The organism is Stenotrophomonas sp. ZAC14D2_NAIMI4_7 (genome assembly GCF_003086675.1).
In the GTDB taxonomy this organism is placed as follows: Bacteria; Pseudomonadota; Gammaproteobacteria; order Xanthomonadales; family Xanthomonadaceae; genus Stenotrophomonas.
In genome coordinates, this window is record NZ_CP025995.1 from 57,672 (window position 1) to 172,473 (window position 114,802).

98 protein-coding genes and 4 pseudogenes (2 of these 102 only partly in view) are annotated in these 114,802 nt (G+C 68.2%); 67 read left to right on the plus strand and 35 right to left on the minus strand.

The genetic code is table 11. The features are described 5' to 3' along the window. A protein-coding gene (locus C1922_RS00215) for an alpha/beta hydrolase (RefSeq protein WP_108747940.1) crosses the window boundary here: on the minus strand, positions 1-253 show its beginning. The gene continues 782 nt to the left of window position 1, outside the view; only the first 253 of its 1,035 coding nucleotides appear in the window; its start codon is at positions 251-253; its stop codon lies off the left edge, out of view. 155 nt (positions 254-408) lie between these two features. Between C1922_RS00215 and C1922_RS00220 the strand changes: the two genes are divergently transcribed. From C1922_RS00220 to C1922_RS00265, 10 genes are all read left to right on the plus strand, one after another. Further along, complete coding sequence (locus C1922_RS00220; protein WP_108747941.1) at positions 409-1,236, plus strand: 2-keto-4-pentenoate hydratase; 828 nt, start codon at positions 409-411, stop codon at positions 1,234-1,236. A gap of 40 nt (positions 1,237-1,276) precedes the next feature. Further along, entirely contained in the window at positions 1,277-2,278 is a 1,002-nt protein-coding gene (locus C1922_RS00225; RefSeq protein WP_108747942.1) for a TRAP transporter substrate-binding protein, read from the plus strand. A 10-nt stretch (positions 2,279-2,288) separates the two neighbouring features. After that, on the plus strand, positions 2,289-2,825 hold the full coding sequence (locus tag C1922_RS00230) for a TRAP transporter small permease (protein WP_108747943.1): 537 nt from the start codon (positions 2,289-2,291) through the stop codon (positions 2,823-2,825). 3 nt (positions 2,826-2,828) lie between these two features. Continuing rightward, on the plus strand, positions 2,829-4,112 hold the full coding sequence (locus C1922_RS00235; RefSeq protein ID WP_108747944.1) for a TRAP transporter large permease: 1,284 nt from the start codon (positions 2,829-2,831) through the stop codon (positions 4,110-4,112). Then, positions 4,085-5,266, plus strand: coding sequence for a pectate lyase (gene pelA, locus C1922_RS00240; protein WP_234413407.1), 1,182 nt, complete (start codon positions 4,085-4,087; stop codon positions 5,264-5,266). The genes C1922_RS00235 and pelA overlap by 28 nt, the downstream gene beginning before the upstream one ends. 28 nt (positions 5,267-5,294) lie before the next feature. Next, positions 5,295-6,881 carry a family 43 glycosylhydrolase gene (locus tag C1922_RS00245; protein WP_108747945.1) on the plus strand — a complete coding sequence of 529 codons (1,587 nt, stop codon included), beginning with the start codon at positions 5,295-5,297 and terminating at the stop codon, positions 6,879-6,881. A gap of 38 nt (positions 6,882-6,919) precedes the next feature. After that, on the plus strand, positions 6,920-7,978 hold the full coding sequence (locus tag C1922_RS00250) for a LacI family DNA-binding transcriptional regulator (RefSeq protein ID WP_108747946.1): 1,059 nt from the start codon (positions 6,920-6,922) through the stop codon (positions 7,976-7,978). Positions 7,979-8,217: 239 nt separating this feature from the next. Next, positions 8,218-9,066, plus strand: coding sequence for a 5-dehydro-4-deoxy-D-glucuronate isomerase (gene kduI, locus C1922_RS00255; RefSeq protein ID WP_108747947.1), 849 nt, complete (start codon positions 8,218-8,220; stop codon positions 9,064-9,066). A gap of 81 nt (positions 9,067-9,147) precedes the next feature. Continuing rightward, a complete protein-coding gene (gene kduD, locus C1922_RS00260; protein ID WP_108747948.1) occupies positions 9,148-9,903 on the plus strand; it encodes a 2-dehydro-3-deoxy-D-gluconate 5-dehydrogenase KduD in 756 nt (251 codons plus the stop codon). Positions 9,904-9,995: 92 nt separating this feature from the next. Further along, a complete protein-coding gene (locus C1922_RS00265) occupies positions 9,996-11,096 on the plus strand; it encodes a GDSL-type esterase/lipase family protein (protein WP_108747949.1) in 1,101 nt (366 codons plus the stop codon). Between the two features lie 3 nt (positions 11,097-11,099). On the opposite strand, the gene C1922_RS00270 is transcribed toward C1922_RS00265, so the two are convergent. Beyond that, a complete protein-coding gene (locus C1922_RS00270) occupies positions 11,100-11,795 on the minus strand; it encodes a DUF4375 domain-containing protein (RefSeq protein WP_108747950.1) in 696 nt (231 codons plus the stop codon). Positions 11,796-11,957: 162 nt separating this feature from the next. Between C1922_RS00270 and C1922_RS00275 the strand changes: the two genes are divergently transcribed. After that, complete coding sequence (locus C1922_RS00275) at positions 11,958-13,133, plus strand: Fic/DOC family N-terminal domain-containing protein (protein WP_159091803.1); 1,176 nt, start codon at positions 11,958-11,960, stop codon at positions 13,131-13,133. A 9-nt stretch (positions 13,134-13,142) separates the two neighbouring features. Here C1922_RS00275 and phhA read toward each other — a convergent pair whose 3' ends face one another. Beyond that, positions 13,143-14,036, minus strand: a complete 894-nt coding sequence (phhA, locus tag C1922_RS00280; protein ID WP_108747952.1) for a phenylalanine 4-monooxygenase — start codon at positions 14,034-14,036, stop codon at positions 13,143-13,145. Between the two features lie 125 nt (positions 14,037-14,161). Between phhA and C1922_RS00285 the strand changes: the two genes are divergently transcribed. From C1922_RS00285 to C1922_RS00300, 4 genes are all read left to right on the plus strand, one after another. Continuing rightward, the gene (locus C1922_RS00285) at positions 14,162-14,644 is read left to right on the plus strand and encodes an Lrp/AsnC family transcriptional regulator (protein ID WP_108747953.1); all 483 of its coding nucleotides are present in this window, start codon (positions 14,162-14,164) and stop codon (positions 14,642-14,644) included. An 86-nt stretch (positions 14,645-14,730) separates the two neighbouring features. Further along, positions 14,731-16,749, plus strand: coding sequence for a hypothetical protein (locus tag C1922_RS00290; RefSeq protein WP_108747954.1), 2,019 nt, complete (start codon positions 14,731-14,733; stop codon positions 16,747-16,749). 127 nt (positions 16,750-16,876) lie between these two features. Further along, positions 16,877-17,737 carry a hypothetical protein gene (locus C1922_RS00295; protein WP_159091805.1) on the plus strand — a complete coding sequence of 287 codons (861 nt, stop codon included), beginning with the start codon at positions 16,877-16,879 and terminating at the stop codon, positions 17,735-17,737. A 139-nt stretch (positions 17,738-17,876) separates the two neighbouring features. Beyond that, a complete protein-coding gene (locus tag C1922_RS00300) occupies positions 17,877-19,097 on the plus strand; it encodes an XVIPCD domain-containing protein (RefSeq protein WP_108747956.1) in 1,221 nt (406 codons plus the stop codon). Between the two features lie 67 nt (positions 19,098-19,164). On the opposite strand, the gene C1922_RS00305 is transcribed toward C1922_RS00300, so the two are convergent. Next, positions 19,165-20,157 carry a patatin-like phospholipase family protein gene (locus C1922_RS00305; protein ID WP_108751432.1) on the minus strand — a complete coding sequence of 331 codons (993 nt, stop codon included), beginning with the start codon at positions 20,155-20,157 and terminating at the stop codon, positions 19,165-19,167. A 103-nt stretch (positions 20,158-20,260) separates the two neighbouring features. Then, positions 20,261-21,307 carry a TIGR00266 family protein gene (locus C1922_RS00310; RefSeq protein ID WP_108747957.1) on the minus strand — a complete coding sequence of 349 codons (1,047 nt, stop codon included), beginning with the start codon at positions 21,305-21,307 and terminating at the stop codon, positions 20,261-20,263. A 159-nt stretch (positions 21,308-21,466) separates the two neighbouring features. Between C1922_RS00310 and C1922_RS00315 the strand changes: the two genes are divergently transcribed. Continuing rightward, positions 21,467-23,734 (plus strand): TonB-dependent receptor, encoded by a 2,268-nt coding sequence (locus tag C1922_RS00315; RefSeq protein ID WP_108747958.1) that lies wholly within the window; start codon positions 21,467-21,469, stop codon positions 23,732-23,734. 123 nt (positions 23,735-23,857) lie between these two features. On the opposite strand, the gene C1922_RS00320 is transcribed toward C1922_RS00315, so the two are convergent. Continuing rightward, on the minus strand, positions 23,858-24,697 hold the full coding sequence (locus tag C1922_RS00320; RefSeq protein ID WP_108747959.1) for a phosphatase PAP2 family protein: 840 nt from the start codon (positions 24,695-24,697) through the stop codon (positions 23,858-23,860). Positions 24,698-24,906: 209 nt separating this feature from the next. Between C1922_RS00320 and C1922_RS00325 the strand changes: the two genes are divergently transcribed. Both C1922_RS00325 and C1922_RS00330 read left to right on the plus strand, forming a co-directional pair. Further along, positions 24,907-25,785 (plus strand): hypothetical protein, encoded by an 879-nt coding sequence (locus tag C1922_RS00325; RefSeq protein WP_108747960.1) that lies wholly within the window; start codon positions 24,907-24,909, stop codon positions 25,783-25,785. 11 nt (positions 25,786-25,796) lie between these two features. Beyond that, positions 25,797-26,999, plus strand: a complete 1,203-nt coding sequence (locus C1922_RS00330; protein WP_108747961.1) for a DUF4785 domain-containing protein — start codon at positions 25,797-25,799, stop codon at positions 26,997-26,999. 239 nt (positions 27,000-27,238) lie between these two features. Here C1922_RS00330 and C1922_RS00335 read toward each other — a convergent pair whose 3' ends face one another. After that, positions 27,239-27,997: an ATP-binding cassette domain-containing protein gene (locus tag C1922_RS00335; RefSeq protein WP_234413529.1), complete on the minus strand. Its 759-nt coding sequence runs from the start codon at positions 27,995-27,997 to the stop codon at positions 27,239-27,241. A gap of 215 nt (positions 27,998-28,212) precedes the next feature. Here C1922_RS00335 and C1922_RS00340 point away from each other — a divergent pair, with 215 nt between their 5' ends. From C1922_RS00340 to C1922_RS00370, 7 genes are all read left to right on the plus strand, one after another. After that, positions 28,213-29,415 (plus strand): fatty acid desaturase, encoded by a 1,203-nt coding sequence (locus C1922_RS00340; protein ID WP_108747962.1) that lies wholly within the window; start codon positions 28,213-28,215, stop codon positions 29,413-29,415. Then, on the plus strand, positions 29,412-29,744 hold the full coding sequence (locus C1922_RS00345; protein ID WP_108747963.1) for an EF-hand domain-containing protein: 333 nt from the start codon (positions 29,412-29,414) through the stop codon (positions 29,742-29,744). The genes C1922_RS00340 and C1922_RS00345 overlap by 4 nt, the downstream gene beginning before the upstream one ends. A gap of 44 nt (positions 29,745-29,788) precedes the next feature. Continuing rightward, positions 29,789-30,439: a hypothetical protein gene (locus C1922_RS00350; RefSeq protein ID WP_234413409.1), complete on the plus strand. Its 651-nt coding sequence runs from the start codon at positions 29,789-29,791 to the stop codon at positions 30,437-30,439. Positions 30,440-30,504: 65 nt separating this feature from the next. Beyond that, entirely contained in the window at positions 30,505-31,317 is an 813-nt protein-coding gene (mutM, locus tag C1922_RS00355) for a bifunctional DNA-formamidopyrimidine glycosylase/DNA-(apurinic or apyrimidinic site) lyase (RefSeq protein WP_108747964.1), read from the plus strand. 67 nt (positions 31,318-31,384) lie between these two features. After that, on the plus strand, positions 31,385-31,951 hold the full coding sequence (locus C1922_RS00360; protein ID WP_108747965.1) for an ECF-type sigma factor: 567 nt from the start codon (positions 31,385-31,387) through the stop codon (positions 31,949-31,951). A gap of 22 nt (positions 31,952-31,973) precedes the next feature. Then, positions 31,974-34,439, plus strand: a complete 2,466-nt coding sequence (locus C1922_RS00365; RefSeq protein WP_108747966.1) for a serine/threonine-protein kinase — start codon at positions 31,974-31,976, stop codon at positions 34,437-34,439. Between the two features lie 48 nt (positions 34,440-34,487). Then, the gene (locus C1922_RS00370; protein WP_108747967.1) at positions 34,488-36,092 is read left to right on the plus strand and encodes a glucan biosynthesis protein D; all 1,605 of its coding nucleotides are present in this window, start codon (positions 34,488-34,490) and stop codon (positions 36,090-36,092) included. A gap of 479 nt (positions 36,093-36,571) precedes the next feature. Here C1922_RS00370 and C1922_RS00375 read toward each other — a convergent pair whose 3' ends face one another. Both C1922_RS00375 and C1922_RS00380 read right to left on the minus strand, forming a co-directional pair. Beyond that, complete coding sequence (locus C1922_RS00375) at positions 36,572-37,192, minus strand: thymidine kinase (protein WP_108747968.1); 621 nt, start codon at positions 37,190-37,192, stop codon at positions 36,572-36,574. Positions 37,193-37,242: 50 nt separating this feature from the next. Next, on the minus strand, positions 37,243-37,980 hold the full coding sequence (locus C1922_RS00380) for a sel1 repeat family protein (protein WP_108747969.1): 738 nt from the start codon (positions 37,978-37,980) through the stop codon (positions 37,243-37,245). A 109-nt stretch (positions 37,981-38,089) separates the two neighbouring features. Between C1922_RS00380 and C1922_RS00385 the strand changes: the two genes are divergently transcribed. The 6 genes from C1922_RS00385 to C1922_RS00405 all read left to right on the plus strand — a co-directional run bounded on the left by C1922_RS00385 (position 38,090) and on the right by C1922_RS00405 (position 43,079). After that, on the plus strand, positions 38,090-40,066 hold the full coding sequence (locus C1922_RS00385) for a UvrD-helicase domain-containing protein (RefSeq protein ID WP_108747970.1): 1,977 nt from the start codon (positions 38,090-38,092) through the stop codon (positions 40,064-40,066). A gap of 83 nt (positions 40,067-40,149) precedes the next feature. Further along, positions 40,150-40,914, plus strand: coding sequence for a DUF3592 domain-containing protein (locus tag C1922_RS00390; protein WP_159091807.1), 765 nt, complete (start codon positions 40,150-40,152; stop codon positions 40,912-40,914). A 38-nt stretch (positions 40,915-40,952) separates the two neighbouring features. Next, positions 40,953-41,099 carry a hypothetical protein gene (locus C1922_RS20580; protein WP_234413411.1) on the plus strand — a complete coding sequence of 49 codons (147 nt, stop codon included), beginning with the start codon at positions 40,953-40,955 and terminating at the stop codon, positions 41,097-41,099. Beyond that, on the plus strand, positions 41,086-41,397 hold the full coding sequence (locus C1922_RS00395) for a DUF3592 domain-containing protein (RefSeq protein ID WP_108747972.1): 312 nt from the start codon (positions 41,086-41,088) through the stop codon (positions 41,395-41,397). Before C1922_RS20580 ends, C1922_RS00395 begins: the two co-directional genes overlap by 14 nt. 91 nt (positions 41,398-41,488) lie before the next feature. Then, a complete protein-coding gene (locus tag C1922_RS00400) occupies positions 41,489-42,025 on the plus strand; it encodes a GNAT family N-acetyltransferase (protein WP_108747973.1) in 537 nt (178 codons plus the stop codon). A gap of 46 nt (positions 42,026-42,071) precedes the next feature. Next, positions 42,072-43,079 carry a DUF4272 domain-containing protein gene (locus tag C1922_RS00405; RefSeq protein WP_108747974.1) on the plus strand — a complete coding sequence of 336 codons (1,008 nt, stop codon included), beginning with the start codon at positions 42,072-42,074 and terminating at the stop codon, positions 43,077-43,079. A 44-nt stretch (positions 43,080-43,123) separates the two neighbouring features. Here the strand turns inward: C1922_RS00405 and C1922_RS00410 are convergent, their stop codons facing one another. Continuing rightward, entirely contained in the window at positions 43,124-43,780 is a 657-nt protein-coding gene (locus tag C1922_RS00410; RefSeq protein WP_108747975.1) for a DUF480 domain-containing protein, read from the minus strand. Positions 43,781-43,882: 102 nt separating this feature from the next. Between C1922_RS00410 and C1922_RS00415 the strand changes: the two genes are divergently transcribed. The 5 genes from C1922_RS00415 to plsB all read left to right on the plus strand — a co-directional run bounded on the left by C1922_RS00415 (position 43,883) and on the right by plsB (position 50,477). Beyond that, entirely contained in the window at positions 43,883-44,806 is a 924-nt protein-coding gene (locus C1922_RS00415; protein WP_108747976.1) for a 5'-nucleotidase, lipoprotein e(P4) family, read from the plus strand. Beyond that, positions 44,803-45,528, plus strand: coding sequence for an orotidine-5'-phosphate decarboxylase (gene pyrF, locus C1922_RS00420; RefSeq protein ID WP_108747977.1), 726 nt, complete (start codon positions 44,803-44,805; stop codon positions 45,526-45,528). The genes C1922_RS00415 and pyrF overlap by 4 nt, the downstream gene beginning before the upstream one ends. Before the next feature lie 215 nt (positions 45,529-45,743). Next, positions 45,744-46,565, plus strand: a complete 822-nt coding sequence (locus C1922_RS00425; protein ID WP_108747978.1) for a serine protease — start codon at positions 45,744-45,746, stop codon at positions 46,563-46,565. Between the two features lie 316 nt (positions 46,566-46,881). Continuing rightward, the gene (locus tag C1922_RS00430; protein ID WP_108747979.1) at positions 46,882-47,841 is read left to right on the plus strand and encodes a hypothetical protein; all 960 of its coding nucleotides are present in this window, start codon (positions 46,882-46,884) and stop codon (positions 47,839-47,841) included. Beyond that, on the plus strand, positions 47,841-50,477 hold the full coding sequence (plsB, locus tag C1922_RS00435; protein ID WP_108747980.1) for a glycerol-3-phosphate 1-O-acyltransferase PlsB: 2,637 nt from the start codon (positions 47,841-47,843) through the stop codon (positions 50,475-50,477). Before C1922_RS00430 ends, plsB begins: the two co-directional genes overlap by 1 nt. Before the next feature lie 436 nt (positions 50,478-50,913). On the opposite strand, the gene C1922_RS00440 is transcribed toward plsB, so the two are convergent. Then, complete coding sequence (locus tag C1922_RS00440) at positions 50,914-51,117, minus strand: YdcH family protein (RefSeq protein ID WP_079224582.1); 204 nt, start codon at positions 51,115-51,117, stop codon at positions 50,914-50,916. A 91-nt stretch (positions 51,118-51,208) separates the two neighbouring features. Here C1922_RS00440 and ttcA point away from each other — a divergent pair, with 91 nt between their 5' ends. The 3 genes from ttcA to C1922_RS00455 are packed head-to-tail and all read left to right on the plus strand — an operon-like array spanning position 51,209 to position 53,879. Beyond that, positions 51,209-52,096 carry a tRNA 2-thiocytidine(32) synthetase TtcA gene (ttcA, locus tag C1922_RS00445; protein ID WP_199912209.1) on the plus strand — a complete coding sequence of 296 codons (888 nt, stop codon included), beginning with the start codon at positions 51,209-51,211 and terminating at the stop codon, positions 52,094-52,096. A 38-nt stretch (positions 52,097-52,134) separates the two neighbouring features. Next, the gene (locus C1922_RS00450; protein ID WP_108747982.1) at positions 52,135-53,040 is read left to right on the plus strand and encodes a recombination-associated protein RdgC; all 906 of its coding nucleotides are present in this window, start codon (positions 52,135-52,137) and stop codon (positions 53,038-53,040) included. 59 nt (positions 53,041-53,099) lie between these two features. After that, positions 53,100-53,879 carry a SprT family zinc-dependent metalloprotease gene (locus C1922_RS00455; RefSeq protein WP_108747983.1) on the plus strand — a complete coding sequence of 260 codons (780 nt, stop codon included), beginning with the start codon at positions 53,100-53,102 and terminating at the stop codon, positions 53,877-53,879. A 60-nt stretch (positions 53,880-53,939) separates the two neighbouring features. Here the strand turns inward: C1922_RS00455 and C1922_RS00460 are convergent, their stop codons facing one another. Then, a complete protein-coding gene (locus C1922_RS00460) occupies positions 53,940-54,803 on the minus strand; it encodes a methylglyoxal synthase (RefSeq protein ID WP_108747984.1) in 864 nt (287 codons plus the stop codon). A gap of 165 nt (positions 54,804-54,968) precedes the next feature. Between C1922_RS00460 and C1922_RS00465 the strand changes: the two genes are divergently transcribed. Then, on the plus strand, positions 54,969-57,431 hold the full coding sequence (locus tag C1922_RS00465; protein WP_234413413.1) for a response regulator: 2,463 nt from the start codon (positions 54,969-54,971) through the stop codon (positions 57,429-57,431). Here C1922_RS00465 and C1922_RS00470 read toward each other — a convergent pair. The 3 genes from C1922_RS00470 to C1922_RS00480 form a co-directional block, all read right to left on the minus strand. Continuing rightward, complete coding sequence (locus tag C1922_RS00470; protein WP_108747985.1) at positions 57,417-58,862, minus strand: FAD-dependent oxidoreductase; 1,446 nt, start codon at positions 58,860-58,862, stop codon at positions 57,417-57,419. The genes C1922_RS00465 and C1922_RS00470 overlap by 15 nt on opposite strands. A 28-nt stretch (positions 58,863-58,890) precedes the next feature. Beyond that, the gene (gltB, locus tag C1922_RS00475; protein WP_108747986.1) at positions 58,891-63,345 is read right to left on the minus strand and encodes a glutamate synthase large subunit; all 4,455 of its coding nucleotides are present in this window, start codon (positions 63,343-63,345) and stop codon (positions 58,891-58,893) included. A 172-nt stretch (positions 63,346-63,517) separates the two neighbouring features. Further along, positions 63,518-63,907, minus strand: coding sequence for an I78 family peptidase inhibitor (locus C1922_RS00480; RefSeq protein WP_108747987.1), 390 nt, complete (start codon positions 63,905-63,907; stop codon positions 63,518-63,520). Positions 63,908-64,025: 118 nt separating this feature from the next. On the opposite strand from C1922_RS00480, the gene C1922_RS00485 reads away from it, so the two are divergent. The 4 genes from C1922_RS00485 (at position 64,026) to C1922_RS20585 (ending at position 68,258) form a co-directional block, all read left to right on the plus strand. After that, positions 64,026-65,078 (plus strand): DNA topoisomerase IB, encoded by a 1,053-nt coding sequence (locus tag C1922_RS00485; RefSeq protein ID WP_108751436.1) that lies wholly within the window; start codon positions 64,026-64,028, stop codon positions 65,076-65,078. 127 nt (positions 65,079-65,205) lie between these two features. Continuing rightward, the gene (locus tag C1922_RS00490) at positions 65,206-66,633 is read left to right on the plus strand and encodes an XVIPCD domain-containing protein (RefSeq protein WP_108747988.1); all 1,428 of its coding nucleotides are present in this window, start codon (positions 65,206-65,208) and stop codon (positions 66,631-66,633) included. 210 nt (positions 66,634-66,843) lie between these two features. After that, positions 66,844-67,437 (plus strand): hypothetical protein, encoded by a 594-nt coding sequence (locus C1922_RS00495; RefSeq protein WP_234413416.1) that lies wholly within the window; start codon positions 66,844-66,846, stop codon positions 67,435-67,437. A gap of 494 nt (positions 67,438-67,931) precedes the next feature. Next, complete coding sequence (locus C1922_RS20585) at positions 67,932-68,258, plus strand: hypothetical protein (protein ID WP_234413418.1); 327 nt, start codon at positions 67,932-67,934, stop codon at positions 68,256-68,258. A 35-nt stretch (positions 68,259-68,293) separates the two neighbouring features. Here C1922_RS20585 and C1922_RS00505 read toward each other — a convergent pair whose 3' ends face one another. After that, positions 68,294-68,638, minus strand: coding sequence for a hypothetical protein (locus C1922_RS00505; protein ID WP_108747990.1), 345 nt, complete (start codon positions 68,636-68,638; stop codon positions 68,294-68,296). Positions 68,639-68,835: 197 nt separating this feature from the next. Here C1922_RS00505 and C1922_RS00510 point away from each other — a divergent pair, with 197 nt between their 5' ends. Continuing rightward, complete coding sequence (locus tag C1922_RS00510; protein WP_108747991.1) at positions 68,836-69,942, plus strand: SDR family oxidoreductase; 1,107 nt, start codon at positions 68,836-68,838, stop codon at positions 69,940-69,942. A gap of 68 nt (positions 69,943-70,010) precedes the next feature. Then, positions 70,011-70,253 carry a hypothetical protein gene (locus tag C1922_RS00515; RefSeq protein WP_108747992.1) on the plus strand — a complete coding sequence of 81 codons (243 nt, stop codon included), beginning with the start codon at positions 70,011-70,013 and terminating at the stop codon, positions 70,251-70,253. A 142-nt stretch (positions 70,254-70,395) separates the two neighbouring features. Here the strand turns inward: C1922_RS00515 and C1922_RS00525 are convergent, their stop codons facing one another. Next, positions 70,396-71,463, minus strand: a complete 1,068-nt coding sequence (locus C1922_RS00525; protein WP_108751437.1) for a serine hydrolase domain-containing protein — start codon at positions 71,461-71,463, stop codon at positions 70,396-70,398. Positions 71,464-71,656: 193 nt separating this feature from the next. On the opposite strand from C1922_RS00525, the gene C1922_RS00530 reads away from it, so the two are divergent. Together C1922_RS00530 and C1922_RS00535 are read left to right on the plus strand one after the other, a co-directional pair. Next, entirely contained in the window at positions 71,657-72,043 is a 387-nt protein-coding gene (locus tag C1922_RS00530; protein WP_108747994.1) for a BlaI/MecI/CopY family transcriptional regulator, read from the plus strand. Between the two features lie 3 nt (positions 72,044-72,046). Beyond that, on the plus strand, positions 72,047-73,954 hold the full coding sequence (locus C1922_RS00535; RefSeq protein ID WP_108747995.1) for a M56 family metallopeptidase: 1,908 nt from the start codon (positions 72,047-72,049) through the stop codon (positions 73,952-73,954). A gap of 72 nt (positions 73,955-74,026) precedes the next feature. Here the strand turns inward: C1922_RS00535 and C1922_RS00540 are convergent, their stop codons facing one another. The 4 genes and pseudogenes from C1922_RS00540 to C1922_RS00555 form a co-directional block, all read right to left on the minus strand. Further along, entirely contained in the window at positions 74,027-74,350 is a 324-nt protein-coding gene (locus tag C1922_RS00540) for an I78 family peptidase inhibitor (RefSeq protein WP_108747996.1), read from the minus strand. Between the two features lie 85 nt (positions 74,351-74,435). Further along, positions 74,436-75,329, minus strand: a pseudogene (locus C1922_RS00545) (ribonuclease H-like domain-containing protein); the annotation flags it as partial. 125 nt (positions 75,330-75,454) lie between these two features. Then, positions 75,455-77,944: a DEAD/DEAH box helicase gene (locus C1922_RS00550; protein ID WP_108747998.1), complete on the minus strand. Its 2,490-nt coding sequence runs from the start codon at positions 77,942-77,944 to the stop codon at positions 75,455-75,457. Positions 77,945-78,037: 93 nt separating this feature from the next. Beyond that, on the minus strand, positions 78,038-79,108 hold the full coding sequence (locus C1922_RS00555) for a hypothetical protein (protein ID WP_159091809.1): 1,071 nt from the start codon (positions 79,106-79,108) through the stop codon (positions 78,038-78,040). Between the two features lie 252 nt (positions 79,109-79,360). Here C1922_RS00555 and C1922_RS00560 point away from each other — a divergent pair, with 252 nt between their 5' ends. Further along, positions 79,361-79,849: a hypothetical protein gene (locus C1922_RS00560; RefSeq protein ID WP_108748000.1), complete on the plus strand. Its 489-nt coding sequence runs from the start codon at positions 79,361-79,363 to the stop codon at positions 79,847-79,849. 37 nt (positions 79,850-79,886) lie between these two features. After that, positions 79,887-80,561 (plus strand): hypothetical protein, encoded by a 675-nt coding sequence (locus C1922_RS00565; protein ID WP_108748001.1) that lies wholly within the window; start codon positions 79,887-79,889, stop codon positions 80,559-80,561. Between the two features lie 50 nt (positions 80,562-80,611). Here C1922_RS00565 and C1922_RS00570 read toward each other — a convergent pair whose 3' ends face one another. From C1922_RS00570 to C1922_RS00610, 9 genes are read right to left on the minus strand one after another with little or no spacing between them, the layout of a single operon-like run. Beyond that, complete coding sequence (locus tag C1922_RS00570; protein ID WP_108748002.1) at positions 80,612-82,420, minus strand: hypothetical protein; 1,809 nt, start codon at positions 82,418-82,420, stop codon at positions 80,612-80,614. Beyond that, entirely contained in the window at positions 82,417-84,558 is a 2,142-nt protein-coding gene (locus C1922_RS00575; protein ID WP_108748003.1) for a hypothetical protein, read from the minus strand. The genes C1922_RS00570 and C1922_RS00575 overlap by 4 nt, the downstream gene beginning before the upstream one ends. Further along, entirely contained in the window at positions 84,555-85,676 is a 1,122-nt protein-coding gene (locus tag C1922_RS00580; RefSeq protein ID WP_108748004.1) for a BatA domain-containing protein, read from the minus strand. Before C1922_RS00580 ends, C1922_RS00575 begins: the two co-directional genes overlap by 4 nt. Continuing rightward, positions 85,673-86,569, minus strand: a complete 897-nt coding sequence (locus C1922_RS00585) for a DUF58 domain-containing protein (protein ID WP_108748005.1) — start codon at positions 86,567-86,569, stop codon at positions 85,673-85,675. The genes C1922_RS00580 and C1922_RS00585 overlap by 4 nt, the downstream gene beginning before the upstream one ends. A 7-nt stretch (positions 86,570-86,576) precedes the next feature. Further along, complete coding sequence (locus C1922_RS00590) at positions 86,577-87,560, minus strand: MoxR family ATPase (RefSeq protein ID WP_108748006.1); 984 nt, start codon at positions 87,558-87,560, stop codon at positions 86,577-86,579. A 13-nt stretch (positions 87,561-87,573) separates the two neighbouring features. Then, positions 87,574-88,281, minus strand: coding sequence for a DUF4159 domain-containing protein (locus C1922_RS00595; RefSeq protein ID WP_108748007.1), 708 nt, complete (start codon positions 88,279-88,281; stop codon positions 87,574-87,576). Beyond that, positions 88,281-89,615, minus strand: a complete 1,335-nt coding sequence (locus tag C1922_RS00600; protein WP_108748008.1) for a TldD/PmbA family protein — start codon at positions 89,613-89,615, stop codon at positions 88,281-88,283. Before C1922_RS00600 ends, C1922_RS00595 begins: the two co-directional genes overlap by 1 nt. Before the next feature lie 21 nt (positions 89,616-89,636). Then, positions 89,637-91,271 carry a TldD/PmbA family protein gene (locus tag C1922_RS00605; RefSeq protein WP_108748009.1) on the minus strand — a complete coding sequence of 545 codons (1,635 nt, stop codon included), beginning with the start codon at positions 91,269-91,271 and terminating at the stop codon, positions 89,637-89,639. Positions 91,272-91,302: 31 nt separating this feature from the next. Then, positions 91,303-92,934 (minus strand): TldD/PmbA family protein, encoded by a 1,632-nt coding sequence (locus tag C1922_RS00610; protein WP_108748010.1) that lies wholly within the window; start codon positions 92,932-92,934, stop codon positions 91,303-91,305. 688 nt (positions 92,935-93,622) lie between these two features. Here C1922_RS00610 and C1922_RS00620 point away from each other — a divergent pair. Then, positions 93,623-94,237, plus strand: a complete 615-nt coding sequence (locus C1922_RS00620; protein ID WP_108748011.1) for a DUF938 domain-containing protein — start codon at positions 93,623-93,625, stop codon at positions 94,235-94,237. On the opposite strand, the gene C1922_RS00625 is transcribed toward C1922_RS00620, so the two are convergent. Continuing rightward, positions 94,238-95,119 (minus strand): HipA domain-containing protein, encoded by an 882-nt coding sequence (locus tag C1922_RS00625; RefSeq protein ID WP_234413531.1) that lies wholly within the window; start codon positions 95,117-95,119, stop codon positions 94,238-94,240. Between C1922_RS00625 and C1922_RS20590 the strand changes: the two genes are divergently transcribed. After that, entirely contained in the window at positions 95,120-95,257 is a 138-nt protein-coding gene (locus C1922_RS20590) for a hypothetical protein (protein ID WP_234413532.1), read from the plus strand. Between the two features lie 18 nt (positions 95,258-95,275). On the opposite strand, the pseudogene C1922_RS20595 reads toward C1922_RS20590, so the two are convergent. From C1922_RS20595 to C1922_RS00635, 3 genes and pseudogenes are all read right to left on the minus strand, one after another. Next, positions 95,276-95,524 (minus strand): annotated as a pseudogene (locus C1922_RS20595) (HipA N-terminal domain-containing protein); the annotation flags it as partial. A 33-nt stretch (positions 95,525-95,557) separates the two neighbouring features. Then, positions 95,558-95,917, minus strand: coding sequence for a helix-turn-helix transcriptional regulator (locus C1922_RS00630; RefSeq protein WP_108751438.1), 360 nt, complete (start codon positions 95,915-95,917; stop codon positions 95,558-95,560). A 181-nt stretch (positions 95,918-96,098) separates the two neighbouring features. Next, positions 96,099-99,785, minus strand: a complete 3,687-nt coding sequence (locus C1922_RS00635; RefSeq protein WP_108748013.1) for an indolepyruvate ferredoxin oxidoreductase family protein — start codon at positions 99,783-99,785, stop codon at positions 96,099-96,101. 165 nt (positions 99,786-99,950) lie between these two features. On the opposite strand from C1922_RS00635, the gene C1922_RS00640 reads away from it, so the two are divergent. From C1922_RS00640 to C1922_RS00655, 4 genes and pseudogenes are all read left to right on the plus strand, one after another. After that, positions 99,951-100,586 (plus strand): hypothetical protein, encoded by a 636-nt coding sequence (locus C1922_RS00640; RefSeq protein ID WP_108748014.1) that lies wholly within the window; start codon positions 99,951-99,953, stop codon positions 100,584-100,586. An 18-nt stretch (positions 100,587-100,604) separates the two neighbouring features. Further along, positions 100,605-101,510, plus strand: coding sequence for an AEC family transporter (locus C1922_RS00645; RefSeq protein WP_108748015.1), 906 nt, complete (start codon positions 100,605-100,607; stop codon positions 101,508-101,510). Positions 101,511-101,690: 180 nt separating this feature from the next. Then, positions 101,691-101,819 (plus strand): annotated as a pseudogene (locus tag C1922_RS00650) (transposase); the annotation flags it as partial. Positions 101,820-101,848: 29 nt separating this feature from the next. Then, positions 101,849-101,941: pseudogene (locus C1922_RS00655) on the plus strand (IS3 family transposase); the annotation flags it as partial. Between the two features lie 435 nt (positions 101,942-102,376). On the opposite strand, the gene C1922_RS00660 reads toward C1922_RS00655, so the two are convergent. Next, positions 102,377-103,861: an AAA family ATPase gene (locus tag C1922_RS00660; protein WP_108748016.1), complete on the minus strand. Its 1,485-nt coding sequence runs from the start codon at positions 103,859-103,861 to the stop codon at positions 102,377-102,379. Between the two features lie 122 nt (positions 103,862-103,983). Between C1922_RS00660 and C1922_RS00665 the strand changes: the two genes are divergently transcribed. From C1922_RS00665 to C1922_RS00715, 11 genes are all read left to right on the plus strand, one after another. After that, on the plus strand, positions 103,984-104,613 hold the full coding sequence (locus C1922_RS00665; protein ID WP_108748017.1) for a ParA family protein: 630 nt from the start codon (positions 103,984-103,986) through the stop codon (positions 104,611-104,613). A gap of 52 nt (positions 104,614-104,665) precedes the next feature. Further along, complete coding sequence (locus C1922_RS00670) at positions 104,666-105,142, plus strand: histidine phosphatase family protein (protein ID WP_108748018.1); 477 nt, start codon at positions 104,666-104,668, stop codon at positions 105,140-105,142. Positions 105,143-105,146: 4 nt separating this feature from the next. After that, positions 105,147-105,773, plus strand: coding sequence for a YceI family protein (locus tag C1922_RS00675; protein WP_108748019.1), 627 nt, complete (start codon positions 105,147-105,149; stop codon positions 105,771-105,773). After that, on the plus strand, positions 105,770-107,821 hold the full coding sequence (locus C1922_RS00680) for a phospholipase D family protein (RefSeq protein ID WP_108748020.1): 2,052 nt from the start codon (positions 105,770-105,772) through the stop codon (positions 107,819-107,821). The genes C1922_RS00675 and C1922_RS00680 overlap by 4 nt, the downstream gene beginning before the upstream one ends. A 9-nt stretch (positions 107,822-107,830) precedes the next feature. Then, positions 107,831-108,265: a hotdog fold thioesterase gene (locus C1922_RS00685; protein ID WP_108748021.1), complete on the plus strand. Its 435-nt coding sequence runs from the start codon at positions 107,831-107,833 to the stop codon at positions 108,263-108,265. A 5-nt stretch (positions 108,266-108,270) separates the two neighbouring features. Next, positions 108,271-109,290, plus strand: coding sequence for a 3-oxoacyl-[acyl-carrier-protein] synthase III C-terminal domain-containing protein (locus tag C1922_RS00690; RefSeq protein ID WP_108748022.1), 1,020 nt, complete (start codon positions 108,271-108,273; stop codon positions 109,288-109,290). Beyond that, positions 109,290-110,297: an NAD-dependent epimerase/dehydratase family protein gene (locus tag C1922_RS00695; protein ID WP_108748023.1), complete on the plus strand. Its 1,008-nt coding sequence runs from the start codon at positions 109,290-109,292 to the stop codon at positions 110,295-110,297. Before C1922_RS00690 ends, C1922_RS00695 begins: the two co-directional genes overlap by 1 nt. Further along, positions 110,284-111,117 (plus strand): MBL fold metallo-hydrolase, encoded by an 834-nt coding sequence (locus tag C1922_RS00700; RefSeq protein ID WP_108748024.1) that lies wholly within the window; start codon positions 110,284-110,286, stop codon positions 111,115-111,117. Before C1922_RS00695 ends, C1922_RS00700 begins: the two co-directional genes overlap by 14 nt. 187 nt (positions 111,118-111,304) lie before the next feature. Then, entirely contained in the window at positions 111,305-112,096 is a 792-nt protein-coding gene (locus C1922_RS00705; protein ID WP_108748025.1) for a lysophospholipid acyltransferase family protein, read from the plus strand. Between the two features lie 7 nt (positions 112,097-112,103). Next, on the plus strand, positions 112,104-113,138 hold the full coding sequence (locus C1922_RS00710) for an alpha/beta fold hydrolase (RefSeq protein WP_108748026.1): 1,035 nt from the start codon (positions 112,104-112,106) through the stop codon (positions 113,136-113,138). A gap of 56 nt (positions 113,139-113,194) precedes the next feature. After that, positions 113,195-114,802 carry the 5' portion of a tetratricopeptide repeat protein gene (locus C1922_RS00715; protein WP_108748027.1) on the plus strand. 471 nt of this gene lie beyond the right edge of the window, so the window shows 1,608 of its 2,079 coding nt (coding positions 1-1,608); it begins with the start codon at positions 113,195-113,197; its stop codon lies beyond the right edge, outside the window.

The following is a 114,802-nucleotide window of genomic DNA, read 5'->3' on the forward strand; positions in this document are numbered from 1 at the left end:
CCAGCAGGTACGGCGCGTCCACCTGGTCGACGTAGCGGTCGGGCTGCGCCGGGTCGCGGCTGCGCTCGACCACCCGCGCCGGTCCGGCTGCCCCGTGTTCGCCGGGCACCTGCCCGGCCGGCCACAGCGCGATCTGTTCGCCTGCCAGCTCCTGACCGGGCCGTTCGCCCTCGCGCAGTGGCGTGGCGCCACCGCTCAATGGCGTGGCCAGCAGAAGACCGCACAACAACAGCACTACAGGACGCAGACGCATGGCAGGCAAGGGCTCCGAAGGCAGGGAACAGCGTGCCCCCAGGCAAGGTCCGGTGCACTTGATGCGCTGCGGCTTGCACGATGACACCGGTTTACCATATACACCTCCTGCAGACGCTGTCGATGGGCAGTGCAACAAACACAGGGAGACCGTTCTTGAGCAACGAACACGGCACACACGGGCAGACGCCGCCGCCGGACGATGCGGCCGCGATCGCCCACGCCTTCACCACGGCGCGCCGCGCCGGGCAGGCCCTGCCCGCATTCCCGGGCGATATCCCCGCCGACCTGGTCAGTGCCTACCAGGTACAGGACCTGGCCATTGCCGCTTGGGATGACCAGGTGGTGGGCTGGAAAGTGGGCTACATCGCCGCCGAGCGCCGCGATGGGTCCGGGGACGAGCGCCTGCTGGGCCCGGTTTTTTCCCGTCAGCTGAAAAATGCTACCGGTGGAACAACCGACATTCCGATCTTCGTCGGCGGCTTCGCTGCGGTCGAAGCCGAGTACGTGCTGGAGCTGTTGGAGGACGCTCCGGCCGCACAGGTGCAGTGGACGCCCGAGCAGGCCGAAGCCCTGCCCGCCCGCCTATACATCGGCGTGGAAGTGGCCAGCAGCCCGCTGGCCACGATCAACGAACTGGGCCCGCGCGTGGTGGTATCCGACTTCGGCAACAACAACGGGCTGGTGCTGGGCCCGGAGATCGTGGACTGGACCACGCGCGATGAAACCGCACTGCGCGCCGAAACGCTGATCGAAGGCGAAGTGGTCGGCACCGGTGGTGCCACCCGCCTGCCGGGCGGGCTGCGCGCGGCCTACGCCTTCGCGCTGTCCCGTTCGGCGCTGCGTGGCCGACCGCTGCGCAAGGGCGACCTGATCGCCACCGGCAACGCGACCGGCATCCATGACATCACCGCCGGGCAGACCGCGCTGGTGCGTTTCGCCGGCTTCGGCGACATTGCCTGCAGGGCCGTGCCGGCCGGGTAACCGCCAGCACGCCCCAGTGAACACGCGCGGGAGGGCGCAGATGATCACACGACGTAATTTCCTGGCCGGCGGTGCTGCTGCCCTGGCCACGCCGATGCTCGCCGCCTGCGGCCGTGGGCCGGCGGGCAGCGTGGACGGCGGCGCCCTGCTGACCGCTACCGACGTGCACGTCGCCGACTACCCCACCGTGACTGCGGTGAAGTGGATCGGTGAGACGCTGCAGCGCGAAACCAACGGCCGCCTGCGCCTGCGCCAGTACCACTCGGGCCAGCTCGGCCGCGAGTCGGAAGCGATCGACATGGCCCGCTTCGGCGCCATCGACATCACCCGCGTGTACGCCGGTGCGCTGAACAACGCCTTCCCGCTGACCCAGGCGCTGTGCCTGCCTTACGTGTTCAAGTCGGTGGCGCACCAGCGTGCCGCGCTGGACGATGGCGTGGCCGAGGCCGTGCTGCGCGGTTTCGAGAGCCGCGACCTGGTCGGCCTGGCGATCTACGATTCGGGCGCGCGCTGCTTCTACAACACCAAGCACCCGATCGTGGCACCGAAGGATCTGCACGGCCTGAAGCTGCGCGTGGCCTCGTCGGACATCTTCATCCAGCTGATGCGCCTGCTCGGGGCCAACCCCACGCCGATGTCGCTGGGCGACACCTTCTCGGGCATGGAAACGCACATGATCGATGGTGCCGAGAACAACATGCGCAGCTTCCACTCCAGCCGCCACTTCGAGGCCGCGCACTACTGGTCGCAGAGCGATCACTCGTATGCGCCGGACGTGCTGCTGATGTCGCGGGCCAGTTTCGAGCGACTGCAGCCCGATGACCGGCAACTGCTGCTGCACACCGCGCGCGCTTCAGTGGCGGTGATGCGCGAGCAGTGGGATGCCTCTGAAAGCGCCGCACGCCGCGCCGTGCTCGATTACGGCGTGAAAGCCAACGAAGTGGACATGCCGGCATTCCGCGCGGCCGCACAGCCACTGCTGAAGCACTACCTGCAACAGCCGGATATCGCCGCGCTGGTTGATCGCATCCGCGCTGCCTGAGGACCCTGCCATGACCGAGACGACGACGCCCGCCGCCGGGCCTGGACAGCGCCTGCTGGACCGCATTGCCGACATCGCCATCTACTGCGCCGTGGCCGCCCTGCTGGGGCTGGTGGTGGTGCAGGGCTGGCAGGTGTTCGCCCGCTACGTGATCAACGATTCGCCCAGCTGGACCGAACCGGTCACCCTGCTGCTGCTGGCCACCGCCATGAGCCTGGGTGCCGCCTGTGGCGTGCATACCAACCGCCATTTCGGCTTCTTCCTGCTGCACGCGTACATGGGCGCCGGCCTGCGCCGCGCCGTGGATGTGCTGATCCAGCTGGTGGTGGCGGTACTGGGCGGCTTCATCGCGTTCTGGTCGACCGACCTGCTGCTGGACGGCCTGGACATCAAGGCGGCCGGCGCCAACCTGCCGCAGAGCATCAACTACCTGCCGCTGGCACTGGGCGGCGCGCTGATGGTGCTGTTCGCGCTGAACCGTGCATGGAAGGCACTGCACCAGACGGCGGCCGATACCGGCACCGATGACGCTGAAGGAGATCGTTGATCCATGGGCATCACCATTCTGTTCTCCGTGTTCGCCGTGCTGCTGCTGTTGGGCGTGCCGGTGGCCTACGCGTTGGCGGCCGCAGCGCTGGCCACGCTGCTGTACCTGGATATTCCGACCATCGTGCTGGTACAGCAGATCTCGGCGGGTACCGGCTCGGCGTCGCTGATCGCCATTCCGCTGTTCATCTTCGCCGGCGAGATCATGATGCGTGGCGGCATCTCCGAACGCCTGATCGCACTGGCCTCGTCGCTGGTCGGCCGCATGCGCGGTGGCCTGGGCCAGGTCTCGATCCTGTCCTCGCTTTTCTTCGGCGGCGTGTCCGGCTCGGCCATCGCCGACGTCTCGGCCGTCGGCGGCACCATGATTCCGCAGATGGTCAAGCGCGGCTACGACCGCGACTTCGCGGTGAATGTCAGCATCACCGCCGCGCTGGTGGCGCTGCTGGTGCCGCCGTCGCACAACCTGATCCTGTTCTCGGCCGCGGCGGGCGGCGGGTTGTCCATTGCCGATCTGTTCGCCGCCGGCATCGTTCCGGCGCTGCTGATGACCCTGGCGCTGATGCTGACCGGCTACGCCGTGGCTCGCCGCCGTGGCTATGGCGTGGAAGCCTTCCCCGGCTGGCGCGCGGTGCTGCTGCGCATCGTCTCCGCCCTGCCCGGCCTGGGCCTGGTGGCACTGATCTTCGTCGGTATCCGCGCGGGCATCTTCACTGCGGTGGAAAGTGCGGCCATCGCCGTGGTCTACGCCCTGCTGGTGACCACCGTGCTGTACCGGCAGCTGCGCTGGCGGGAGTTCTTCGACACGGTGATCCACGCCGCGCGCAGCACCGGCGTGATCCTGTTCGTGATCGCTACCGCCGCTGTGTTCGGCTGGCTGCTTGCCTACCTGCAGGTACCGACCGCGGCCGTGGACTTCCTGCAGTCGTTCGCGCACAGCCAGTTCATGGTGCTGCTGATGATCGTGGTGATGCTGCTGCTGTTGGGTACCTTCATGGACCTGGCGCCGATGATCCTGATCTGCACGCCGATCTTCCTGCCGGTGGCCAAGGCCTATGGCATCGACCCGATCCACTTCGGCCTGGTGCTGGTGCTGACCGGTGGCCTGGGCCTGGTGACCCCGCCGGTAGGCTCGGTGCTGTTCATTGGTACCTCCATCGGCAAGATCACGGTGGGCCAGAGCATGCGCACCATCTGGCCGTTCTGGTTCGCTGCGTTGGCCGTGCTGCTGATCGTCACCTTCTTCCCGCAGCTGTCGCTGTGGCTGCCGGCCGCGCTGCGCGCATGATGCGCGGGCACACGCTGCCGCTGCTGCTGGGCCTGGGCATGGCGGCCGCCGCCGCCCAGGCCGGGCCGCCGCCGGCGTCGCCGGCATCACCTGCGATCCCGGTGGCCAGCTTCAACGATGGGGTGAACCACTGGCGCAGCGGCCATGCAGAGGGTTACGCGCGGCTGCAACCGCAGCAGTACCGGCAGATTGCCGACAACCTGCTGCTTCTACAGCGCCGCTCAGGCGGCTGGCCGGTGAACCAGGACCCGCTGCGGGTGCTGGATGGCGCGGCCCGCGAGGCGGCCCGCGTGGCCCAGGATGAGCCCGGCGGCAGCTTCGACAACCGCACCACCTACACCCAGGTGGATTACCTGGCCGAAGCCTTCGCCCGCAGTGGTGACACCCGTTACCGCGATGCAGCCCTGCGCGGCCTCGATTTCATCCTGGACCAGCAGATCGAAACCTGTGGCGGCTGGCCGCACTCGGTGCCGGCGCGCACCGATTACCACGACCGCATCACCTTCGCCGACGACGTGACCAGTGGCGTGCTGACCACGCTGCGGCAGGTGCAGACCGCGCCGCGCTTTGCCTTCGTCGATGCCACGCGGCGTGCGCGGGTGGCCAGCGCCGTGCAGCGTGGCGATGCCTGCCTGCTGCGCCTGCAGGTGCGCCAGCACGGCCAGCCCACGATCTGGGCGGGCCAATACGATGCCGCCACGCTGCAGCCCGCACCGGGGCGGAAGTTCGAACTGGCCGCGCTGGTCACCGACGAGAGCGTGGGCGTGGTGCGCTACCTGATGTCCATTCCCGATCCGTCGCCGCAGACGGTGCAGGCCATCGAAGGCGCGTTTGCCTGGTTCCAGGCCAATGCCCTGCACGGCCTGCGCCTGCAGACCGTGGATGCCCCGGCCGAACAGTTCGCCCACCACCGCAGCACGCAGGACCGGCAGCTGCTGGCCGACCCCGGCGCGCCGCCGCTGTGGGGCCGCTTCCACGACCTGGCCGACAACACGGTGGTGCTGGCCGACCGCCAGGGCCAGCGCCTGCAGACCTATGCGCAGGTGGGCCGCGAACGCCGCACCGGCTACCACTGGTACGGCACCTGGCCGCAGGCCCTGCTTGACCGCGACGCGCCGGCCTGGCGCGCGCGTACCGGGCACCGCGCCCCCTGAACCCGCATCCGCACCACGGAGGAACCCGATGCTGTCCAGCACCGCTCTGAAATCCCTGTTGGCCGCCACCCTGCTGCTGGCCGCGCCTGTGCTGGCGCAGGCCCAGCCAGCGTCCACGGCGTGGAAGCGCGGCATCGAGAACCAGCGCCAGGCCGACCTGGGCGACGGCACCTTCCTGAACCCGGTGTTCGCCGGCGACCGCCCCGACCCGTCGGTGCTGAAGGACGGCCAGGACTACTACCTCACCCTGTCCTCGTTCGACGCCTACCCCGGCCTGCCGATCTGGCACTCGCGCGACCTGGTGAACTGGCAGCCGCTGGGCCATGCGATCACCCGCAACGTGGGCGCGATCTGGGCACCGGACATCGTCAAGCACCAGGGCCGCTACTACATCTACTTCCCGGCCCGTACCGGCGAACACCGCAGCAACTTCGTGGTCTGGGCCGACAGCATCAAGGGGCCGTGGAGCGAACCGATCGACATCGGCCTGGGCGGCTACATCGATCCCGGCCATGCGGTGGGCGAAGACGGCAAGCGCTACCTGTTCCTGAGCGGCGGCGACTACGTGCAGCTGGCCGACGACGGCCTGAGCGTGGTCGGCACGCCGAAGCACGTGTACGACGGCTGGAAATACCCGGAAAGCTGGGACGTGGAGGCCTATGCGCAGGAAGGCCCGAAGATCCACTTCCGCGACGGCTGGTACTACATGACCACCGCCGTGGGCGGCACTGCCGGCCCGCCCACCGGGCACATGGTGATCACCGCGCGCTCGCGTTCGATCCATGGGCCGTGGGTGAACGCACCGAACAACCCGATCATGCGCACGCAGTCGGCTGCCGAACCCTGGTGGTCGCGCGGCCATGCCACGGTGATCGAAGGCACCGACGGGCGCTGGTGGATGATGTACCACGGCTACGAGAACGGCTATTGGACGCTGGGCCGGCAGGCCCTGCTGGAACCGATCGAGTGGACCGACGATGGCTGGTTCGTGGCCAAGGGGGGCGACCTCGGCCAGCCGCTGCGCAAGCCGTCCGGTGAATCGGTGGGCGCGCATGGCATGGCCCTGTCCGACGACTTCCGCGGCAAGGCGCTCGGCCCGCAGTGGTCGTTCTTCAACCCGGCCCAGGACGAGTACCGGCGGCTGGGCTTCAGCGGCCAGGGCCTGGTGCTGCAGGGCAAGGGCGAGACCCCGCGCGACAGCTCGCCGCTGACCGCCATCGCCGGCGACAAGGCCTACCAGTTCGAGGTGGAGATGGACATCGCCCCGGGCGCGGTGGGCGGCGCCCTGCTGTTCTACAGCGACCGCCTGTACGTGGGCGTGGGCAGCAACGGCGAGAAGTTCATCATGCACCGCTACGGCGAAGAGCGCCCCACCCGCTTGGCGCCCAGCGCAAAGGGCGGCAAGCTGTGGCTGCGGATGACCAACAACCGCCACATCGTCACCATCCACTCCAGCACCGACGGCCAGCGCTGGCAGAAGTACCCGGTTCAGATGGAAGTGTCCGGTTACCATCACAATGTGGCGGGCAAGTTCCTGGCACTGAAACCGGCGCTGTATGCGGCCGGCGACGGTGCGGTAACCTTCCGCAGCTTCCGCTATCGCGCGCTGGACTGAGCGCGCGCTGGAATCCCCAGACTTACCGGGTTCACTACATGTCAGTGCGCAACAAGAACGATGCCGCCACGCCGGCATTGGCGAAGGGCAAGGCCGCCACGATCAACGACATCGCGCGACTGTCGGGAGTATCGAAGAAAACGGTTTCACGGATCATCAACAACTCGCCGCTGGTGCGCAAGGACACGCGTGACAAGGTCGAGGCGCTGATGCGCGAGGTCGGCTACACGCCCGATCCGCTGGCCCGTGGCCTGGCCTTCCGCCGCTCCTTCCTGATCGGCATGGTCTACGACAATCCCACCGCGCAGTACATCGTGGACATGCAGTACGGCGCGCTGGACGCGTTGCGCGGCTCCAGCTTCGAACTGGTGGTGCACCCCTGCGACAGCCGCAGCCCGGGCTACATCGATGGCGTGCGCCGCTTCGTGCAGCAGCAGAAGCTGCACGGGGTGATCCTGGTGCCGCGTGCGTCGGAAGACCAGGCGCTGGCCGACATGCTCGACGAAATCGGCTGCCGCTTCACCCGCGTGGCCGCGTTGCCGCTGGATGACAGTTCGCAGATGGTGGTGACCCATGACCGCGACGGCGCCGCCGAAGCGGCCGATTACCTGCTGTCGCTGGGCCACCGCGAGATTGCCCTGGTGACCGGCCCCAGCGCCTACCGCTCGGCCCATGAACGCACCGCCGGTTTCATCGACGCGCTGTCCCAGCGTGGCATCGAGCTGCCGAAGGACCGCATCATCGAGGCCGGCTACACCTTCGAATCGGGTGTGGCCGCGGCCGAGAAACTGCTGCTCGGCAAGCGCCGGCCCACCGCCATCTTCACCGGCAATGATGAAATGGCCGCCGGCATCTACAAGGTGGCGCTGCGTGCGGGCATCAACATCCCGCGCCAGCTGTCCATCATCGGCTACGACGACAGCCCGCTGGCCTCGCGGCTGTGGCCGTCGCTGACCTCGGTGCGCCGCCATACCCGCGACACCGGGCGCACCGCTGCGGCCATGCTGATCCAGCCCGAAGGCCAAGCCGCGCTGCAGATCGCCAGCGTGCGCCCGCACCTGATCGTCCGCGACTCCTGCCAACCGCCAGAGGACTGATGCCGAAGGCATCAGTCCTGTAGGTCGCAAGCTCGCTTGCGACGCCTTCGGTAGGTCGCCAGCTTGCTTGCGACACACCCTGTAGGTCACGACCGTTTGTGGGTCACGACCGTTGGTCGTGACGCTTCAGCCGCCCTATCGTGCGACGCAAAATGACACCGGTTACCAGCGTCGCTAGAATCGACCGCGAACCGCGCCGGGGCCGAACCCTTCGGCCCGCCCCCTGCTCTGGAGAAGCCATGTACTGCAAGACCCACTACGCCACCCATCCCGACGCCATCAAGGGCGCCAGCAACGACCAGCTGCGCGAGCTGTACCTGCTCGACGGCCTGTTCAATGCCGGCCAGGTGACCCTGAAGTACACCCACTACGAGCGCTTCGTGCTGGGCGGCGCCGCTCCGTTGGATGCCCCGCTGGCGCTGCCGGCGCAGACCGAACCGGCCTCGGCCGCCGGCCACCCGTTCCTGGAGCGCCGCGAGCTGGGCGTGATCAACGTCGGCAGCGGCACCGGTACGGTCACCGTCGACGGCACCGTCTACACGCTGGGGCCGAAGGACGGCCTGTACGTGGCCATGGGCAGCAAGGACGTGGTGTTCGCCTCGCAGGACGCCGCCAATCCGGCGCAGTTCTACCTGGCCTCGACTCCGGCGCATGCGCGTTTTGAAACCAAGCAGCTGTCGATCAAGGACGCGGTGGCGCTGGACCGCGGCGCGCTGGAAACCAGCAACGAGCGCACCATCTACCAGTACATCGTGCCGGCCACCTGCCAGTCCTCGCAGCTGCTGCTGGGCCTGACCGTGCTGAAGCCGGGCAGCGTCTGGAACACCATGCCGCCGCACCTGCACGACCGCCGCAGCGAGGTCTACTTCTACTTCGATCTGGGCGCCAACGACCGCGTCTACCACTTCATGGGCGAACCGGACGCGCAGCGCCACATCGTCATGCAGAACAACGAAGCGGTGGTGTCGCCGCCGTGGTCGATCCACATGGGTGCCGGCACCAGCAACTACGCCTTCATCTGGGCGATGGGCGGCGAGAACCTGGATTACACCGATATGCACGTGCTGGACATCTGCCAGCTCAAGTAAGCCCTGCCCGGCCGCCGCGCACCGCGTGCCGGCGGCCGTCGCCGCACTCCCCGCTCGCCTCTACCAAGGAACGCATACGCAATGGCCAATCCCTTCAGCCTGGAAGGCAAAGTCGCTCTGGTAACCGGTGGTAATACCGGCCTGGGCCAAGGCATCGCCGTGGCACTGGCTGCCGCTGGCGCCGACGTCGCCGTGGCCGGCATCGCCCCGCCCACCGAAACCATCGAAAAGATCACCGCGCTGGGCCGCCGCTGCCTGGCCATCGAAGCCAACCTGATCAGCATCGAGCCGGTGGCGCGCGTGGTGCGCGAGACCATTCAAGGCCTGGGCGGGCTCGACATCCTGGTCAACAACGCCGGCCTGATCCGCCGCGCCGACGCAGTGGATTTCAGCGAGCAGGACTGGGACGACGTGATGAACGTCAACATCAAGTCTGCGTTCTTCATCTCGCAGGCGGCCGGCCGCCACTTCATCGAACAGGGCCACGGCAAGATCATCAACATCGCCTCGATGCTGTCCTTCCAGGGCGGCGTCCGCGTGCCGTCGTACACCGCCAGCAAGAGCGGCATCGCCGGCATCACCCGCTTGCTGGCCAACGAGTGGGCGGGCAAGGGCGTGAACATCAACGCCATTGCACCGGGCTACATGGCCACCGACAACACGGCCGCCCTGCGTGCCGATGCGGACCGCAACAAGGCGATTCTCGAGCGCATTCCGGCAGGCCGCTGGGGCAATCCGGAAGACCTGGCCGGTGCGGCGGTGTTCCTGGCGTCGTCTGCGTCGGACTACGTGAACGGCGCCGTGCTGCCGGTCGATGGTGGCTGGCTGGCGCGCTGACGCGCACCGGTCTGTAGAGCCGAGCCCCTGCTCGGCTGTCGCGCTCTGATCGAAAACAGCCGAGCAGGGCTCGGCTCTACAGGAGTGCCGCGATGCGAAGGCTGTTGCTGCTGTTGCTGCTGTCATGCACCGCCGCGCAGGCGGCGCCGGTACGCGTGTTCATTGCCGGCGATTCCACCGCTGCCGAGTACGGCCCCGAGCGCGCACCGCAGGCGGGCTGGGGCCAGGCGCTGCAGAGCTATCTGGACCCGGCACGCTTCGAAGTACACAACCACGCCAAGGGCGGGCGCAGCACGCGCAGCTTCATCGATGAAGGACGCCTGGACGCCATCGCTGCCCAGCTGCGGCACGGCGATGTGCTGCTGATCCAGTTCGGTCACAACGATGCGAAGTTTGAAGACGCCAGCCGCTACACCGACCCGGACGGCGACTACCCGCGGTTGCTGATGCGCTACGTGCAGGCGGCACGCGAACGCGGCGCCACGCCGGTGCTGATCACCCCGGTAGCGCGCCTGCTGTATGACTTCGGTTCGCTGCTGGACACGCATGGCCGCTATACGCAGTCGATGAAGGCGTTGGCGGCGCGCGAGCAGATCGCGTTGATCGATCTGAACGATCGCAGCACGCGCTGGATCCGTGCGCTGGGCGAGCAGGGCGCACGGCCGTACTTCCTGTTCGTGCCCGAGCAGGGCAAGGCCGACGGAACGCATTTCAGCGTGGCCGGCGCCAACGCGGTGGCCTGCCTGGTGCTGCGCGAGGCGGTGCCGCTGCTGCCGGCGCTGAAACCAGCGCTGGTGCGTGACATCGACTGCGACGTGATGGGCGCAGGGCAGGGCGCCGATGCGCAGCGACCCTCGCAGGTGCTGCATGAAGACACGGTTGCCCGCATGCAGCCAGGCCCGCATGGCGGTGCCGGGCCGACCACCGCGTATCCGTTCTTTGCCGACGCAGCGGATCTACCGTTCGTGCTGCGCAAGCGGGTACTGCACAAAGGCGCCGGCATCGGCCTGCATCCGCAGCACAAGGATGAGATCTATTACATCGTGAGCGGGCAGGGCAGCTACGTGCTGGATGGAAAGCAGCACGATGTGCGCGCGGGCCACGCGCTGCTGACCCGCACGGGCAGCACGCACGCGCTGCAGCAGGTGGGCGACGAGGATCTGGTGGTGTTGCTGGCGTACCCGCGCGACTGAACGTCAGTCGAGCAAGCTCGATTCTACCGGGGGGCTGGGTCCTCGTTGTTCAACCGGTTCCGGGCCAAAGTGCCTCAAGCCCAGCCGGGCCAGGTCTTCCGGGCGCTCGAAATAGGCTTCGTCGAAGGCATGCAGCGCTTCCTGCTCCTGTTCGGTCATCGCGCCGTACAGGTCGGTCAGTTCCTTGATTTCCGGGTCATCTTCCAGCCGGTCCAGCAGCCCGCGCATGCCGGCAAGGATCGCGTGGGTCTGCACCGCGCCCATCGCCTGCAGCGCACGCAGCGCCAGCTGGCAGGTCGGGTCGCCCCAGTTGCACAGGAACTGCATGAAGCCGCCGTTGTTGATGTCCGCTTCCATGCGCCACAGCGCCACCAGCTGCTGGTCTTCATCCGACAGCGCATCCAGCGTCCATCCGGCGTCTTTCAGTCGTGCCAGCGCGGCTTCGTAGCGGTCATCCCACACCTGGTTGGGGATATCGACCACGCCTGCCTCGCGCGGCGGCAGCAGCGCCGGCCAGTTCACGCCCAGGCCATCGGCGTTGGCGACCCAGTGCGCGCGCTGTTCGGCCGTGGCTTCGAACAGCGCGGGCGCCCAGCGCAGTGGCTGGCGGGTACGGCGGCCATCGGCCAGGGTCAGCAGGATGAAGTCGTCGTCGAAGGCGACGTCGGTTACGCGCAGGCCGGCAAATTCTTCAGTCATGCCGTGGAGGATAGCGGCGCTGTCGGCCTACCCGGAAACTTCAAAACACCTGAACACTTTTGAAGTTTAGTTGCATAAACTTCAAAAGAATGAGAGGCTTTTGAAGGATAGGGGTGATCCCAGTGGAGAGTTCCGATGCGTCGGGCAGACATTGCAGGGCCCTTGCAGGCCTACCTCGTTCCCGTGGAAGGTCGGCCCAATCTGCTGGCCATGACGCCTCCTCCCACGCCTCGCCGGCTGCCTGAGGGGTATGCGGGCTCGCGGCAGCGCCTCATCGCTGCAAATGCATCGCTGGACCGTCTGGATCAGGCGATGCGGCAATGGCCTGCCCCTGACATGGTCACCCGGACGCTCGCCAGGCGCGAAGCCGTCCAGAGCTCCCAGATCGAGGGGACCCAGACCAACCTGGACGAGCTGCTGGTGTTTGAAGCCACGCTCGGCCTGGACGGGCTGCCCGCCGACGTCGTGGTGACCGAGCGTTACGTGCAGGCACTTCAACTGGGCCTTGAAGCCGTGCGAGCCAGCGGTCGCAAGGCGCTCGATCTCGCCCTGGTGAACCAGCTCCACGCCGTGTTGATGCAGGACGCCCCTGACGATTTTCCCAAGGGACGGTACCGCCAGGAGCAGGCCATCATCGGTCCGCTGGGTGGACGACCCGAGGATGCCCGTTTCGTCCCTTCGCCGCCCGACCGCATCGGTGCGGCGATGCGCGAACTCGAGCGCGCCATGTTGAAGTACGAGCCCGCCGAGGAAGAACAGTTCGAACTCAACATCATCGCGCAGCTGGCGATCGCCCACGCCCAGTTTGAAACCATCCATCCCTACAAGGACGGCAATGGGCGCACGGGAAGGTTGCTGTTGCCGTTGATCCTCGCCGCCGAAAGACATCCTCCGCTCTATTTGTCGGGCGCGTTGTTGCGCAACAAGAGCGCTTACTACGACGCCCTCAACCAGGTCCAGCTTCGCGGTGAGTGGGGACCATGGATGGATATGCTGTGCCAGGCCGTGGTGGAGTCTGCCCATGACGCAATTTCCATCGCCGATGACATGTCACGGCTCAGCGCAGCGTGGGAGAGTCAACTTCAAGGCTATCGTCGCGACTCGGTGGCACGCAGGCTTCCGCCCCTGCTGATCGGTCACCCCGTGGTGACCGCAGGCCAGGTGGCTGCGTTGCTGGAGGTTTCCGACAGGTCGGCCCTGACCGGCATCTACGCGCTTGAGGCAGAAGGCATCCTCGTCCCCGGCAATGATCGTCGCTGGGGACGCACCTATCACGCGCACGCGGTCCTGCAACGGCTCAATCAGCTCCCAACGGCACCTCCTGAGCGCCTGCGCTGAGCCCTCGCCTCACACGTCGCCGCCGTCCGCCCACCCTTCACCCGTACCCGCCTGGAACACGCGGTCGTCGGCCTGCACATCGCCGGCCGGCAGGTGGGCCTGGTCGGCCAGTGCGGCGTAGATCGGAGTGAAGTCCGGCGACGTCGCCTGCATCAGCTGTTCGAAACTGTCGATGACGAAGTAGGTCTTCTGGAACGTGTCGATGCGGTAGCGGGTGCGCATGATCCGCTGCAGGTCGAAGCCGATCCGGTTGGGCGCGGCCGATTCCAGCGAATACAGCGATTCGCCCTTGGAAGACACGATGCCGGCGCCGTAGATGCGCAGGCCCTCGGGCGTGTCGATCAGGCCGAACTCCACGGTGTACCAGTACAGCCGGGTCAGGTTCTGCAGCGCCTCCGTGCCGATCGCGTGGGCCTTCACGCCGCCACGGCCGTAGGCTTCCATGTAGTCGGCGAACACCGGGTTCATCAGCAGCGGCACATGGCCGAACAGGTCGTGGAACAGGTCCGGCTCGGCGATGTAGTCGATCTGGTCCGGGCGGCGGATCCACCAGGTGACCGGGAAACGGCGATTGGCCAGGTGGTCGAAGAAATCCAGTTCCGGCAGCAGGCCTTCCACGCCCACCAGGGTCCAGCCGGTGGCCGCGCCCAGCACTTCGTTCAACTGGTCGAAGCGCGGAATCATGTGCGCGCTCATGCCCATCTCGTCCTGTGCGTCCAGGAATTCCTGGCAGGCGCGGCCGACCAGCAGCTCGCGCTGGCGCTGGTACAGCGTGCTCCAAGTGGCATGGTCGTCGGCGCTGTAGGTGTCCCACGGCTGCTCGACCAGCGCGGTGGTGTACACCGGCACGTAGCCCTTGTCGGTCTGCTGGTGTTCGACGCGGCGGGGCTGGGCGAGGTCCATGGGGCACTCCTTGAAGGGATACCGGTGATGCTAGGGCAGGGGCCGCGCAACAGGGTTGCAAAAGTTGCGTCGAATGCGGCTTGTGGCGCAATATCCTTGCGTACTCACCGTGTTGCGGGGCAGCAATGGCCGGAGAAGTCCAGTTCGATCGCACGGATATACGCCTGTTGGCCGAGATCCAGCGTGATGGTCGCGCCACCAACGCCGAGCTGGCGGCGCGGGTGAACCTGTCCCCGTCTGCCTGCCTGCGCCGCCTGCAGCGGCTGGAGAGCGAGGGCGTGATCGTGGGCTACGGCGCACGGCTGGAGCCACGCCAGCTGCGCCTGGGCCTGCAGGCCTTCGTGCGGGTGCAGCTGGAAAAGCACGATCAGGCCGCCATCGGCCATTTCGTGGACAGCGTGCAGGGCTGGGATGAAGTGGTGGCCTGCCATGCCCTGACCGGTGACATGGACTACCTGCTGCACGTCTACGTGCGCGACCTGGAACATTTCTCGCGCTTCCTGCTGGACAAGCTGCTGAACGCCGGCGGCGTGGCCGATGCCAATTCCAGCTTCGTGCTGCGCACGGTGAAGGGGTTCCAGGCACTGCCGCTGTCGCAACTGGAATGAACGGCCGCTGCGATTTGACGGCGCCGGGCGGGTAGCCGAGCATCACCGCCCTGCGCCCGCCGCAGCGTTCCTTTCCGGTAACAGGCATGTCCGATATCCAGCCCCCGGTGCTTGCCACCACCTTCCTGCCGCTGCAGCGCAAATCGCTGGCGCGCTTCATCGCCCATGGCACGCCGCCGCAGACCGCGCTGGAACAGGCCGGGCTGATGGCCGCGCAGCTGTGCCGCACACGTCTGCACGCACCGGCGGAGATCGAGCGGCTGCTGCACGATGCCTGCACGCTGTTCGCCGCCGACGGTGCCGACGGTGCCGCCGCCGCCGCGCAGCTGGCAGGGCAGGGCGGCGGCGCGCAGCCGGAACTGGATGCGTGGCTGTCCGCACTGGCCGCGCACGGCGTGCTGCTGGCCCCGGCGGAGATCCTGCAGGACTTCATCGTGCAGTCGCCACGCGCCTATCCCGGCCAGGCCCTGCAGCAGGCGTGCCAGCAGACGTTGGCCGAGCATGCCATCCGCTTTCCTGCCACCTTCGCCAGCGATGTCGATGATGACGATGCTGCACAGGACGAGGCCGACGCCGAAGACGCGCGCGCGGTCGAACACCACGGCCTGTACACCAGCGAGCAGGCGCGCGTGCTGCGTGCCATCGCCGCCAATCCCGATGAACTGATCGATCTGGACGGCTACGCGGGCACCGGCAAAGGCCATCTGGTGCTGGCACTGATGGATGCGCGCCCCGGCCGCTACACCTACGTGGCGCCGTCGCGCGCGCAGGTGGAAGCGTTCCGCAGCCGCGTGCCGGGCAGTACCGCGGCGCGCCTGCTGACCCAGATCGAATTCGCCAACCGCCTGGCCCAGCATGCCGCGCGCAGCGGCCTTAGCAACGGCTTCGTGGCCAGCTACCGGCGCAGCACGCGTACCCCGCGCGAGATTGCCGGGCGCATCGGCCTGCAGGGCATCGGCGCGCGCACACCGGAGCAGGTGCTTATGACCGCCTTCGAGGCGATCAACCGCTGGTGTGCCTCGGCGGCGCCGCGCATGGCCTTCCAGCATTTCGACCGCTCCGTGCCGGCGGCCATGCTCGACGTGGCGCCCTATCTGCAGGCGGCCGAATATGTCTGGCGCTGCATGTTCGATGCCGACCTGCAGCGTGGCACGTTGCTGAGCCTGAGCCCGCTGCACATCGGCAAGTGGCTGGCCCTGCGCGGGGTGCGTCCACCGTTGGAGCTGGGCATGCTGCTGATCGACGAGGCACACGATCTCAGCCCGTCGTGGAAGCAGCTGCTGTCCACCCACGCGCCGGGCGTGGTCAGCCTGGGCGACCCGCACCAGTGCCTGACCGGCACCGTGCCGCGCTGGGCCGCATCGAAAGTGCTGGAAATGCATCAGTCGGTGCGGCAGGGCAACCAGGTGGACGACCTGGTGAACCAGACCTTGGCGCTGGACGGGCTGGGCCAGGACAGCAGGCCCTTCGTCGGCGCCGCCGACCGCGCCACCGGCGTGCTGCAGTACCGCGACTGGACGCAGGTGCCGATCGCCGGCCTGCGCATCCACGGCAGCGCGGCGCCTCTGGTCCAGGATGCCGCCCAGCTGCAGCTGCGCGGCCTCAGCCCTTACCTGCACCCGGCGTCACTGCGCACGCTGCGCAGCCAACTGCAGCGCCCGCTGGACGCCTGGCGTCGGCGCGGCGACAACGGGTCCAGCCAGGAGTGGCAGCGCGTGCTGGCGGCCCTGGCCGACGACGGGCAGGGCGCACTGGTGGAACTGCTGGCATCCAACGAACAGGTGCAGGCGCTGCTGCAGGTGCTGGACGCGCAGGAAGCGGCCAGTGATGGCGGCGTGGTGCTATGCCTGGCCGAACATGCGAAGAACCTGCAGTTCGACGTGGTTGCACTGTCGCCCAGCTGCTTCAGTGCAGGGCAGGGCAGTCGCATCTGGCACAACCCGGTGCGCGCGGCCTATCTGGCCATGACCCGCGCGCGGCGCCAGCTGCATGTGCCTGCCGATGGCATGGAACACCTGCAGCACACGGCCGCCCTGCAGGAACAGGCGCGGCAGGCACGCAAGCGCGAACGGCAGCACGCCAGCGGCTACCGGCCCGTGCGCTGATACCCGCGCGGGTGGGCCACCGGGACGGTGGTTCGCGCTGTGACCGGGGCCGCACAACCGGGCGATGACCACGCCGCACCTTCATGGCGCGACGTATGCTGGGCCGTGTCTTACCGCAAGGATTGCAATGCATCTGCTGAAACTGCCCGTGGCTGGCCTGTTGATCACGCTGCTGCTGGGGGCGTGCGCGCAGGCTGAAACGCCGCGTAGACCGCCGCGCCTCCTGACGAACGATCAGGGGTGCTCGATCACAATCGACAACCAGCCGATCAATCCCTACCAGGTTCCGTCACCCATCGAGCGGGCCTGCGTAGGGCCCTATCAGCTGGAGTTGCCGCAGAAATACTTCAGCACACAGATGGGGCCCGAGCACGATGGAAGCTTCTCACTCGCATTGGAGTACCCATCGCTGCAGCCGTTCAAGCCCGGCGAGCGGATGAACCTGAGTGCGGATGTCTCCATTCGCACCGTCAGAATCGACTATACCTACATTGATCGCGTCAACCTGTGGGACGTAATGCGCAAGAGCTACACGCGCAAGGAATACCAGCAAGGCGATCCGTCCGAGACCCTGGAAGAGCGCATCAAAGGTGATCCAGTGCATGGCCTGGTGCCTTATTACGTCGACGTGGCAAAGGTTCAGGAGTTCTACCGTAAGCAGGGCTTCGATGAACGCGCACCGATCATCCAGCACATCTACTGGCAGTACGACTGGTTCGTTTCCCGCAATGCAGCGGACCAGATCGACCAGGTGATCAAGTGCACCACCCGGGATGTCGCGGAATCGGGTGTCATGTACCGTGATGGAAAGATGGTCAAGAAGCCGGTCTTTGGCTTTGCCGAGTGCAACCAGCGGTTTGTCATCGAGGAACTGAGTGTCATTGCCGAAGTGCGCTATCCGCGGGAAGGTATTGCGGACTGGAAGACGATCAGGGAGCGCACCCGTGCGCTGCTGATCGACAACATCACCATGGAAGAGAAGAGGTAGCCCTATGAGCCCTGGTTTGGACGCAGATGACCTGAAGATACTTGGCGCGTAGGCCAAGGCGGGCAATCGCGAGCTGTACTTCAATTACCTCGCGCAGAAGCAGGGTAATGACGGCTACGGCCTGCTGGCACTCGGTGTCGTGCGCAACGACAACAATCCCGGTGCCACAGCGAACAGCTTTGCCGACCGGCAGGCGCGCGCCGATGGTGTTCACTTCAATGAAGTTCAGTGGCAGGCATTCGGTGTCGATCTGATCCAGCGCGATTTCGCGCTACGCGTAGCACAGCTCGACGCGGGAAGACCGGAGCTGGCGCTGAACCTCCCAGTCGATGACATCCAGAAGGCGCATGATGAGGCATTCAATGCTCGAGGCATCCATCCTTCTGCATGGACGCCGTACACGCTGCTGATGGCCGCGCGCGCCCATGGTGGCCGTGCAGAAGCCGAGGCCGTCTGGACCATGCTGCTGGACAACAACAATCGCGGCCTGGATCGCGCGGCCGAGACAACGAACCTGGTGCTCGGCAAGTACCGGAACCTGATCGACGATCCGGCCGGCTATCTGAAGAACATGGCCGAGGCACGTGGACCGCATGGCCTGCAGCCGGTGTCCAATCTCGACCCGGATCGGATTGCCTACCACGGTGCGACGTATGTGCACGACGATGCCCAGGGACAGTGGCGCCGCGAAGTCTCGGTGCCGGTGAATGCCCCGGTGCTGCCGCTGCCCATCGGCTCGGTGCCCGTGGGCAGCGTGCGCGAGACCGATCCGGCCACGCTGCGGTATCTGGACGATGCACGCGATGTGCGCCAGTTGCGCGAGACGCTGCGCGGGCAGTTCCATGCGGACGATGAGAACAAGGACCGGCCGATCATGGCCAGCCCGTTCGTGCTGAGTGATGCCACCCCGCTGCAGATGCAGCCGGAACGGCAGCGTGCCGGCATCGATCCGCGCGAGCCCGGGCATGCACGCCACGCGCTCTACCAGCAGTGCGCGGCGGGCGTGCGCGATCTCGAGGCCGGGCTGGGCAAGCCGTGGGATGCGCAGAGCGAGTGCGTCAGCGCCAGCCTCGCCACGCTGGCGGCCGGCGCCGAACTGCAGCGGGTGGACCATGTACTGATGGGACGCGGGGACGCCGCTGGGCGGGAAGGGCCGAACCTGTTCGTGGTGCAGGGCGACCCGGCCGACCCGGCGCATCTGCGCGCGCAGATGCCGGTGGCACAGGCGCTGGCGATCCCGGTGGAGCAGTCCTTCCAGCAGTTGGCGGTGAACGACCAGCGGCAGGCGCAGGAGCAGGCGCTGCAGCGTGAGCAGGATCAGCAGCTGCAGCAGGCCCGCAGCGCGCCGGTCATGGCCTGACCGGTCGCGGCGCATCTTCGCAGGCGGTCGGCGCGGCCTGCGGGCCACGCCTGCCGCTCCTGTCAGCTCAGCACTTTTCCTTGCGGCCCATCAGCTTGCCCAGGCGCGACGGTTCTTCGCACTTGGGTGCCACGACCGGGGTCGGTGCCAGTGCCGCGGCGCGTGCCTTCTGCAGCTGCAGGATCTTCGCGCGGATCTGCGGCATCGCTGCCATCGCGGCCTTTTCGCCTTCCAGTATGGCGGTACCACGCTGGCTGAAATCGGCCGCGCCGATATCCAGCACCTTCGGTCGGATCACGATGTCGGCGCGGGCCAGTTCCTGCTCGCCCAGGCGCTGGCCCATGATCGCGATCGACTGGTTGACGATGCCCAGCATGCCGGTCGGCGCCTTGCCGCTGGCCTTGCTGGAAATATCCACGGCGATCACGAACTCGGCGCCCAGCTGGCGCGCGGCGTCCACCGGCACCGGGCTGACCACGCCGCCGTCGATGTAGTTGCGGCCGCCGATCTTCACCGGCTCGAACACGCCGGGAATGCTGCTGGAGGCACGCACCGCCTGGCCGACATTGCCGCGCACGAAGATCGAACGCTCGCCGGTTTCCAGCTGGGTGGCGACGGCAGCGAAGGGCTTCTTCAACTTCTCGGCGGGGCGGTTGGCCACCTGTTCGTTGACGTAGTCCTGCAGCTTCTGGCCCTGCACCAGGCCGCCGGAGAACAGGCGCACGTCGCGGATGCTGGCTTCGTCCAGCGCTACCGCCTTGCTCTGCATCTGGAACGCGTCCATGCCGCTGGCATACAACGCGCCGACCACGCTGCCGGCGCTGGTACCGGACACCACGACAGGTTCGAAGCCGTTGGCTTCCAGCATCTTGATCACGCCGATATGGGCAAAGCCTTTGGCCGCGCCGCCGCCCAGGGCGATGCCGATCTTCACCGGCTTGGCCTGCGGCACCACGGTCGGCGGCGGGGGCGGGGTGGGCCGCACCTCTTCGCCACCGCAACCGGCCAGCAGGCCGAGCAGGGCGACGGAGAGCAGCACGCGGGGGCGGAACACGGTCATCGGCAGCGGCGCACGGGGCGCGGGTTCAGGAAAGGGCGCCAGCATACCGAAGCTGCAATTTACGTGGGTAGCACCGGGCGATACCCGGCGCTACCGTGAGAGGTCAGAAGCGGTTGTCGCCGTCCAGCATGCGGCCCAGCCCACCCAGCACCGAGCCTTCGCCGCGGTTCTTGCCACCACCCTGCGGCGCGGCCATCCACATGCGCCCGGCCAGGCGCGAGAACGGCAGCGACTGCAGCCAGACCTTGCCCGGCCCGGTGAGGGTGGCCAGGAACACGCCCTCGCCACCGAACAGCATGCTCTTGATGCCGCTGACCCGGCGCACGTCCATGTCCACCGTGGGGTGGTAAGCCACCACGCAACCGGTATCCACGTCCAGGCGCTCGCCGGCCGCCAGCTCACGCTCGACCACGCAGCCACCGGCATGGATGAACACCCAGCCGTCGCCCTCCAGCTTCTGCATGATGAAGCCCTCGCCGCCGAACAGGCCGGTCATGATCCGGCGCTGGAACTGCACGCCGATCTTTACCCCGCAGGCGCCGGCCAGGAAGCTGTCTTTCTGGCAGATCAGGCGGCCGCCATGCTGGTCCAGCTTCATCGGCAGCACGGTGCCGGGGTAGGGCGCGGCGAAGGCCACGGTGCCGCGGCCGTTGCCGGTCTGGGTATAGACCGTGGCAAACAGGCTTTCGCCGGTGACCACGCGGCGGCCGGCGGCCATCACCTTGCCCATGAAGCCGCTGCTGGCCTGCGAACCGTCGCCGAACACGGTGTCCATCTGCACCGAGGCGTCCTTGAACATCAGCGCGCCGGCTTCGGCGATCGCGCTCTCGCCCGGGTCCAGGCCGATTTCCACGAACTGCATCTCGTGGCCCACGATGCGGAAATCGATCGGGTCGCCGTGGCCGCCGCTGTTGCTTACCGGCGATTCCACGCTGCGATGCGGTGCCGGCGACGGCGGTGCGCCTGGTGGCGGGGTGGGCGCGGCCGGCTGGCGAAGCGCGGCAACGTCGGACACCGGTGTCCACCCGGACATGCCCTGGCACCAGGCCAGCGCGTGTGGATACGCCTGCGCATGGGCGCGCGCGGCCTCGTCATCAAGCGGGCCGACACGCTCGGCCTGGCCGGCGGCATGGAAGTACCACTGGGTCATTGCTGCAGCTCCGTTGCGGGAACAAACCACGAGTCTAGCCGCAGCACACGGGGGCGAATGGCAGGGCCATGAACGATCGGCATTTGCGGCGCGGGTGCTGTATTGCAACAATTATCTGGTAGCGCCGTTTTACCACCCCTCCAAACACAGCCTACCGCCATGTCTCCGACCCGCACTTCCCGTGGCCGCCTTCCGGTCGCGCGCCCCCTCGTTGCCGCTCTTTCCGCCCTGTTGCCGCTGGTAGCAGCCGCCCAGGAAACCCCTGCCGCCAAGGACCCGGTTGCCCTCGACGCCCTGCAGGTGACCGCGCAGCGGCGCGTGGAAAATGCCAAGGACGTGCCGGTGGCGATCACCGCCATCCAGGGCGAAAAGCTGGATGTGCTCGGCTCGGCCGGCGATGACATCCGCTTCCTGTCCGCACGCGTGCCCAGCCTGAACATCGAGTCGTCCTACGGCCGTGCCTTCCCGCGCTTCTACATCCGCGGCCTGGGCAACACCGATTTCGACCTCAATGCCTCGCAGCCGGTGTCGCTGGTGTACGACGACGTGGTGCAGGAAAGCCCGCTGCTGAAGGGCTTCCCGCTGTTCGACCTGGCCGGCGTGGAAGTGCTGCGCGGCCCGCAGGGCACCCTGTTCGGCCGCAACACCCCGGCCGGCGTGGTGAAGTTCGATTCGGCCCGTCCGTCGCAGGACGCCGACGGCTACGTGAAGGTGTCCTACGGCAGCTATGACACCTGGAACGTGCAGGGCGCCTACGGCGGCCCGCTGACCAGCCGCTGGTCGGCCCGCGTGTCCGCGCTGTACCAGCGCCGCGACAACTACGTCGACAACACCATCGCCAACGCGCCCAGCTCGGGCTTCGAAGGCTATGACGAAGCCGCCGGTCGCGTGCAGTTCCTGTACGAAGGTGACGACGTGGAAGCGCTGTTCAACCTGCACAAGCGCAAGCTCAACGGCACCGCACGCCTGTTCCGCGCCAACATCATCCAGCCGGGCAGCAACGCACTGGTCGAGAACTTCGACCGCGACAAGGTGTCCACCGACGGCCTGAACTTCTCCAATCTGGAAACCTGGGGCGGCAGCGCGCGCATCAAGTGGGATTTGGGCCGGGTCACCCTGCATTCGATCACCGGCTATGAAACCGCCGAATCGCTGAACCATGGCGACGTGGATGGCGGCTACGGCGCATCGTTCCTGGGTGCCGGCAACTACGGCCCGGGCTTCATTCCGTTCCCGTCCGAATCGGCCGACGGCCTGCCGCACCACCGCCAGTGGACGCAGGAATTCCGCGTCGAATCCAACGAGTGGGGCCGCTTCGACTGGCAGGCCGGCGTGTTCTACTTCGATGAAGACGTCACCATCGACAGCTTCAACTACGACTCGCTGACCCCGGGCAACCCGCAGACCGGCCATGCCGTGCAGAGCCAGCGCAACAAGGCCTGGGCCGCGTTCGCCTCGGGCGACCTGGACGTGACCGAACGCTTCAAGCTGCGTGCCGGCGTGCGCTACACCCAGGACAAGAAGGACTTCACCGCCAGCGTGCTGCAGGCCGTGTCCGGTGGTACGCCGGTCAGCGGCCCGTACCTGGCCAACAGCGATGTGGACGATGTCAGCTGGGACCTGAGCGGCGTCTACCAGATCACCGACAACATCAACGCCTATGCGCGCGTGGCCAAGGGCTTCCGCGCACCGTCCATCCAGGGCCGCCTGGCCTTCGGCGGCGTCACCCAGGCCGATTCGGAAAAGGTGATCTCGTATGAGGCCGGCATCAAGGCCGATCTGTTCGATCGTCGCGCACGCCTGGGCTTCAACGTGTTCCGCTACAACGTGGATGGCCAGCAGCTGATCGCGGTGGGTGGCAGCAACAACACCGCCACCCTGCTCAACGCCGACAAGACCATCGGCCAGGGCTTCGAGCTGGACTTCGAGGCCTACCTGACCGACCACGTGCTGATGACCCTGGGCAGCAGCTACAACGACACCGAGATCAAGGACCGCGATCTGGCGGTGGCGATCTGCGGCGGCGGCTGCACCATCACCGACCCGACCACCGTCATCAACGGCGGCACCTATGCGCTGGTGAACGGCAACCCGCTGCCGCAGGCGCCGAAGTGGATCCACAACCTGACCCTGCGTGCCGGCTTCCCGGTGAACGACGCCAGCGAGATCTACGTCTACACCGACTGGGCGTACAAGAGCCCGGTGAACTTCTTCCTGTACGAGTCGCCGGAGTTCCGCAGCCGCAGCTCGCTGGAAGGTGGCCTGCGCGTGGGCTACAACTGGGATTACGGCCAGTACGACGTGGCTGTGTTCGGCCGCAACCTGACCAACCAGACCCGCGTGGTCGGTGCGATCGACTTCAACAACCTCACCGGCTTCCTCAACGAGCCGCGCACGTTCGGCGTGGAATTCACCGCGAAGTTCTGAGGCGGTTGACCGCGTGATGCAATGAAGAAGGGCCGGCGCACTGCCGGCCCTTCTGCTTTCTGTAGCGTCGAGCCATGCTCGACTGCCGTGAGCCGAGCATGGCTCGGCTCTACGGAGGCATGCTTACAGCGCGCTCTGCGGGCGCACCTTCAGCACCGCTTCTTCTGCCGCACAGTCGCGGGCCGAGTGCTGCCCCGCCTTGCGCGCAGCAGCAATTTCCCTGCGTGCCGCCAGCAGATCCTGCTGGAACGCCGCATTGTCGTGCAGGCGCGCAACGGCGGCGGCACCCATGAAGCGGCCTTCCAGGATGTCGCTCTGCCAATGCACGTTGCACACCAGGCGGCTTTCCCCGTAGTTGCGGCCGCGTGCCTGGATGGCATCGGCGCGGTCCGGGGCGATCTCGGAAAGAATCAGCGCCCAGGCCCAGCCGATCGAGGTGTGGCCGGAGGGGTATGAACCGTTCTTGCGCAGCCCGGCTTCATCGTCGGGCGTGCAGGTGGGTTCGCCATTGACCATGAACGGGCGCGGGCGCTGGTAGTGGTTCTTGGCTGCCTTGGTGGCCGCACTGGCATCGATCCGGCTGCGCTCCAGCAGGCGATACAGCGCAGGCGTCTTCACCGCATCCACGTCCACGTCGATCGCGCACGAGAACTGGTTGGCGCCTTCCGGGAAGCCCAGTTCGGCGTCATGCGTGGCCTGGGCGAAGCGCGGTGTGCCGCGCAGGGCGCGGGCTTCACGGCTGACCTGTTCGTCCAGCGCGAAGCCGGCCGAACCGGCCGCAGGCGGGGCAGGCACCAGCAGCAGGCTGGCCGGTACCGCCGCCGCGTCCAGGTAGCCCACTGCCCGGGTGGTCACGTTGGCCTCCACCGCGGTGGGCTTGCTGGCGGTGGCGGCGCAGCTGGCCAGGGTCATGGCGATGGCAAGACCCAGCAGCGGGCGGGCAGGGCGGGCGATCAGGGACATGGGCAGATTCGGGACTGTGAACACAGGCGCCATGATCGCAGCCGCCGCCGGTTGCCGCAGCGCCCATCGGTCATACGGCCAGACCCGGCACGGTCGGCTTGTCGCCAATGTCCTGATTCCGGTCGCAGCGCACGGACTTTCACACGCCTTCAGCACCAGCATCTGCCCACAGCCGGGCCGGGGGGATCTGCTGACAAGGGAGAGATGCGATGCGCAGCACCGCAACAGGAAGTACCGTCCTGGCCCTGCTGGTGGGCCTGGCCGCCGCACCGGCACAGGCCGCCGACGTCTACGGCGTGGCCTTCGTGCATGGCACCGGCGCACAGACGAACGCCACCCAGGATTACTGGCAGCCGGCGATCATCGACACCGTGCGCCAGGGGCTGCCGAACAGCAGCAACTACGTGGTCATCAACTGCGATTTCACCCAGTACATGTGGAAGCCCGAAGCGGCCGGCTGCCTGGCCAGCCAGCTCACCGGCTTCATCGACAGCCGCGGCATCACCCAGCTGGTGGTCATCACCCATTCCAACGGCGGCAACGTGATGCGCTGGATCCTGTCCAACCCCACCTACGACAGCCGCTACCCGAAGATCATCAGCCGCACCCGCAAGGTCACCGCGCTGGCGCCGTCATCGGCCGGCACGCCGCTGGCCGACGCGGTGCTCAACGGCAATACGTTTGAAACCTCGCTGGGCTGGCTGCTGGGCTACAAGAACGATGCCGTGCGCATGCAGCAGGTCGGCCACATGGTCACCTACAACGCGCAGAACCTGTATGGCACCGCCGGCCGCCCGGCCCTGCCCAAGCCGTTCCGCGCGGTGGTCGGCAGCGATGTCGAATCGGCGGTCTGGGACAGCAACAGCTACTGCGGCGGCTACGCGGCCAATGTCGGCCTGGAATTCACCCAGAACTGGTTGTCGTCCTGTTCCGATGGCTTTCTGGAATGCAGCAGCCAGAAGGCGGCCGGCAGCCTGCTGTTCACCGACAAGGCGCGCACCCAGGGGGCAGAGCCGTTGAGCCACAACCAGAGCCGGCGCGAATGCTTCGGCCTGGGCACCATCCTGCGCAACGACCTGACCCAGTGAGGGAGACGACCATGAAGATCCATTCCACCTTCCTGGCCGCTGCCGTGCTGACCGCACTTGCCGCCGGGTCCGCCCTGGCCGCACAGCCGCTGCGTGCCGCCCTGGCCAGCGACCAGGTGCCCGCCGCGCTGGTGGCCGCGCCCCTGCCCGCCGAAGACAGCGAGCGCGTGCCGCTGGCCTTCGCCTGGGCGCTGGACCCGGCCCAGCCATTGCAGGCACCGGGCGCGTATGCCGCCGTCAGCCGCAGCTACTGGCAGCAGGTCGACGCGGCCGAGCTGCAGCGCGGCCTGGACCTGCCGCTGACCGCCCCGGACGCGGTGATCCAGGTCAGCCCGGGTGCCGGCGCACGCGCGCTGCCCGCCGACGCACTGCAGGTACGTGATGCCGCCGGTCGTACCGGCGTGGCCCGCAGTGTCGATGCGCGCCAGCTGCAGGACGCCGGCATGGCAGTGAGCGATGGCAGCAGCATGCTGCGCACCGGTGCCAGCAGCGCGGTGGGCGCCTACCGCCTGCAGAGCGCGCAGGCGCAGGGGCGCTACGTGGTGCAGGTGCTTGAACCCAACAGCCCCGTGCGCCTGGAAGTGCAGGCCAGCCAGGCACAGGTGCTGGCCGGTGGCAGCGTGCAGCTGCAGGCGCGCTTGCTGGAAGACGGTGCCAACGCCAGGCAGCTGGCGGCACGGCGCGGCAGCCTGGGCGGCGAGGCGCTCCTGGTGGCGCCCGATGGCCGCAGTTGGCCGCAGCGGCTGCTGCGCACCAGCGACGGCAGCCTGCGTGCGCAGGTGCGCATTCCCGCCCAGGCCAGCGCCGTGCAGGGGCTGTGGGAACTGCAGGTGTTCGCCCAGGCAGACGGCGTACTGCGCGACGGCAAGGTGGCCTTTGCCGTGGCCCAGCCCACCGCGCGGTTCAGCGGCCAGGCCAGCCCGGATACCGCCAGCCGTCGGGTCAGCCTGCCGCTGCAGGTGGCTGCGCCAGGCCGCTATGAAGCGCGTGGCACGCTCTACGCCACCGGCGCCGACGGCCAGTTGAAGCCGGTGGCGCAGGCGCATGCCGCAGCGTGGTTCGATGCTGCCGGACAGGGCGCACTGGTGCTGCCGTTCGACCAGGCACCGCTGCCCGCCGGCTTCGGCGCACCGTATGAACTGCGTGAGCTGCAGCTGCAGGACCAGAGCCGGATGGCACCGATCGAATCGCGCGCGCAGGCGCTGCGGTTCTGAGCAACCGCAGCGGGCCGGCAATTCCGGCCCGCTGCAACCGCGTAAGGGAGAGGCAACACCGCGATGGGGTGATACCGCGATGGGAGGGACCACTCCGGGGTAGAGTCGACTGTCAGTCGACTACCGCGCGCAGCGCGGGATTTTCGGGCCCGTACGAAGAGCAGTCGACTGACAGTCGACTCTACCGCCCTCCGGCCTGCCATCCGCCATCACCTTGTCGCGCGCTTCGACCCGGTGGTTCACCCCGCGTACGCGCTCAACCGGCCTTCGTGTTCCACCACGTGGATCGCACCGCCGAACACCGCCGACAGCGGCTCATCACGCAGCAGTTCATCGCGCGGGCCATCGGCCAGCACGCGGCCGTCGCGCAGCAGCACCACCCGCTCGATCTCGGGAATCACTTCTTCGATGTGGTGGGTCACCAGCACCAGGGTGATGCCCTGCTGGGCCAGGGTGCGCATGGTGGCGATCAACTGCTGCCGCGCCACCAGGTCCAGCCCCGTGGACGGTTCATCCAGCAGCAGCGCCTGCGGCTGGTTCACCAGCGCGCGGGCGATCAGCACGCGGCGGGTCTCGCCGGCCGACAGCTCGGCATACGCACGTTCGCGCAGGCCCAGCGCACCGGTCATGGCCAGGGTCTGGCCCACCCGCTCGCGCATGTCGGCGGTCACTTCACGGAACGCCGGCACCACATAGCTGGCGAAGAAGCCCGACAGCACCGCCTGCTCCACGGTCAGCCCGGGCATGTCGGACAGGTTGCTGCTCAGATCGCCGGTGACGATGCCCAGCTGCGAGCGCAACCGATCCACCTGCCAGCGGTTCTGCCCCAGCACTTTCACTGCTACCCGGCCATCGGCCTGGGCCAGCGGGTACAGCTCGCGGGTAATCAGCTTGATGAAGGTGGATTTGCCACAGCCATTGGGGCCCAGCAGCGCGGTGTGCTGGCCCTGGGCGATGCGCAGGCTGAGCGCGTGCAGCACCTTCACCTGGCCACGCATCACGCTGGCGTGGTCGAGTTCGATCAGGGGTGGAAGGACATCGCCGGCGCCGGCCGGTGACGGGGCGTGGGTACGTGGTTCAGGACTCGACAACGGGGTTCCCCAACGTGTGAACGGTGCCACGGAATGACGGTGCCGATCACCGTCGCAGGGTGCAGTTTGCAACGCAAGCGTCCATCATGTCTGCCATCCCCGCGTCGATCTGGAGCGCCGCCATGCCCGATGCCCTGATCTCCCTGCTGGCCCACGGCCTGCTTGGCCCGACGTGGTGGGAGCTGTTGCTGGTGCTGCTGGTCTTCACCCAGCTGACCATCTTCTCGGTCACCCTGTACCTGCACCGCAGCCAGGCCCACCGCGGCGTGGATTTCCACCCGGCGCTGGCCCACCTGTTCCGTTTCTGGCTGTGGCTGACCACCTCCATGATCACCCGCGAATGGGTGGCCATCCACCGCAAGCACCACGCCAAGGTGGAAACCGAAGACGACCCGCACAGCCCGGTCACCCGTGGCATCGGCCAGGTGTTCTGGCACGGCGTCGAACTGTACCGGCAGGCCCGTGGCCAGCGCGCGGACATCGAACAGTACGGCCGTGGCACCCCCGACGACGCCATCGAACGCCACCTGTATACGCCGCGCGCCAACCTGGGCCCGGTGCTGCTGCTGGCCATCAACGCGGCCTTGTTCGGCCTGCCGGGCGTGGCGCTGTGGGCCATCCAGATGGCCTGGATTCCGTTCTGGGCCGCCGGCGTGGTCAACGGCCTGGGCCACTGGTGGGGCTACCGCAACTATGAATCGGCCGATACCTCCACCAACCTGACGCCGTGGGCGTTCTGGATCGGCGGTGAAGAACTGCACAACAACCACCATGCCTTCCCCAGCTCGGCGCGCTTTGCGATGCGGCGCTGGGAATTCGACATCGGCTGGAGCGCGATCCGCCTGCTGCAGGCGTTGCGCCTGGCCACGGTGCTGCGCGTGGCGCCGGCCATGGACGTGCGCCCGAACATTGCCGTACCCGATGCGGACACCCTGAAAGCGTTGCTGTCGCACCGTTTCCAGGCCATGACCGACTACCAGCGCAATGTCTTCGTGCCGGCACTGCGCGAGGAGGCCGCCCACGCCGGGGCCAAGCTGCGCCGTCTGCTGCCGCGACGGTTGCGCCGCGGTCTGGTGAATGACGGTCGCTGGTTGCACCCGGACAGCCGCGCGCAGTTGCGCGCCTGGGTGGCACAGCGTCCGCGCATCGGGGTGCTGGTCGAGTTCCGCGCGCGCCTGGCCACGCTGCTGGAAGCCCGCGGCCACGATGCGGCCGAGCGCCTGCGCCAGCTGCAGGCCTGGTGCCGCGAAGCTGAAGAGAGTGGCATTGCCACGCTGCAGGCCTATGCCGCGCGCCTGAAGGGCTACACCCTGGTGGGCGCATGAAGCGAATCGCAGGAGCGTTGTTGGCCGTGCTGGCGCCGCTGTGCGCGCAGGCCCAGGTGAGCGACACCGCCACCTACCTGCAGCGCATGGACAGCGATGGCGACGGCCGGGTGAGCGAAGCGGAGTACGTGCAATGGATGCTGTACGCCTTCGACCGCATGGACCGCAACGGCGATGGCGTGCTGACCGCCTACGAGCTGCCGGGCGGCAAGGGCCGGCCGATCACCCGCGAGCAGCAGCGGCAGACCCTCATCCAGCGCTTCCACAAACAGGATGCCAACCGCGATGGCTATCTGGACGCGCGTGAACTGTCCGCACCGCCGCGCTGATCGGCGATCATGACGGCCGCACCGCTGCACGGGAAAACCTCACCATGGATGAGCGCATCGACGATGAACTGATGCAGGAGTGGACGGCATTCTGTGCCGGACGCAGCGAGCAGGAGGACTGGTATTTCTCCGGCCTGCTGCAGGGCGTGACCGGGCCGGACACGCTGGCCGCGGTGTTCGCCACCTTCCCGCATGCCGATGAACTGCGTGCGCGTGCGCTGGACGTGCTCGGTGCAGGTCACTGGGGCGACCACCTGTACCTGCAGCCGGCCCACGTGGGCGATACGCAGGCGCTGGCGCGCGCCGCGCGCGCCTGGTTGGATGAGCTGGCCCGGGTGGCCGGTGTTGCCGGCGAGCCCGCGCTGCAGGCCACGCTGCGCGCTGTGCCGGTCGTCGAAGCCCCCGCCGAGCGTCTGCAGTCGGCCTTTAGCGGCTCGGGCCCAGCGGCCTACCTGCACGATGTCATCTGCGATGAAGTGCGGCGGGCGCGCACGCTCGACAGCCCGCAGATGAACGCACTGGACGAGGCGCTCTACCACCTTGCCTCAGATCTCTATCTGGGTTGGTATATCGCCCAGCCACTGGCCCCGGCCGCGGTCGACTTCGGGCCCTATCTGGCGTTCTGGCGGCTGGGTGGGCGGGGTGCATTGGTGGAAGGTGCCTTCCTGGTCGAAGCGCCCGCCGCGGACGCGTAGGGCGCCGCGCCCGGTAGCGCCGGACCCTGCCGGCGGCTTCGCATGGCCCGGCGTAGAATCAGCGCATGCCTGAACTGCCCGAAGTCGAAACCACCCGCCGTGGCTTGGCGCCGCATCTTGAAGGCCGCCGCGTGCACGGGGTGATCCTGCGCCGCGCCGACCTGCGCTGGCCCATCCCACCGGACGTGGCCGAGCAGTTGCCGGGGCAGCGCATCGACAGCGTGCGCCGCCGCGCCAAGTACCTGCTGCTGGATACCGCCGTGGGCAGCGCCGTACTGCACCTGGGCATGTCCGGCAGCCTGCGCGTGCTGCCCGGCGACACGCCGCTGCGCACGCACGACCACGTCGATATCAGCCTGGACAACGGCCGCCTGCTGCGCTTCAACGACCCGCGCCGCTTCGGCAGCCTGCTGTGGCAGCCGGCCGGTGAAGTGCATCCGCTGCTGCAGGGACTGGGCCCGGAGCCCCTGGACGAGATCTTCGACGGCGACTATCTGTTCGAGCGCAGCCGCGGCCGCAGCGCGCCGGTGAAGACCTTCCTGATGGACCAGGCCGTGGTGGTGGGGGTCGGCAACATCTACGCCGCCGAAAGCCTGTTCAAGGCCGGCATCAGCCCGTTGCGCGAGGCCGGCAAGGTCTCCCGCGCGCGCTACCAGCGGTTGGCGCGCGAAGTGAAGGACACGTTGGGCTATGCGATCACCCGCGGCGGCACCACCCTGCGCGATTTCATCAGCCCCGACGGCGCTCCGGGCTACTTCGAGCAGGAACTGCTGGTGTACGGCCGCGATGGCCTGCCGTGCCCACAATGCGGGCGGCCGTTGAAGCACGCCATGATCGGCCAGCGCGCCAGCGTCTGGTGCAGCCGCTGCCAGCGCTGAACGTCTTCATGCGCTGCACACCGGCAGCGTTATAGTCCAGCCAACATCCGGCGGGGGAACGTTGGCGATGGATGAGGGACCGGACATCACCGTATGGCTGGACGCTGCGCGCGGCGGTGATCGCACCGCGCTGGACCGCGTGCTGACCACGCTCTACCAGGAACTGCACACCATGGCCCGGCGCCAGCTGGCCGGCCAGCAGGGGCGCACTCTGGATGCCACGTCGCTGGTGCACGAGTCGTACCTGAAACTGCTGGGCAGCCGCGGCGCCGCCCGCTTCGAAGATCGCGCGCACTTCTTCGCCTACGCGGCATCAGCCATGCGCAGCGTGGTGGTGGATTACGCGCGCAACCGCCTGGCGCGCAAGCGCGGTGGTGACCTGAAACGGGTGGCCGAGATTCCCGAGAACAGCAGCAGTGGCGTGCGCCTGGACGAAGACCTGCTGGCCCTGGACGTGGCCCTGGAACGCCTGCAGGCGGTGGATGCACACCTGGGCCGGGTGGTGGAACTGCGTTACTTCGCCGGCCTGTCCGAACAGGAGATTGCCGAACTGAGCCAACGTTCCGAACGCAGCATCCGCCGCGACTGGCAGAAGGCACGCCTGTTCCTGCTGGCCGCCATGCGCGAAGACTGAGCACCGCGACCCGGCCCGGCCGATGGACAGCGCACGCTGGCAGGAACTTTCATCCTGGCTGGACCAGTTGCTGGAACTGGACCCGGAAGCGCGGCAGCGCCGCCTGCAACGCCTGACCGAGCATGACCCGGCGCTGGGCCATGAACTGCAGCGGCTGCTGCAACAGGAGCCGGACAGCCAGGATTTCATGGCCCAGCCGCTGTGGACGGCGCCGCCACCGGGCCGCGCCGGCAGTGAAGTGGGACCGTACCGGCTGCTGCGCCCGCTGGGCGAAGGCGGCATGGGCGAGGTGTGGCTGGCCGAGCGCTGCGATGGCCTGTACCAGCGCCAGGTGGCGCTGAAGCTGCTGCGCAGCGGCGTGGCCGATCCCGGCCTGCGCCAGCGCTTCGGCCGCGAGCGGCAGATCCTGGCCCGGTTGCAGCACCCGCACCTGGCGCAGCTGCTGGATGCCGGGGTGGATCTGCACGGGCAGCCCTACCTGGCGCTGGACTACGTGGAAGGTGAGCCGATCAGCGACTACTGCCGCAGGGTGCAGCCGCCGCTGGAAGCCCGGCTGCAGTTGATGCTGCAGGTCTGCGCGGTGGTCAGCCATGCCCACGCCAACCTGGTGGTGCACCGCGACCTGAAGCCGTCCAACATCCTGGTGCGCGACGATGGCACGGTGAAGCTGCTGGATTTCGGCATCGCCAAACTGCTGGACCACGACGACACCAGCAGCCCGCACCCGGCCACCGAGATCCGCGCGTTCACCCTGCACTACGCAGCCCCGGAGCAGGTGCGCGGCGAACTGGTCACCACGCTCACCGACGTCTATTCGCTGGGCGTGGTGCTGTTCGAAGTGGTGACCGGGCACAAGCCCTACCGGCTGCGCCGCCACAGTGATGCCGAATGGGAACGTTCGATCCTGGACGTGCAGGCACCACGCGCGTCGGTGCTGCTGCAGCGGCTGGCCGACCAGCCCGGCGCGCCGCGTCGCGCGCTGCAGCGGCAGGCCCGGCGCCTGCGCGGCGATCTGGATATCGTGCTGGAAAAAGCCCTGCAGAAAGACCCCGACCAACGCTATGCCTCGGCCGAAGCGATGGCCGGGGACCTGCGGCGCTTCCTGCAGGGGCAGCCGATCCAGGCCCGTCCGCCCGGCGTGGGCTACCGCGTGCGCAAGTATGTGGGCCGGCACCGGTGGGGCGTGGCGCTGGCGTCGGTGGCCGTGCTGGGCTTGCTGGGCACCACGTCCACGGCGTTGTGGCAGGCGCGGCAGGCGCGGCTGGAAATGGCCCGTGCGCAGGCCATGCAGGATTTCACCGTGGGCCTGTTCGACAAGGCGGCCAGCCAGCGCCACGGGCATTTCGACGTGCCGCAGCTGCTGGCTGCCGGGCAGCAGCGTGGCGAAGCCGAGTTGGCCGACCAGCCGCTGGCACTGGCCGAGCTGGAGGGCGTGATCGGGCGACTGCGGATCGGTCTGGGCGACTACCAGTTGGGGCTTCAGACACTGGACCGGCAGCGCCAGCTGCTGCAGCGGGTGGACGAGGTGCCGCCTGCGTTGCAGCTGGAGGCGGTGACCCAGCGCGGGCGCGCGCTGCGCATGCTGGGCCGCGACCGCGAATGCCTGGCCCATCTGCAGCCGCTGCAGTCCCTGGCGGCGACCCAGGCCAGCGCCCTGCCGGCGTCGGTGGCCGAATTCCACAGCCAGCTGGGCCGCTGCCAGGCCGAACTGGGCGATGCCGAGGCGGCACGGCGATCTTTCGCGCAGGCCCTGGCACTGCGCCACCAGGGCATTGGCGAGCGCTTCGGGCGTGCCGAATCGCTGGCCGACCTGGCCGGTCTGGACGCCGCGGCGGGGGACCTGCCGGCGGCGCTGGCCGGCTACCGGCAGGCGTTGGCGCTGCTGCAGCAGCCCAGCGATGCCAGCAGCCCGCAGGTGATCGCCCTGCACCGCCAGCTGGGCGATGTGCTGGCGCGGCAGGGGCAGGCGGCGGCCGCCGCCAGCGAACTTGAACTGGCCTGGACAGCCGCCCAGGAGGCCTGGGGCCCGCGCCACCCGGAGGCACTGGTAGTGCGACGGGCGCGCGCGCTGCTGGCGCTGCAGCGGGGCGAACTGGCGCTGGCCGGCGAGGAGCTGCGGACCGTGCAGGCGCAGCTGCTGACCGCGTTGGGGCCGAGCCATCGCGAGATCGGCCACGGTGAATTCGCCCTGGGCCAGTGGGCCAGCGCCAGTGGCGATGCGGCCGCTGCGGCGGGCCACTACGCGCGCGCGGCCACGCTGTGGCGGCAGCCCGACCACACCGCGTTGCTGCCACAGGCGCTGCTGGCGCAGGGGCAGGCGCTGCAGCAGGCCGGCCAGCCCGCGCAGGCGCGCGAGGTGCTGGCCGAAGCGCGGCAGCTGCTGCTGGCCCAGCGCGGCCCGCAGGCACCGGGCCTGCTTGGTCTGGAGGCCCGCATCGCCGCGCTGGCGCAGACTGAACCGCAGCCGGCCACCTCCGCTGCCCGTTAACGTTTGTCTGCCTATGATGGCCGACCTTTCCCTTGCTCCCGCGCCTGCATGCAACGTCGCGATTTCCTCCGCAATGCCTCCCTTGCCCTGGCTGCGTTCGGCCTGCCTGCCCTGCCTGCCTGTGCGGCCGGCAAGAGCGGCCAGCTTGGCCTGCGTCGCCTGGGCCAGCCGCAGCCGTTCGATTTCGCCACCCTCAAGGGCCAGGCCCGTGCCCTGGCCCAGGCCCCCTACAAGAGCCACAAGCGCGTGCTGCCAGGCCGGCTGGAAGGGCTGGATTGGGACCAGTACCAGTCGATCGGCTACCGCCAGGACCACGCGCTGTGGGCCGACCAGCCGGGCCGGTTCCAGGCCAAGTTCTTCCACCTGGGCCTGTACTTCCATTCGCCGGTGCGCATGTTCGACGTGGTCGATGGCAAGGCACAGGAACTGGCCTACGACGGCGCGGCGTTCAACTACGGCAAGAGCGGCATCAAGAACGGTGAACTGCCCGCCGACCTGGGCTTTGCCGGTTTCCGCCTGAACACCCGCACCGACACCGACCGTGATTTCGCCGCCTTCCTCGGCGCCAGCTATTTCCGCGCCGTCGGCAAGGAAGGCCAGTACGGCCAGTCCGCGCGTGGCCTGGCCATCGACACCGGCATGGGCAAGCCGGAAGAATTCCCCGATTTCATCGCCTACTACCTGGAACAGCCGGCGGCCGATTCCGACACCCTGGTGGTGTATGGCCTGCTGGATTCGCCCAGCGTGACCGGCGCCTACCGCTTTGCCATCACCAACGGCGACGTGCTGCTGATGGACATCGACAGCGCCCTCTACCCGCGCAAGGCAATCGAGCGGCTGGGCATCGCACCCTGCACCAGCATGTACCAGGTGGGCGAGAACGACCGCCGCATGGGCTGGGACTGGCGCCCGGAAATCCACGATACCGACGGCCTGTCACTGTGGACCGGGGCGGGCGAATGGATCTGGCGGCCGCTGCTGAACCCGCGCAACCTGCGCTTCAACATGTTCGTGGACCGCAATCCGCGCGGGTTCGGCCTGCTGCAGCGCGACCGCAACTTCGACCATTACCAGGACGACGGCGTGTTCTACGAGAAGCGCCCGTGCCTGTGGGTGGAACCGAAGGGCGAATGGGGCGAAGGCTCGGTGCAGCTGGTGGAAATTCCCACCGTGGATGAAACCTTCGACAACATCGTCGCGTTCTGGAACCCGAAGGAAAAGCCGCAGGCCGGGCAGGAACTGCTGATCGGCTACCGCCTATACTGGGGTGCCGAACCGCCGGCGCGCCCGCCGCTGGCGCACTGCGTGGCCAGCCGTACCGGCCTGGGCGGCATCATCGGCAAGAAGCGCGAGTACTTCAGCTGGCGCTTCGCGGTGGATTTCGAAGGCGGCGAGCTGGCCGGTCTGATCGACAAGGCCGACGTGGAAGCGGTGGTGGAAACCAGCCGTGGCCGAGTCGAGATTGTTTCGGCGCGCCCGCTGCGCGAGATCAAGGGGTACCGGGCGATGTTCGACCTGGTGCCACCGGAGGGCAGCAGCGAGCAGATCGACATCCGCCTGTACCTGCGCAGCGGCGGCAAGACCCTCACCGAGACCTGGCTGTACCAGTACACCCCGCCGCCGGCCGGCGCGCCCGAGCGCACGCTGTACTGAGTTGAGGTTGGTCTGCAGGGCTTGCAGCCCTACACCTGCTTCAATCAACGTCAACGGCAAACGCATGCATTCCGTGGGATGGCGGGGTGGGTCCGGTGCCGGGGGACGCCGTAAACCCGTCCATGGGGGCTTGGCCGCGGCATCCATGCCGCGGACACCCCCGCCACCGGACCCACCCCGCCTTCGACAGTTCTCCGCGATCTGTCGGAACGGCGTTCTGCTCTGGTAGGTGTCGACCAAGGTCGACACCTACCAACAGCCGCAGGAATCTGTCAGAGGCGGGGCGGTGTCGGAATGCGGGGTGTCAGCCGCATGGATGCGGCTGCCAAGCCTACACGGACGTACTTGCGGCGTCCCCGCACTCCGACACCGCCCCGCCAACCCACCGAATGCCGCTTTGGCTTTGGCCGTTGCTGTTGCTGTTGCTGTTGCTCCAAAAGCAGGTGCAGGGCTGCAAGCCCTGCAAAAGCCCCCCCCCCTTACAACGGCAGTGGGGCCTGCATCGGTTCGATCCGCCCTTCGCCACGGGTGATCTTCTTGAACTCGGCGCGGCTGACCGACACGTAGCGGTCGTTGCCGCCGATCTCCACCTGCGGGCCGTCCTGCACCGCATGGCCATGTTCGTCCACGCGCACGGTCATCGTGGCCTTCTTGCCGCTATGGCAGATCGTCTTGATCTCCTGCATCTCGTCGGCCCAGGCCAGCAGGTACTGGCTGCCCTCGAACAACTCGCCGCGGAAGTCGGTGCGCAGGCCGTAGCACAGCACCGGAATGCGCAGCTGGTCCACCACCTCGCTGAGCTGCCAGACCTGGGCGCGGCTGAGGAACTGCGCTTCATCCACCAGCACGCAACCCAAGGGTCCGTTGGCCGCCAGGTCCTGTTGCACCCACTGCTGCAGGTCGGTATCGCGTTCGAAGGCCATGCCGTCGGCACGCAGGCCGATGCGCGAGGCCACCACGCCGGCGCCGGCGCGGTCGTCCAGGCGCGGGGTCAGGATCGCCACCCGCATGCCGCGCTCACGGTAGTTGTGCGCGCTCTGCAGCAGGGTGGTGGTCTTGCCGGCGTTCATCGCCGAATAATAGAAATAGAGCTTGGCCATCGGCCTATTCTACGGCCACGTGCCCGGCCGCCGGGGCGGCCGGGAAAGACTCAGCGCGGCGCCGGCAGCGCCTGTTCGCGCCCGATGTCCACGCGCGGCGACAGACTGCGCTCCAGTTCAGCGTCCTGCGCCTGCCAGTAGTGGGTGGGCGACCAATGGGCCTGCGCGTAGTAGCGGCTGCCTTCGACGCTGGTGCTGCAGGTGTCATTGATGATCCGGGTCTGGTCCACGGCATGGTCGCCGCGCATGCACACGCCCATGGTGCCGACATAGCCGACATGGCTGCCGGTGACCTGTACACGGCTGGCGCGCATCTGCCGCTCCTGGCGCGGCTGGGCGACGGCGTCGGCATAGCGCGCATGCAGGGGGCGGCCGACCTGGCGGGCGCGTTCACGTTCTCCCGCGCTCAACTGCGACCAGTACAGCTCGCGCTTGGCCAAGGCACGCGGACCGCCGCGTTCAGCGGCCAGGTCCATCCAGGCATAGGCCCGCGGGCGATCCACGGCCACCCCGTGGCCGGACCAGTAGAGCTCGGCCAGCATCGCCTGGGAGGGCTTGTCGCCATACCAGGCGGCGCGCTGGAACCAGTGGGTGGCCTTGTCGGCCCGGTCCTGCTTCAACGCCTGCAATCCCTTCTGGCGCAGGCGCAGATCGGGATGGCCGTCCAGGAACGCCTGAGACTGGGTGACCTGGGCGTCCTGGCCAGGCGGCGGGGCTGCGGCGGCCATGGCCGGCAGCACCAGGGTGGCCAGCAGCGTGCACAGCAGACGTACGCGAACTACGTTCATGACATCATTCCTTCGATGGCTGTGCCCCAGCTATAGCACCCCGCAGGGCCCCGGGGCAAACTGCGGCTGGGCTGTGGCCGGCCCGGGCTGCCGGTACAATCTGCAACCCATGCACGGTCTCAATCCCCCCCAAGCCGCCGCCGTCCTGCACATCGAAGGCCCCCTGCTGGTGCTGGCCGGTGCGGGCAGTGGCAAGACGCGCGTGATCGTCGAAAAGATCGCCCACCTGATCGGCTGCGGGCGCTACCCCGCGCGCCGCATCGCGGCGATCACCTTCACCAACAAGTCGGCCAAGGAAATGCGCGAGCGCGTGGCCAAGCGCCTGCGCGAGCAGGATGCCGACGAGGTGACCATCTGCACCTTCCACGCCCTGGGCCTGAAGTTCCTGCAGATCGAGCACGCGGCGGTGGGATTGAAGCGTGGCTTCTCGATCTTCGATGCCGACGATGCCGCCGCGCAGATCAAGGACCTGATGTCCGGCGCCAAGCCCGATGACATCGAGGACATGAAGAACCTGGTGTCGCGCGCGAAGAACGCCGGTCTGTCGCCCGAACAGGCGATGGCCGCCGCGCGCAGCAACCGTGAAAAGGAAGCGGCCAGCGTCTACGAGCGCTACCAGCTGCGCCTGACCGCCTTCAACGCGGTGGACTTCGATGACCTGATCCGCCTGCCGGTGCAGGTGCTGGAAGAAAACCCGGATATCGCCGTGGCCTGGCGCGAGCGCATCGGCTACCTGCTGGTGGACGAATGCCAGGACACCAACGATGCGCAGTACCGGCTGCTGAAGCAGCTGGCAGGCGAGAAGGGCAACTTCACCTGCGTGGGTGACGATGACCAGTCGATCTACGCCTGGCGCGGCGCCAACCCGGAAAACCTGCAGCAGATGGGGCGCGACTACCCCGCGCTGGAAATCATCAAGCTGGAGCAGAACTACCGCTGCTCCAACCGCGTGCTGCGCGCGGCCAATGCGCTCATCGCCAACAACCCGCACGAACACCTCAAGAAGCTGTGGAGCGACCAGGCCGACGGCGAGCGCATCCGCGTGTGGGAATGCCGCAACAGCGAACACGAAGCAGAAAAGGTCGCCGCCGAAATCGCCTACGTGGCGCAGTCGCGCAAGGTGCCGTGGAGTGATTTCTGCATCCTGTTCCGCGGCAACTTCCAGTCGCGTCCGCTGGAAAAGGCGATGCAGCTGCTGCGCATTCCCTACCACCTGACCGGCGGCACCATGTTCCTGGAACGCCAGGAAGTGAAGGACACGCTGGCCTGGCTGCGGCTGCTGGTGAACCCGGACGACGATACCGCGTTCATGCGCGCGGTGCAGTCGCCCAAGCGCGATGTGGGTGCCGGCACACTGGCCAAGCTGGCCGAGCTGGCGCAGGAAAAAGACATGCCGATGGCGCAGGCGGCCGAGGCAATCGGCGCGCTGCAGCAGCTGCCGCCGCGTGCGGCCAACAGCCTGGCGCGCTTCACCGACATCCTGCGCGACCTGCGTGCGCAGACCCGCCAGGTCACCTCCGGCGACATGATCCGCAAGGTGGCCAAGGAATCGGGGTTGCTGAGCGAGCTGCGGCAGCAGGCCAAGGAAGAGGCCAGCTACCAGCGCCGTGCCAACAACATCGAGGAACTGGCGCAGTGGTTCGAGGGTGGCCCGCGTGGTGCTACCGCCGCCGACCTGGCCGGCCAGCTCGCCCTGCTGTCGCGCAGCGACAAGGACGAGGGCGGCAACCAGGTACGCATGATGACCATGCATGCGTCCAAGGGCCTGGAATTCCCCTATGTCTTCATCGTCGGCTGCGAGGACGGCGTGCTGCCGCACCAAGTCAGCCTGGACGAAGGCAACCTGCAGGAAGAGCGGCGCCTGCTGTACGTGGGCATCACCCGCGCCAAGATCCAGCTGTGGATGAGTTACAGCAAGCTGACGCGCAAGTTCGGCGAGCATGTGCGGTTGAAGCCGAGCCGGTTCTTCGAGGAAATTCCGGCCGAGGAAATCCAGCGCGATGGCGCGGACCCGGTGGCGGATGCGGCGCGGAAGAAGGAGCGCGCGACGGCGGGGTTGGCGGCGATCGAGGCGCTGTTCGATTGAGGATCGAAAAGCCACTAAAGTGGTATTCCAATCCGTCCGATTGACGCTTCTGGCCTTGAGCCTGCATCGGGTCAAGGCCTAGTGTGAGCGCACCCGAAGTGCGCGCCGTGTCCTTCATAGTGTCCAACGACATCCCTGCTGTTCTCACTCATACCTTTCTCGGGCTGGGCCTGGTCCTGCTTGTTTCAGCGCTTCTGGCCTACGTTGGTGCCAGGCGCTTCCTCGATGGGGCGGTTATTGCCGATGGCAGGATCACCCATGTGGGTGCCATCCGTGTTGATCGCGGTGGTTCGCGCACTTCAGTGGTGAAGTTCGTGTACTCGGTGGACTTCACTACCAGCAGCGGGCAAGTGATGCGGTTCATCGCAGGTCGTACCCGCCATCGTGCCTACATGACGGGCGATCATGTAGATGTGCTGTACCTGCCGGACCGCCCGGACAAGGCCCTGGTGCGTTCGCTCTCATCACCCTGGGGCCTGAGCGTCATACTGGGATTGAACGGCGGCCCATTCCTGCTGGCGGCGGGACTTCTGCGCCTGCCGCAGGCGGCGAGGGCATGGCGGCGCAGGCAGCTCCTTCGCCACGGGACACGGGTGCCAGCCAAGGTCCGGGCGATCAAGCGCGATCGCGGAGTATTTTCGGGGGGAAGGCATCCGTTCGTCATCGTCTGCGCCTGGCGCGATCCTGAAACCACTCGATGGCATGTCTTCCACAGTGCGTATCTCTGGGCCGATCCCCGTGCACAGGTGAGTGGGCGTGAACTGGATGTCCATGTCATGCCGGGCAATCCGCGCTACTACCATGTCGATACCTCCTTCATTCGATCAGCGCCGGCACCTGCACGCTGATCGATCAACCCGGCCAGCACCATGCCCACCCTCCTCAGATGTTTTTTGCTGTTCTTCTTGCCGTGGGCCTGCTGATCCTTCTGGCCGCCGCCTGGCTGTTCGTGGACGTCCAGCGTTTCGCGCGCAAGGCCGTTTCCGTAACCGGAACGGTGGTGGCCGTCCAGGCAGAGGATGCCCGCACGTGACATCACCCTGCATCGCCCGGTGGTGAGGTTCCAGACCGCACAGGGGCAGATGATTCAGTTCACCGCGTCCTTTGCTACCGGGGCACCACTGTACGTGGTCGGCGAACAGGTACAGGTACTATATCCCGGCGGCATGCCTTTCAAGGCTCGTATCCAGCACCCGAGATTGCGCTGGGGCGCACCGCTGCTGTTGGCGCTGATGGGCATGGGGTTCTGCCTTATCGCCGCATGCGTCCATCGCCTGTGCGTGCGCTACTGGCCGATCCTGTTCGGCCCGCGTGACAGGGCATGTGGCTAGGCTGAGCATCGTAGTGGCCCACTTGGCCTGAGCGTGCTGCACGGCGGACGCTGGCGTTGCAGAATCGAGGTATTCCTTCCGGAGCCCACCCATGCACCCCATCGAAAGCGAACGCCTGCGCCTGCGCGCCCTCGAGCCGGATCGCGATGCGGCGCCGATGCTGGCGCTGCTCAATGATCCCGGCTTCCTGCGCTTCATCGGTGACCGCAACGTGCGCAGTGAGGAACAGGCGCGCGAGTACATCGCGTTGCGGGTGCTGCACAGCTATGCGTTGAACGGGTTCGGCATGTACGCCATCGAGCGGCTGTCCGATGGCGCCTGGCTGGGCAATGCCGGTCTGGTGCGGCGCGATGGCTTGCCGGGGCCGGATATCGGCTATGCGGTGCTGGCGGCGTTCGGCGGCCAGGGCTATGCCAGCGAAGCGGCGCGTGCGGTGTTCGCACATGCGCGTGCGGAGCTGGGCATCGAGGATCTGTACGGCATCACCGACCTGGACAACGTGGCCTCCGGGCGCATCCTGCTGGGCCTGGGCATGCAGGAACGGGGGGTGATCCAGCTGCCGGGCGTGGACGCGGCCAGCCGCTTGTATGCCACACCAGGCGCTGCGGCGGTTCAACAGCCAGCATGAGCCAGTGGAGTAAGGTGCAGGTCTGTTTTCCTGCACGGATGCTCCGATGCTGATCAATGCGTATTCCACCCTCGGCCACGTACTGGCACCGCCACCACAGACCAACGCTGCCAACGTCCGTGGTCTTGATGACCCCGCACTGGCCCCGCACCTGGGCGGCTTCGTCAACTACGTGCTGGGCCATGGCGACGGACAGATGACCGCCGCGCGCTATCACCTGATGCGGCACGTGCAGCGCGTGCGCCAGCACTATCTGTTCGAGCTGGCCGACGCCGATCTTGAGGCGCTGCAGCCTTGGCTGCTGCAGGCCAACGCGGTGTGTTTCCTGGAAGATGGCAGCGTCCGCGATCCGGCCGGCAAGGTGCTGTTGGGTGACACGCTCGATCCGCAGGCGCAGGTGCCCTATCCCGTCGACGCCGAGCAGCGCCGGGCGCGCAGCCAACAGCAGCTGCAGGCCCACGCGGTGCATGCCCCGCCGTCATTGCCACCCGTGGTGGGCGCGGCCGAGGCACAGCTGCGCGCGCCTGCCCAGGTCTGGGCCAGAGCGCAGGCGCTGCTGGCATGTGCGCTGCGCGCCGAGGCGCTGCAGGCCGGTGACCCACCGTTGAGCCTGGCCGAGTTGGCCGAGCGTCTGCCGGCCCTGCCCGAGGCCCTGAGCCCGGCCGAGGCCGCCTTCATCGAGCACGGCGACGCCGAGGCGGCTCTGCCGTTCGGCTGGCGCTACGAGAGCCTGGCCGTGCTGTTGTGGGCGCTGGGCCTGGCCGAGGTGCTGCCGTGGCCGCAGGCGACCTGTGCCGTACCGGATGTGGTTGACGCCTTGCTGCAGGAGGCTGACCGTGGCAGCGCCCCTGCGACCCTGCGCGATACCGCCGAGCTGCTGGATGCGCTGGATCTGCATTACCGCCTGCACTGGGCTGCGCGTGAGGCCCAGCGCCAGGGTGCACCGATGCCGGGTGCGCTGGTAGGCGGTGTGATCTACGAGCGCCACTACGCACTGAACTGGTTGTTCTGCTTTGAACAGGCCGACTGGGACGACGTCGATACGCCGACCTGAGTCTGCAGGGCGAGGGCGGTCAGGCCGCCCGCGCCGGTACCCGCTCAGCCGCGCAGTGCAGCCAGCTGGGCCTGCAGTTCTGCCACGGTGGCTTCCAACTGCTCCACCCGGGCCAGCAGGTCCGGGTCGGTGCTGGCGGGACTGCTGCCACCGCCGCTGCCGGCGTACTTCGCCGCCAGTGCCGCACCATCCACTTCACCGCACAACAGGTGCATATAGCGGTCTTCGCGCTGGCCGCTGGCGCGCGGCAGCACCAGCAGCAGGCCACGCTGCTGCAGGCGTTCGATGGCGTGGCGGGCCTCGTCGGTGTCGGCGAAACGGTGCAGGCGCTCGCTGCGCGTCACCAGTTCGCCCAGGGTCTGCGGCCCGCGCAACAGCAGCATCGCCAGCAGCACGGTCTGCTGCCGGGTCAGGTCCAGCGCGGCCTGCAGGCGGTGCTCGTAGCGGTCGGCGCGCGAAGAGAAGTGCTGGCGCGCCAGGCCCAGCGTCTCCAGCTGGCGCAGGGCGTGCTGCACGCTGCCGGCATCGACGTTCATCACCGGCTCGCGGGCAGTCTTCTGGTTGGCCGCCGACTGCGCAGCGTTCACCGTCAGCGGATAGGTGTCCGGCGTGGTCGCCTCCTTCTCCACCAGGCAGCCCAGCAGGCGGGCCTGGATGGCGTCGAGCAGGGGAACGTCGGGGGTCGGGGCGGAATCGGTCATGGCAGCCTGCAGCACGCAACGGGTGAACCGGGAAGCATAGCGGCCCCGGTGGCGTCTTTGCCGGTAAAATGGGCCGGTATATCTGAATGCCGGTGAATCCTGATGCGTCGTCCCGTTGCCCTGTCCCTGAGCCTGCTCGCCACTGCGGCGCTCGGCCTGTCCGCCTGCAAGCGCGTGGATGCGCCTGCCGCTGAAGCCGCCGCCCCGGAGGCTGCGGCCGCCGCTGCCAAGGCCGGAGGCGCGCCCGATGCCACCGCCAATGACAACCTCAATGCGGTGCTGTGGATGCAGCGTGCGCAGGAATACAAGGCGATCACCGAGCAGACCTACCGCGCCGCCGCCGACCACCTGGACGTGGCGCTGAAGGAAGCCCATTGGGACGCCCTGGTGCCGGAAGAGCGCGGCAACGATGCCAAAGGCCTGAAGCCGGCGGTGGTGCTCGACCTGGATGAGACCGTGCTGGACAACTCGCCCTACCAGGCGCGCCTGGTGCGCGATGGCAAGGAATACGACGAGCTGAGCTGGGACCAGTGGGTGGCCGAAAAGAAGGCCAAGGCCATTCCCGGCGTGGTCGATTTCGCCAAGGCCGCCAACGCCAAGGGCGTGACCCTGCTGTACATTTCCAACCGCGCCGTGCACCTGAAGGACGCGACCCTGGCCAACCTGCGCGAGCAGGGCCTGCCGGTGGCCGATGACAGCGTGTTCCTGGGCCTGGGCACCGTGGTGGAAGGCTGCGAGCAGGCCGGCAGCGAGAAGAACTGCCGCCGCCACCTGGCCGGGCAGAAGTACCGCGTGCTGATGCAGTTCGGCGACCAGCTGGGCGATTTCGTCGAAGTGACCGCCAACACCAACGAAGGCCGTGACGCGCTGCTGCAGCAGTACCACGACTGGTTCGGCGAGCGCTGGTGGATGCTGCCGAACCCGACCTACGGCGGTTTCGAGCCGGCCCAGTTCAACAACGATTACAGCCAGTCGCGCCAGGCCCGCCATGACGCCAAGCGCGCCGCGCTGGACTACGCACCGTGAGCCGCGCGCCCCTGCCGCTGCGCGCTGACGAGCGCCTGATCTTCGCCCTGGACGTGCCCGACCGCGTGCAGGCGCTGGAGTGGGTGGACCGCCTGGGCGACAGCGTGGCGTTCTACAAGATCGGCATGGAACTGCTGGCCTCCGGCGAGTACTTCCAGGTGCTCGACGAACTGGCCCGTCGCGACAAGCGCGTGTTCGTCGACCTGAAGTTCTTCGATATTCCGGCCACCGCTGCGGCGGTCATCAAGCGTCTGTCGCAGTGGCCGGTCAGCTACGCCACCATCCACGGCTGGCACCCGGCCATGATGGAAGCCTGCGCGGCCGCCAACAGCAGCGACATGCGCCTGCTGGCGGTGACCGTGCTGACCTCGATGGGCCGTGCGGACCTGGCGCAGATGGGCATCGACCGCGAACCGGTCGACGTGGTGGTCGAGCGCGCGCTGGCCGCCCAGGCAGCCGGCATCGACGGGGTGATCGCCTCGGGCCAGGAAGCTGGCCCGATCCGCGCCGCCACCGGTGCCGGGTTCTCGATCGTCTGCCCGGGCATCCGTCCGGGTGGCCCGGTCGGGGATGACCAGAAGCGCACGGTGGACGTAGCCCAGGCCTTCGCCGACGGTGCCGACGCCATCGTGGTCGGCCGCCCGATCCGGCTGGCGGCCGATCCGCAGGCCGCCGCACGTGCCATCCAGCAGGAAATCGTGGCGGCTCTGGCGGCCCGCTGAGCCTGCCAGCGACGTCCCGCACGGCCGCACCCCGAACGCCATCCCACCTGCCGTGGGATGGCGTTCGCAGTTGTGCGGATGATCCTGTCGCAACCATCCCCAGCGGCGAAAACTGTGCGCGGGTCGGCGCAACGACGCGCCGCTGTGCTTCCCAATCGGTGAACCGGCACGGCCTCTGGCTGCCGGCCCACTCACGATGAAGGGAGTACATTCATATGGATCGCAACACCCTGTTCCTGCTGGCCGGCCTGCTCGCCGCGTCCAGCCCCACTCTTGCCACAGCGGCGCCAGCACCACGTGAAGCGCCGCGCATCATTGGTGGCGAGTCCGCTCAGGCGGGCGAGTATCCCTTCATGGTCAGCATCCAGCGCCTGTCGCTGGGCGACAGCGACCATGGCCGCCACTGGTGTGGTGCAACGCTGATTTCCCCGTCCTGGGTACTGACCGCGTCCCACTGCGTGGAGGGCGATCGACCTGGCGATCTGGCCGTGCTGGGCGGTGCAGGCACACTCTCCAGCGAGCCTTCGTTGCGGGCCTCCAACATCAAGGCCATCCACATGCATCCGGCTTTCAACAGCGGCAACTCGCTGGAGCACGATGTGGCCCTGATCCAACTCAACGCACCGCTGGCTGACGCACAGCCGGTCAGCCTGCGGCTTCGTCCCGATGCCAGCTACCTCAAGCCCGGCCGCGATTTCACCGTGATCGGCTGGGGCACCACCGAAAGCGGCGCCGACGCCTTCCCGACCCATCTGCAGACCGTGCAGGTGCCATTCGTGCCCTTCGCCGAATGCCAGCAGGCCTACGCAGGCGAACTTTCGCGCGGCAAGGTCATCTGTGCCGGTCGCGAAGGCATGGACAGCTGCCAGGGCGATTCCGGCGGGCCGCTGCTGCTGCGCCTGCGCGAAGGCTGGACCCAGTTCGGCATCGTCAGCTGGGGCGAGGGCTGCGCGCTGGCTGGCTATCCCGGCGTTTATGCCCGAATCGCCGAAAAACATGCCGTGGATTTCATTGAAGCGGTGTGGCAGAAGGATTGAGTCAATAAAATCAATTATTTAACTTGTGTTACATGAAGTATTGCCTGAACTTGCAGGTCGGCGTAGCATCGCCGCCATCCGGCTTCGTGCCGGAACCGTGCGACACCTTGTCCTCCGGCCCCGTGCCGGTTTGAAGAGCCTGCGATCCCCGTGATCCGGGCTCTTTTTTTGTACGCCAGCGCAATGGGGTCAGAGCCCTTCTGCCGGGCCGCAGAAGGGATCCGCCCCCGGGCTGCGCGGGAAACCGTGACCGTGCGGCTTGCCGCTGTCACCTCGCAGGCCGCAAGATGCGGACCGGTCCGGGGAGTCCGAATGCATGAGCGTGGCAAGGGCAGTGCAAACAAGGTCTGCGCGTTACGGGGGGCTGTTGGCCGTGCTGCTGCTGGCGGTGGCCGCCTGCCGCCAGTCCAGCCCGGACGCCGTCGCGCCTGCCGCTGAGCCGGTGGCCGCGGTACAGGCCATGGCCCAGCGCCTGGCCGAAGATGATCTGGTGGGCTACGCCAGGCTGTCCGTACCGCCCAGCCAGTACCAGCGGCTGCAACAGGCCTGGGACGAAGGCCACAGCCAGTGGCCGCTGACCGAACTGCCGCTGGGTGACCAGCTGCTGCCGATGCTGGCAGCCCTGCGCGAACCCGATGCCGGCCCCCGGCTGCAGCGCAGCTTCGACCGGCAGCTGGCCGGCCAGGCCAGCGCGGTGCGCCAGGCCGCGCAGTCGATGGGCAACTTCGGGGTGCAGTACCTGCAGCACCAGAAGGGCTACACGCCCAGCCAGCAGGCGCACTACGTGCAACTGGTGCAGACCCTGGCACTGTGGGCGCAGGGCGCACCGATCAGCGACCGTGCGCGGGCGCGCAGCACCATCAGCGCGCTGGTCGGCGCCGCCGGCAAGGTCGGCTTCGGCGACGAGGACGGCCTGCGTGCGGCCGGCATGGAGGGCAGCCTGCAGCAGCTGGCACCGTTCATCCACACCCTGAAGGCCGTGCTGGCCAGCTACGGGCTGGGCGTGGACGAAGCGCTGTGCAGCCTGCAGGGCGAGCTCCTGTCGGTGCAGGGCGACAACGCCCTCGTCCGAATGACCTACGAACTGGCCGGCAGCACCCTGACCCTGCAATTGCCGCTCAGCCGCCGCGAAGGCCACTGGTACCTGACCCGTACCCTGGCCGATACCGATGCCCTGCTGCGCCAGGCCGATGCCGCGCGTGCGGCCGCCGCACCGGCACCCACCGCGGCCCCGGACGCGGCCGGGGAAGCGGCAACACCGCCGCCTAAGCCATAATGGCGCCGATGTCGAAACAGAACCCGCTGCCGTTCCCCGGCGAAGAATCCCAGACGACGCCCGCCGATGCAGTGCCGGCGTCCCCCTCGACCGGCACCGGCCCCAACCCGGTACCGCCGCCTGCGGCTGCGCGTGCCGCGGGCCGCCGCCCGTTGTGGGCGCGGCTGCTGGGCCGGCTGGTGGAACCGTGGCTGTCGCTGAAGATCGAACCGGAAGACCCGGGCCAGTACAACGACGGCCGCCCGGTGGTCTACGTGCTGGAAGACTACGGCCTGTCCAACGCGCTGATTCTGGACAAGGCCTGCCGCCAGGCCGGTCTGCCCTCGCCACTGGTGCCGCTGGCCGGTGACCCCACCGGCCGCAAGCGCGCCTATCTGGCGCTGTCGCGGCGCAGCTCCAGCAATTCGCTCATTCCCGAGCAGCGCGGCGCCAAGACCCATTCCGATTCGCTGGCCAAGGTGCTGCAGGCGCACCGCGTGCGCGACGATCTGGACGTGCACCTGGTGCCGGTGTCGATCTTCGTCGGCCGCGCGCCGGACAAGCAGAGCGGCTGGTTCGCGGTGCTGTTCTCGGAAAACTGGGCGCTGGTCGGCCGCTTCCGCCGCCTGCTGGGCCTGCTGCTGAACGGCCGCAGCACCATCGTGCGCTTCGCCCCGCCCATCTCGCTGCGTTCCACCGTGGACGAGGGCCTGGAGCCCGAGCGCACGGTGCGCAAGCTGCAGCGCGTGCTGCGTACCCACTTCCGCCGCATCCGTGAATCGGTGATCGGCCCGGATCTGTCCACCCGCCGCCTGCTGGTGGACCAGGTGCTGGCCGCCGAAACGGTGCGCGAAGCCATCGCCGCCCAGGCCAAGCGCGACAACTCCAAGCCCGCCGAGGCCTGGAAGAAGGCGCATGCCTACGCCTGGGAAATCGCCGCGGACTATTCCAGCCCGGTGGTGCGTTCGGCCAGCTTCATGCTCAGCCACGTGTGGAACCGCATCTATGCGGGCGTGCTGGTGCACCACCTGGACAAGTTCAAGGCCGCCGCGCCGGGCCACGAAGTGGTGTACGTGCCCAGCCACCGCAGCCACATGGACTACCTGCTGCTGTCCTACCTGCTGTACGACCGTGGCATCGTGCCGCCGCACATCGTGGCCGGCATCAACCTGAATCTGCCGGTGGTCGGCACCCTGCTGCGCAAGGGCGGTGCGTTCTTCATCCGCCGTTCGATCCGCGGCAACGCACTGTATTCGGCAGTGCTGAGTGAATACGTGGCGCAGCTGGTCGCCGGCGGCTATTCCATCGAGTACTTCGTCGAAGGCGGCCGCTCGCGTACCGGGCGCCTGCTGCAGCCCAAGGGCGGCATGATCTCGATGACCCTGCGCGCCTTCCTGCGCCAGCCGCGCAAGCCGGTGCTGTTCCAGCCGGTCTACATCGGCTATGAAAAGCTGATGGAGGGCGGCAGCTACCTGGATGAACTGTCCGGGCGGCCGAAGGAAAAGGAATCGATCTGGCAGCTGCTGTGGGGCATCCCCAAGGTGCTGAAGCAGAACTACGGCCAGGTGGTGGTGAACTTCGGCGAACCCATCGCGCTGAACGACGTGCTGGCTGAGAAGGCGCCGGAGTGGAACGGCGAGGCGGTTTCGGAAGACGAGAAGCCGAGCTGGCTGTCCAGCACCGTCGATACCCTGGCCGAGCGCATCCAGGTGCGCATCAACGGCGCCGCCGACGTCAACCCGATCAACCTGCTGGCACTCGCACTGTTGTCCACGCCCAAGCACGCGATGGGCGAGGCCGACCTGATCGCGCAGATCGAGCTGTGCAAGACGCTGCTGGTCGAGATGCCGTATTCGGACAGGGTGACGGTGACCCCGCACTCGCCGGAGCGCATCATCGCCCACGCCGAGGAAATCAACGTCCTGACCCGCATCAAGCACCCGCTGGGTGACGTGCTCAGCGTCAGCGGCGACACCGCAGTGCTGCTCAGCTACTTCCGCAACAACGTGCTGCACCTGTTCACCGCGTCCTCGTGGGTGGCCTGCTGCTTCCAGAACAACCGTCGCATGAGCCGCACGGGCCTGGTGCAGCTGGGCCGCACGGTGTACCCGTTCCTGCAGGCCGAACTGTTCCTTCCCTGGAGCGAAGATGAATTCGCCCAGCGCATCGAGCAGACCATCGACGTGTTCGTGCGCGAAGGCCTGCTGCAGAACATCAATGACGATGACGGCGGCATCCTGGCACGCAACACCGGCCAGACCGACGAAGTCTTCCGCCTGCGCGCGATCGGCCATTCCCTGCAGCAGGCGTTCGAGCGCTACTACATCACCATTTCGGTGCTGGTGAAGAACGGCCCGGGCGTACTGGGTACCGCGGAACTGGAAAGCCTGTGCCAGCAAGCCGCGCAGCGCCTGAGCCTGCTGTACGCCCCGGCCGCGCCCGAGTTCTTCGACAAGACCCTGTTCCGCGGCTTCATCCAGAAGCTGCGCGAGCTGCGCCTGGTCTGGCCGGACGAGAACAGCAAGCTGGTGTTCGACCAGCGGCTGGACGCCTGGGCCAAGGACGCCAAGTTCATCCTGGGCCGCGAGCTGCGCCACACGATTGAACGGGTCAGCCCGGAAGCGGCGCGCCCGGACGAGCCGACCCCGCAAGCCTGAAGGTAGCGCCGGGCGATGCCCGGCGAACGGGAACCTCATCGGTAACGTGCCAACCAAGGTTGGCACCTACCCGGGCAGGCGGGAATGGGTAGGTGCGGACCTTGGTCCGCACATCTTCCACCCGTGCCAACCAAGGTTGGCACCTACCCGGGCAGGCGGGAATGGGTAGGTGCGGACCTTGGTCCGCACACCTTCCACCCGTGCCAACCAAGGTTGGCACCTACCCGGGCAGGCGGGAATGGGTAGGTGCGGACCTTGGTCCGCACACCTTCCACCCGTGCCAACCAAGGTTGGCACCTACCCGGGCAGGCGGGAATGGGTAGGTGCGGACCTTGGTCCGCACATCTTCCACCCGTGCCAACCAAGGTTGGCACCTACCAGGGCAGGAGGACCAAGGTTGGCACCTACCAGGAGCGGCGGGAACCCGAACGGGCCGTTACGCCGGTTCGTCGGGAATCTGCAGGCTTTCCAGCTTGGCGATGCAGTCCTTCAACTGCAGCTTGCGCCGCTTCAGGCGCTTGGATTCCAGTTCGTCCTCGCCATTGGCCGCCATGCGCGTGATCTGTTCATCCAGCACGCGGTGTTCGGCGCGCAGGGCGACCAGGCGTTCGACGATCTCGGCGGGGCTGTAGGTGTCCACAGTCTGCGAGCATACACAGCGACGATGACGACCGGGAGAGGGGAATTCCGACCCCCGGTCGGGGCGGCCGCAAGCCGTTAGAATGGAGCGCATGAGTGCTGTGATCTCCCTTCCCGACCCGGTGCCGCGCGCGGTGCGCGATGCGCGCGCGGGCGCGGGCGGGCATGACGCACTGGAACGGCGCCTGCGCCGCCAGGTCGGCCAGGCCATCGCCGATTTCGGCATGATCGGCGCCGGCGACAAGGTCATGGTCTGCCTGTCCGGCGGCAAGGACAGCTACACCCTGCTGCACCTGCTGCTGCAGCTGCAGAAGAAGGCACCGGTGCCGTTCGAACTGGTGGCGGTGAACCTGGACCAGAAGCAGCCGGGCTTCCCCGAACACGTGCTGCCGGAGTACCTGGCCAGCCTGGGGGTGGCGTACCAGATCATCGAACAGGACACCTATTCGGTGGTCAGCCGGGTCATTCCCGAAGGCCGGACGATGTGTTCGCTGTGCTCGCGCCTGCGCCGCGGCGCGCTGTACAACCATGCCGAGAAGCACGGTTTCACCCGCATCGCGCTGGGCCACCACCGCGACGACATGGTGGCCACCTTCTTCATGAATCTGTTCCACCACGCCAAGCTGTCCGGCATGCCGCCGAAGCTGCGCAGCGATGACGGCCGCCACGTGGTGATCCGCCCGCTGGCCTACGTGCGCGAGCACGACATCGCCGCCTACGCACAGGCACGCCAGTTCCCGATCATTCCCTGCAACCTGTGCGGCAGCCAGGAAAACCTGCAGCGCCGCCAGGTGGGCCTGATGCTGAAGCAGTGGGACATCGACCACCCCGGCCGCGTCGACCAGATCGCACGGGCCATGGGCCAGGTGCATCCCTCGCAGCTGGCCGACCCCGCATTGTTTGATTTCATGGCGTTGGACCGTGGCAGTGCACCGCCGCCGCCCGATGACCACGCACCCGCACAGATATCCGCTGCCTGAGCGGAATCGTCCTTCTTCCTCTTGCCTTCCGGAATTCCATGTTCTTTCGCAACCTGACGTTCTTCCGCTTCCCGACCGCCACTGATTTTTCCGAAGTCGATACCCTGTTGCCGCACGCCCTGCTCAAGCCGGTGGGCGCGCTGGAAATGAACTCGCGTGGCTTCATCTCGCCGTTCGGCCGCGAAGAGAAGGAGCAGCTGTCGCACCGCATCGCCGACCACCTGTGGCTGACCGTGGGCGGTGAGGACAAGATCCTGCCAGCGGCGGTGGTGAACGATCTGCTGGAGCGCAAGCTGGAAGAGATCGAGGAAAAGGAAGGCCGCCGCCCGGGTGGCCGCGAGCGCAAGCGCATGAAGGACGACCTGCTGCACGAACTGCTGCCGCGTGCGTTCGTGAAGTCCTCGCGCAATGACGCGTTCATCGATCTTCAGCACGGTTATGTGGTCGTGGACACTTCCAGCCGCAAGACCGGCGAATACTTCATGTCCGACATCCGCGGTCTGCTGGGCAGCTTCCCGGCCATGCCGCTGAACGCCGAAGTGGCGCCGCGCTCGATCCTGACCGGCTGGATTGCCGGCGAACCGCTGCCCACCGGCCTGAGCCTGGGCGAAGAATGCGAGATGAAGGACCCGGTGGAAGGCGGCGCCGTGGTGAAGTGCCAGCACCAGGAACTGCGCTGCGACGAGATCGACAAGCACCTGGATGCCGGCAAGCAGGTCACCAAGCTGGCGCTGATCTTCGAAGACAACCTGTCCTTCGTGATCGGCGACGATCTGATCGTGCGCAAGCTGAAGTTCCTCGACGGCGCCCTGGACCAGCTGGAGCACGCCGACGAAGACGGCCGCCGCGCCGAATTCGACGCCCGCTTCGCCCTGCAGAGCGCCGAGATCCGCCGCCTGTTCCTGCTGCTGGAAGAGGCCTTCAAGCTCAGCAAGGCTGACTGAACAGGCACCCCGTCGGCCGCCGGTCATCCGGCGGCCGCGCACGGCGCTATGCTGGGCACATGAGCCGCCTGCTGCGCCGCCTGATCGGCACGACCCCGCCCGCCACCGTGCAGCGCGATACCGTGCGCCTGCGCCTGGAAGATGCCGAGATCGAGGTGCTGCGCGTGCGCGACCCGCGCGCCCGCCGCATCAAGCTGAGCGTGGACGAGCGTGGCGCGCGCCTGACCCTGCCGCCGCGCGCCAGCCTGGTGATGGGCGAGCGCTTCCTGGAACAGCACCGCGACTGGTTGGCGCTGCAACTGCGCGTCTACCAGGACAACGGCCTGCCGGCGCCGCTGCAGCCGGGTGAGGCCGGCGAGCTGCCGCTGCGTGGCGAGCTGCTGCCGGTGCGCTGGCAGGAAGGCCGCTACGCCCGGCTGGAGATCGACGAACACGGCGCCTGCGTGCAGTGGCCGACCCGTGGCGGCGATGCCACGCTGCGGCGCCTGCTGCGCGAGTTCTACGAGGCACAGACCCGCGCCGATGTCGGCCGCTGGCTGCCGAAGTACCTGCCCGGCCTGCCACGTGCGCCGAGCCGGGTGCGGCTGAAGGTGATGTCCTCGCAGTGGGGCTCGCTGGCGCCCGATGGCAGCATGGCGCTGGACCTGGCGCTGGTGCTGGGCCGCCCGGAGGCGTTCGAGTACGTGCTGGTGCACGAGCTCTGCCACCTGATCCAGGCCAACCACTCGCCGGCGTTCTGGCAGGAAGTGGAACAGCGCTTCCCGGCCTGGCGCGAGCAGCGCGATTACTTCCAGCTGGAAGGCCGCCGGTTGAAGGCCATGCTGCGCCAGCTGTTGTAGCGTCGAGCTTGCTCGACGGCTCCTGGTTCAAGCACCGCGCTCAGTCGAGCAAGCTCGACTCTACGTGCGCTTTGCGGCTGCGGTCGCCCAACGCGCGGCCACCTGCGGTGCGGTGATGCACACCGCCTGGTCGGTCACGGTGGTGACGGCACGTTCCAGCAGCTGGATGTCGGCTTCGTGCTGGCGTGCCACGTGCGGGTCCTCGAAGAAGATCGCGCGCTGGCACAGGCCCTCCAGCACACGGTCGGCAATCTGCGCATCACCGCCCATCGGCCCGCTCTGGTAGCGGGTCACCCACGGCGTATCCGACGGCCAGCCGCGGCTCCACGCCAGTTCGTTCAAGCGCTGGCCGGTGGTGCCGGTGGCCACCCGCTCGCCGAACCGTGCCAGCACATCGAAGTGCGCATCGGCGAAGGCGAGCATGGCCGGCTTCATCGCATCGTGGGCAATCAGCGCCAGGGTCTGCTGGCCAAAGGCATGCAGGTCATCGGCGCCCGGGTCGGCGGCCAGACCGGCATGCACGCGTTCCACTTCCACCCAGTCGCGTGCGGTGGCCACCGTGGAAATGAACGGCTTGCCGTGGATCACGCACTGTCGCTTCAACGCGGTGGCTTCGGGAAACACCGAGGACGGGTCGACCGGATCGATCAGGTAGATGGCGCCATCCAGCACGCGATCGCCGCCCATGCCGACCACTTCCGCCACCAGCTTCATCAGTCCGCCCTGGCGACCGTACGGATAGCGGCGCAGCCCTTCGTAACCTGCCAGGAAGCCATGCCGTTCGATCGCGTCGTGGGTGCGGCCCACCGCATGCAGCGACACGCCCAGCTGGCGCAGGCCCGCTTCGCTGGCGCGCAACCAGCGGAACAGCGCCGCACGGGGATCATGGTGGTGCAGACGGTTGGCGGCCAGGCCGATGCGCATCGTGGGTTCCGGTAGCGGGTAGAAGCGGCAGTGTATGTCGTGATCGGCGCGCTAGAGCGGCTTTTGCAAGTTTCCTCATTGTTGTGCCGATCCCAGTCGCTAGCGTGACGGCAGGGCACCGAGCGGTTTCGCTGCCTGCTTGCCCGCGCCAGAGAGGATGCCAACGTGATCGTTGCCGGCCGTGCGGCCCGGGGCCTGCTGGCCATGCTGGCCGCGATGCCCGCCGCCTACGCCAAGGACGCGTGCCAGGGTCCTTGGTCAGTGGCCTATCCGGCCGATCGTCCGCCCCTGTCGATGGTGCATGAAGGCCAGCCCGCCGGCGTGCTGGCCACCTATCTGCAGGCCCTGCAGCAGCACGATCCCAGCGTGCAGGCCCGGCCGGTGCCGGCCGCCGCGCTGTCCGCCGGCCAGCTGCCCGCCGGTACCCAGGCCATCCTGGGCTGGCCGCGTGCGCAGTTGCCGACGGGATGGGTCAGCAGCCACAGCTACCTGCAGGTGCCGCAGGTGATCGTGCGCCTGCGTGGCGCGCGTCCGGTCCTGGGCCTGGGCGACCTGCAGGGCGCCACGGTCGCCAGCCCCGAAGGGCAACCGCTGGCCCGGCACCTGCGCGAAGAAGCCCCGTATGCCCTGCTGCTGCCACCCGCGCCGGTGGACAAGGCCTTCGACCTGCTGGTGGAAGGGCGGGTGGATGCGGTGGTGGTGAACCTGGCCGAAGCCAGCGCCGCGCTGCAGTTCTACGGCGATGCGCTGCGGGTGGCTGCACCGGCCGGTTTCAGCGATGCGCTGGTCATGGCCACCGTGCCCGAATGCGCGGCGCGGCTGGCCCGCCATGCACCGCTGCTGCAGGAACTGTCGCCTGCCGCGCAGGCCGAGGCGCTGGCGCGCTGGACGCCGTTGCAGGCGCAAGCGCGGCCGCCGCCGCAGCGGGCGCTGCGCTGGCTGGTGCCGACGCTGCTGGCTGCAATGGCCCTGGCGCTGGTGCATGCCTACGGGTTCTGGCGCCTGCACCGCGAAGGACTGCAACGGCAGCGGCTGGAACAGCGCCTGCTGGATGTCACCGCCAGCCTGCCTGCGGTGGTGTTCCGCGCCCGGCGCAGCAGCAGCGGCGTGTACAGCGTGCCGCATATTGCCGGCGATGTGCATGCCCTGTTCGGGGTCAGCGTGGATACGGCCCGCATCGATCATGCGCAGCTGATGGCCGCCGTGCATCCGGACGACCGTGCGCGGGTGCTGGCACATGTCGATGCCGCCGCCCTGGTGCGCGGGCCGATCGATGTCAGCTTCCGCAGCCGCGGCCGCCGTGGCTGGCGCAGGGTGCGCTCGCGTGCGCAGCCGATTGCCGTGCGTGGCGAGCAGACCGGCGACATGGAATGGACCGGCTACTGGATGGACGTGACCGACGCCCACGAGCGGGCGCGTGCCTTGGAGGACGCACGCCAGGAGGCCGAGCAGGGGGCGCTGGCCAAGACCCATTTCCTGGCCACGATGAGCCACCAGATCCGCACGCCGATGAGCACCCTGCTGGGTCTGCTGGAACAACTGGGCAGCACCGCGCTCGATGGTCGCCAGCAGCAGGCACTGTGCAGCCTGGACGAGGCCGCAACGATGCTGCGGCAGATCCTGGACGACGTGCTGGACAGCCAGCGCCTGCAGCCGCAAGCGGCGGCACTGGCGCCCCAGCCCACCGACCTGCGCGCCCTGCTGCTGGGCGTGCAGCGGCTGTTGGCGCCGCTGGCGGCAAGCAAGGGCCTGTACCTGCGCTGTGAAGTGGATCCTGCCCTGCAGCCCGGTTCGTGGGTGGATGCCCTGCGCCTGCGCCAGATCCTGATGAACCTGGTCGGCAACGCGCTGAAGTTCACCCTGCACGGTGGCGTGGAACTGCGCGTGCAGGTGCTGCGGCAGACATCGCCGCAGCAGAGCGATGGCCAGCAGGTGCGGCTGCAGGTGGCCGACACCGGGGTGGGCATCAGCCCGGCGCGGCAGCGGGCGGTGTTCAGTGCCTACACCCAGGCCGACGCGTCCACTACGCGCCGGTTCGGCGGCAGCGGTCTGGGCCTGGCGATCTGCCACGACCTGGTCGCCACCATGGGGGGGCAGCTGCAGCTGCGCAGCCGCGTGGGGCAGGGCAGCACGCTGTGGCTGGACCTGTGGTTGCCCGCCTGCACGCCGCCCGCAGCGTTACCGGTGCCAGCGCGGCCGGGGCCGTCGCAGTCGCTGCCCAGCGTCGATGTGCTGGTGGCCGAGGACCATCCCACCAACCGCCAGCTGCTGGTGAACCGCCTGCGCGGCCACGGGTTGCGGGTGCAGGCCGTGGCCGATGGCGCGCAGGCGTGGAAGGCCTGGCAGGCGCGGCCGTTCGCGCTGGTCGTCACCGACTGCCAGATGCCGGGCATGGATGGTTTTGCGTTGGCCCGCGCGATCCGTGCCGACCCGCGCCCGGGTGCGGCGCGGGTGCCGATCATCGCGCTCAGTGCCAGCGTGCTGGCCAGTACCCGCCAGGCCTGCCACGACGCCGGCATGGACCGCTTCCTGGCCAAGCCGGTGGCTGCGCATGACCTGCACGCGGCCGTGGCCGACCTGCTGGCCACGCCGCTTCAGACTGGCACGACGGTGTCAGCCGGCCAGTAGCCGCACAATGCTGGCAGCCGCATCGCGCCCTTCGGCCACGGCGGTCACCACCAGGTCGGCACCGCGTACCGCGTCGCCACCGGCGAACAGGCGCGGGTGTGCGGTCTGGTACGGCAGGCGCTGCTTGCCACCGGCGACGATGCGGCCATTGCCCTGGCTTTCCACGCCGTGCTCGGCCAGCCACGGCGGCAGGGTGGGCGAGAAGCCGAAGGCGATGATCACCACGTCGGCCTCCAGCAGCGATTCACTGCCGTCGATCGGCACCGCGTTCTGGCGGCCATTGGCATCGGGTTCGCCCAGGCGGGTCTCGACCACGGTCACGCCGATCACTTCATCGTCGGCACCGGCTTCGATCGACAGCGGCTGGCGGTTGAACAGGAAGCGCACGCCCTCTTCGCGCGCATTGGCCACTTCGCGCGCGCTGCCGGGCATGTTCGCCTCGTCACGGCGGTAGGCGCAGGTGACCTTGGCCGCGCCCAGGCGCACGGCACTGCGCACGCAGTCCATGCCGGTATCGCCGCCGCCCAGCACGACCACGCGCTTGCCGTTCAGATCGGGCAGGGCAATGGTGTCTTCCCAGCCGGCAATCGGCCGGCCCTTGGGGTCATCGCCGCTGACAATGCGGCTGTTCTGCACCAGGAACGGCAGCGCCGGCAGCACACCCTTCAGGTCCTGGCCGACCAGGCCACCGTCGGTGTAGCGGTACGCACCGGTGCCGACGAACACCGCGTCATGGCTGTCCAGCAGCTGCTGCACGCTGATATCGCGGCCGATCTCCACGCCCAGCCGGAACTGCACGCCCATGCCCTCCAGCACTTCGCGGCGGCGGTGGATCACATCCTTGTCCAGCTTGAAGCTGGGAATACCGAACTGCAGCAGGCCACCAATCTGCTCGTAGCGGTCATAGACCACCGCGGCAATGCCGGCGCGGGCCAGGCGGTCGGCGCAGGCCAGGCCGGCCGGGCCGGCGCCGATCACTGCCACGCTGTGGCCGGTGGGCTGCACCGCTTCCAGATCGGGGCGCCAGCCGGTGGCCAGCGCGGTATCGACGATGTACTTCTCGACCGCGCCAATGGTGACCGCGCCGAATTCCTCCAGCGTGCAGCTGCCCTCGCACAGGCGGTCCTGCGGGCACACCCGGCCGCACACTTCCGGCAGCGGGTTGGTGCTGTGGCACAGCGTGGCCGCTTCGTGGATGCGGTTTTCCTGCACCAGCTGCAGCCACTGCGGAATGGCGTTGTGCACCGGGCACTTCCAGCTGCAGTAGGGGTTGCCGCAGTCCAGGCAGCGGCCGGCCTGGTACTGGGCGTCTTCCTTGCCGAATTTTCCGTACAGCTCCCCCCAGTCGCCGGAGGTGCGCAGTTCCACGGGAATGCGCTGCGGCATGGTGCGGGGCAGGTCGAGGAACTGGAAAGCGTGCTTGCGGCTCATGATCGTCTCGGCAGTGCAGTGCGCGCGCTCAGGCGGCGCGGCGCAGGGTTTCGGTCAGCGACTCGATGCTGGCGGCCTTCGGTTTGACCAGCCAGAACTTGCCGATGTAATCGCGGAACTCGTCCAGGATCTGCTGCGCCCAGATACTGCCGGTCAGCTCGCGGTGGCGGCCGATCAGGCGGTGCAGGTGCTGGCGGTAGTTCTCGAAGCCCTCGGCGGACACGCGGTGGATGTCGATCAGCTCGTGGTTGTAGCGGTCGACGAAATCGCGGTCCACGTCCAGCACGTAGGCCAGGCCACCGGTGAAGCCGGCGCCGAAGTTCAGGCCGACCTTGCCCAGTACCAGCACCACGCCGTCGGTCATGTACTCGCAGCAGTGGTCACCGGCACCTTCCACCACCGCCAGCGCCCCGGAATTGCGCACGGCGAAGCGCTCGCCGGCACGGCCAGCGGCAAACAGCTCGCCGCCGGTGGCGCCGTACAGGCAGGTGTTGCCGATGATGGCGGTGCTGCGTGCCTCGAAGCGCGCGCCGCGCGGCGGGCGCACCACCAGGCGGCCGCCGGCCATGCCCTTGCCCACGTAGTCGTTGGCTTCGCCTTCCACTTCCAGGTGCAGGCCGCCAACGTTGAACGCACCGAAGCTCTGCCCGGCACTGCCGCGGAAGCGCAGTTCCAGCGGCGATTCGGCCATGCCCTGGTTGCCGTGCACGCGTGCCACCGCGCCGGCAAGGCGGGTGCCGATGCTGCGGTCGGTGTTGTGGATCAGGAAGCGGTGTTCGCCGCCACGCTTCTCTTCGATGGCCTGGGCCAGCAGGCCGTCCATCTGCGTGGCCAGACTGTCCGGCGATTCGTACAGGCGCTGGGCGGCGCAGTGGCTGCCCTCGTAACGGGCGTCGGCCAGCAGGCGCGACAGGTCCACGCGCACGCCCTCGCGCGGTGCCGCGTCGATCTGCCTCAGCAGGTCGGTGCGGCCGACGATCTCTTCCAGCGAACGCGCGCCCAGGTAGGACAGCCAGCCCCGCACTTCCTCGGCCAGCAGGCGGAAGAAGTTCTCCACGCGCTCGGGCTGGCCGGTGAAGTGGTTTTCGCGCAGGCGCTCGTCCTGGGTGGCCACGCCGGTGGCGCAGTTGTTCAGATGGCAGATGCGCAGGTACTTGCAGCCCAGCACGATCATCGGCGCGGTGCCGAAGCCGAAGCTGTCCGCACCCAGCAGTGCCGCCTTCACCACGTCCAGGCCGGTCTTCAGGCCACCGTCGGTCTGCAGCAGGGTGCGCCCGCGCAGGTCGTTGGCCAGCAGCGCCTGGTGCGCTTCGGCCACGCCCAGTTCCCACGGCACCCCGGCATAGCGGATCGAGCTGACCGGCGATGCACCGGTGCCGCCGTCGTGGCCGGAAATGGTGATCAGGTCGGCACCGGCCTTGACCACGCCGGCGGCAATCGTGCCCACGCCGGCATGGCTGACCAGCTTCACCGACACCAGCGCGGTGGGGTTCACCTGCTTCAGGTCGTAGATCAGCTGGGCCAGGTCTTCGATGGAATAGATGTCGTGGTGCGGCGGCGGCGAGATCAGGCCGATGCCCGGCTTGGCGTAGCGCAGCCGCGCGATCAGTTCATTGACCTTGTGCCCGGGCAACTGGCCGCCTTCGCCGGGCTTGGCGCCCTGGGCGACCTTGATCTGCAGCACTTCGGCATTGACCAGGTATTCGGCGGTGACGCCGAAGCGGCCCGAGGCAACCTGCTTGATCTTGCTGCGCCGCTGCGTGCCGTAGCGCGCGGGATCTTCGCCACCTTCGCCGGAATTGCTGCGGCCGCCGAGGCGGTTCATGGCGATGGCCAGCGCTTCGTGCGCCTCGGGGGAGAGCGCACCCAGGCTGATGGCAGCGGTATCGAAGCGCGGGAACAGTTCGCTGGCCGGGGCGACCTCGTCCAGCGGCGTCGGCGCAGCGGCCGGTACCAGTTCCAGCAGGTCGCGCAGTGCCGACGGCGGCCGTGCGTGCACTGCATCGCAGTACTGCTGCCAGGCACGCGGGTCACCGCTGCGCGCCGCGCGCTGCAGGGTGGTCACCACGTCCGGGTTGTACATGTGGTACTCGCCGCCGTGCACGTACTTCAACAGGCCGCCGACATCCACGCCCTGCTGGGCATCCCAGGCCTGGGCGCACAGCTCGCGGGCGTCGGCGTCCAGGCGCGCGAAGCCGGCGCCGCCGATGCGCGAAGCGGTATCGGGGAAGCACAGCTCGACCACCTCCGGTTCCAGGCCGATGATCTCGAACAGCTGCGCGCCACGGTAACTGGCCACGGTACAGATGCCCATCTTCGAGATGATCTTCGACAGGCCCTTGTAGACGCCCTTGCGGTAGCGGCGGCCGATCTGCGACTGCTCGCCGCCCTTGCTGAGCTTGAGGATGCCGCGCCGGCCCAGGTCGAACAGGGTCTGGTAGGCCAGGTACGGGTACACGGCGGTGGCGCCGAAGCCGAGCAGGCAGGCCATGTGGTGCGGGTCGCGCGCGGTACCGGTCTCGACGATCAGGTTGACGTCGCAGCGCAGGCCCAGGCGCGAGAGGTGGTGGTGGATGGCGCTGGTGGCCAGCAGCGCATGCACCATCGGCCGCCCGGCCACCGGGTAACGGTCGGACAGCAGCAGCATCACCATGCCCTCGCGGGCGGCCTGTTCGGCCTCGTCGCAGATGCGCTCGATGCCGGCGCGCAGGCCTTCGTCCTCGCTGTAGGACAGATCCAGCAGGCGGTTGGCCTGCACGTACTGGTCCATCTTCAGCAGCTGGCGCAGCTTGCGCTGGCTCAGCACCGGCGAATTAAGGATGACGTGGTTCACCGTCTCCGGGCCGGCATGGAAGATGTTGGTCTCCTTGCCGAGCTGGGTGGACAGGGACATCGCGCAGTCTTCGCGCAGCGGATCGATGGGCGGGTTGGTGACCTGCGCGAAGGCCTGGCGGAAGTAGTCGTAGAGCGGACGGCTGCGCTGGCTCAGGACCGCCATCGGCGTGTCATCGCCCATCGAGCCGGTGGCTTCCTGCTCGGTTTCGGCCAGCGGCCGCAGCACCTGCTCCACTTCTTCGCTGCTGAGCTGGTACAGCTTGTGGTAGCTGCGCAGGGTGCCTTCGTCGAAGGGTTCTTCCACCAGCGACGGATCGATCAGTTCGGTCTGCAGATAGGTCACGCCCTGCTGCAGCCATTGCTTGTACGGCGCGCGGCCACGGTTGATGCGGTCGATGGCTTCCGAATCGAGCAGGTCGCCGCGCTTGAGGTCGATGGCGATCATCTCGCCCGGCCCCAGCTTGCCTTTGCGTACCACCCGTTCGGTGGGCACTTCCCACACACCGGCTTCGGAAGCGACCAGGAAGTGCCGGTCGGCGGTCAGCATCCAGCGTGCCGGGCGCAGGCCGTTGCGGTCCAGGGTACAGACCGCATAGCGGCTGTCGCAGGCAACGATGCCGGCCGGGCCGTCCCACGGCTCGCTGTTCAGGCCGTAGAACTCGTAGAACGCGGCCAGGTCCGGGTCCTTGAATTCCAGCGACTGGGTGGCCGGCGGCACCAGGATGCGCAGCGCCTGGATCAGCTCCATGCCACCGGACACCATCAGTTCCAGCATGTTGTCCAGGCTCTGCGAATCCGAGCCGTGCATGGAAATGACCGGATCGAACTCGGCGATATCGAAGCGCGGGGTCTTCCACACCTTGCTGCGCGCCTGCGCCCAGCGGCGGTTGCCTTCGATGGTGTTGATCTCGCCGTTGTGGGCGAGCATGCGGAACGGGTGCGCCAGCGGCCAGCGCGGCAGCGTGTTGGTGGAGAAGCGCTGGTGGAACACGATCGCGCTGGAGGCCAGTTCGCGCCGCTGCAGATCGGTGTAGAAGCGGCTGAGCTTGTCCGGCAGCACCATGCCCTTGTAGCTGATCGCGTTCGGGGTGAGCGTGGTGACGTAGAAATCAGCATGCTCGCGCAGCTGCTGTTCGCTGCGGCGGCGGGCCAGGAACAGGGCCAGCGCGAAGCCGGCATCGTCCTGGCCGACACCGGCATCGACGAACACCTGTTCGATGCGCGGCAGGGTGTCGCGCGCCAGCTGGCCGCACACGCTGTCGTCGGTCGGCACCAGGCGCCAGCCGGCTACCTTGCAGCCCACCGCCTCGATCTGCTGCTGCAGCTGTGCGCGGCAGGCCTGGGCGGCAGCCTCATCGTGCGGCAGGAATACCAGGCCGGCGGTGAAGCGCGCGCCGATGGCGATGCCGGCCTCGCTGGCCAGCAGTTTCAGGAAGGCATCGGGGCGCCGCAGCAGCAGGCCGCAGCCGTCGCCGGTCAGGCCGTCAGCGGCGACGCCGCCGCGGTGGGTCATGCGCGAGAGCGCGGCAATGGCGGTGTCGACCAGCAGACGCGAAGGCTGGTCGTCGAGTTGGGCGACCATGCCGAATCCACAGGCATCGCGCTCGGAGCGCGGGTCGTAAAGCCCTTGGCGGTTGCGGGGGGCCATCTCTACCTCGATGCGAAATGAAATGAGCGGGGACACTCGTGCCCGCTCATTCCCTGGAGCGCATCGTGAGGCCACCGGATGCCTCGACTAGATCACAGTTGCTGCAACGCCGCAACACACGGTTGCGCGTGCAACCAAAGCGCTGGCAAGTGCCTGCCAGCGCAGGGGTTTTTCAGCCGCAGCGAACGCCGGTCACCACGTCCTTGGCGTCCACTTCCACATTCAGGCGATCACCCAGGAATTCCATGGTGGCAACGTCGTTGGGCTTGAGCACGCGCACCTGGCTGGCGCCGGCATCTTCCTGGGCCTGCTTGCCCACCGCATCGGTGTAGGCCTGGCCGACCAGGCTCTGCACCTGGCTGGCATCGCAGGTACCGGCCGGCGGTGCTTCGGTGGCCTTGCCGGCTTCATCAGCCGGGGCCTTGGCCGCTTCGGCGGCCTGCTGGGCATGGGCGGTCGCCGCATCCTGCTCGTCCATCGACGGCGCCTGGCAGGCGGTCAAGGCCAGCACGGCCGGCAGCAGCAGGGCGGACAGGGATCGGGCGCGGATCGGGAACGACATCAAGGACTCCAGAAAGGGATGGAAGGGTATGCCCCGAGCATAGCCGCGAACCCACCCTCACGTGTTTGTCTTGCGTTATTGACGCGTCGGCTGCACGGCGCTGGCCATGCTGCCAGCCATGCCCAACGCCCCCACCCCCGAACGCCAAGCCGCACGCGCCGCCGGCCTGCGCTATGTCGATGACACCCAGCCGGGCATCAGCCGGCGCCGCGCAGGCAAGGGTTTCAGCTACCGCGATGCAGACGGCCACGCGCTGCGCGACGCCGCCACGCTGAAGCGCATCCGCGCGCTGGCCATTCCGCCGGCCTATACCGCGGTGTGGATCTGCGCCCATGCCAACGGCCACCTGCAGGCCACCGGCCGCGATGCGCGCGGCCGCAAGCAATACCGCTACCACGCCGACTGGGCCGCCGTGCGCGACGCCGGCAAGTTCGACCGCACCATCGCCTTCGGCGAAGCGCTGCCGGCCCTGCGCCGGCGCCTGGCGCGCGACCTGAAGCAGCCAGGCTTCCCGCGCGACAAGGTGCTGGCGGTGGTGGTGGCCCTGCTGGCCGACACCCTGGTGCGGGTGGGCAATGAAACCTATGCCAAGGAAAACAAATCCTTTGGCCTGACCACGCTGCGCAACCGCCACCTGGACCTGCTGCGCGGTGGCCGCGTGCGCATGCGTTTCCGTGGCAAATCCGGGCAGCTGCACGAGGTGACCGTGGGCGACCGCCGGTTGGGCACCTTGGTGCGCGGCGTGCAGCAGCTGCCTGGGCAGGCGCTGTTCCAGTACCGCGACGACGACGGTGTCGTGCAGCCGGTCGACTCCGGTGCGGTCAATGACTACCTGCGTGAGGTGATGGGCGAGGACTTCACCGCCAAGGATTTCCGCACCTGGGGCGGCACGCTGGCGGCGGTGCAGGCATTCGCCGCCACCGAACTGCCCGAACCGGCCAGCCAGCGTGCGCTGGCCAAGGCGCAGCGCGAGGTGGTGTGCCAGGTGGCGGCCCGGCTGGGCAACACGCCGGCCGTGTGCCGCAAGGCCTACATCGACCCGTGCGTGTTTGCCGGCTGGGAGCGCGGTGAACTGGCCTCGCTGGCGGGCCTGCGTGGCCCGCGGCAGTGGGAACAGGCCACGCTGAAAGTGCTGCGCCGGGCACGGCGGTTGGCCCGGCGGGGCCGTTAAGGTCGCGGCGACTAGGGTCGACTACGGCTATTTCGGAATTGTCCGATTACGGTCTGTGCAGTAATTCAAGGATACGCCTGCGGGCGCTGGTTAGGCTGGGGTCCTGACGGATGACAAGGACGCAGACATGCCCGAGATGGATATCAGTAGTGCGGCCGACGAAGTAGTGCGGTTGCTGCGGCAGAACCAGGCACGCGCTGCCGCCGAACGGCTGGAGGCTCTGCGTGATGGCCAGGCTGCGGTTGTCCAGGAGTCACTGGACCGGTACGTCTCGGTTCGCGGCGCGGCGGAGCTGGGAGCGCTGCAGGCCGCTGGGGGTGTTGCCGCCGGGGACAGGGCCATCGTCAGCCCGATGCTGGATCGACTGCGTGAGGCGTCGCGGCCGCCGCGGATGCCAGCGATTCCGGAAACAGAAAATCTAAGTCAGGCACAACAGCACGATGTCTATGCCAGCATCATCGAAGTGCGGGGTAGTGCGGCTGCGCATCGGGCAATGGATACGCAGGATCGGGTGATTCTGGGACTGCGCGATGAGAGCCGCACTACTGACCGACGCGGGCAAGGTGACTACAACGATCGCATCGTCGTGCTCTGGAAGGATGCTGAAGGCGGACGGCATGCACGCGAATTCAATGAGGCAACAACCGAGCCTACTGCTCAGTACGATGCCCATGCTGCGACCAGGCAGCCGAGTCCGGGGTTTGAGAACGTGATTCGGAAGAAGAAGACCGAAGGAGAAGACGTCAACAGCGACGGGGTCAGGGATCTTGGCAGGTTGGCCGAGGGAACCACCGAGATGCAGGCAACGACTCATCCTCGTCGAGACAAACCTGCTGAGTTCGCGCTCCGTCCCACTCCGGCCGCCGTCACGGCGGGCTTGGGTCGCGTCGAACGTGACAGCAACGGTGACGGTTGGTTTGACGCACGCGACACCCACGGAATGCAGGAGCTCAACTCCACCTTCAAGATCCATCGTGGAAGCTCGCGGAATACCGATTCAGCCGGTTGCCAGACCATCGGTGGTGGCAAGTACGACGACTTCATCGAGGTCGTGCGCGGCACGCCCGGACAGAGCAACTGGCAATACGTCCTGACCTCGGTTGCACCGGGCCAGGTACGCGAGCGGGGTGGACAGAACGTTCCAACTGCGGCGCTGGATGATCCTCGCCTTCCCGCACACCGTGACCATCCCCTGCAGCAGCAGATCAGCGAGGGCCTGCGCGCAATGGGCGGTGATTACGCCGCGAATGCAGACGAATACAGCCTGGTCATGCTGCATGAAGCGAAGGCCGCGGGCTTGACCCGTGTGGACCAGGTGGTGGCAAGTAATCCGGTGCGGGGAGCGACGGCAGGCGAGACGCTGTTTCTGGTGCAGGGCAGCTTGACTGACCCAGCCGCGCAGCGCGTCGGAGTGAATGCAGGCGAGGTTGTAGAAACTGGCGTAGAGGCCAGTCTTCGGCAGCTTCAGCGGCAATCGCAGGAACAGCAGTCGCAGACGCCCCCGCACCAGACACCTGCACAGCAGCGGGAAGCACCTGTCATGGGGGGACGCTGAGCCATGCAACACCGTTACCTGACTTCATCAGTTGTCCTGCTTTCGCTAGTGATCAGCAGCGCCTGTACTCCCACCCGTGAAAGCCCCTTGGGTCCACGCGTGATCGCGCCTGCTGGGGATTCTTCGTCTGTTGCTGCAGTGAGCGACGAAGGGTTGCCAGGGTTACCCGACGCGATTGGCGTTCTGCACGTACCAAGTAGAGCCGGCCCGTTGCCTGCAGATGCCAAGCGGATACTGACTGGGCTCGGCTGCGTTCTGGACCAGGCGGCTGATATTCTGGTGGTCGATGTGCCGGGTGAAAATGGACGCCGAGATGTCATGGTGTCCGACGATGCTGGTCCCCACTACCGGTATTGGCTCCGATCATTCTCAGGCAGTGGCGGCACCACCGGCTATCTGGTGCAGCTGAACGGATGCCCCGTCTCTACGGTCGGCATGCGGGCATACATTGCCCGCGGCGCCGCCGCGCCGCAGGACGTGACGGCGTCGGTTCTTGCGAACAGTGCGCTGCCCGACGCCGCCACCATGGCCGCCTACGCTGAGGCCGGTGTGAGCGATCTGTTCGCCCTCACCTGGAAGCTGGATAAGGTCCCGGTAGTGCGCTGGGTGGCCGAGCCCGACGTGGATCGACCCATCGCATTGGATGGCCGAACTTTCGACCGGGGCAACATGGTGCACGCGGGCTTTCTGGTATGGGAAAAGGATCGCTTCACCTTTCACAAATCCGTTCCGGCAGCCCTGTGGCCCTGCAAAAAATGGGAGGCACTTTCATGCAGTGAGGATCCTTTCCTGAAAGGCTGGTAGCGGATGGACAAGGACGCGGACATGCAGACGATCAGGACCAGACAGCCGATGCAGCACGCCGCTTCGACCGGTAAGGGAAGCCGAAGCAAGCTTCACCGTGGCCTGACGTCGTCGGCGTTCCTGCTATCGCTGCTGGCTTGCAGCACGTCCGCCACGGACCTTGGAGTCGGGCTGCCTGGATTGCCCGCCGCAAGCGGCAGCTCGGGTTCCGGGGGGAGTTACGGCCCGTTGCCGGCACACGCCAAGCAGGTGCTGACAGGGTTCGGGTGCCGTCTGGACGACACGGCCAAGGCGCGGGTGCTCCATGTACCCGGTGCGGGTGGGCGTCAGGACGTGATGGTGACCGACATCAGGGGTCGGCTTTCCACTACTGGCTCCGATCATTCTCTGGCAGTGGCGACAGCACCGGCTACCTGCTGCAGCTGAAAGGCTGTCCTGCCTCCACGGTCGGCATGCGCGCCTAAATCGCCAAGGGCGACGCCGCGCCGCAGGACGTGACTGCAGCGGTTCTGGCACAGAGCGCATTTCCCGACGCCGCCGCGATGGCCACGTACGCCAAGGCAGGGGTGAGCGAGATGTTCGCCCTGATCGAGCAGCTGGGCACCGTTCCAGTGCTGCGCCGGATTGCCGAACCGGACCCTGATCGCCCCATTGAAGAAGACGCCCGCACGATTGACCGCGGCAATTTCGTGCATGGCGGCTTCCTGGTATGGGAGGGGGATCGCTTCACGTTCCACTGGACGATCCCAACTGCGATGTGGCCATGCCGCCGCTACCCGACCATTCCCTGCAACAATGACCCCTTCGTGAAGGGACCATAGAGGTACTCCGTAGCGTCGAGCTTGCTCGACGGCGGTTACCCGCAGTAAATGGCGGTGATGTTGTTGGTACGCCCGGTCTCGATGGTCAGGCGATCACCGCCTTCGCTTGCCGCCCCCGCCGCCGGATCGGCATTGCCACTGGCTGTGTTGCCGCTGTGTTCGCGACTGCCACGGGTCACCTGCACGTTCAGGCTGTCGCTGTCCACGCGGGCGCGTTCGACGGTCATGTCAGAGGCAGCCAGCCCGACCGCGCCGCGCACCATGTCGGTGTGGCACTGGCCGGAAATCACGCCGTCGATGGGCTGGATCTGGGCGACCGGGCTGCTGCTGCAGGCAGCCAGGGCGAAGCAGACGGCGGCGGTGGCAATGGCGTGCTTCATGGCGGCGTTCCTGATAAGTGTCGTTGCTGCAGGGTGCGACGACACGCGTGGTGGCGGAATGAAGCCGTGCACGCGACGGATACAACACACTCACTGCGGCCAACCGCCCCGGTAGGGACACTGCACGAGCGGCGTCCGCCGCCCCCGGTAGCGCCGGCCTTCGGCTGGCGGCCCCTTTCCCTCCCGAGGAGACCTGCATGGCCACGACCAAGACATTGCCCGCCCGCCGCAAGGCATCGCCCAAAGTGCGCAAAGGCAGCACCGCGACGAAGCCGCTTGCCGACAGCGATCGCCCGCGCGTGGTGAAGACCGCCACCCGTAAGGCCGCCGCCAGCGATCCGCGTGCGGCCCGCGTGGCGTCGCGGCAGCGGCGACTGCAGGACCAGGAGAAGGCCAAGGATGCGCGCACCACAAAGAAAGCGGCGAAGAAGACGGCTACCCAGGCCGGCACGCGTCGGCAGCCGGAATCCATGCCGGCCCAGCATCTGCCCAAGCCGGGCCACGAATACGCGCTGGAGCTGGCGCCGCGCTTCCTCGCCCCCGATTACGTGGGCAGCGGCAAGCTGCAGGGCATGCGCGCGATCGTCACCGGCGGTGATTCCGGCATCGGCCGCGCGGTCGCCGTGCTGTTCGCCCGCGAAGGCGCCGATGTCGCCGTGTTGCACCTGGATGAAGCGGAGGACGCGGACATCACCCGCCAGCACGTGGAACGCGAAGGCGGGCGCTGCGTGGTGATTGCCGGTGACGTGCGCGATCCGCGCTTCTGCAACAAGGCGGTGAAGCAGGTGGCCAAGGCCTTCGGCGGCATCGATATCCTGGTCAACAACGCGGCCTTCCAGCTGCACTGCGAGCGCTTGGAAGACCTGGAAGACGCCCACCTGCAGGAAACCCTGCAGACGAACATCGGCGGTTACATCCAGATGGCGCGGGCCGTGCTTCCGCACCTGGGCGAGGGTGCCAGCATCATCAACACCGGCTCGGAAACGGGCATCTTCGGCAGCAAGGCCCTGATCGATTACTCGGCGACCAAGGGCGCTATCCATGCCTTCACCAAGGCGCTGGCCAGCCAGCTGCTGCCGCGTGGCATCCGGGTCAACTGCGTGGCGCCGGGGCCGGTGTGGACGCCGCTGAACCCGGCCGACAAGCAGGCGCAGGACGTGGCCGAGTTCGGCAAGGAGAGCGACATGGGCCGCCCCGCGCAGCCGGAAGAGCTGTCGCCGGCGTATGTGTTCCTGGCTTCGCCCGCATGCGCCAGCTACATCAGCGGGGTGATCCTGCCGGTGATGGGCGGTCCGCGCGGCTGACGCGGCGGTAGTGCCGGCCGCTGGCCGGCAGCTATCCTCGGCGCACGCAGACAGAAGATGGGGTGGGCATGGACGGCACCGTTGAATACCTGTGGCTGCCGCCGGGCGCGATACCGCCCGAACGGGCCTGCTCCCCTTACCGCGCCATTGTTGCTGTCGAAGCCGCCGTGGAGGCGGACTGGCAGGCGCGGGTGAGCGACTGGCTGGTGCGCAGCGGTTGCCGCTACATGATGGCCTGGGGCATCGGGCGCAGCGGCTGGGATGATGCGGTGGACCTGGCATCGTGGAGGGCGAGGGCGCCGACTTCGTGATGACCACCTTTCATGACCGCGACACCCTGGCGGAGGTGTTCGCGTTCTGCGCCATTGCCCAGCACCCTGCGCTGGAGCTGCCGCATACACTGGTGTTGCATGTGGCTGAGACGGCCGACCAGACGCGCGTGCCTGCAGGTGCTCAGGGCCCTGTTGCAGCAGGCGCATAAAGATCGGCGATGCGCGGAATGAACCGCTGCGGGTTGGCACCGACCAGGTTGGTCAGCACCACCACCGCCACGCCGCGGTCGGGGTAGACGATGAAGGCCGATCGCGCACCGCCGATGCCGGCCACCTGACGGTCCGGCGCGGCCTGCAGCACCGGCCACCCGGCGGCCCAGGGGCCGGCTCGGCCATCGGCGAGCGGCTCGGCGGTCCACATGCGCGTGCGTGCGGGATCGCCCAGCAGGCGGCCGTCGGCCAGGGCGGCCAGCCAATGTGCGGTGTCATCGGCGGTGGTCAGGATGCCGCCGCCGGCCCACAGGCTGGGCGGTATGTCGTAGAACCAGTGCGACAGGCGTGGCGGCGTGTCGGCCGCTTCGGTCGCACGCGGCGCCAGGCTGTAGATCGTCGCCGCATCGGGCACCAGGTCGTAGCTGTCGCCGAAGGTGGTGCGGTCCATGCCGACCGTGCCGAACTGGCTGCTGGCGAGGAAGCGTTCGTAGGGCATGCCCGATTGCCGCGCGATGATCCGCGACAGCAGCAGGTAGTTGGTCTGGTTGTAGGCGAAGCGCTGGCCGGGTGCGGCATCCATCGGCCGCGCGGTCACGGCCTGCCACGCCTGCGCCTCGGTACCACCGCCCAGCAGCCCGCGCTCATCGAGGATGTCCGGCAGGCCCGAGGTGTGCGTGAGCAGCTGGCGCACGCGCACGTTCTGCCAGGCCGGCGGAAGCGCATCGAGATAGCGCGCCAGCGGCCCATCCAGATCCAGCCTGCCCTGTTGCGCCAGCTGCGCGGCCGCCACGCCGGTGAAGGCCTTGGTGGCCGAGTTCAGCGGGAAGCGCGTGCTGCGCGTGGTGGCGATGCCGTTTTCGACGTTGGCCAGGCCGAAGGCTTCGGACAGCACCACCTGGCCGTCCTTGACCACGGCCACCTGCAGGCCGGGGATGCGCTCGTCCTGCATGGCCTGGCGGATCAGGCGGCGTGCCTGCTCGTTGGCGGCATCAGGGCCGGGCGAAGCGGCTGCCACTGGCAGGGCGGCGAGGAGCAGGAGCAGGACGGGCAGCGTTGGGCGGAACATGGGGATTCCCGGCGGGTTGTCGGGGGATCGGATGCGTGGGGCGGGGAGAAGGTTTAAGTCCATCACCCAACCCGACCGTTCGTCGGTCCATGACTTCCGGGGGGTTGACTACAGGTGTCGTCACGCCGACAGTAACTACACGTGTAGTCAATGGAGTGGTGCCATGCGTGGCAAGACCATCGGGGACCAGGAACTGGCCCTGCTGCAGTACATCGATGAACATGCGCCGGCCAGCGTCGGCGAGGTCGCCAGTGGCTACGGCGAGGCCCGAGGGCTGGCCCGTTCCACCGTGCTGACCATGATGGAGCGCCTGCGGGCGAAGGGGTATCTTCAGCGCCAGCAACACGACGGTGTCTACCGTTACCAGGCCACCCGTGGCCCGGAAAGCGTGCTGCAGGGCGCGGTGGCCCAGTTCGTCGACAACACCCTGCAGGGCTCGGTGTCGCCGTTCGTGGCCTATCTGTCGCAGCGCCAGCAGGTCAGTGACAACGAACTGGCCGAGCTGGAAGCGCTGGTCGCCGAACTTCAATCGCGTCGCCACGAGGGCTGAGCCATGGACACCACGATGCTGATCGCGTTGCTGGAACGGCTGGGTTGGACCAGCCTGCAGACCGCCCTGCTGGTGGGGCTGGTGTATCTGGTGTGCAAGCGGCTGCCGTCGCTGTCGGCGGCCACGCGCTGCCGCCTGTGGTGGCTGGTGTCGCTGCAGGCCGTGTTCGGCCTGGCCTGGAGCCAACCGCTGCAGCTGGCCTGGTTGCCGGCCCCCGCCGAGGTGGCGATGACCACCACCGACCTGGCCGCCGATGCGATCTATCCGCTTGCGCCCGAAGCGTCGGCGCAGCTGCTGGCCAGCGCACCGATCGACCAGACCCACGACATCGCCGCGTCCATCGGTACGGGCGCATCGCCGCTGGCCGTGTGGGCACTGGCGCTGGCCGCGCTGTGGTTGTCCGGCGTGCTGCTGATGGCGTGGCGCACCTTCGGCGAATGGCGGCAGTGCCGCGCGCTGCTGGCGGCCGCGCATCCCTGCGAGGACGCTGCCCTGGTGCAGGCGCTGCAATTGGCGGCCGATGCCCATGGCCTGCGCCGTGCACCGCGCCTGTGGATGAGCGCGCAGGTGGACGCACCGCAGCTGGTCGGGCCGCTGCGCCCGGTGCTGCTGCTGCCCGCCGGTGCCAATGCGCTGCAGGGCGACGCGCTGGACCTGGCGCTGACCCACGAACTGCAGCACCTGCAGCGCCGCGACCTGCAATGGGGGCTGCTGCCGGCCTTGGCCCAGCACCTGTTCTTCTTCCATCCGCTGCTGCGCATGGCCGTGCGCGAATACGCCCAGGCCCGCGAGGAAGCGGTGGATGCGGCGGTGGTCGGCCAGCACGGAGCCAGCCGCCACGCCTATGGCCGCCTGCTGCTGCAGCTGGGCGTGGCACCGGCACCGCATCTGGGCGTGGCCAGCGCTGCACCCAGCACCACCAGCCTGAAGCGCCGCCTGCTTTCGCTGCAGCCGCGCCGGTCCTGCCCGCGCGTGCTGGCAGCCGCGCTGACCACCCTGGTATTGGCGCTGAGCGTGGCGCCGATGCAGCTGGTGGCCGCCCCGGTGCCGCCGGCACCGCCCGCCCCGCCGTCGCCGCCGGCTGCGGTGGTGGCGCCCGCTGCACCGAAGGCGCCTGCCGCCCCGCCGCGCGCGCTGCCCGCCGTGCCGGCACCGCCTGCCGCTCCGGCCGCTCCGGCCGCGCCGCCCGCCCCGCCGGCGCCACCGGTCGATGAGGACGATGACGACAGCTTCACCACCGTAGGCCAGCTGCATCTGAGCAACGACCTGGAGCGTGGCCACGTGTTGATCGACCACGGCCGCAGCTACGCCAGCGCCACCATCGACGACATCAAGCAGGCCCGCCGCGATGTCGGCCGCGAGGGCCCGGTGCTGTGGTTCCGCGAAGGCAACAAGCGCTACGCCGTGCGTGACCCGGCGCTGATCCAGCCGCTGCAGCGCGTCTACGCGCAGTCGGCGGAAGTGGGCCGGCAGCAGGGTGAGCTGGGCCGCGAGCAGGGCGCGCTGGGGCGCCAACAGGGAGAACTGGGCCGCAAGCAGGCGGTGCATGCACGGGAAATCGCCCGCGTGGCGACGCAGGCGGCCAGCAAGGCCGTGCGCGCCACCGACATCAACCGTGAGGCGGCGGCCGAGGCGGCACGGGCGACACGCGGTGTAACCGACGATGCCGCGATTGCCCGCGCGGCCGACGCCGAAGTGCGTCGTGCAATGCAGGCCCTGCAGGACACACACAGCCGCGATATCAGCGAGCTGGCCGATCAGCAGGCCCAGCTGGGCCTGCGCCAGTCCGCACTGGGCAGCCAGCAGGCCGAACTGGGGGAACGCCAGGCCCAGCTGCAGGCGCAGGCCTCGGCGCAGGTGAAGCAGGTGATCGCCCGCGCCATGGCCAGTGGCAAGGCCCAGCAGCTGTAGGACTGCTTCGCTCGCCGGGAATGGCCCGGCGCTACCGGATCGATCGCGTCCGGTAGCGCTGGCGCGATTACATCAACCGCAGCTGGCGCCCTCGATCCTGTTCTGCGCGTCCACCTGCACGGTGACCCGGTCCTGGCGGAAGTCCATGGTGACCGCCATGCCCGGCTTCACCACCCGCGCGTTGCGCGCGCCGCTGTCGGCCACCAGCTTCTTGATGGTGGCCTCATCGGCGGTCTTGCCGGTGAATGCCTCCAGCGCTTCGGGGCGGCACTCCTGCGGGCCATCGGACACCTTGGCCGGCAGGCTGCCGCTGTCAGCGGTGCTGTTGGCACCGGCGTGGCTGCAGGCGGCAAGCGGCAGGATGCTGGCCAGCAGCAACAGGGAAGAAGAACGCATGGGCACGACTCCGCAGGATGGAATAACCGGCAGTGTCGCCGTTGCGCGTGTCAGCGGTGTCAACACTGCATGAATCCGCGCCCGGCTACGGCTGCACCAGCGCCAGCGTTTCGCGCTCGCGCTGTTCCTCGCGGATCAGCCGCTGCAGCAGCAGGGCCAGAGTCACCACGTCCTGGTGGTTGTGGTCGGCCACGCGGCGCAGGTTCACGGCATCGCCGCCGCGCAGGTAACGCAGCCATGCCGCAGGCGCTTCCGAACCCGGCAGGTCATCCTCGCGCACCACGCGCAGCAGCTGGCGTTCGATGGTGGACAGCTTGCAGTTCTCCCAGCTGCCGCGATAACGCCGGCGCGTGGGATAGAGCAGGTCCACATGGTCCAGCGCGCTGATCGGATCGCGCTGCCGGGCCAGGCGGTAGCGGGCCTTCAGCAGCGGCGCATCGTAGCTGCGGCCGTTGTAGCTGCAGAACACGGTGGACGGCTGCAGCCAGCTGGCAAAGGTGGCCAGCATCGCGTCCTCGGCAGCCATGGTGGACATCAGCAGCTGGCGGATGCGCAGGCCTTCGCCGCGCTGCGGGCAGGCATGCCAATCCGCCGCGCCGATCATGAAGGCGCGGGTACCGGTGCCACCGGCCAGGCCGGTGGTTTCGGTATCGAAGAACAGCAGGTCGCGCGCGGCCACGTGCTCGCCATCGCGGCGGGCGAAATCCAGCGACAGTGGCTGCCCGGGAATCGCCTGCGGCTGCAGTGATTCGATCAGGAACAGGCCCGGTGCGATCTCTTCGCCGGGCAGCTGCCGGTCCTGCGCGCTGGCCCGCGCCGGTGCGGGACCGCCGCGCGTGCGCAGGCCAAGCAGGCGATGCAGGCCGCCTACCTCCGGCCGCCGCAGCGGTGCCGGCGCCGTGGCAGGTGCCGCCGCGCCGGTCGGCTTGTGGCGGATCTCCTGTTCGACCCAGGCAAACACCGAGCGCTCGGCCGCAGGCTGCCGCGCATCGTTGGCGGCCATCGGGGCCGGGGCTGCCGGCGGCGGCTCGGGCGGGGCCGGCGTGCTCGCCTTCGGGTCGCCGGCCTGTTTCCGCAGCAGGCGCAGCTTGTCCAGGCTCAGGCTCACGGCGCCAGCAGCTCCATCGGGTCGCGCGTGGTCACCACCACATCCGCCACGTGCTGGCAGGCGTCGGCATCGAACAGGTCGAGCACGCGCAGCGCCAACGCGCGTGGCGAGGTGTCATCCTCTTCCTGCGCGGCCAGCACCGGGCCCACGCAGGCCGGGCAGCCGGCCTTGCAGTCGCAGCGCTGCACCAGTTCGCGCGCGCGCTGCACCAGTTCGGCCTGGCGCTGCCACAGCGGCTCGCTGAGGCCGACGCCACCGGGGAAGTTGTCGTACAGGTACACCGTCGGCACGAATTCCTGCAGCAGCTCGACGATGCCCGGATCTCCCTCGCCGCCGCGCAGCTGGCCACGGCCGGTCTGGTCGGCGATCGCGAACCACGAACCATCGCCGTTGCCGACCGACTTCTGCAGGTCGCGCGCATCGGCCATCACCGCCACGGTGGCAACGATGTGCAGTGCGTAGGCGGCACCGAGGAAACCATCCAGCGCATCCTGCTTGCTGGCGAAGGCGCGCAGCAGCAGCGCCTGCGGCAGCTGCCACCACACCGCCGTGGTGTGCAGTTCCTGGTCGGGCAGGTTCACCGGCCCGTAGCCGATGTTCTCGTGCGTGTAGTAGCGGATCTTCTTGTAGCCGGCCACGCGGCGCACCACGTGCACTTCGCCATGGTGCGAATCGCCACGGCCGGCCACGCCGCCATCGAAGCGGTCCAGCACCTTGAGCTTGGTGAAGTCGATGCTGTCGGTGTAGTAATCCACGTGGGTGCGCGTGACGTAGGCCTTGCGGCCTTCCCAGTCCAGCGTTTCCACCTGGTACGGGGTCGACTGCACCATGTGGATGGCGCCTTCGTACAACGTAAGCGCGGCCGCGGAATAGTCGACCTCGGCAATGATCTGCTGGCGGCCATCGCTGCGGTCGACCACCACGAAGTTGCCATCGGCCACCGCGCGCAGGCTGACCGCGTTGGCCGGATAACTGTCGGCGATCCATTCCCAACGCTCGCCTTCGCGGTGGATCACCTCGGTTTCGGCCAGCGCTTCCAGGAACACTACCGGATCGATCGGGCCGAAGCCATCGCCGACCCGGAACGGCAGCTCGAAGGCCGCGCAGCGGATGTGGTCGAACAGGATCAGCGGCTGGTCCGGCGCGATGCGCGCGTGTTCGGGCGAGGCCTCGGCGAAGAAATCCGGATGGCGCACCACGTACTGGTCCAGCGGCTGCGAACTGGCCACCATCACGCCAAGCGCCGGCTGCTGGCGGCGACCGGCGCGGCCGAAGCGCTGCCAGGTGGCGGCCACGCTGCCGGGGTAGCCGTTGAGGATGACCACGTCGAGGCTGCCGATATCCACGCCCAGCTCCAGCGCCGAGGTGCTGACGATGCCGTCGATGTTGCCCGCGCGCATCGCACGCTCGGTCTCGCGGCGTTCGGTGGGCAGGTAGCCACCGCGGTAGGCGCGGATGCGGGGCGGCTTGCGCGGGTCGTGGTCGAAGATGTCCTTCAGGTACTTGGTCAGCACTTCCACCATCAGGCGCGTCTGCGCGAACACCAGGGTCTTCAGCCCGGATTTGATCGCGATGCGGGCGATGCGGTTGCTCTGCGAACGTGCCGAGGCACGCAGGCCCAGGTCCGGGTTGATCACCGGCGGGTTCCACAGCAGCACCTGCTTGGGCCCGCTGGGCGCGCCGGATTCGGTGATGGCGGTGACCGGGGCTTCGATGAGGGCTTCGGCATGCGCCTGCGGGTTGCCGATGGTGGCCGAGCACAGGATGAACTGCGGTTGCACGCCATAGAACGCGCAGATGCGCTTGAGCCGGCGCAGCACGTTGGTGACGTGGCTGCCGAACACGCCGCGGTAGGTATGCACTTCGTCGATGACGATGTAGCGCAGGTTCTCGAAGAACTGCGCCCACTTGGTGTGATGCGGCAGGATGGCCTGGTGCAGCATGTCCGGGTTGGACACCACGATGTCGCCGTGCAGGCGGATCGCCTGGCGCGCATCGCCGGGGGTGTCGCCATCGAAGGTGAAGGCCTTCACGCCGAGGTCGCCGGCGCGGTTGAGTTCGAGCAGCTCGGCCACCTGGTCCTGGGCCAGCGCCTTGGTCGGGAACAGGTACAGCGCCTTGGCCTTGTCCTGCATGGCCGCGCTGACCACCGGCAGGGTGTAGCACAGCGACTTGCCGCTGGCGGTGGGGGTGACGATGGCTACGTGTTCGCCGCTCTGGCTGGCCTCCCACGCTTCCGCCTGGTGGCTGTAGAGCTGTTCGATGCCGCGCGACTTCAGGGCGGCGGCCAGGGCCGGCGGCACCGAATCGGGAATGGGCGCGTAGCGGCCCTCGCGGCCGGGAATGGCGAAGCTGCCGGTGATGCGGTCGTGGTAGCGGCGCTGCAGGCGCGCACTGAGCAGGGCGCCATCGCGCGCCGGCAGGCCGTCGCGGGTGGCGAGCTTCTGCTCGGCGTCGGCCGTGCGCTTGGCGAGTTCGTAGGCCATGGAAGAGGGAGCCGGGACGGTTTGCGAGGGGTCACATGGCACCACAGATGGGTCTCAGGGTGTGAGACCGCGGGCCAGGATGCAGTAAACCATTCAGTGCCGGGGCGGCGGCCGCGCGGCGAATGCCTGCCGGCGCGCGCTGTCGCGCTGCAGGGCGCTGTGCGCGCTGCGCAGACCCTGCACCGCCTGCCACAGGGCCATGCCGACTGCTGCAGGCCACCACAGCAGTGCGGCCAGCGGGTTGCCGGGCAGCGACCCCGCTGCGGCAGTGCCCATGATCGCCAGCAGCAGTGCCAGCCAGGCCAGGTGCCAGCCGCTGCCGCTGGCTGGAAAACGCTGGCGGTCGTCGGCCAGCCGCCAGCGGGGCCCGGCCGCCAGCACCTGCCCGTCGCACTGGCGTAGGTCCAACTGCATCACCCGGGGTGTGGAAAAGGCCGCTGCATCCTGCCATTCCGCAGGAAGCTGGACGCGGCGGTCGCGGCCCAGCAGCCAGACCGGCGCCTGCGCCGGCGTGCGCTGCAGGTTCTGCAGTCGCCCCGCGACCCGCAGCACCGGCTGCGCCGTGCGCGGACCACGGCGGCGCGGACAAGACACGCCCGCCGCCAGCATCGCCAGCACGATCAGCGGTAGCGCTGCGGACACCGGCGTGTATGCACAGGCCCACAGTGCCATCGCGGCAGTGCCCAGGCCGGCTGTGCGCAGGCGGCCGCCGCGGCGCAGCGCCACTTCCGCGGCGGATTCCAGCCGTTCACCGAGCAATCGGCTTGCGCCCACCCGGGGCAGGGCGGCCAGTGCAACGCCGTTGAGGCGGACGATGATCGCCCAATGTGCAGCGAGCACCACTTCCGCGTCATTCCATGCGGCCAGATGACGATGCGCGGCTGCAGGAAACAGCACCGGTACGCCACCCAGCCGGCCGTCGTTGAACGGTTGCCAGGGGCGATGGCTGGCGCTGGCAAGAGCGCCCTGCAGCGGCCGGATCTGATCGTCATGGATGATGCCGGTCAGCGCACGCAGGGGCGCCAGCGCCGCCTGTTCACCCGTATCCAGGGTGCGCAGCACCGGTGCCTGGCGCAGCGCCTGTAGCGCGCTGCGGGTGCGCGCCATCCATTCGGCAATGGCCGCCACCAGCATCGCCGTTGCCACGGCAAGTGCAACCAGCACAGCGACCCGCGATGTCATCTGTGCAGCACACGGTCGGCAGGGGGAAAAGCGCGGGGCTGCATGCCGGGCTCCATCGGAAAGACCCTGCAGGCTGCTGATCCGAGGCGGCGCTGACAATGACATTTGTTGCAAATCGCACCGCGCTGGCAGCGTTCCGGGCAGCGCGACACATCCTGAACGTCTGCACGGTCTGCCAACACAATCTGAAGCCGCCATGCGTATGCTCGCAGACTGGACACATCCGACAGGGCAATGGTTGTGGCACGACGGACACTGCAGGGAGCACTTCTGGCCGGCATGATGCTGGCCGTCACCGCGCATGCGCAGCAGCTGCCTGCGCCGCCGGCCGAGACCACCGTGCAGGCAACGCCAGCACAGGCGCCAGCGCAGGACAGTGTGACCACGCTGGGCGAAGTCCGTGCCTTGAAGCCGGAAGATGACCAGCCGCTTGACCTGTACCGCTTCAAGAACCCGGTGAAGTTCGGTGACAACCGCTTCAGCCGGGACTGGAGTGAGCCACCCACGCCTGAGCAGGTCAGCCTGGGCGGCGGTTACATCATGATGGGCGTGGTCAAGGGTGTGCTCGCCGCAGGCCGCGGGTTGAACAAGCTGACCGGCGGCCCGGACCAGATCCAGTCGGCCATTGCACGGCCACCGCCGGAACTGAGTGCCGACCAGCAGCGGCGCGCATTGCAGTTCTGCCAGCAGCAGGACGGCTGCGGCGCACCGCCGCAGGACTAGGCGCTATCCTGCGGTCTTTCTTTCCGAGGCTGCCTGGATGCTGCTGCGTTCCCTTTTCCTGATTGCCCTGTGCGGCCCGTCGTTGGCGCTGGCCAGCGAACTGGCAGACGACGGTTCATGCCGCAATGGTGCCTTCCCTTCGCAACAGTCCGACTTTGCCGTGGCCAAGGTGGTGGGTACGCCGCGTCTGTACCTGCTGCGCGACCTGGACGGCTGCCCGGAAAAGGGTGAAGCCGCGTGCCGCCAGCGCAGCTACGTGGTCAGCGGCGATACGGTGGTGACTGGCCGCGACCTGGGCCCGTACCGCTGCGCATTCTTCCCCAACAAGGTGGGCGGCAGCGCGGGGTGGGTGGATCGCAGCAAGCTGCAACCTGTGCCACGGGTGACGCCGACCCTGCAGGGATGGGCGGGCGACTGGAAGGACGGCGACAACGGCCTGCAGATCCGCGTGCGGGGCAGCCAGTTGCAGGTGGAAGGCGATGCCTACTGGCCGTCGGCCAATCCGTCGCTGGAAGAGCGGCCGGGTGGGCCGCACATCGGTGCGGTGAACGCGTCGGCTACGCCGCGCGGAAGCCAGGTCGATTTCGTCGAGGATACCTGCAGCGTGCACGCGCAGCTGCTGGGCGATGTGCTGGTGGTGTCGGACAACAGCGAATGTGGCGGCATGAACGTGCGCTTCGATGGTGTGTACCGGCGCGCGGGCAAACGCTGAGGGATGGGGTCAGAGCCCTTTCGCATGCGAAAGGGAGCCGACCCTGGGCTTCATCTGCGTCGCTCCAGCCACCACAGCAGCGAAGCGCACAGCACGAACGCCAGCCACCATGGCCAGCGCGGGCCGGCCACCGGCTGCATCGCCGGCGCGCTGACCGGCACGGTGGTTGCCAGCGCCTGCGTCGTTGCATCGATCATCGCCTGGCGGTGCAGGACGGCGGCGTCCTTCGCGTCGAACACATAGCGCCATACCGCCGCGTCGCCATGCTGCAGCCGCTGCCAGCCTGCTTCACGCGGCCACCAGCCAGCGCAGCGCTGCGACGCTGTGCCGGCGTCAACGACCAGCGGTACGCCAGCATCGTTCGCATCGAAGGCCTGCAGCGGTGCCTGCACGCCACACAGGGCAACGCGTTCGCCCAGCCAGGCCTGCGGCTGCGGTGACCACAGCACATCGCCGTTACGCTGCGCGCGGGCCACGCTGGCCAGCACCGTGCTCCACAGTTCGCCATGGCGATCATCGCGACCGGCGAGCACCCAGCGCCACGTGTCGGTGAGCGGCAGCAGTCCGATGCGTCCCTTGCCAACGCTGCGCCAGCCACCGATGGCTGCACCAGCCTCGTCGTGCAGCAGTGCATTGCTGCCGGGCGACTGCAGGGACAGTGCTTCCAGCGCGGGCAGGGCAGCGGTGTGCGAGCTGCGGTCGGCGACTTCGCCATCCGCGCTGGGCAGGGTGCCCGCGGCCAGCGGACCCCGCCGCGCGGCCAGCATCGCACTGTCACCGTCGCCGGGCAGTGCAACGGCATGGCTGCTGCCATCACCCTGCACCGGCAAGCCGAAATCGCGCAGGCGTTGCCGTGCGCTGGCCGACGGCACGCCGCCGCTGCGGACCAGCACGCCCAGCCCCTCGCGCAGGGCCTGGCGCAGCACGGACACCTGCCCGGCGCTCAATGCCGCCAGGCTGCGTTCGTCCAGCAGCAACAGATCGCTGCGCGCCAGGCTGGCGGCGTCCAGCGGCACCGCACCGTCACCTACGCTGAGACCGGCGCCGGTATCGGCCTGGACCTGCATCTGCAGGCCGGCATCGGTGGCCCAGCGGCGCAGGTACTTCAACTCCGGCCCCGGCGCACTGGCGCGCACCCGCAGGCGCAGCGGCGGCGCCGCAACGGTCTGCTGCGGCACCGGCACGCTGTCCAGGTCATGGGCCTGCGCATCCAGCAGGCGCAGATGGAACACGCTGCGGCCGGGCGCACGGGCGACGCCGCTGAGGCGCACGCGGCCATCGGCGCCCAACGTCGCTCGATCAACCACGGTGTCGGCCGGGTCCAGCAGTTCGGCGCGCCCGCCGGTGACGCCGCGCGCCTGGGCGTGCACCTCGAAACGGGCGCCGGGCGCCGCATCGGCCGGGGGCTGCAGCGCGATCCAGCCACGCGGCGCAGGGGATGCCTGCCACGTCACGCTCGCCGGCAGGACGGCATCGCGATCACGGGCTGCCAGCCCGGCACCGACCAGGGTGAGCGTGGCGGCAGGGTGCCTGCGCAGCGCGGTGGCCAGGTCGGGCACCCGCTGGCCACCCACTACGTCGGCGGCCTCCGGCAACAGCAGCACTGGACCGTCACTGGCCGGCACGGCGCCCGCGGCGGCGGCATCTGCGCTGAGCACGACCAGACCGCCCGCGGGCTGCTGCGCGCTGGGCGGCAACAGGCAGAAGTAAAGCAGCACGGCGGCAATCGCCTGAAGACCCAGCCGCGCCACGCGCCGGCCGCGATGCGCGGTGGGCGTGCGCAGCTGCAGCAGGCTGGCCACGACCACGATGACGGCCAGGGCAACGGCCAGCCACAGGTTCAACGCGGTGGCCGTCATGGCTGCGCCTCCAGTGCATCCAGATACTGTTGGCCCATCGCATCGGTGGCCGTGCGCCGCATCACCTGCGGCAGCGGGCGCTGCAGGGCGCGCCACAGTTGTGCCCGCAGGCGCTGGCGACAGTCCTTGCAGCCTGGCTCGATACGCAGTTGCTCGATGGCGGCGGCCAGGTCCAGTGCATCGGGCAGGAAAGCGGCATTGCGTTGCTGCCAGCTGGCCAGTGCATCCAGGTCGGGGGTGCCATCACCATCACCCAGCCGCTGCCAGGCCTCGACGATGGCCGGGTCCGGCGGTGTGCGTGGCGCCAATGGCAGTTCACGGCTGGCCAGCCCGGCGCGGTCACCGCCCAGCCGGCGGCTCTCGTCGATGGGCGGCAGCTCCGGCCCCACCCGGGCCAGGTAGATGCGCTCGGCCTGCTGCACCTGTTTGATGAAAGCCAGCGCCTTGTAGGCGAAGGGCAGTGCCTGCTCCGGACGGCCCTGGCGCAGCTCGCCTTCGGCCGACCACATCTGGTCCAGCGCGGCCTTCAACGTGGTCCGCGTCTGTGGGTCCAGCAGGGTTGCCGCTTCGGCGTGGTCGTGGGTGTGGCCGTACTCGGAAAGCACGTCGGTGGCACTGCCGAATACCGGCGGCGTATCGGCGCTACTGGCGGTGCCGCCGTGATCATGGTCATGATCGTCGCCGTGGTCGTCGTGATCGTGCGCGTCGGCGGTGGGCGCATCGCTGGTGGGCAGATCGCTGGTCGGCGGCGGCTTCGCTGCGCCCTCGCTCTCCTCGCCCAGGAACTGGCCGTAACGCAGGCGCAGGATGCGCTGGTCCACGCCGATGGCATCGCTGCGCTTCACGAACGTATCAGCAGCGAGGGCACGCCGCTGGCGGATCAATGCTTCGGCATCGATGATGATCTGCCGCTGGCTGCGGAAGTAGGCCGGCAGGGTCTTCTTGATGCGGCCTTCCAGTTCGGCGGTGAGCGCCACCTCCGCACTCGGCAGGCGCAGGATCACGCTGCTGCTGCGCGCGGTCTGCGGCCGGGGTGCATGGTTGTCGCGGACCTCCAGCTGCGCGATCACATCGCCGCCGGGCTGCGCGCCCAGTGCGGCCAGATCGAGCGTGTGGGCGAAGCGCCGTGCGCTGGCTTCGCCGCTGCCGGTCAGCGCCACGTGGCGTGTTGCGAAGGTGATGTTCTCGCCACTGCCCTGGGTGGTGGTGATTGACAACATTGCCCCCGCAGCGACGCCATAGTCATCGCTGGCTTCGAAGCGCAGCGTCCACTGGCGTTGCCCGGGCGTGCCCAGAACCAAGCTGGATGCCGGTTCCAGCACGCGCACGCTGGGCGACTGGTCGGCCACCACGTCCAGCCGATGCAGGCGGGTTTCGGCCAGCGCCGGTTCGCTCACCACGCGGTACAGCACAGGCGCGCGCGCAACGTCCTGTGCCAGCCAGTGGCCATCCTGCTCGTGCAGCGGCAATTGCCGGCCATCGTGGAACTGCAGCCAGGCCTTGGCCGGGGCGCGATCAAAGCGCAGTGACCAGGACAGCCGGCTGTCTGCGGCGACTTTGGCATCCAGCGCATTCTGGTTGAGGGTCGGCCGCCCCGTGTAGGCCGGCGCGTCCACGCGCAGGCGGGTGGACTGCAGGTGCAGCGGTCCTGGGGGCGTCTTATCGCCCGCTGTCGGCGCGTGCGCAGGCTGCGACGGTGCGCCCGCACGCGGCCAGCCCAGTGCCAGCAGCGCGATGGCCAGGCCGCCCAGCCAGCACAGCAGCAGCGCGCCGCGCGGCCAGCGCGGACGCAGCTCCGGCATTGCCCGTTCCAGGGTGGCCAGCACGTGCGTGCGCTGGCGCTGCTGCAGCGGATTGAGCGTGGCGGCATCGGCAAACAGCAGGTCGGCGCTGTCTTCGCTGCGGCCGCTGGTGTCGAGTTGCCGCTGCAGCCACTGCCGGTCCAGCCGGCGGGCGTGCGCGGTGGCCAGCGCCGCGCAGGCGAGCAGACCGACCGTGGCGACCACGCAGGCGATGTCGAACCCGCCCAGGCGCAGTGCCAATGTGGCGGCGGCCAACGCCCAGGGCAGTCCCAGCAGCAGGGTGATGAGCGCGCGTCGGCGTCGGGCGCGACGCCATGCGAGTTGAAGTGTCTTCATGCCGCCGCCCTGCGCCGCGCGCTGCTGGCCATGCAGCGTTCCAGCGCGAACAGCAGCACGATGGCCAGCAACAGCCACGTGGTGGGCTCGCGCACTGGCGCTGTGGCGGCCGGCAGTGCCGCGCGCTGTGGCGCCTGGTCCTGGGCATTTCCCAGCCGCGGTGGCGCCGGTGGCTGCAGCGCCAGCAGCAGGGAGCGCGGCAGGTGCGGATCGCGCAGTGCCTGGGTCTTGGAGGCATCCCAGTCAGCGGGCAGCGACAGCAGGCGGCCGCGGCCGACGCGCTGCTGCCAGAGCAGGGGGGCGCCGCTGGCGTCGCGCAGCAGCACACTGGCGTTCGCGGCGGGCTTGGCGGCGGTCAGCACCTGGCCACCGTCGCTCAGCCACGCCTGCCAGCGGCCGGGCAGCGCCTCGTCCCGGGTCCTCACAGCGGTTTCGCCGCGCGCGGGCAGGGCATCGACAGGCAACGCATCCGGTGCTGGCCGCACGCCCCATGCGCGCTGCAGTGCGTTCAACCAGTGCTGCGCCGCGCTGGACGCATCGGCGTGCACGCGCAGCCGCGGTGGCGCTGCTTCAGCCTGATCCGTGCTGGCTGCGAGCGGGTGCGTGTGCCATTGCACGTCGCGTGACAGCTGCACGCGTGCGCCATCCAGGCCTGGCAACGGATCGGGCACGTGCACGATCAACGGGGTGCCTGCAGGAAGCTGCGCGTCCAGTTCGCGCAGCAGGCTGGGCAGAGCGGCGCTGCCGGGTACTGGCGCTTGTTCGATGGCCGGGAAGCCGGGCGCCAGCCAATGCCAGTTCGCAGCGTCGGCGCCACCGCGCAAGGCGCCCGCATCCAATCCCGGGGCGACCACGGTCCAGGCGGCAGGCCCCGGCGCGGGGCCGGTCAACGCCGGGCGCGCCAGCAGCAGGGCCAGCGCTGCCAGCAACAGCAGGCGCACCAGCAGCAACGGCCAGTCATCGAAACGGATGCGCTGGCGCGGGCGGATCTGTGCGCGCAGCCAGCGCAGGGCGGCAAAATCCAGCGGCGTGTACGGATGGCGCCGGGCCAGGTGGATCAGCAGTGGCAGCAGCCACGCGGCAAGCGCGGCCAGGCCCAGCGGGAACAGCAGGTTCATGCGCCGCCCCCGCGGCCGAACAGGGCCTGCAGTGGCTGGTCCAGCGGCTGGTCGAGCCAGCCGGTGGCGCTGGCGATGCCGCTGGCCTGCAAGCGCGACTGCAGGGCGGTGCGCGCGGCAGCGAAGCGCTGCAGGTAATCGCTGCGGATCGCGGCGCCATCGCCCAGCAGTTCGTCGCCGGTTTCCGGATCGCGGAAGCGATGGCCGGCATCGAACGGGAAGTCGCGCTCATCGGCGGTCAGGATCTGCAGCAGCATCACCTCGCGGCGTGCGCCGGCCAGTTGTTCCAGCAAGGCGATACCGGCTTCGTCGAAGCCGTCGCCGATGGCCAGCAGCAGGTCTCCCGGGCGCACGCGCTCCCACAGCGGCCGCAGGCGCTCGGCCACCGGCCACGCGCCACGGGTTTGCAGCGCATGCAGCTGCAGATGGATGCGATCGCGCTGGCGTGCACCGCTGGCGGCCGGCACCAGTTGCAGGCCATCACCGTTGATTGCCAGCAGGCCGAAACGGTCGCCCTGCTGCAGGGCCAGTTCCAGCACACACGCGGCAACGCCGCGCATGTGGTCCAGGCGCGTGCGCTGTGGCGCGGCACGGTCGGCCTGGCCGGCCGAGGCGGTGGCGTCCAGCAGCAGCCAGACGGCGATCGGGCTTTCGCGTTCGGATTCGCGCACGAAGAAGCGATCGGAGCGGGCGTACAGCTTCCAGTCGATCTGGCGCAGCGCGTCGCCCGGCTCGTAGGCACGGTACTGGGCAAACTCCAGGCCGGCACCGCGGCTGCGGCTGGCGTGCTGGCCGATGCCGCTGGCGCCGCTGGCCAGGCGCGGCGACAGCCGCAACGTGCGCAGGCGCGCACGCACGTCTGGCGGCAGGGTCAGCGGGATGGCGGTGCTCACGCAGGAATCAACCGGGGAACGGCACGGCCTGCAGCAGCGCTGCAACCACGTCGTCGGCGCGCTTCTGCTCGGCTTCGGCGGCGAAGGACAACAGCAGGCGATGGCGCATGACCGGTGCGGCCAGCGCCTGCACGTCCTCGCGGGTGGCGGCGAAACGGCCCTGCAGCAGTGCGCGGGCCTTGGCTGCCAGCACCAGTGACTGCCCGGCACGCGGGCCGGCGCCCCACTTCACCCACTGGTTGATGGCCGCCGGCGCACCGTCGCCGGGGCGGCTGGCGCGTACCAGGCGGGTGATCCAGGCCAGCACGTCGGGGCTCACGTGTACCTGGCGCACGGCCGCCTGCAGGGCGATCACCGCCTCGGCATCCATCACCTTCGGCACCGCTGCGCTGGCGCCGCCGGTGGTCTGTTCCAGGATCTGCCGTTCCTCGTCTTCGCTGGGGTAATCGACCAGCACGTGCAGCAGGAAGCGGTCCAGCTGTGCTTCGGGCAGCGGGTAGGTGCCAGCCTGCTCGATCGGGTTCTGCGTGGCCAGCACAAAGAAAGGCGCGGGCAGTGCATAGGTCGTTCCCGCGTAGCTGACCGTGCGTTCCTGCATCGCCTCCAGCAGGGCAGCCTGGGTCTTGGGCGGGGTGCGGTTGAGTTCGTCGGCCAGCAGCAGGTTCGTGAAGATCGGGCCCTGCTGGAAGCGGAAATGACGATGGCCGGTGCCGTGGTCTTCCTCCAGCAGTTCGGTGCCGAGGATGTCGCTGGGCATCAGGTCGGGGGTGAACTGCACGCGCCGGAACTGCAGTTCCAGTGCCTGCCCCAGCGAGCGCACCAGCAGGGTCTTGCCCAGGCCGGGTGCACCTTCCAGCAGGCAGTGGCCGCCGGCCAGCAGGCCGATCAGCAGCTGCTCGACCACCGCGTTCTGGCCCACCACGGCATGGGCCAGGGCATCGCGCAGCGCATGCAGGCGCGGCAGCAGGGAATCGAGGTCGGGCTGGGTCATGGCGGTGTTCCAATCAGTTGTTCAGTGCGTACATCACGATGTTGACGCCGAAGCGGGTGTTGTCTTCGGCCAGGAAGCGCTTGTTGCGCCAGTCGTAGTCCCACTCGCAGCCGTAATCCTTGTTGCTGTAGAGCAGGCCCAGGCGGCCATCGACCTCGATGCCCTTCAGGTAGTCGTGCACCAGGTCGTCGCCCCAGCCGTTCAGTTCGAAGCTGGTGGCGGGCGGACCTTCGGGGAAGCGGAAGAAACTGCGGTACAGCGCGTGGCTGTTGGGCAGCTTCTGCAGTGCCTTCGGCCCGAACAGGCGCGCCATCTGCGCTTCGAACGACGTGGCGAACAGGCCGTCGATGTCATGGTTGCAGTCGTCGACGAAGACGAAGCCGCCGTTGCGCACGTAGCGCACGAAGTTCTGCCGCTCGGCGGCGTTGAACTCCACCAGCGTGTGCCCGGCCAGGTAGCAGAACGGCGCTTCCAGCATGCGCGGGTCGGCCAGGGCCACCACGTGTTCCTGCGGGTCCACGCGCAACGAGGTGTAGTCGATCAGCGAGGTGATCAGGTTGGACGGCATGCGCGCGTCCACGTCCCAATCGCCGGAGTCGTATTGCAGGCGGGTGAACCAGAAGTCGTAGCGCGAACTGCGCGGGCCTGCCTGCGCGAAGGCCGGCAGCGCCGCCGCCGAAGCGGCAGCGGCCAACCAGCGCAGGCAGGCCCGCCTATCCATCAGACCGCGTCGGACAGCGAGGTGAAGGTGAAATCGCGCAGCTTCATCGGCGGGATCATCATCACGTAGCTGGACTCATCACCGGCCACGCGCACCGGCTTGCCCAGCTCTTCGATGTTGTTGAGCATGATCACCGGCGATTCGTTGAAGCGGAAGTTCTTCACCGGATGCTTGATCTGGCCGTTCTCGATGTAGAAGGTGCCATCGCGGGTCAGGCCGGTCAGCAGCACGGTCTGCGGATCGACCATGCGGATGTACCAGGTGCGGGTGACCAGGATGCCCTTCTGGGTGCCGCGCACCAGCTCGGCGGTGCTCTTGTCGCCACCGCTCATCAACAGGTTGCCCGGCGTGGCCTTGGCGGTCTTGCCCTGCTTCTGTGCCCAGAAGCGCGAGTAGTCCAGGTTGGCGACCTTGCCGTTCTCGATGATGGCCATGCGCTCGCGCGGCATGCCTTCGCCATCCCACGGCAGCACCGGCGCTTCCGGGTGCCAGGGGTCGGCGTACATGCTCACGCGCGGGTCGTACACCTGCTCGCCCAGCTTGTTGCCGCCGCCCCTCTTCGACAGGAAGCTGCGGCCTTCGTCGGCCGAGCGCGCGCTGAAGAAATTCATCATGAAGCTGATCAGGCCCGCCGCCGCTGCCGGCTCCAGGATGACCGTGTACTTGCCCGGTTCCAGCGCCTTGGCCTCGGCCGATTCGGTGGCCTTGCGCATGGCGATGCGGATGTCCTGCTCGGCCTTGAAGTCGGCGGCGTCCTTCAGGTTGCGGCCGACCCAGCCCGAACCGCGGCCGTCTTCGGTGCGCACGGTGCAGGTGTAGTCGAAGCTGGTGGTGCGCTGGTAGCCGAAGTTGCCATTGCTGTTGGCAGTGGCATAGAAGCCCTGGCCATCTTCCAGGAAGCCAGCGGCGATCAGACCGTTGCCACGGCACGGGGCGATCGAATCGGCGGCGACCTTGGCGCGGAAGGCCGGATCGATGGCCGCGGTGGATTCGCTGAAGGTGGGGCTGGCGCGGTAGGTCTGCTTGCCGATGGCCGGCATGAACTCCGGGTTTTCCGGGGCCAGGCGGGCCAGGTCCTCGGCGCGGCGCACGACGCGTTCCAGCGCGGCATCGTCGAACTCGTTGATCGAGGCGGTGCCCACGCGCTTGCCGAAGGCCACGGTGACGGCCAGCTCGGTGTTGTCCACGATGCCACTGGTGGACACGTTGTTCAGGGCGAAACGGATGTTGCCGTTGATGGAACCGGCCAGTACGGCGGTGCACTCATCGGCCTTGGACAGGGCGATGACCTTGTCGAGGATGGCCTTGGCCTGGGCTTCGGTGAAGATACTCATGGTGTAAGGGCTCCTGACCGGTCAGCCGAGGCTGCGTGCGGTGTTGATGACGTTGATGCCGTTGAAGCGCGCGGTGGACGAACCGTGCGAGACCGCCGAGACCTGGCCCGGCTGGCCCTTGCCGTCGAAGAACGACCCGCCCAGGCGGTAGTCGCGCTCGTCGGCCACGGCGGTGCAGGCGTTCCAGAACTCCGGCGTGCGGATCTGGTAGGCCACGTCTTCCAGCATGCGGGTGATCGTGCCGTTCTTGATCTCGTAGAACAGCTGGCCGCCGAACTGCGCGTTGTAGCGCTGCTGGTCGATGGAGAACGAGCCGTCGCCGATGATGTAGATACCGTTCTCGACGTCCTTGATCATGTCCGGGACGCTGAGCGGGGTCTTGCCCGGCGCCATCGACACGTTGGCCATGCGCTGGAACTGTACGCTGGACCAGGAATCGGCGTAGCAGCAGCCATCGGACTCGGTCTTGCCGAGGATATGGGCCTGGTCGCGGATGGTCTGGTAGTCGACCAGCTTGCCGTTGCTGATCAGGTCCCAGCGCTTGCACTTCACGCCTTCATCGTCGTACGCGACCGCGCCGAGGCTGCCTGGCTGGGTCTTGTCGGCGAAGATGTTGACGTGTTCGCTGCCGTACTGGAAATGCTGCTCGCGCTTGTCCAGGGTGGCGAAGCTGGTACCGGCGTAGTTGGCTTCGTAGCCGAGTACGCGGTCGAGTTCGAGCGGGTGGCCAATCGACTCGTGGATGGTCAGCCAGGTATGCGACGGATCGAGGATCAGGTCGTACTTGCCGGGCTTCACCGACGGTGCCTTCAGCTTCTCCTGCGCCTGCTTGGCCGCAGCGATGGCGTCTTCCTTCATGTCGTAGGAGGAGCCGTAGTTCACCACGCCATTGGGGGTGAGCACCTTGCCGGCGGCGGCGCCGTCCAGGTACTCGTAGCCCAGGCCCATCGGTGCGGACAGGCCTTCGCGGGTGCGGAACTTGCCGCTGGCCTTGTCGATGGCGGTGACCGTCATCGGTGCCCAGATGCGGTGCACGTCCTGGTCGATGTAGGAACCATCGGTGGACGCGAAGTACTTCTGCTCGTTCACCAGGAACAGCATCGAGTTGACGAAGCTGGCACCGGCGCCCATCGCGGCCGCGTTGACGTCCAGCAGCAGGTCGACCTTCTCCTTGATCGGCACATCCATGGCGTTCTTGCGGATCGGCGTGCGCCAGCTCACTTCACCCACGCCCGGTGCCTTGGCCAGCTGCACCGGCGCGGTCTGTACGCCGGCGTTCGCCTTGGCGATGGCGGCGGCCTGCTGCGCGGCGCGGGCCACGTCGGCGGTGCCAAGCGCATTGGTGGCGGCAAAGCCCCAGGCGCCGTTGACGATCACGCGGATGCCGACGCCGGTCGACTCCGTGTTCACCACGTTCTGCACCTTGTCCTCGCGGGTGATGACGAACTGCCGCAGGTAGCGGCCGATGCGTACATCGCAGTAGGTGGCGCCGGCGCTGCGGGCGGCCTGCAGCGCGGCATCGGCCAGGCGCTTCTTCAGCCCCAGGTCGAGGCTGGATTGCAGCTGCTCGGCGGCGATCGCCTTGCCGAAGAACGACGGCACGATCAGGCCGCCCGCGGTAAGCCCGGTCAGGGCCAGGAAGTCACGTCTTTGCAAGGCTGCTCTCCACGTCGAAGGATGGGAAGACTCAGGCGCCGAGACTGCGCGCGGTGTTGATGATGTTGATGCCGTTGAAGCGGGTGGTGGACGATCCGTGCGAGACCGCCGAGACCTGGCCGGGCTGGCCCTTGCCATCGAAGAATGAACCGCCCAGGCGGAAATCCCGTTCATCGCAGATGGCGGTGCAGGCATTCCAGAACTCCGGCGTGCGGATCTGGTAGGCCGCGTCCTCGACCATGCCGGTGATCTTTCCGTTCTTGATCTGGTAGTACAGCTGGCCGCCAAACTGCGCGTTGTAGCGCTGCTGGTCGATGGAATAGGAGCCGCGGCCGTGGATCCAGATGCCGTTTTCCACGTCCTTGATCATGTCCTCGACGCTCAGCGCTGCCTTGCCCGGTGCCAGCGATACATTGGCCATGCGCTGGAACTGCACGCTGGACCAGGAATCGGCGTAGCTGCAGCCGTGCGAGGCCTCGCGGCCCAGAATGTGGGCTTCGTCGCGGGTGGCCTGGTAATCGACCAGCACGCCGTCGCGCACCAGGTCCCAGCGCTGGGTCTTCACCCCTTCGTCGTCGTAGCCGACCGCGCCCAGGCTGCCCGGCTGGGTCTTGTCGGCGAAGAAGGTGACGATGTCGCTGCCCCAGCGGAAGCCGGCGTCGCGCTTGTCCAGGGTGGCGAAGCTGGTGCCGGCGTAGTTGGCCTCGTAGCCCAGCACGCGGTCCAGTTCCAGCGGATGGCCGACGTTCTCGTGGATGGTCAGGAACAGGTTGGACGGGTCCAGTACCAGGTCGTACTTGCCGGGCTTCACCGAGGGCGCCTTCAGCTTCTCGCGCGCATGGCGGGCGGCGGCGATGGCGTCCTCGACGGGGTCGTAGGAATCGCGGTAAGCGGTGATGCCGCCGGGCAGCTGCACCTTGCCGCGTGCATCGCCCTCCAGGAACTCGTAGCCCATGCCCATCGGCGAGGACAGGCCGGCCCGGGTGCGGAACTTGCCGCTGGCCTTGTCGATGGCGGTGGCGGTGAACGGCAGCCAGATGCGGTGGATGTCCTGGTCGATAAAGGAGCCATCGCTGGAGGCGAAGTACTTCTGCTCGTTGACCAGGAACAGGGTGGAATTGATGTAGTCGGCGCCGGCGTCCAGCGCGGCGCTGTTGAGCGCCAGCAGCAGTTCCACCTTGTCCTGGATCGGTACTTCCATGGCGTTCCTGCGCACCGGCGTCTGCCAGCGCACGTCGCCCACGGCCGGGGTGGGGGCCAGTTGCACGGGGCGGGTCTGGATGGTCGCGTTGGCGCGGGCGATGGCGGCAGCCTGTTCGACGGCCCCGCGCACGGCGGCCTCGGTCTGCTGGTGGGTGGCGGCGAAGCCCCAGGCGCCATTGACGATCACCCGCACGCCCACGCCGGACGACTCCCGGTTGGTCACGTTGCCGACCTGGTGCTCGCGGGTGATGACCGACTGGTTGAGATAGCGGCCGATGCGCACATCGCAATAGGTGGCCTTGGCCGCACGCGCGGCGGCCAAGGCGACCTCGGCCAGGCGCCGGCGCTGGGCGGTATCCACCGGCGCGAGCAGCTGCTCGGCCGCGATCAGCCGCGAATGCGGCAGCACCAGGCCCGCCAGGCCCAGACCGGAAAAAGCCAGGAACTCACGTCGTTGCACAGCGTCTCTCTCTCACTTCCGTGCGGCTGGCAACGGGCCAGGCCGATCACGTCCACTCCCCGACTTTCGCCAGCGCGGGGCATGGCGGCAAGTGACTGCAGTCATGGGTGGGGAGGGTTTCGGCAGGGCTGCGCCCTGCACCTGCTCAATGCAACGGCCAAAGCCAGAGCCAGAGCCAGAGCCAGAGCGGCATTCCGTGGGTGGGCGGGGCGGTGTCGGATTGCGGGGACGCCGTGAATCCGTCCATGGAGGCTTGGCAGCCGCATCCATGCGGCTGACACCCCGCAATCCGACACCTCCCCACCTCTGACAGATTCCTGCAGCTGTTGGGAACTGCGATGGTTGTCCGCGCGGCTGTTGGTAGGTGTCGACCTTGGTCGACACGGTTTTTCTGTCAGATATCGAAATGACCCCAAGAGCTGTCCTGACAGAACGCAGCCAACTGTCGAAGGCGGGGTGGGTCCGGTTGAGGGGGCGTGAGCCGCATGGATGCGGCGACCGAGCCTACATGGACGTATTTACGGCGTCCCCCTCAACCGGACCCACCCCGCCAACCCACAGGAAACCAGCTTTTGCTGTTGCTTTGGCCGTTGCCGTTGCCGTTGCCTCTGCGGGTGCAGGGCTGCAAGCCCTGCCCAGAACACCCCCCTCGTGCACAATGGGCCGACTCCGCCTGGACCCCGCCCTGATGTCGAGCAAGCCGTATTCAGAAGCCTGCGAACGCAACCGCGAACCGATCGCCGCGGCGCTCGACCCGTGGATGGGCGACCGCCATCGGGTGCTGGAAATCGGCAGCGGTACGGGCCAGCACGCCGCATTCTTCGCCGAGCGCTGGCCGTGGCTGCGCTGGCAGCCCAGCGACCATCCCGACCATCTGCCGGGCATCGAGGCCTGGCGCGCCGAGGCGGCCTTGCTGAACCTGTTGCCGCCGCTGGCGCTGCAGGTGGAACTGCCGCCTGCGCCGGGTCTGGCGCTGCCCGAAGGAAGTACCTTCGACGCCGCATTCAGCGCCAACACGTTGCACATCATGGGCTGGGAGTACGTGCAGGCGCTGTTTGCCGCCCTGCCACCGCTGCTGCGCCACGGCGCGTTGCTGTCGGTGTACGGCCCGTTCAATTACGGCGGCCGCTACACCAGCGACAGCAATGCGCAGTTCGATGCCTGGCTGAAGACGCGCGACCCGCGCAGCGGCATCCGCGATGTGGAAGCCGTGCAGGCGCTGGCCGCGGACAACGGCTTCACCCGCCTGCGCGACGTGGCCATGCCCGCCAACAACCGACTGCTGCTGTGGCGGTTGGGGTGATCAGGTAGCGGATTGTTCGAATTGCCGCAGGCAGCGCTGGCAGCTTGCACTGATGCCGTCCACTAAACGTTCCAGAACCGGGTGGCGCATGCCCTCTGCCTGCAGTTCCGCAAGCAACGCCCGGGCGATGCCGGGCAGCCGTGTTGCCATGTCGAACAGGCCCGACAGTGCTTTCTGCGGGTCCAGCGTCATTCCATCGGCGGTGGCCTCCCAATCCGCCAGGCGGACATCCCACCAGCGGTAATGACTACCGATCTTCATGGCCATCTTGATCTTGCGTTGCTGCAGGTGTGCATAGGGCAGTGCACTTGAGATGTCATACAGCGGGGCAAGGCGAACGTTTCCTTGTGCGCCGATCAGCAGCGAATAGTTCTTGGCATGCGCGTCAGTGCCGCCAATGAGATAGTTGAACTGCAGTGCCTGCAGCAGCCTTTCGACATCCGCTCGCGGCTTGCTGGAATGTTCCCAAAGCACGCGCGCCAGATCGGCCGGCCCCGGTCCGCCTTGGTTCTGGTACTTGATGTGTGGCATGACACCCAGCGCTTGGCAGAAGTCTTCCTGGTGAACGCGTTGCCAACCCTGTGCTGTTCGTACGCGGTCGAAGCGCGTCACCGCAATGGCCTGTGCGTCCTCCATGCAGATCATTTCAGTGGACGCAGCCGACATGCCGAGTTGACTGGCCAGGCGCAGACAGAAGACCTCGTTCTCCACGAATCCGTCGTAGTCGCCACTGGGGGGTTTGAGGATATGCGTGGTGGGGAGGCGACCGGCCGGAATTGCCCAACCTCCATCGTCGCGTTGCATCAGGGCGATCTTCGGTTGCGCCCCGGCCAGGCTGAACTGGCCGACATCATCGGGTTGCCGCGCTGCAATCTGGTCCACTTGGATCTGCTGAAGGCGCTGGGCGACCTCATGGAGGGACAGCGGCTCCTGCCGATCGTCCTCACCGGCAAGTACGGCGGCGAGCCGTTCGCGTCGTACGAACTGGACCGCACCGGCACAGTCTTCACCGACATGTGACAGCAATGCGACCGGGTTGCGGGACGAAACATGGAACCGGGAAGCCCATCGCTGCAGAAGGGCCTCGTTGTCGGGCAGCAGCCCCCACAGGACCGCAGAGAGCGTGGCAGAGGGCGCGCTGTTCTCTGTCAATGGAAGTGCAAGTGACAAGGGATAGGCGCCAGGCGTCTGGCGCCAACTGTCTGCATACCGGAATGTCGGATGGCCATGTGCATCCTGTCCCAGGTATCCAGCCAGTCTGTTGGAAAGGAGTACGTTGAGGTCCATGCGGGAGGCACGATGTCCGGGAGGAAGGGGCTGTCAGACGGCCTTGTGGGGCTTTCTACGCCCCGACGTCATGGCAGTCGCGCGGTGCTCGTCCGGGCGCAGCCCGTTGCCATCCACGATAGTGTCGATATCAGGCAGTTCCAGAGGCATTTCCGACGATGCAGCGGAGGAGGCCATTCCCTCGACAGTGCCCGTAGCCAGTATCAGGCCGAGGACGTTGAGCGTCCGCAGCACCAGTTGCAGCTCCACCCGCGGCTTGCCCTTCTCCATTTCGATGACCCATTGCCGACTGACGCCTACGCGTTCGGCCAGATGGGCCTGATCCCAACGGAGTGCTTTGCGACGCTGGCGGATGACCAGGCCCAGGTCTCGGGACGTTCGCAGGATGTCCATAGGTGGAATGTATGCGCTCGGCAACATTTAATCAAAAGTCGCCGTTCGATAACATTTCAAGAATGTCATGGAACGGCGACAATTCCTGAACTGTCGACGTTCGCTGGCATTGATCGCCAGCGCTTCCGGCTCTAGATCCTTTCGGGCAGTCGGCCAAGGGCCGGTAGGGCCCTGCTGCCGGTTACGCCACCTGCACGATATGCAGCGCCTTCGGGTTGCGCCACTGCGCCAGCAGCGCCGCTTCGCGTGCCTTGGCCTGCGCGAAATGGGCTTCCTTGACGTGGCCGAAGCCGCGGATGTGCTCGGGCACGCTGGCAATCTCCACCGCCAGCGACAGTCGGTCGTCCTCCAGCCCGTCCAGCAGCAGCTGCACCGTCGCCTCGTAATCGGCAATCAGCTGGCGTTCCATGCGGCGCTCTTCGGTGCGGCCGAACACATCGAAGCGGCCGCCACGCAGGAACTTCAGCCTGGCCAGCAGGCCGAAGGCCTTGAACATCCACGGGCCGTATTCCTTCTTCAGCAGGCGGCCCTGTTCGTCCTTCTTGGCGAACAACGGCGGCGCCAGGTGGAAGCGCAGCTGGTAGTCACCCTCGAACTGCTGCTGCAGGCGGCGCTGGAAATCGCCGCTGGTGTACAGGCGCGCCACTTCGTACTCGTCCTTGTAGGCCATCAGCTTGAACAGGTAACGGGCCACGGTTTCGGTCAGCGCGGTGGAACCGCCGATGCGCTCGCCTTCGGCCGCGCGCACGCGTGCCACCAGATCGCGGTAGCGCGTGGCATAGGCGGCATCCTGGTAGTCGACCAGGAACGCAGCACGGCGTTCGATCATTTCATCCAGCGAACGCGACAGGCGCGCATCGTCCAGCGGCAGGAACGCGACGTCGCCACCGTGCGAGGGGAGGCCACGCAGTTCGCGTTCGTCGCCGGTGTTGCGCGGCGCGGCGGTGGCACCCCATTCGTTGCCTTCCCATTCGCCCGGCGGCAGCGGGTGCAGCGGGCCGGGCGTGGCTTCGGTGTCGGTGTTGCGGTTGCGCACCAGGCCGGCGGCCTGCTGCACGGCCTGCGGGTCGACCACGGCCAGGCGGCCCCAGGCGAAGGCCTGCTGGTTCATCGCCACGGCGGCGCCGTTCAGTTCGATGGCACGCATCAGCGAGTCGAACGACAGCGGCACCAGGCCGTGCTGCCACGCGTAGCCGAGGATGAACAGGTTGGCGGCGATGGCATCGCCCAGCAGCGCGGTGGCCAGCTGGGTGGCGTCGAGCTGCAGTGGCTCCTCGCCGCCCAGTGCCACGCGCACGCCGGCCACGATGTCGGCGGCCGGGAACTGCATGTCCGGGCGGGTGGTGAAGGTGCCGGGCATCGCCTCGTAGGTGTTCAACACCACCTGCGAGCGGCCGGCGCGCACCTTCGACAGCGCCCAGTAGTCATTCACCACCACCATGTCGCAGCCCAGCACCAGGTCGGCCTCGCCGGCGGCAATGCGTACGGCGTGGATATCGTCCGGGCGCCGCGCGATGCGGATATGCGTGGTCACCGCGCCGCCCTTCTGCGCCAGGCCGGTCTGGTCCAGCACCGAAGCGCCCTTGCCTTCCAGGTGGCCGGCCATGCCCAGCAGGGCGCCGATGGTCACCACGCCGGTACCGCCGACGCCGGTGATCAGGATGTTCCAGGGCTGTTCCAGCGTGCCGCGGATGGTCGGCGCCGGCAGGTTGTCCAGCAGCGTGGAGGCATCGCGCTTGCTGCCCTTGCGCGGCTGGCCACCGTGCACGGTGACGAAGCTCGGGCAGAAACCATTCACGCAGGAATAGTCCTTGTTGCAGTTGGACTGGTCGATCTCGCGCTTGCGCCCGAACTCGGTTTCCTTCGGCAGCACCGACACGCAGAAGCTCTTCTTGCCGCAGTCGCCGCAGCCTTCGCAGACCAGCGAATTGATCAGCACGCGCTTCTGCGGATCTTCCAGCTTGCCGCGCTTGCGGCGGCGGCGCTTCTCGGTGGCGCAGGTCTGTTCGTAGATCAGGATCGAAACACCCTTCACTTCGCGCAGGCGCTTCTGCACGGCGTCCAGTTCACTGCGGTCGTGGAACTCGACGTCGCTGGGGAAATGCTCGCGCTGGCCGGTCCACTTGCCGATGTTGTCCGACAGCACCACGATCGTGTGGATGCCCTCGGCGCGCATCTGCCGGGCGATGTCCGGCACGCTCAGCGGGCCGTCCACCGGCTGGCCGCCGGTCATCGCCACCGCGTCGTTGTAGAGGATCTTGTAGGTGATGTTCACCCCGGCGGCCACCGCCTGGCGGATCGCCAGCGAGCCGCTGTGGAAGTAGGTGCCGTCGCCCAGGTTCTGGAACACGTGCGGGGTATCGGTGAACGGCGCCTGCCCGGCCCAGGTCACGCCTTCGCCGCCCATGTGGGTAAAGGTGTCGGTGCTGCGGTCCATCCAGGTCACCATGTAATGGCAACCAATGCCGGCCAGCGCACGCGAGCCTTCCGGCACGGTGGTGGAGGTGTTGTGCGGGCAGCCCGAGCAGTAGTGCGGCACGCGCGGGAAGCTGGCGCGCGGCAGCGCAAGCTCGGCTTCCTTTTCCTGCATCCACTGCAGGCGCTGCTCGATCGATTCGTTGTTGAAGAACTTCTGGATGCGGCGGCCGATCACGCCGGCGATGGTGGCCGGGGTCAGTTCGCCGGTCGACGGCAGGATCCACTCGCCGCTCTCGTCGTACTTGCCGACGATGGACGGGCGCTGGCCCCAGCTGGCCGGCCAGTTGAAGAACTGCTCCTTCATCTGGCGCTCGATGAAGGCACGCTTCTCCTCCACCACGATGATGTCTTCCAGGCCCTGCGCGAAGCGGGCGATGCCTTCCGGCTCCAGCGGCCAGGTCATGCCGACCTTGTACACGCGGATGCCGATGTCGGCGCACGCGGCTTCGTCCAGGCCCAGGTACTCCAGCGCCTGCAGCACGTCCAGGTAGCTCTTGCCGGTGGTGACGATGCCCAGCCGCGCGCGCGGCGCATCCATCACCACCTTGTCGATGCCGTTGGCGCGGGCAAAGGCCTGCGCGGCCTTCACCGCATAGCGGTGCAGGCGCATCTCCTGGTCCAGCGGCGGGTCCGGCCAGCGGATGTTGAGGCCGCCGCTGGGCATGTCGAAGTCTTCCGGCAGCACGATGCGCCGCGCCAGCGGATCAACCTGCACCGAGGCCGAGGATTCCACCGTCTCGGCAATGGTCTTGAAGCCCACCCAGCGGCCGGTATAGCGGCTCATGGCCCAGCCGAGCAGGCCCATGTCCAGGATGTCCTGCACGCCCGCCGGGTTCAGCACCGGCATCATCGCGCTGACGAACTCGTCTTCGCTGCCATGCGGCAGGGTCGAGCTGCGGCAGGCATGGTCATCGGCGGCCAGCGCCAGCACGCCGCCATGGCGCGAGGTGCCGGCGGCATTGGCGTGCTTGAATACGTCGCCGCAGCGGTCCACGCCCGGCCCCTTGCCGTACCACATGCCGAATACGCCCTGCACGTTGGCGCCGGGGAACAGGTTGGTCTGCTGCGTGCCCCAGACCATGGTGGCGCCCAGATCTTCGTTCAGGCCGGGGGTGAACTTCACCTTGGCCGCTTCCAGATGCTTGCGTGCGCGCCACAGCTCCAGGTCGAAGCCGCCCAGTGGGCTGCCGCGGTAGCCACTGACGAAGCCGGCGCTGTCGATGCCTTCGGCGGCATCGCGCAGGCGCTGCATCAGCGGCAGCCGCACCAGCGCCTGCACGCCACTCAGGTAGATCCGCCCCTCGTTGCGGGTGTACTTGTGGTCGAGCGTGTAATCACGGTCGATCAGGTCAGCGGAAGAGGGCGAAGTGAGTTGCGCGGTACTGGTCATGGCTGGCCCGGTGAGGATCGGCTGGCACCGGCCCTGCGCGGGGCAGGGCGGGAAAGGCGCGGATTGTAACAGTGGGGGCGTGGTGGCCCGGCACTCGCATCGGCGGCCGTGCTGGGGTTAGGATCGGGGTGTGGGGGGTTGTTGTTTCAACCAGGGGGAAGTTTGATGTCCGTTTCATTGAAGTGGCTGGCCAGCGCCGTGCTGGCCTTGGGCGTGGCCAATGCATGGGCCGCGCCGGCGCTGCCAGCGCCGCAGGAGTTCTATTTCGACACCGATGCCGCGGCTGCACCGATGGTGGTGGCCCAGGGGGAAGGTGACGATCTGGTGGCCCAGCTGATGAAGCAGCGCGAGCGCGGCCGCAAGGTGCTGGAAGCCAACATACAGCTGGCATCGGTGGCGATCGGCATGGGCCGCACCGAGCTGGGGGAAAAGCTCTATCGCGACGCGCTGGCCGACACCACGCCGCAGAGCGCCGCAGGCCGGGGCGTACGCTGGAACTACGGCTGGGACCTGATGCGCCAGGGCCAGCCGTTGGGCGCGCTGGAACAGTGGCTGTCGGCCACCAGCAGCCAGTACACCAATCCCAGCTGGGTGCCACCCACCTTCGCGTTGGCGCTGTGGCGCGCCGGCCAGCAGCAGGAAGCGGTGAAATGGTATGCCGCTGCCGTGCGCACCGAGCCCACGCAGTGGAGCGACAGCAGCCGCTACGCCGAACTGCTGCCGGGGTGGCGCGACGACGAACGGGCCAGCCTGGCCGAAGTGCAGCAGGCGTGGGCCGCCGCACCGCCGGCCTGGCCCTGAAACTGCTGAAGCACGCTGATGGCGTTTGATGCGTTCGCACTGATCCTGGCCATGCTGGGGTTGGGCATGCTGTTCGCGCGTCTGCGCGCATTGCCGGAAACTGCGCCGGAAACGCTGAACAAGGTGGTGCTGTACGTCTGCCTGCCGGCTGCGGTGCTGACCTACGTGCCACGCCTGCATCTGGATGCCAGCCTGCTGGGCCTGATGGCCACGCCCTGGTTGCTGATGCTGGCCACCTGGGCGCTGGTCAGCGTAGCCACGCGGGTGTTCGGTTTCGCCCGCGATGTGCATGCCGTGCTGCTGATCTGCGTGGCGCTGGCCAATTCCAGCTTCATCGGCTACCCGATGGTGCGCGCGCTGCTGGGTGACGCGGCGCTGCCGTATGCGGTGGTGTACGACCAGTTCGGTACGTTCCTGCTGCTGTCGACGTTCGGTCTGCTGGTGCTGGCCCGTTACAGCGGCGACCGGCCGCCCACCGCGCGCCAGGTACTGGGGCGGATCGCGCGCTTTCCACCGCTGTGGGCACTGGTCTTCGCCCTGCTGTTGATGCCGGCGCAGCCGCCGGCCTGGATCGGCACATCGCTGAAGCAACTGGCCGATGCGATGCTGCCGTTGGTGATGCTGGCAGTGGGCCTGTCGATCCAGTTGCGCCTGCGCCGCGAAGAGCTGAAGCCGCTGGCCGTGGGCCTGCTGCTGAAGCTGGTGGTGCTGCCGGCGCTGGCCCTGCCGCTGTCGTGGCTGCTGGGCATGCAGGGCCTGATGCTGCAGGCCAATGTGTTGGAATCGGCCATGCCGACCATGATTACCGCCGCCGCGCTGGCGATCTCGCACCGCCTGGCACCGCGGTTGGCGGCCGCGCTGGTGGGCTACGGCATCGTGCTGTCGCTGGTCACCCTGCCGGCATGGATGTGGGTACTGGGGTGAGGGGTGCTTTGGCAGGGCTTGCAGCCCTGCACCCGCTTCAAGCCACGGCAACGGCAACGTCAACTTCAAAAGCTGGCTTTCCGTGGGATGGCGGGGTGGGTCCGGTGGCAGGGGACGCCGTAAACCCGTCCATGAAGTGACCCCCGGGAGTTGGACACCTGATCCGACCCCGAGGTTTGCATGTATAGATATGAGGTTTGTTTCAAATTGCAGGTCGCCAAGGAGGCCTGTAACACCTCCACATCGGTCAAGGCCGTTGCCCGCCGCCATGGCCTGGAGTTCTCCACGGTGAGGCGGTGGGCAGCGACCTAGATAGCCTGGAAGCTGGCCTGGTGGAATACATCCGTTACTACAACGAGAATCGTATCCGCCTGAAATTAAAGGGCTTGAGCCCGGTAAAGTACCGGGAGCAGGCCGCGCTGGCCGCCTGATCCCCCACCTGTCCAACTTCAGGGGGTCACTTCACCATGGGGGCTTGGTCGCGCCATCCATGGCGCTCACACCCCTGCCACCGGACCCACCCCGCCTTCGACAGACTTCCGCGATCTGTCGGGACCTGCTGCTGTTGGTGCCAGCTGCTGCTGGTGGGTGCCGACCGTCGGTCGGCACGGAGCGAAGCGACCGGCTGTTGCTCTTGCTTTTGATCTTCTTTTTTCTTTTCCGTGGCTGACCGCACACGGACACTGTCAAAGGTCGGGCGGGTAGGTCGCGCGGGGGTGTCGGCCGCATGGATGCGGCTGACAAGCCTCCATGGACGGATTCACGGCGTCCCCCGCGCGACCTACCCGCCCGGCCAAACGCATGACCCGCATTCGGCGACCAACCAACAGCCACGAGGGGCTCCGCCGTTGGCTGGAAACAACCCCTCAGTCGTCCGCAGACACCGTCCGCCCCGACGCCCACTCGCGCAATGCCGCCACCTGTTCGGCCATCAGCACCGACAACGGGCGCGTGGCCCGCAGCTCGGTCATCAGCAGGTCGGTGTCCAGCGGACGACCCTCGGCATGCGCCGAATACAGGCCGGCCACGATCGCCTGCTCGATCTCGGCACCCGAGAACCCGTTCGCGGCCGCGGCCAGCGCCGGCAGGGCGAAATCATCGGGATTCAACTGGCGCCGGCCCAGGTGCAGGCGCAGCAGTTCCACGCGCACATCCGGCGCGGGCAGATCGACGAAGAAGATCTCGTCGAAACGGCCCTTGCGCAGCAGTTCGGCCGGCAGTTCATGCACCTGGTTGGCGGTGGCCACGATGAACACCGGGGCCTTGCGTTCGGCCATCCAGGTCAGCAGGTAGCCCAGCACGCGGCGCGACACGCCGCCGTCCTCGCCGCCACTGGCCAGGCCCTTCTCGATTTCATCCATCCACAGCACGCACGGCGCCAGCTGCTCGGCCGAGGCCAGCGCCTGGCGCAGGTTGGCCTCGGTTTCGCCGTGGTATTTGTTGTACAGCGCGCCCACGTCCAGGCGCAGCAGCGGCACGCCGAAGCCAGCGGCGGTGGCCTTGGCCAGCATCGATTTGCCGCAGCCCTGCACGCCCAGCAGCAGCATGCCGCGCGGCGGGTCCAGCCCTGCAGGCGCAGACCCGGCAATGAAGGCCACCCGCCGCTGGTTGATCCAGCGCTTGAGCCGGTTGGCACCGGCCACATCGCCGAAGCGCGCACTGTCGTGTTCGAAGAACAGGTGGCCGCTGCGGTTCAGCAGCTCGAACTTCAGCCGTGCCAGCTGCGGCAGGTCGTCGTCGCGCAGCGCGCCGTCGGCATAGATCAGCTGCCGGGCAATGCGCCGCGCATCGACCAGGCTCAGCCCCTGCAGGTTCTTCAGGATCTTCTTCACCGCCTCGCTGTCCACTTCCACGCGGCGGCCGCCGTGTTCGCGGGCGTAGGCATCGGCCTCTTCGCGCAGCATCTTCAGCAGCGCGTTGGCGTCGGGCAGGCGCGGGTTGAAGCGCACCGCCAGGGCTTCCAGCTCTGCCGGCAGTTCCACCTTTGCGCCGATCAGCACCAGCACGTGCGGCTGGCTGTGGCGGCGCTGGATCAGGTCGCGCAACGCCCGCTGGTGGCTGGCATAGCCCAGGTAGGGGTGGAAATCGAGCAGCAGGTAGATGCCACGCTGTTCGGCCTGGCGGATCATCTGCAGCGCCGCACTGGCATCCGGCGGCCCCACCGCCTCGTCCTCGCGTTCCAGGTCGATGCGGCGCAGGCCCTCGGTGATGGACCAGCGGTGCAGGGCACGCCAGATGTGCATCAGGGTCTGCCGGAACAGTTCGACGATGCGACCCTCATCCTGGGTCTCGATCACGATCAGGGGCGTGTTGGCGCGGATCAGCGCGCTCAGGTCCTGCAGTTCGCTCATGCGGGTTCGATCCTTCGGGGGCGCCACGATAGCAAAGGCCGGGGCCGGGGTTCAGCACAGCGCTACCTTCCGTCACGGGCGCCGGTGTACGCTCGGGGCACATACCCGGAAGCGAGGCTGGCATGAAGACGATCCTGGTGGCCGGTTCCAAGGGCGGGGTGGGCAAGACCACCGTCGCCACCCACCTGGCCGCATACGCGGCATTGCAGGGCAGGGCCACGGTGATCGCCGATGCCGACCCGCAGGGCTCCAGCACGCGCTGGGCCCAGCGCCGGGCCGGGCTGGAAAGCGCGGTGCTGCCGATCGATGTGTATCGCAAGAAGCAGTGGGCGCAGAAGCTGCCTGACGGGACCGATACCGTCATCATCGACGCCCCGGCCGGCGCGCTGGCCGACGATATCCCCCACTTCCTCGATGCCGCCGATGCCGTGGTGGTGCCGGTGCTGCCCTCGGCGCTGGACATCGAAGCCATCGTCGGCTTCCTCAACAGCCTGGCCGGCAACCCGCGCGTGCACAGCCGCAAGCTGCCGGTGGGGCTGGTGCTGAACCGGACCAAGCCGTGGACCCAGACCTCGCAGCAGGCCTTGCAGATGTTGGCCGAATGGCCCTACCCGGTAGTCACGCAGCTGCGCGACAGCCAGAGTTATGTGGTCATGACCGGCCTGGGCCGCAGTCTATTCGACTACCGTTCGGCGCAGGTGCGCGAGCACCAGGCCGACTGGGAACCGCTGCTGGCCTGGCTGAAGCTGTAAGGCTGGTGTTTTTCCTTCCTGTGTCACTCCCGTAGGCCAATGGAAAACTGCAATGCGTGAACTGATCCTGCTGCGCCATGCCCATGCCGAACCGGCCACCCCTGGCCAGGCTGACCTTGACCGGCCGTTGTCGCCGGTGGGGCTGGCCGAGGCCGAAGCCGCCGGCAAGTGGCTGAAGGACAACAACCTGCTGCCCGACTGTGTGCTGTGCTCGCCGGCGCGGCGCACCCGCGAAACGCTGGAAGCGGTGATGGCGGCCATCGGCTATGTCGAAAAGCGCCTGGAAGACAGTGTCTACGAGGCCACCCCCGGCACCCTGGCGGCGCTGGTGGATGACCGTCGCGACCTGGACCGGCTGCTGATCGTGGGCCACAACCCTGGCCTGGAACGGCTGGTGGCGCTGATGACCGAAGGCACCAGCAGCGACTACCGGGGCATGCCGCCGGCGGGCGTGGCGGTGCTGGGCTTCCCCCGCGAGGCCAGCATCGAACCCGGCGTGGCCAGCCTGAACGCGTTCTGGTGGCCGTGAAGCCATGAGCCTGGCGTTGCCGGGCCGCTGCCTGCTGGCCTGGCTGCTGCTCCCCGGCGCAGCCTGGGCCGGGGTGCCGGCGCCCTCCACCCCCACCTCCCTGCCGCCGGTGGTGAGCGAAGCCCGGCGCACGATGCAGCTGGACCTGGAACGCTCGCAGATCGGCTTCGAAGTGCGATCGCGGCTGGGCCAGCGCATCGAAGGGGTGTTCCCGCACTTCGAAGGGCGGGTGGACGTGCTGTCCGACGGTCGCCACCAGGTGCACCTGAAGATGTTCACCCGCACCGTGGAAATTCCCGGCAAGGAACGCTACACCGGCTGGATGCGCGGGCCGGAATTCTTCGATGCCGGGCGCTATCCCTTCGTCGAATTCGACTCGCTGCCGTACTGGCCGGAAACGGTGGAGCGTGGCGGTGAGATCCGGGGCCGGCTGACCCTGCGCGGCGTCAGCCATCCTGAATCGCTGCAGGTAGAGAAGGCGGAATGTGGCCGACCCGGCTATGATTGCGATGTCGTCAGCCGCGGTACCGTGCAACGAGGCCGGTACGGTATGGACAGCTGGCAGCTTGCCTTGAGTGACCGAGTGACTTTCGTATTGCGCGCGCGCCTGAGCGAGGCGTCCAAACCGTGAATTTCCTGTTGCGCGTGGTAGCGCTGGCAACGGTGTTGCTGGGCAGCGGGTGTGCGTCGTTGTCGCACGCCCAGCGTGACCGTGCCGAAGCCATCGCCGTGCAGGCGCGCTCGGCCCAGGTCGATTGCCAGCGTGCCGACCGCTGCGCGCAGGATTCACCGCTGCGCGCCCTGGCCGGCCGTGCCTTCAGCGAATCCACCGATACCCAGCCGCGGCACTACGCCACCCTGCTGGACGAGGGCGAGGGCGCGCTGGTGGCGCGCCTGAACCTGATGCGCAGCGCTACCCGCAGCATCGACCTGCAGACCTACATCTTCGACAAGGACGACAGTGCGCGCCTGGTCATCGACGAACTGCTGGCCGCCGCCCGGCGCGGGGTGAAGGTGCGGGTACTGATCGACCAGCTGTCGGCGATATCCGACCTGCAGATCCTGGGCGCGCTGTCCGGGGCCCACCAGAACTTCCAGCTGCGGGTGTACAACCCGACCTTCGGCAAGGCGCGGCTGAATTACTTCGACTACGCCGGCAGCGTGCTGTGCTGCTTCCGCCGCTTCAACCAGCGCATGCACAACAAGCTGCTGGTGATCGACGACGCCATCGGCGTGGTGGGCGGGCGCAACTACCAGGACGACTATTACGACTGGGACCGCGAATACAACTTCCGCGACCGCGATGTGTTGATTGCCGGCCCCGAAGCGCGCGCGATGGCCGCCAACTTCGATGCGTTCTGGCGCGCCCCGCGCAGCGTGCCGGCCGAGCGCCTGAACGATGTCGGCCGCACCCTGCTCAACGAGGGCGTGCCGGCGCTGCCGCCCGCGCAGTTCCGCCGCCCGGAACGGGTGGAGCGGGTCAGCGAGGAGGCCAATGACCAGGGCTTCATCACCCGCAGTTTCGTGGACACCGCACTGCCGGTGGCCTCGGTGCGTTACGTGGCCGACCTGCCGCGCAAGCACCGCCGCGAGCGCGCCGATGCACCTCTGGCCGGCCAGCACGTGACCGAACCGCAGCTGGACAGCCTGATTGCCGGTGCTCAGAAGGAAGTGATCCTGCAGACCCCGTACCTGGTGCTGTCCAAGCCGGCCCAGGCGCTGTTCCGCGACCTGCGCAAGCGGCCCGAGCCGCCGCGCATCGTGGTGTCCAGCAACAGCCTGGCGGCCACCGACAACCCCATCGTCTATGCGCTGTCGTACAAGTACAAGCGGCGCAACATGCGCGAACTGGGCTTCAACATCTTCGAGTACAAGCCGTTCCCGCTGGATGCGCCGGTGGACTACCGCAACCTGCTGCCCGACCCGATTGCCGGCACGGCCACCGAAACGAGCGGCCGCAGCAGCCTGATCGGGGGCAGCGCGGCCGGCAGCAATGCCGGCGGCAACGATGCGCCAGCCGCAACGCAGGTGGACAGCGAGCCGGTGCGCCGGGTCAACCCGCGGCTGGGCAGTGCCTACGAAAACGGCCGTGCGCGCCGTCGCGCCGCCGGCAGCGAGGTGGAAACCCGCCTGCTGCGTACCGAAACACGCCCCTCGTTCCTGGGCAGCAAGGCCGTGAACAAGCCCCTGCCGGTCACCCGCAAGGGCGCGCGCATGGGCCTGCACGCCAAGTCGCTGGTGGTCGACCGCCGCATCGGCGTGGTCGGTACCCACAACTTCGATCCGCGCAGCGAGAACTACAACACCGAAGGCGCGGTGATCATCGACGACCCGGTGTTCGCCGAACAGCTGGCGCAGAGCATCCTGCGCGACACCCACCCGCAGAACGCGTGGACGGTGGCGCCGCGCACCAAGCCGCCGGTGTTGTCCGGGCTGAACTACAGCGTGGGCAAGGCCTCCGAAGCCTTGCCCATCCTCGATTTCTGGCCGTGGCGCTATGCCACCGACTATGAGTTCCAGCCCGGCCCGGACTGCCCGCAGCCGTTGCCGCGGCAGAGCCCGGATTTCCATACGTGTTATGTGGCCGTGGGTGACTTCCCGGAAGTCAACGTCGGCCCGAAGTGGTTGCTGGTGCGCATGCTGACCGCATTCGGCGCCGGTCTCGTTCCCATTCTCTGAAGGTGCCCCATGCCGCAGGTGTTCCGCGAAGCCGTCTCGATCGACCAGCTCAATGCGCTCAGCCGCAACACCGCCATCCAGTCGCTGGGCATCGTCTTCAGCGCCGCCGGTGAGGACTGGCTGCAGGCCACCATGCCGGTGGACGAACGCACCCGCCAGCCGTACGGCATCCTGCACGGTGGCGCCTCGGTAGTGCTGGCCGAAACCCTGGGCAGCAGCGCCGGCAACCTGTGCGTGGATACCGCCAAGCAGATCTGCGTGGGCCTGGAGATCAACGCCAACCACGTGCGCGCAGTGCGCTCGGGCACGGTCACCGGCACGGCGCGTGCGCTGCACGTGGGCCGCAGCACCCAGCTGTGGGAAATCCGCATTGAAGACGAGCAGGGCAAGCTGGTGTGTGTGTCCCGGCTGACCCTGGCGGTGGTTGCAGCAGGCCACGGCTGATTCAGGTGGCCGCGTTGCCTTCCGGCGCAGCCTTGCCGCTGCGCATCGTGTCCAGCGGCGCCTGGCTGCCGCGCCGGCGCATCGCCTCGACCGTGTTCGACCAGCGCTGGAACAAGCCGGCAGGCTGGGTTGAACGCCACAGTGGCGTGGCCAGCCGCGCCCATGCCGATGCAGATGAGCGTGCGTCGTGGATGGGGGCGCAGGCCGCACGCGATGCGCTGCAGCGGGCCGGGCTGGGTCTGGGCGACATCGACTGCATCATCTCCGCGTGCGGGGTGATGGAACAGGCCATTCCCTGCCAGGCCGTGCTGATCCAGCGTGCGCTGGGGCTGGGCGACAGCGGTGTGCCTTCGTTCGATGTGAATGCCACCTGCCTGGGCTTCGTGGTGGCGCTGGAAATGGCCGGCAGCCTACTGGCGCTGCAGCGCTACCGGCGCGTGCTGATCGTGTGCAGTGATATTCCCAGCGCCGGGCTCGACCCCGATGACCCGTTGACCGCGCCGTTGTTCGGCGATGGCGCCGTGGCGGTGCTGGTCGAACATGCCAGCGACGACCAGGCATCGGCCCTGCTGGCCACGCGCCTGCGCAGCTACGGCGATGGTGCGGCGTTGTGCCAGGTGCGGACCTGCGGCACCGGCATGCGCCTGCACGATGCGCCCGAGGCCTACCGCGCCGCACACTACTTCCAGATGCAGGGGCGCGCGCTGTACCGCGAAGCGGCGCGGCGCCTTCCCGGTTTCCTGCAGGAGCTGCTGGGCAGCGCCGGCATCGACCTGCAGGGCTGCGATGTGATCGTGCCGCACCAGGCCAGCGGCCAGGCCCTGGACCACCTGCAGCGCGTGCTGGGCCTGCCGCCGCAGCGGCTGGTGCGCATCCTGGCCGAGCACGGCAACCAGTTGGCGGCATCGCTGCCGATGGCCCTGCACCATGCCCTGCTCGATGGCCGCCTGGTGCGCGGCGGGCACGCCCTGCTGATCGGTACCGGGGCCGGCCTGGCCCTGGGCGGCGCGGTGCTGCGCTACTGATGGCGCGCGTCCTGGTTACCGGCGCCAGCGGTTTCATTGGCCAGCACGTGGCACGCGCGTTGGCCCGCGACGGCTGGCAGGTACGCGCCAGTGGCCGCGATCTGGCCCGCCTGCAGCCGCTTGCACTCGACGGCATCGAAGCCTGGCCCGGCGATCTGGCGCAGGCGCCGCTGCAGCCCCTGCTGCAGGGCTGCCAGGCCGTGGTGCACTGCGCGGCGTTGTCCCAGCCGTGGGGCCCGGCGGCAGACTTCCAGCGTGCCAATGTGCTGGCTACCCAGCGCCTGCTGCAGGCCGCACAGGCGGCCGGCGTGGACCGCTTCGTCCACCTGGGCTCGCCCAGCATCTATTTCCGTTTCGCCGACCAGTACAACGTGGGCGAAGCCTTCCAGCCGCCCTCGCGCTGGGTCACCGACTACGCGCGCAGCAAGTGGGAATCGGAACAGGCCGTGGCCAGCGCCGCAGGGCAGGGCCTGCACACGGTGGTGCTGCGCCCGCGCGCGGTGTTCGGCCCGGGCGACCGAGCCATCCTGCCGCGCCTGCTGGCCGTGGCCGCTGGTGGCCGCTTCCCGTTGATCCATGCGGGCCGCGCGATGATCGACGTGACCCCGGTGGACGATGCCGTGCAGGCAGTGCGCTGCGCCCTGCGCGCCGGCCACGCATGCGCAGGGCGCGCCTACAACATCAGTGCCGGCGAACCGGTGGCCGTGCGCGCGCTGGTGCAGGGGCTGTTCCAGGCGATGGGGCTGCAGGTGCAGCTGCGCAACGTACCGCGCCGCGTCGCGCTGGTTGCCGCCGGCGTCGCCGAGACACTGGCCCGGCTGCGCCCGGGTTGCCCCGAACCACGCCTGACCCGCTACGGCGTGGGCGTGCTTGGCTATTCGCAGACCCTGGACATCAGCGCCGCACGGCGTGACCTGGGCTACCAGCCGCAGGTAGGCGTGCAGGCCGCATTGCTGCAGTTCGCCGACCACTGGCACCGCAGCGGGGGGCGTGATGGTGCGCTTTGAGTGGGAACTGCTGGAAGCCGGCCACTGCGTGCACCGGCAACGGGCGGTGCGCCAGGGGGCCAGCTGGCATCGCTGCGAATTCCCTGCGCTGGTGGCACTGCTGCGCCACCCGCAGCGCGGCTACCTGTTGTTCGACACCGGCTATTCCGACGCCTTCCTGCAGGCCACTGAGCGCTTTCCCGAGCGCCTGTACCGGTGGGTTACGCCGGTGCACCTGGCTCCTGGGCAGAGCGTGCGCGCACAATTGCAGCAGCGTGGCATCGGCACCGATCAGATCCACCAGGTAGTGCTGTCGCACCTGCATGGCGACCACGTCGGCGGCGTACTCGACTTTCCCGGCGTGCCGCTGCTGTGTTCGCGCGCCGCCTGGCAGGACCAGGCCGCACGCGGCCGCCTGCGCGCGCTCAGCGTGGGCCTGCTGCCCGCGCTGACCCGCGATGCCGCCCCGCGCATGCGCTGGCTGGAAGAACTGCGGGAAGTGGACCTTCCGGCTGCGTTCGCTGCCTTCGGCAAGGGGCGCGACGTGCTGGGCGATGGCAGCCTGCTGGCAGTGCCGCTGCCCGGCCACGCGGTGGGTCAGCACGGGCTGCTGTTTGAAGCGGCCGACGGCCGCCCGGTGTTCCTGGTGGCCGACGCGGCGTGGTCCAGTGGCGCCATTGCCGATGGCGTGCCGCCGCCGCGCCTGGTCACCGCCCTGCTGGGTCACACCGGCGCCTACCGCCAGACCCTGCAGCGCCTGCAGCACGTCGGCCGGCAGGTGGATGACCTGCAGCTGGTGCCGGCGCATTGCGGGCAGTGGCGGCCGCGCGCGCCCCGGTAGAGTCGAGCTTGCTCGACTGCCCTTCGCGGCCCGGTTGATTCCGCGCCAGAAGCCGTCGAGCAAGCCCGACGCTACCGCCATACGGCGCCGTCAACAGGACACCGTGTTCCTGCCCATGGCCCCCGTCAATAGGACTTATGGCCGAAATCGGCTGGCAGCGATGGCAGCCCTCCGGTATCGTTCGCGGATGACTTCCCCCACTCCGGCCCCCCGCGGCGGCGTGGCGCGTGTGTGCCGTTACCTGTACCGCGTACCGCTGCTGTTGGTCCATATCTTCGTGTTCCTGCCGCTGACCCTGATCGGCATGCTTCCGCCGTGGGCCGATATCCGTGTCGGCCAGGTCCGCTTGGGCGCCAAGGTGGTGAACCTGTGGCAGGGCGGCCTGATGTGGATCTTCGGCTTCCGCCTGTCACGGGTGGGCGAGCCGTTGCCCGGCGCCGTGCTGTTCGTCGCCAACCACGTCAGCTGGGTCGACATCAGCATCCTGCACAGCCAGCGCATGATGGGCTTCGTGGCCAAGCGCGAAATCGCCAGTTGGCCGGTGGTGGGTTGGCTGGCCGCACGTGGCCAGACCATCTTCCACCAGCGCGGCAACACTGAATCGCTCGGTGGCGTGATGCAGGTGATGGCCGAGCGCCTGCGCGAAGGCAAGGGCGTGGGTGTGTTCCCGGAAGGGCGTACCCGTGGCGGCCACGAAGTGGGCCCGTTCCACGCGCGCATCTTCCAGGCCGCGGTCGAAACCGGCGTGCCGGTGCAGCCGGTGGCGCTGATCTACGGCGCGCACGGCAACGCGCAGACCATCGTGGCGTTCGGCCCCGGCGAAAGTTTCTTCGCCAACTTCCTGCGCCTGCTGGGTGAACCGGCGCGGCGCGCGGAAGTGCACTTCCTGGCCCCGATCGGAGCGCAGGACCTGGAAGGCCGCCGGCGCATCGCCGAAACCTCGCGCGCGCGCATCGTCGCGGCCATGGAAACGGCGTAAGGCCGCGGTGGCCATAGACCCGCCACCGTCCCTGTCGGCCGTACCGCCGATGCTCACTGCGGCCGATTACCAGCCGCCGCGCTGGCTGCGCAACCCGCACCTGCAGTCCATGCTCAGCTCCAGCCGCATGCGCCTGCAGCGCGGCCTGCTGCTGCTGGCCGCCACCGGTGCGGTCAGTGAAGAACTGATCCTGGACGGCGGCGATGGCGTGCGCCTGCAGGGCTGGCACAATTACATCGAAGGGCGCGAGCCCAAGGGCATGGCCCTGCTGCTGCACGGCTGGGAAGGCAGCGCCGAATCCAGCTACATGCGCATGGCGGCCGCGCGCATGATCGAAGAAGGGTTCGACGTGGTGCGGCTGAACTTCCGCGACCACGGCAACACCCACCACCTCAATCCCGGCATTTTCCATTCCAACCGCATCGACGAAGTGGTGCAGGCCACCGGCGATATCGCGCGGCGCTGGCCGGGGCTGCCGCTGGTGGCCGCCGGCTATTCGCTGGGCGGCAACTTCGTGCTGCGGCTGGCCCTGCGCGCGCCCGCCGCCAGCGTGCCGCTGCTGCAGGTGGCCTCGGTCTGCCCGGTGCTGGACCCGGCCCTGACCATGGAAAGCATCGAGAACGGTCCGGCCATGTACGACTGGTACTTCCGCCGCAAGTGGGCCGGCTCGCTGCGCCGCAAACGCGATCTGTTCCCTGAACTGAGCGACTGCGACGACCGCGTGCTGAAGCTGGACATCCGCGCGCTCACCGCCTGGCTGGTGGAACGGCATACCGATTTCGGCTCGCTGCAGGCCTACTTCGACGGCTATTCCATCGCCGGCGATCGCCTGTCCACGCTGCAGGTGCCGGCCGATATCCTGATGGCCCAGGACGACCCGGTCATTCCGTACTCCACCTTCGGCAACTGGCAGTTGCCGCAGCAGGCACGGCTGGAAACCGCGTGCTGGGGTGGCCACTGCGGGTTTCTGGAAAACTGGCGTGGCGATGGCTTCTCCGAACGCTGGGTGGCCCAGCGCCTGCGCCGGGTACTGGGCGGCTGAACCGGCAGCACCGCGCGGCCCGCTACAATGCGGGTTTGCACTTGAACCGGACCGCCATGCAAGACCAGATCATCCAGGCGCTGCGCCAGAACCAGGCCGACCAGGCCGTGCAGCTGGCCCAGGCGTGGACCCACGACGAACCGGGCCAGGCCCAGGCCCACCGCTGGCTGGCGCTTGCGCTGCAGCAGCAGGGCCAGCCGCAGGCCGCGCTGGACGCGCTGCAGCAGGCACTGCAACTGGCCCCCGACGACGCCCAGCTGCACCTGCAGCAGGCCGGGCTGCTGCTCGCCCTGCGCCAGTTCGACGGTGTTGACGATGCGCTGCTGCGCACCACCGACCTGAATCCGAACGCGTTCCCGGCCTATCTGATGCAGGCCCACCTGGCGATCAGCCGCAACGACTTCGATGAAGCGCAGCGCCTGTCCACCCTGGCCGGCCGGCTGGAGCCGGATCATCCGGAACTGCTGACCATCGATGGCATGGTGGCGCTGCGCCGCGGCGATGCCGACCGCGCGCTGGCCCTGCTGTCGGCCGCGGGCCAGGCCCTGCCGGATGACCCGCGCGTGCTGTACGCGCTGGGCTTTGCCTACCTGGGCAAGGACATGCTGGCCTTCGCCGAACAGGCCTTCCGCCGCGTGCTGGTGTTGAACCCGGCCATCACCTCGCTGCATGGCCTGGTGGTGCAGCTGGCGCTGCGCCAGGGCAACCTGGACGCCGCCGCCGAGGCCATGCAGGTCGCCCTGCAGCAGCCGTCGCTGGACGTGCCGCCGATGCGCCGCCTGGCCGGTGAACTGTCGCTGCGCAGCGGCCAGCCGCTGCAGGCACTGGAACACCTGCTGCCGCTGCTGGATTCCCAGCCCGAAGACCGCCAGGTGCTGCAGCTGCTGCTGATGGCCTGGCAGCGACTGGGCCGCGAGGAAGAAGCGCGCGCACGCCTGGACGCGGTGCTGGAGGCGAACGCTTCGCTGCACGACCCTTGGCTGGCCCGCCTGGCCGTGGAAGAAGTGGGCAGCGATGCCGCCGTGGCGGTGGTCGAGCGCTGGATTGCGGCCATGCCTGCGCACCTGCCGGCACTGGAAGCACGCATGCGCCTGCACGACATGGCCGGCCAGCACGCCGAGGCCGAAGCAGTGGCCGAACGCATCGTGGCGCTGGAACCGGGCCGGGTGAGTGCTGAAACCCGCCTGATCGACGGCCTGATGCAGCGTGACCCCGACGCCGCCATTGCCCGTGTGCAGGCGCTGATCGGCCAGGCAGGCGAGGGCGCGCAGAGCGACCTGCGTACCTGGCTGGGCGAAGTACAGGACCGCGCCGGCAAGCCGGCCGATGCCCTGCGTACCTGGCTGGCCCTGCAGACCGAGCAGGCCCCGCAGCGCCTGCCGCTGCCGCCGCAGGCCAAGGCTCCGCCCAGCTGGCCGGCGCTGGCCGAGATTGACGAGGCAACGCGCCAGAGCGGTTCGGCGCCGATCTTCCTGTGGGGCGCACCGGGGTCGGGCGTGGAACGGGTTGCCACCGGTCTGGCTGCCGCCAGCCCGGTGCTGCGCAGCGATCGCTACACCAACACCCCGCCCGACGATGCCTTCCAGAACTATCACACCCTGCAGGATCTGGCGTCGGGCGTGCTGACCCCGGAACGTCTGGTGCAGCGCTGGCGCGAGCAGCTG

Bases quoted from the DNA above. Each gene is read 5' to 3' on its own strand.
- C1922_RS00415 (WP_108747976.1), top strand. From the start codon at position 43,883: ATGCGTCGTCCCGTTGCCCTGTCCCTGAGCCTGCTCGCCACTGCGGCG.
- C1922_RS00235 (WP_108747944.1), top strand. From the start codon at position 2,829: ATGGGCATCACCATTCTGTTCTCCGTGTTCGCCGTGCTGCTGCTGTTG.
- C1922_RS00490 (WP_108747988.1), top strand. From the start codon at position 65,206: ATGCCCGAGATGGATATCAGTAGTGCGGCCGACGAAGTAGTGCGGTTG.
- C1922_RS00590 (WP_108748006.1), bottom strand. From the start codon at position 87,560: ATGACCCAGCCCGACCTCGATTCCCTGCTGCCGCGCCTGCATGCGCTG.
- C1922_RS00385 (WP_108747970.1), top strand. From the start codon at position 38,090: ATGCACGGTCTCAATCCCCCCCAAGCCGCCGCCGTCCTGCACATCGAA.
- C1922_RS00380 (WP_108747969.1), bottom strand. From the start codon at position 37,980: ATGAACGTAGTTCGCGTACGTCTGCTGTGCACGCTGCTGGCCACCCTG.
- C1922_RS00365 (WP_108747966.1), top strand. From the start codon at position 31,974: ATGGACAGCGCACGCTGGCAGGAACTTTCATCCTGGCTGGACCAGTTG.
- C1922_RS00515 (WP_108747992.1), top strand. From the start codon at position 70,011: ATGGACGGCACCGTTGAATACCTGTGGCTGCCGCCGGGCGCGATACCG.
- C1922_RS00580 (WP_108748004.1), bottom strand. From the start codon at position 85,676: ATGAACCTGCTGTTCCCGCTGGGCCTGGCCGCGCTTGCCGCGTGGCTG.
- C1922_RS00455 (WP_108747983.1), top strand. From the start codon at position 53,100: ATGAGCCGCCTGCTGCGCCGCCTGATCGGCACGACCCCGCCCGCCACC.
- C1922_RS00425 (WP_108747978.1), top strand. From the start codon at position 45,744: ATGGATCGCAACACCCTGTTCCTGCTGGCCGGCCTGCTCGCCGCGTCC.
- C1922_RS00695 (WP_108748023.1), top strand. From the start codon at position 109,290: ATGGCGCGCGTCCTGGTTACCGGCGCCAGCGGTTTCATTGGCCAGCAC.
- C1922_RS00270 (WP_108747950.1), bottom strand. From the start codon at position 11,795: ATGACTGAAGAATTTGCCGGCCTGCGCGTAACCGACGTCGCCTTCGAC.
- C1922_RS00530 (WP_108747994.1), top strand. From the start codon at position 71,657: ATGCGTGGCAAGACCATCGGGGACCAGGAACTGGCCCTGCTGCAGTAC.
- C1922_RS00535 (WP_108747995.1), top strand. From the start codon at position 72,047: ATGGACACCACGATGCTGATCGCGTTGCTGGAACGGCTGGGTTGGACC.
- C1922_RS00510 (WP_108747991.1), top strand. From the start codon at position 68,836: ATGGCCACGACCAAGACATTGCCCGCCCGCCGCAAGGCATCGCCCAAA.
- C1922_RS00550 (WP_108747998.1), bottom strand. From the start codon at position 77,944: ATGGCCTACGAACTCGCCAAGCGCACGGCCGACGCCGAGCAGAAGCTC.
- C1922_RS00630 (WP_108751438.1), bottom strand. From the start codon at position 95,917: ATGGACATCCTGCGAACGTCCCGAGACCTGGGCCTGGTCATCCGCCAG.
- C1922_RS00645 (WP_108748015.1), top strand. From the start codon at position 100,605: ATGGCGTTTGATGCGTTCGCACTGATCCTGGCCATGCTGGGGTTGGGC.
- C1922_RS20580 (WP_234413411.1), top strand. From the start codon at position 40,953: ATGTTTTTTGCTGTTCTTCTTGCCGTGGGCCTGCTGATCCTTCTGGCC.
- C1922_RS00345 (WP_108747963.1), top strand. From the start codon at position 29,412: ATGAAGCGAATCGCAGGAGCGTTGTTGGCCGTGCTGGCGCCGCTGTGC.
- C1922_RS00375 (WP_108747968.1), bottom strand. From the start codon at position 37,192: ATGGCCAAGCTCTATTTCTATTATTCGGCGATGAACGCCGGCAAGACC.
- C1922_RS00225 (WP_108747942.1), top strand. From the start codon at position 1,277: ATGATCACACGACGTAATTTCCTGGCCGGCGGTGCTGCTGCCCTGGCC.
- C1922_RS00295 (WP_159091805.1), top strand. From the start codon at position 16,877: ATGCATCTGCTGAAACTGCCCGTGGCTGGCCTGTTGATCACGCTGCTG.
- C1922_RS00640 (WP_108748014.1), top strand. From the start codon at position 99,951: ATGTCCGTTTCATTGAAGTGGCTGGCCAGCGCCGTGCTGGCCTTGGGC.
- C1922_RS00335 (WP_234413529.1), bottom strand. From the start codon at position 27,997: ATGCGTGGCCAGGTGAAGGTGCTGCACGCGCTCAGCCTGCGCATCGCC.
- C1922_RS00370 (WP_108747967.1), top strand. From the start codon at position 34,488: ATGCAACGTCGCGATTTCCTCCGCAATGCCTCCCTTGCCCTGGCTGCG.
- C1922_RS00265 (WP_108747949.1), top strand. From the start codon at position 9,996: ATGCGAAGGCTGTTGCTGCTGTTGCTGCTGTCATGCACCGCCGCGCAG.
- C1922_RS00450 (WP_108747982.1), top strand. From the start codon at position 52,135: ATGTTCTTTCGCAACCTGACGTTCTTCCGCTTCCCGACCGCCACTGAT.
- C1922_RS00575 (WP_108748003.1), bottom strand. From the start codon at position 84,558: ATGAAGACACTTCAACTCGCATGGCGTCGCGCCCGACGCCGACGCGCG.
- C1922_RS00460 (WP_108747984.1), bottom strand. From the start codon at position 54,803: ATGCGCATCGGCCTGGCCGCCAACCGTCTGCACCACCATGATCCCCGT.
- C1922_RS00400 (WP_108747973.1), top strand. From the start codon at position 41,489: ATGCACCCCATCGAAAGCGAACGCCTGCGCCTGCGCGCCCTCGAGCCG.
- mutM (WP_108747964.1), top strand. From the start codon at position 30,505: ATGCCTGAACTGCCCGAAGTCGAAACCACCCGCCGTGGCTTGGCGCCG.
- C1922_RS00285 (WP_108747953.1), top strand. From the start codon at position 14,162: ATGGCCGGAGAAGTCCAGTTCGATCGCACGGATATACGCCTGTTGGCC.
- C1922_RS00565 (WP_108748001.1), top strand. From the start codon at position 79,887: ATGCTGCTGCGTTCCCTTTTCCTGATTGCCCTGTGCGGCCCGTCGTTG.
- phhA (WP_108747952.1), bottom strand. From the start codon at position 14,036: ATGGACCTCGCCCAGCCCCGCCGCGTCGAACACCAGCAGACCGACAAG.
- C1922_RS00245 (WP_108747945.1), top strand. From the start codon at position 5,295: ATGCTGTCCAGCACCGCTCTGAAATCCCTGTTGGCCGCCACCCTGCTG.
- C1922_RS00480 (WP_108747987.1), bottom strand. From the start codon at position 63,907: ATGTCGTTCCCGATCCGCGCCCGATCCCTGTCCGCCCTGCTGCTGCCG.
- C1922_RS00395 (WP_108747972.1), top strand. From the start codon at position 41,086: ATGCCCGCACGTGACATCACCCTGCATCGCCCGGTGGTGAGGTTCCAG.
- gltB (WP_108747986.1), bottom strand. From the start codon at position 63,345: ATGGCCCCCCGCAACCGCCAAGGGCTTTACGACCCGCGCTCCGAGCGC.
- C1922_RS00670 (WP_108748018.1), top strand. From the start codon at position 104,666: ATGCGTGAACTGATCCTGCTGCGCCATGCCCATGCCGAACCGGCCACC.
- C1922_RS00675 (WP_108748019.1), top strand. From the start codon at position 105,147: ATGAGCCTGGCGTTGCCGGGCCGCTGCCTGCTGGCCTGGCTGCTGCTC.
- C1922_RS00600 (WP_108748008.1), bottom strand. From the start codon at position 89,615: ATGAGTATCTTCACCGAAGCCCAGGCCAAGGCCATCCTCGACAAGGTC.
- C1922_RS00665 (WP_108748017.1), top strand. From the start codon at position 103,984: ATGAAGACGATCCTGGTGGCCGGTTCCAAGGGCGGGGTGGGCAAGACC.
- C1922_RS00430 (WP_108747979.1), top strand. From the start codon at position 46,882: ATGAGCGTGGCAAGGGCAGTGCAAACAAGGTCTGCGCGTTACGGGGGG.
- C1922_RS00340 (WP_108747962.1), top strand. From the start codon at position 28,213: ATGCCCGATGCCCTGATCTCCCTGCTGGCCCACGGCCTGCTTGGCCCG.
- C1922_RS00505 (WP_108747990.1), bottom strand. From the start codon at position 68,638: ATGAAGCACGCCATTGCCACCGCCGCCGTCTGCTTCGCCCTGGCTGCC.
- C1922_RS00310 (WP_108747957.1), bottom strand. From the start codon at position 21,307: ATGACCCAGTGGTACTTCCATGCCGCCGGCCAGGCCGAGCGTGTCGGC.
- C1922_RS00635 (WP_108748013.1), bottom strand. From the start codon at position 99,785: ATGACCAGTACCGCGCAACTCACTTCGCCCTCTTCCGCTGACCTGATC.
- C1922_RS00595 (WP_108748007.1), bottom strand. From the start codon at position 88,281: ATGGATAGGCGGGCCTGCCTGCGCTGGTTGGCCGCTGCCGCTTCGGCG.
- C1922_RS00560 (WP_108748000.1), top strand. From the start codon at position 79,361: ATGGTTGTGGCACGACGGACACTGCAGGGAGCACTTCTGGCCGGCATG.
- C1922_RS00405 (WP_108747974.1), top strand. From the start codon at position 42,072: ATGCTGATCAATGCGTATTCCACCCTCGGCCACGTACTGGCACCGCCA.
- C1922_RS00360 (WP_108747965.1), top strand. From the start codon at position 31,385: ATGGATGAGGGACCGGACATCACCGTATGGCTGGACGCTGCGCGCGGC.
- plsB (WP_108747980.1), top strand. From the start codon at position 47,841: ATGGCGCCGATGTCGAAACAGAACCCGCTGCCGTTCCCCGGCGAAGAA.
- ttcA (WP_199912209.1), top strand. From the start codon at position 51,209: ATGAGTGCTGTGATCTCCCTTCCCGACCCGGTGCCGCGCGCGGTGCGC.
- C1922_RS00320 (WP_108747959.1), bottom strand. From the start codon at position 24,697: ATGTCCCTGATCGCCCGCCCTGCCCGCCCGCTGCTGGGTCTTGCCATC.
- C1922_RS00570 (WP_108748002.1), bottom strand. From the start codon at position 82,420: ATGACGGCCACCGCGTTGAACCTGTGGCTGGCCGTTGCCCTGGCCGTC.
- C1922_RS00305 (WP_108751432.1), bottom strand. From the start codon at position 20,157: ATGACCGTGTTCCGCCCCCGCGTGCTGCTCTCCGTCGCCCTGCTCGGC.
- C1922_RS00410 (WP_108747975.1), bottom strand. From the start codon at position 43,780: ATGACCGATTCCGCCCCGACCCCCGACGTTCCCCTGCTCGACGCCATC.
- kduD (WP_108747948.1), top strand. From the start codon at position 9,148: ATGGCCAATCCCTTCAGCCTGGAAGGCAAAGTCGCTCTGGTAACCGGT.
- C1922_RS00290 (WP_108747954.1), top strand. From the start codon at position 14,731: ATGTCCGATATCCAGCCCCCGGTGCTTGCCACCACCTTCCTGCCGCTG.
- C1922_RS00660 (WP_108748016.1), bottom strand. From the start codon at position 103,861: ATGAGCGAACTGCAGGACCTGAGCGCGCTGATCCGCGCCAACACGCCC.
- C1922_RS00325 (WP_108747960.1), top strand. From the start codon at position 24,907: ATGCGCAGCACCGCAACAGGAAGTACCGTCCTGGCCCTGCTGGTGGGC.
- C1922_RS00230 (WP_108747943.1), top strand. From the start codon at position 2,289: ATGACCGAGACGACGACGCCCGCCGCCGGGCCTGGACAGCGCCTGCTG.
- C1922_RS00620 (WP_108748011.1), top strand. From the start codon at position 93,623: ATGTCGAGCAAGCCGTATTCAGAAGCCTGCGAACGCAACCGCGAACCG.
- C1922_RS00540 (WP_108747996.1), bottom strand. From the start codon at position 74,350: ATGCGTTCTTCTTCCCTGTTGCTGCTGGCCAGCATCCTGCCGCTTGCC.
- C1922_RS00705 (WP_108748025.1), top strand. From the start codon at position 111,305: ATGACTTCCCCCACTCCGGCCCCCCGCGGCGGCGTGGCGCGTGTGTGC.
- C1922_RS00250 (WP_108747946.1), top strand. From the start codon at position 6,920: ATGTCAGTGCGCAACAAGAACGATGCCGCCACGCCGGCATTGGCGAAG.
- C1922_RS00350 (WP_234413409.1), top strand. From the start codon at position 29,789: ATGGATGAGCGCATCGACGATGAACTGATGCAGGAGTGGACGGCATTC.
- C1922_RS00470 (WP_108747985.1), bottom strand. From the start codon at position 58,862: ATGAGCCGCAAGCACGCTTTCCAGTTCCTCGACCTGCCCCGCACCATG.
- C1922_RS00700 (WP_108748024.1), top strand. From the start codon at position 110,284: ATGGTGCGCTTTGAGTGGGAACTGCTGGAAGCCGGCCACTGCGTGCAC.
- C1922_RS00330 (WP_108747961.1), top strand. From the start codon at position 25,797: ATGAAGATCCATTCCACCTTCCTGGCCGCTGCCGTGCTGACCGCACTT.
- C1922_RS00315 (WP_108747958.1), top strand. From the start codon at position 21,467: ATGTCTCCGACCCGCACTTCCCGTGGCCGCCTTCCGGTCGCGCGCCCC.
- kduI (WP_108747947.1), top strand. From the start codon at position 8,218: ATGTACTGCAAGACCCACTACGCCACCCATCCCGACGCCATCAAGGGC.
- C1922_RS00685 (WP_108748021.1), top strand. From the start codon at position 107,831: ATGCCGCAGGTGTTCCGCGAAGCCGTCTCGATCGACCAGCTCAATGCG.
- C1922_RS00485 (WP_108751436.1), top strand. From the start codon at position 64,026: ATGCCCAACGCCCCCACCCCCGAACGCCAAGCCGCACGCGCCGCCGGC.